Raw genomic sequence first — 82015 nt, forward strand, 5'->3', positions numbered from 1 at the left:
ATCGCGGACTTTCACAAATCCGCCTTCGCGGACATGGGCTGAGCGGTGGCGCACGCGTCCGGCGGCCCGGGCGCCGAGCCCACGATTACGCTGGCCCCGGTGACCGTGGCCAACTGGCAGACCTGCATCCACCTGCGGGTGAGCCCGGAGCAGGCCACGCATCTGGCCTCCAACCTGTATTCGCTCGCCGAGGCCTACGTCGAACCGGCCTGCGTGCCGCGGGCGATCTACGCGGACGAGACCATGATCGGCTTCGTCATGTACACCTTTCACGAGAGCACCGGCGCCTACAGCATTCCGCGCTTCATGATCGACGTGCACTGGCAGGGGGCGGGTTACGGCCGACGCGCGATGGCCGCGATACTCGATGCCCTCAAGGCCGAGCATCCCGAGGCTCCGATCTTCATCAGCCTCACGCCCGATAATAGGGCCGCACGGCAGCTCTACATCGGGCTCGGCTTCGAGGAGACCGGACGTCGCGAGGCCGGCGAAGACATCCTGTGCCATCGCTAGCGACAGCCGACGCGGCGGCTCGGGCGGTCCCGAGTTCCGACGGCCGGTTCATCCGGTCCCGCCATGGGTATCGCCGGGCTGCGCCTCACGGTCTCCGCGACGCGCGGAGCGGCTCACGGCCCGGCGATCGCGCGGCGCCGGTTGGTAGTGGATCCGGCCCGCGCCGACGCCGCCGGATTCGCCGCGTAATGCCCGCCTCCGTAACGTGACGAGGCCGGCAAGCGCGGGATCGACATGAGAAGGTCGCGCCACCTCGGCGTGACCGGTTGTTATGGAGATGCGATGGCCCGGATGCGCAGAAAAGCCGACCTGCCGGAAAAGACCTGTGCCCACTGCGGGCGTCCCTTTGCCTGGCGGCGCAAGTGGGCTCGTGACTGGCACCGGGTCCGCTACTGCAGCAAGGCCTGTCGCGCCGCGCACAAACGCCGCGGTGAGCCCTGAAACACGCGGATCGAGTCGATCAACGGCGCGCCGGTCGCCTTGCCTTACCGCGGCGAAGCCGATCAGCGTGCCGCCGCGTATCGTGCCAGCCGCGACCGCCGCCCGGCGCTCGCTTCGACGGCGGGCTCGTGAGCCCGAGCCTTACTGGCGCGTGGCCGTGATCCGCGGCGGCGCGGTCAGCGTCTGCAGCACCACGCAGTAGCGCTCGGTCAGCTTGATCAGCGTGTCCAGCTGCTCGTCGCCGGCGTCGGTGTCGAGCGTGAAGCGCAGACGGATGTCCTGAAAGCCGACCGGCGCGTCGCGGTCCACGCCGAGCGTGCCGCGGAAATCGAGCTCGCCCTCGGCATCGACGCGGGCGTCGCGCAGCACAATGCCCATCGAGGTCGCCACGGCGTTGAGGGTGACGCCCGCGCAGGCGACGAGCGCCTCCAGCAGCATGTCGCCCGAACACAGGCTCTGGCCGTCGCCGCCGGTGGCCGGATGCAGGCCCGCCGTGGCCAGCGCTTCGCCGGTCTCGACCTTGCAGCGCACGCCTTCGCCGAGGCTGCCGCCGGCCCGGAGGGTGATCCGTGCGGCCGCCGGGTCCGTCTGGTAGCGCGCCTTGAGCGGTGCCTGCGCGGCCTTGAGGTCCTGTTCGTCCATATCTGCTCCTCCTTTTTTGGATCACGTTGAGCCGCTGCGCCGGCGGCCCGTATGTCGCTCCTGGAACCGCTCATCCTACCGTCGATCGATCGCTGCGCGTCGCCGACCGCGTTGGCGCGCGACGGTACGACGGGTCGCCAGGGGCGGGCCCGCGGTCGCGCAGTGCAACGGTCGCGTAGGCCGGTGTTCCGAGCCGCTCGTCTCGCGCGGTGATTCTCGATGGTGTCGACTTGCGGGCACGATATGCGGCGCGCCATCGAGCGGTGTCGTCACGCCCGTGCGGCGCTCGCGGCGGCCGGCCGGCGCGCCCGTCGGCCTCGCTGCGAAGGCGGCGCATGACAGCGCGACCCGTCCGCGGCGATCGCGTAGGATAGGGCGCCGGCCGCCCCGCGGGACGGTTTCGGTTCGGTTATCAACCGGCGCCAAAACAGCTGAATCATCAGCTGTTTTCAACGCGCTTGAAAATAGAGGCGGCGCATGTCCGCCCTCTATTTTCAAGCACTTCGCGGCCGATGGCCGCGGCGAGCACGCTAGCGCATGCTCGCTTTATCAACCCGGCATGAACGTATCTTCATGCCGGGTTAATGATTAGAGGGATGCCCGTGAGTTCGTCCACCCCCGATCAGACCCGTACGGATTCGTTGGAAGCGCATCTCAAGCGCGAGAATCCGCTGCTTCTGGAACCGCTCGCCGAGTTCCGGCGCCTCGATGCGATCGCCCGCCGCATGGGCCTGCTCGCGCGCCACGAGAGTTTCACGCGGAGCGTGCCCTGGTGGCCGGTGATCTCGCTGCTGGGCACCTTCTCGGCCGGCAAGTCCAGCTTCATCAACAGCTATGTCGGCACCGATCTGCAGCGCACCGGCAACCAGGCGGTCGACGATCGCTTCTCGGTGATCTGCTACGGCGAAGACGCCCAGCCGCGTACGCTGCCCGGCTCGGCCCTGGATGCCGATCTGCGTTTTCCCTTCTATCGGATCAGTGGCGACATCGACGACGTCGCCGCCGGTGAGGGTCAGCGAATCAACAATTACCTGCAGCTGCGCACCTGTCAGTCGGAGCGGCTGCGGGGCAAGATCCTGCTGGACTCGCCGGGTTTCGACGCCGACAACCAGCGCTCGGCGACGCTGCGCATCACCGATCGCATCATCGATCTGTCCGATCTGGTGCTGGTGTTCTTCGATGCGCGCCATCCCGAACCGGGGGCGATGCGCGACACGCTCGAGCATCTGGTCGCGCGAACGATCCATCGCGAAGATGCCAGCAAGTTCGTGTTCGTCCTCAACCAGATCGACGCGACCGCGCGCGAGGACAATCCCGAGGACATCGTGGCCGCCTGGCAGCGCGCGCTGGCGTCGAGCGGGCTGACGGCGGGGCGCTTTCTGCGCATCTACGACGAGGATACGGCGCCGCCGATCGAGAACGAATCCCTGGCCCAGCGTTTCAAGGCCAAGAAGGACGAGGACCTGGCCGAGATTCATCGCCGCATGACCGGAGTGGAGGTGGATCGCGCCTATCGCGTGGTGGAGCTGATGACCAGCGCCGCTGACACGCTGGCCGGGGACGCGGGTGTCGGCCGCCTGCAGACCCTGCGCGCCCGCTGGCGCAACCGCACGCTGGGTATCGACGCCCTGATCGCGCTTCCGTTGATCGCAGCCGGTGTCGCGGCCTTCGTCTGGACGCCGGACACCGCGGGCGACCTGATGGGGCTGCTGTTCAGCGGCAGGCCGGCGGGCTGGTTCCTGCTCGCCGTCGTGGTGGTCGTGCTGGCGGCGATCCATTTCGGGGTGCGCTCGCTGGTCGCGACCCGGATCGCGCGTGCGATCGAGCCGGCCTCGCAGCAGCCGTTCGGCCTCGACATCCGGCGCGCCTTCGTCGCCAACACGCGCTGGTGGCGCAGCCTGTTCGGCGCCTGGCCCAAGGGCTGGACCTTTTTCGCCCGCCGCCGCGTGGCCCGCATCCGCAGCAAGCAGGAAACCATCATCCGGCGCCTCAACGACCGCTTCACCCAGCCTTCGGGCTGATTGCGGGCGCGGCCGGGCCGGCGGCCCGCGCGGCCCCGGCTGATGTCGGCTGCGGCGTCCGGCCGCAACTGTCGACCATGACGTATTGGCGACGAGTGCCGCCCCCTGTGCCTCGTCGTTGCGGGCCCTGTCGCCCCGGCGTTGCCGGCGTTCCGGACCGCCGGCCGCAGAAGACGAGCGCGCGAGGGTCGAACGGCGCGCGGACGGATACCGCGTCGGTTGTCCCTGCCGATCAGCGCCTCGGCCGCTGTGGCGATGCGGTGCTTTGGTCGGTGATCCCTGCGCGCGAGCCGACGCGCGTTCGCATGCCGGGGTTCCCTGTTTCGATCGGCACTGGGGCGTCGGTCCGCGGACGGCCGAGACGGCTCCGTGAGGCCGGCTCGACGGATCGTGTGTGCAAGCGTTCAGGCTGCAAGCCATTGTCGTAACAAAATAATTTCGTCTGAACTGCATCGGCCGGTCGGGCTCGGGTCGTAGGCGCGGAATCCAATTGATAACCGTCGAGGAGAACCCGATGTCCTATCGGCATGTCATCGCATTCACGCTGCTGGGTGGGCTGGTCGCCGGCTGCGCGAGCGAGCCGCCCACGTTCGCCGACCGCGTGATGGCGGAAGGCCAGTCGCGCGTCGAGATCGCGCGCCAGTGGGAAAAGGGCAGCGATGAAGCCAGCCGGGGCGAGGAACGGGTCAAGGCCGGCCGGCGCCTTTTGGATGAGGGACGCGCCGAACTGCGCGAGGGCGAGAAGCTGATCGCATCCGGCAACGTGGCCGTGCGGAACAGCCGCGAGGCCTATCGCGCCCTATCACTGGCCAGCGAGGCGACCGTGACGGCGCGCGACGCCGACCGGCGCAACGAGCGTCTCGAGCGGATCGCCGAGGAGTGGCGCGAAGGCGAGAGTCGGATCAAGCGCGGACGCGAGCGCGTAGAGGCGGCGAACGAACGCATCGAGGAAGGCGAGTCCCGGCTGCGCAGCGGCCAGCAGCTCATCGATCGCGGACGCGACCTGATGAGATCCGCGGAGAATCGCTATCAGCGCAACGAAAGCCAGTCCTAGATCGGCGAGGGGCCGCGGAGGCGGGCCCGTCGGTTCGGCACCGGATCCGGAATCGACGCGCCGCGCGGCCCGAGTCCTTGGCCGGGTCGCCTGGCCGGGCTAGCCAGCCATCGCGCCGCGATACCGTCGCCTGCGCGAATTCGGACCGCGGCGTCGGGCTTTCGGGTGGGCCCGCTCGCTAATCCGGTAGCGGGTGGCCGCCTCGTGCAAAGCGGCCGGTTGCCTCCGGCGCCCGTCAAAACCCGAGGCGAACGCCGCGTCGGTGCCCGATCGACGTGTTCTGCAAGACCGGCGGCGCCTCAGGGCTCATGGCCGGACTTTCATGGGTCTCGGGCCAAGTCCCGTCGTGTGGCAACCCAAGAGCACCGCAGGCCGCCCCCGAGCGATCGCCCGGGGACGGGCTACGTCTCCGGGTTCTCGCAAACACGCCCGGCGCGTGCTCGCATGCAGCGTTAAGCGGCCTCAGGTCGCGTAGTCGCTTCCCATGCGCTCGAGCTTGCGGATCAGCGCGGGCCAGGCCAGCTTGCTGCCCTTGCCCAGGCTCTTGGCCTGATCGGCGGTGGTGTCGAGCGCGTGCTGGCCGGGCAGGTGGGTTTCGCCCATGGCCAGGGTGCGTACCTGGATCTGGCAGGCCTTCATCAGGAAGTACATATAGGTGAAGGCTTCGCCGACATCCTTGCCGACGGTCAGCGTGCCGTGGTTGCGCAGCAGCATGATGTCATGGTCGCCGAGATCGGCCACCAGGCGTTCGCGTTCGTCGAGATCCAGCGCGACCCCCTCGTATTCGTGGAAGGTGATGTGCGGGATGCACAGCATCGCGGTCTGGGACAGCGGCAGCAGGCCGTCGGCGTGGGCGCTGACCGCCACGCCGTCGGCGGCGTGCAGATGCAGCACGGCCCCGGCTTCCTCGCGCGCCATGTGCACGGCGCTGTGGATCGTGAAGCCGGCCGGATTGACGCGGTTGGTCGCCCCGGGATCGACGATCTCCCCGTTCTCGTCGACCTTGATCAGCGACGAGGCCGTGATCTCGTCGAACAGGAAACCGTAGGGGTTGATCAGAAAATGGTGCTCCGGCCCGGGCACGCGCGCAGACAGGTGGGTGAACACCAGATCGTCCCAGCCGTACAGGGCCACCAGCCGATAGGCGGCGGCGAGATCCTTGCGGACCGCCCATTCGGCGTCGCTCATCTGTTCGTTGCGGGCGGTGGCGTTTGTGGCCATGGCGGTCCTCCGGCGGATGGGTTTCGTTGTATGGGCAAGGTAGACGGTCGACGGTGGAGCGTCAATTTGGGGTGGCGTCGGCGCGCAGCGTCAGCCCGGCGCGCCGGCCGGGGTCATGACGAGGCCGAGCGCTATCAGCCACAGCGACAGCGCGACCGTCGTCAGTAGAAAGAACGCGCCGTTCCAGCGCCAGGTGATCGCATAGGTCGAGCGCCCGGTCAGCCCGGACAGAATCAGCATGACCGCGGTGAACGGCGACGACAGCATCGACAGCGCCCAGGCGCTCATCAGGGCCGCGGCGAGCACCACCGGATGAAGGTCGATCGTGGCCGGATCCGGCAGCACGCCGAGGATGAGCGTGGCGGAGACGATCGGATTGAGCCCGATCTGCGCGAACGCGGTCACCACCAGCATCGCCGTGACCGCCGCGGCCGGACCGTGCAGACCGCTGGCCAGCAGCAGGTCGCCGAGGCGCTCGGTATCCACGAGTGGGGCGACCAGTGCGCCGAGAAAGCCGGAGCCGCCGAGCACCGCGATCTCGATCCGGTTGGCCCCGAATATCAGCCGCGCGTGCCGCGACAGCAGCAGCGCGGCACGGCCCACGCCCGTGCCACCGCCGAGGCGCCGGCGCTGCAGCGCCAGCCACGCGAACGCGCTCAGCGGACAGGCGATGAGTACGGCCACTGGCAGGCCGATGCCGCCGATGGCGGCCACGCCGAACACGGTGCAGGTGATCGCGCCCGCCAGCATCACGAAGCGGCCGAACGGCGCCAGCGACGGAGCCTCGGCCTCCGGCACGGCGAGCCCGCTGGGGGCGGGGCGCTGCAGCCAGTCGAACAGCCAGCCCAGACCGAACACCAGGGCGCCGGTCGGCAGCGCCACCGGGGCGATGTCGAACCAGGTCAGCGCGGGCATGTTCGACAGGATCACGGCCATGGTGATCGACAGCGGCGAGGTCAGCGGCACCAGGGCGAAGCCGCGCAGCATGGCCAGCATCATGCGGCGCTCGCGGGTGTCGCGGATCCACTCGTGGCCGCCGGCGGCCCGCAGGCTGTTGCTGCGCTTGATCAGGGCGCCGAACAGGCTCAGCACGCCGATGTTGACGATGATGCCGAACAGACCGGTGCCGAGAGCCAGGATCGGATAGCGCCGCGTCGGCCGCTGGCGCACCAGCGCCTGGCCGGATTCGCGGATCAGGCGCGAACGCATCGCCGCGATGCGCAGCATGCCGAGCGCGGAGACGAAGGTGGCGAAGAAACAGAAGCGATCGAGCGCATGGGCCAGCAGCGGTGCAGGGCGGGTATGCAGCACCGCGATGCCGAACGCCAGCGCCAGCCCCGTGAGCAGCAGACCACGGGCGAGTCGGCTCTGGCGGCGCCACTGCGCCGCGAGATACACGACCAGCGCCAGCCGCGCCGGCCAGCGGGCGGCGTCCAGATCGCCGACGATGACCGCGAGCGTGCAGACCATGCACAGTGGCAGACTGTAGTCCGCGCACCGGCGCAGCAGGGACCCGAGCGGGCGGGCGCGCAATCCGGTATGCGTCGCTTCAGCGGCCACGAGCGTACAAAAAGGCGGCCTCGGCCGACATGCGGTCTCCCTGAGCGGCGTCTGGTTTGCGACGGAAGGCGTGCCCGTGCAGCGCCCCGACGGTGGCGGCCACGCGCTCGTTGCCGACGCCGCGATCGCAACGGCCGCTGGTCTGGACACAGGTTGCATTGTGTACTGTCAACGCCTATTCTCGCGCGGTCAAGTTTCAAAATGGTGTTTCGCTAGGCGGGATTAGGCTGTCGACAGCCGTCGTGCCCTGGATATGCCGTGACAATCCGCCGGTCGTCGATTCGAGACGCCAGCCCGCAACCGGCCGGGACCGGTCCGGGCGGGCACTCGTGCCGCGTTCGAGGGCCGGTCTTCACACAGTGCGGGAGAATTCATGCTGGATGCTTATATCTACGATGGTGTGCGCACGGCCTTCGGTCGTCACGCCGGCGCGCTCGCGCCGGTGCGCCCGGACGACATGCTGGCTGCGGTGATCCGCACGCTGGTCGAGCGCAATCCGTTCTCGCTCGGCGACTACGAGGACGTCGTCGCCGGCTGCACGAACCAGGCGGGTGAGGACGCGCGCAACGTGGCGCGTCATGCCGGTCTGCTCGCCGGGCTGCCGGTGGAGGTCGCCGGGCAGACGGTCAACCGGCTGTGCGGCAGCGGTCTCGCCGCGACCGTGGACGCCGCACGTGCGGTCACGGTCGGCGAGGGCAAGCTGGTCATCGCCGGCGGGGTCGAGTCGATGAGCCGGGCGCCGTTCGTCATGGCCAAGGCCGAGACGGCCTATTCGCGCAACATGTCAGTGTTCGATTCCACCATCGGTGCGCGTTTCCCCAACCCGAAGATTCTGGCCGAATACGGCTCGGACGCGATGCCCGAGACGGCGCAGAACGTCGCTGACGATTTCGGTATTTCGCGCGAGGCCGCCGATGCCTACGCCGCGCAGTCGCAGGCCCGCTACGAGGCCGCACGCGCCGACGGCTTCTTCGACGACGAGATCATGCCGCTGGACGTCCCGCAGGGGCGCAAGCAGCCGCCGCTGACGGTCGACGCCGACGAGCATCCGCGTCCGACCAGCACCGCGGACAAGCTCGCCAAACTGCCGCCGATCGTTGCCAACGGCATCATCACCGCGGGCAACGCTTCGGGTGTGAACGACGGTGCGGGCGCGTTGATCGTCGGCTCCAGGGCCGCGGGCGAGGCGGCCGGCCTGGCACCGCGGGCGCGTATCATCGCCGGCGGCGTCGTCGGTGTGCCGCCGCGGGTGATGGGGCTCGGGCCGATCGGTGCATGCAACAAGGTGCTCGAGCGCGCGGGCCTCAGCCTGTCCGACATGGACGTGATCGAGATCAACGAGGCCTTCGCCGCACAGGTGCTCGGCTGCTGCAAGGAACTCGGCCTGTCGGCCGATGACGAACGCCTGAACCCCAACGGCGGCGCCATCGCGGTGGGCCATCCGCTGGGCGCCTCGGGTTCGCGCCTGGCGCTGACCGGGCTGCGCCAGCTGGAACGCGTCAACGGCCGTTATGCCCTGATCAGCCTGTGCATCGGCATCGGGCAGGGCGTGGCCATGCTCATCGAGAGGAACCCCGAATGAAAGACTTTGCCTGGTCCGATCCGCTGCATCTCGACGCGCAGCTGACCGACGACGAACGCATGATCCGCGACGCGGGTCACGACTATTGCCAGAACAGCCTCATGCCGCGAGTGCTCGAGGCCAACCGCCACGAGGTCTTCCATCGCGAGATCATGACCGAGATGGGCGAGCTGGGCATGCTCGGCGCCACCATCCCCGAGGAATACGGCGGGGCCGGATTGAATCACGTCTGCTATGGCCTGCTCGCCCGTGAAGTGGAGTCGGTAGATTCCGGCTACCGCTCGGCGATGAGCGTGCAGTCGTCGCTGGTGATGTTTCCGATCTACACCTTCGGCAGCGAGGCGGTGCGCCGGAAGTACCTGCCGAAGCTGGCCAGCGGCGAATGGGTCGGCTGCTTCGGCCTGACCGAGCCGGACCACGGCTCCGACCCGGGCTCGATGAGCACCAAGGCGAGAAAGGTCGACGGCGGCTATGTCCTCAACGGCGCCAAGACCTGGATCACCAATTCGCCGATCGCCGACGTGGCCGTGGTCTGGGCCAATCTGGACGGCAAGATCAACGGCTTCGTGGTCGAGCGCGATTTCGGCGGCATGACAACGCCCAAGCTCGAGGGCAAGTTCTCGCTGCGCGCCTCCGAGACCGGCCAGATCATGTTCGATGACTGCTTCGTGCCCGACGAGAACCGGCTCGACGTGGAAGGCCTAAAGGGCCCGTTCTCCTGCCTGAACAAGGCCCGATACGGCATTTCCTGGGGTGCGATGGGCGCGGCTGAGTTCTGCTGGCAGGCCGCCCGCGGCTACACGCTGGAGCGCAAGCAGTTCGGACGGCCGCTGGCCGCGACCCAGCTCATCCAGAAGAAGCTCGCCGACATGCAGACCGACATCACCCTCGGACTGCAGGGCGCCCTGCGCCTGGGGCGGCTCATGGACGAGGGCAACTGGGCCCCGGAGATGGTGTCGCTGATGAAGCGCAACAATTGCGGCAAGGCGCTGGATATCGCGCGTACCGCGCGCGACATGCACGGCGGCAACGGCATCTCCGACGAGTATCACGTCATTCGTCACGTGATGAATCTGGAGGCCGTGAATACCTACGAGGGCACGCACGACGTGCACGCGCTCATCCTGGGCCGCTCGCAGACCGGGATCCAGGCCTTCGGTTGACCGATGCACGCCGGCCGCCTCGGCGGCCGGCGCTTGCCCGGAGGTTTGCTCGGGGATTAATGGGCGGTTCAGTCGAATACAGATCTAATATTCGCGAATTCGATGACGTGCCGGCGTGTGTATCCGGCACGAACGGGAGCGCGACAATGAAAGATCTCAACGCATATCGTATCGCGGCGGCGGCCCTGCTGACGTTGGCCGTCTCCACGCCGGCGCTGGCGCTGGACGACGAAACCCTCGACGCTGCGATCGGCGGCGGCCTCGGCGGTGCGGCCGGATCGGCCATCGGCAATGAGGTCGGCGGCCGCACCGGGGCCATACTCGGCGGCGCGGCCGGAGCGGCCGGCGGTGCCGCGATCACGACCGATGGCGATGATCACGACCGGCATTATCGGGACCACGACCATCACGAACACCGCGGTCGTGGCCACTGTCCGCCCGGCCTGGCCAAGCAGGGCCGTTGCTGAGAGCCCGGTGCGGCCGGTCCGGCTGCGGTGTACCGCAGGCCGCCGGCTTTTACACCAGTGACTCGATCCAGCGTTCGAGCTCGCGGTTGGCGTGCTTGTGCTTGAGCCGTTCCGTGGTGGTTGTGGCCGGACGCATGAGTTCGTTGTCCTCGCCCCGGATGAGAAAGTTGCGCTGCGAGCCGATGGCGCCGTGTTCGGGGCCGTAGCTGCTGATGACCGTGACAGTGACGGAATGCAGTTGGAGCATGGCGATGGGACGCTCGCCGTCGTCGCTCAGCCCGCAGCGGCGGGCGACCTGACGAACCAGCGATCGAAACGTGCCCAAGTTCATGTAGCTCCCGGACACCAGCGGCCCCTGGCGCGTGATGTGGCTGAGCGGGCCCGTGTCGGGCGATTCGTCGGTCTGCTCCAGATCCGTGATCGAACTGCTGTAATTGCCCTGCGCGGTATGCAGCGTCAATACGATGCACTGGATGAAGATCGCCTCCTGGCTCATGTTGCTGACCAGACAGACGGAATCGATCTGGGAGCCCCAGCCCTGATTCACCAGCACCCGCGCCTTGCGTTGGCGGCGAAAGCCCGAAAGCAGCAGGTGCGCGTAGAACAGCCATACCAACAATGTGCCGATGCTGGTGAACACCGACAGCGCACCCGAGTTGTCGTTGATCCATTGCCACATGGCGGCGTCTGCGTCGCGTGAACCGGAGCGGGCGTCGGATTCTGTTACAGCCCGGCCGGACCGGCCATGCGTAATTCCACTCAGAGGCCGTTGTCGTGTCGCTCAGCCGAGTGTGTGCACGAGTGCCATGATGCGGGCGCGCAGGTCCTGAACCTCGGGGCGCGAGAGTTCGGTCTTGCAGATCATCTGTTCGTGGATGTCGTGCGCCTTTTCGCGCAGTTGCGTTCCCTCGTCGGTCAGGTGAATCAGCACGCGGCGCTCGTCGTCGCTGTCGCGGTGCCGTTCGACCAGCCCGGATTTCTCCATGCGCTTGAGCAGCGGGGTCAGCGTGCCGCTGTCGAGATGCAGTTCCTTGCCGAGCTGACCCACGGAGCGGGGTTCGGCTTCCCAGAGCACGAGCATCACCAGGTACTGGACGTAGGTGAGGCCCAGCGGCTCGAGCAGCGGACGATAGGCCCGGATGATGCGGTGTGTAGCCGTGTAGAGCGAAAAGCAGAGCTGCTCTTGCAATAGCGGCAGGTCGGAGTCGCTGTCCGTCAAGGTCGAAGCCTCCATCCTGTTGCCTTTCGCGTGAGGTGACTTAGCAGCGCATTGTGAGAGCTTTTACGCGATGAGGCCAATTAAAGTGCCTGGCGAATTGGTCGTGGTTTAAATTGTTGTGTACGAAAGATGACAGCGTGCGCCAGATCGAGCCTAGGATGCCATCGCTTCGGCGACCAGCTCGTAAGAGCGTAGACGCTTTGACGGATCGTGGATGTTGGACACGATCATGATCTCGTCGGGCTGGGCGTCGGCGCGCAGCGCATCGATCTGTTGGCGCACGCTTTCGGGGCCGCCGATGATGTGGCGATCGCGGTTCTCGAGAATCGCGTTGCGTTCCATGTCGGAATAATCGTAGGCCAGCGCCTCCTCGGGGGAGGGCAACGGCAGGAACTCGCCCTTGCGCAGCCGCAGCCACATGAGGTCGACGGTGGCGGCCAGGTGCTCGGCCTCTTCGTCGGTCGGCGCGCAGATGACCGATACGCCGAGGATGGCGTGCGGCGTCGGAAATGCCGCCGACGGCTGGAACGCATCGCGATAGCGTCGCAGCGCGGGTTCCGCCGGTACCGGGCTGAAGTGGCTCGCGAAGCTGTAGCCCATGCCGGCGGCACCGGCGGAGTGGGCGCTCGCGCCGCTCGAGCCCAGAATCCAGATCGGCGGCAGGGCGACATCGTCCGGCATCACGGTGACGCCGTGATAGGGATGGCCGCGGTTAAGACTGCCGTGGGACAGCGCCCACAGCTCGTTGAGCAGCTCGCTGAACTGCTCCCCCGAGGCCGCACGCAGGGCACGGCTGGCCCGGGCGTCGGAACCCGGCGCGCGGCCGAGGCCCAGATCCACGCGGTCGGGATAGAGCCCGGCCAGGGTGTGGAATATCTCGGCGACGCGCATCGGCACGTGGTTGGGCAGCATGATGCCGCCCGAACCCACGCGGATGCGTTCGGTCAGCGCCGCGATCCGTGCGAGCAGCACCTCGGGTGCGGAACTGGAGATCGCCGGCATGCTGTGATGCTCCGATATCCAGTAGCGCTCGAAGCCGAGACGTTCGGCGGTCCGTGCGAGGTCGATGCTCGAGCGCATTGCGGCCGAGGCGGGTGTCCCGCTGGGCACGGGGACGAGATCGAGTACGGAAAGCGGAAAATCCATGGTGGGCGCGGGCTCCGACGGTGTGTGTGGCGTGTCGGACCGATATGGGGCGCCGGGCCCGTGTTTTACAGCCCGGCGCGATCCTGATCCGATGCCGGGCTAGCGTCGGATAATGATGTAGATCGCGTGAATGATGCCGGGGATGTATCCGAGCAGCGTCAGCAGGATGTTGAGCCAGAAGTGAATGCCGATGCCTACCTGCAGGAAGACCCCGACGGGGGGCAGGAGAATCGACAGCAGGATGCGAATGACGTCCATGACATGCGGTTTGATGAATCGTATGCCGGCATCGTAACGTCTCAATCGAGCCGCGGATAGGCGGGCGCCGCGCCGAGGCGGCGCCCGCGGTCCCCGGGTTGCGTCAGTCAGCGTCCGACCCGCTGTCGTCGCCGGTGTCGAAGTCCTCGAAATCGGACTTGCGGATCAGGGCGTGGATGCCCTTCGTCTTGTCCACCACCTGCGAGACCTCGAAATCGGTCGCCGCGCTCAGATAGGCCAGCGCCAGCGCCTCGTCGATGTCGTAATGCTGATGCAGGAAGCGGATGGACTCGCGCACGGCGTCCTTCATCGCCATGTCGAGGTCCGGATCGAGGCCGACGGTGATCCAGTAGTCGCCGGTCTCGCCGAGCAGCTTGTCGACCGATTCGCCCGGCAGGTCGTCCTTGCCGCTCTCGAGCAGCGTCAGGCGCAGGGTCGCACGCATCGAGCCCTCGAGTGCGGTCAGCGCGACTTCGCCGTCACCCTGGGTGAAGTGGCTGTCGCCGGTGTAGAACAGCGCGCCCGCCGCCTCGACCGGATAGTAGACGGTGCTGCCTTCGCCCAGATCGTTGATGTCGGCGTTGCCGCCGATGCGCTGCGGCGGTACGGAGTTGACCGGGTCGGTGGTGTCCGGCGCCACGCCCATGATGCCCATGAACGGATGCAGCGGGTAGCGGATGGTGCGGCCGTCGCCGGCATCGAGCAGGCCGTACCAGTCGTCTCCATCACGCTCGATCGGTGAAAAGATCGACACGTTGCCGTAGCGCTCGGGATGTTCGCTGCTGGGATCGTCCTTCTGTTCCTTCTTCGGGAACTCGCCGGGCAGCGCGCCCTTGCCGTGGCGGTTCGAGATCACGCCATAGGGTACGCGTGGTTCGAGCTTGACGACCTCGACCTTGAGCACGTCCCCGGGTTCGGCGCCCTCGACGGCCACCGGCCCGGTGACGATGTGCGGGCCGTCGTTGGCGAAGTCGTGCTCGAGATCCGACGCGGTGATCGCGATGGCGTCGTCGAGCACAGCCTCCTCGGCGATCCCCTTGTCAGCGAAATAGGCGACCGGGTCGCGGCCCTGGTCCTCGAGGATGCCCTCGTGCGAGATCGTGTCGAAGGTGACTGTGCTACCGGAGGGCACGGTCAGGACCGGCTCTGCACTCTTATTGGGCAGATAGCCCCAGCGCACCGTATCCACGGTGGACGGGACGTAGTAATCACCGGCGTGCTCGCCGGAGTCGAGCTTGCCGGGTTGATCCTGCAGCGGCTGAAGAATATCGAAGTCGTCGGCGGTATCGGCCGCGACAGCGGTGCCCAGCGCACAGTTCAGCGCAAGTAGGGCGGCGAGGCGTCGTGTCATGAAGTCATCATCGTATTGAATGGCGCTTGCGTTGAAGCAAGAGTCGCGCCAGGACCGTCCGTTGTGCGTTCGCACGGCTCGTGTTCATTCGCCCAGCTGGCGATCGATCCGTTCCGGCGTGGCGTTACTGCTGTGCATGGCAGCGATCCCACACCGCCTCGGACCGGGATATCGGGAAAGCCGCGCCATGACGAGGTTTGCGGGGCCCGGATCAAAGTGCTAGTAATGGAAATGACGATCGTGCGGCCGGCTGAAGGGGCAGCCACGCAACTGCACGTCATCGCTCGCTCACATCGCTTCAAAAGCATCGCCGGGGAAACTCTTGAGCATCACTCCATCACGCAGCCAGCGTGTTTATATTGGCTCCGCACTGATCGTCCTCCTGCTCGTCATCGTCGGTGCGTCCATGCCGGACGCCTTCGGCAAGGCGGCGGACACGGCGCTGACCACCGCCTCGCACTATTTCGGTTGGCTCTATCTGATCTCCGTATTCGGGTTCGTCGTCTTCCTGATCGGCCTGGCGTTCAGTCGCTACGGCAAGATCCGGCTCGGCGCGCCCTACAGCGAACCCGAGTACACCTTCTTCTCGTGGGTGAGCATGCTGCTGGCGGCGGGTTTCGGCGTCGGGCTCGTGTTCTACGGCCTGGCCGAGCCGGTGCTGCACTACCTCAAGCCGCCCTACGACGACATGCCGGGGCCGACGCCGGAATCCGCGCGCTACGCGATTCAGTACAGTTTCTTCCACTGGGGCATCAGCCAGTGGGCGGGGTTCTCGATCGTTGGTCTGATCATCGCCTACTTCCAGTTCCGGAAACGCAGGTCCGGGCTGGTCTCGACGGTGATGGAGCCGGTGACCGACAAACTGCCGGCGCCCGCGCGCCAGCCCACGAGCGACGCCCTGAACATCTTCGCGGTCGTCGCCACGGTGATGGGCGTCGCGACCTCGCTCGGGCTGGGCGTGCTGCAGATCAACGGCGGGCTCAATCAGGTGTTCGGCATCCCCGACACCACGCTTTGGAAGTTCATCATCCTGGGCGTGATGTGCGCCTGCTACACGCTCTCGAGCTATTCCGGTCTGGACAAGGGCATCCAGTGGCTGTCGAACATCAACCTGGCGCTGTGCCTCGGGCTGATGGGGTGGGTGCTGTTCACCGGGCCCACGCTGTTCATCCTCAACACCATCGTGGTGGGCCTCGGTGACTACATCGCGAACTTCGTCACGATGAGTCTGCGCATGAACCCGTTCCGGGAGACGGGCGAGGACTGGATCACCAGCTGGACCGTGTTCTACTGGGCCTGGGTGATCGCCTGGTCGCCGTTCGTGGGCACCTTCGTCGCGCGGATCTCGAAGGGCCGCACGATTCGCGAATACGTCATGGGCGTGCTCATCGTGCCGCCGCTGCTGGCCTGCGGGTTCATCGGCGTGTTCGGTGGTGCGGCGCTTCACATGGAGCTGTTCGGCGATGCCGGCGGCACGCTCACCGGGGCGGTCGACGAGAACATTACCTCCGCGCTGTTCACCTTCTTCGACATGATGCCGTTCAGCATGGTGCTGTCGGTTCTCGCCATGTGCCTGATCTTCGTGTTCCTGGTGACCTCGGCCGACTCGGCGTCCTACATCGTGGCCCAGATGACCGATGAAGGCTCGCTGGAGCCGCCGCTGTACAAGCGTCTGTCCTGGGGGCTGCTGATCTCGGCGATCTGCCTCACCCTGATCATGGCCGGCGGCCTCAAGGGGCTGCAGACGGCCTCGCTGCTGGCGGCGCTGCCGTTTCTGGTCATTCTCTACTTCATGGTCTTCGTGCTGGCCGGCGAGCTTCGCCACGACCGGCGCCGCATGCTGCTCGACCTCTACGAGAAGCATCATGAAATGCCGGTGGGTGCCGATGCCTTCGAGGCCCGGGACATCCTCAACGATGTCTGGGACGAGATCGATGCCGAGGACGCCGACGACGAGGGCGGTCGCGCACAGGAGCGCCAGCGGCGCTAGCCGCGGCGGTACGCACCGGATACACGCGGCCCTGCCGTTGCGGGGCCCGCCGGCCCCTGACGGCTAGGCCTCGTGGAGCGGGGTTGCCGTCGCGGTTTATCCGGCGCATGCGGAAGCGCCGGCGAGGACTCGGATGCACCGCCGGCCGATGGTCGTCCGCCGGCGGTTTGTGATCGAGCCGTTGTGGCGCCGATGCCACCGCCGCTGCGCGGCGCGTCGGCAAGCAAGCCAATGACGCCGGATGCGCTGTGCCCGTGAGAACCACGCCGGAGCGGCGGCGCGCCGGCGACGTGCTTTGGCTGTGCGGCGGGCACACAGGCGGGCTACGAGTGGCTTTCGGAATGGAGCCGAGTATCTCCGGCGCCCGCGGCGACGGGGTGCGAGCGGGGCGGATGCCCGAGCCAAGCGCGTCGGGCATGGGCGCGTCCTCGGACGAGGCGATGTATCGTCGTCGGGCGGTTGCTACCTCCGGCGCGCCGCACGCGTATCGGGCGGGGCCGGCGCGCGCGTTGCGCTAGCCCGAGGTGCGGTGTGGATCAGGCGCTGTCGTCGCTGCTGATCCTGCAGAACAGGTCGCCGAGACTGTGTTTCTTCAGCGCATCCGCCGGGGCGAGCGCGAGGGCGGCGTTCACGCCACTGGCCTTGGTGCAGTCGGCGTGGGTCTTCGCGCCGGCGTTGGCGGCGAACAGTGTCGGCGGCATGCCGGGCACAGCGTCCAGTCGAGTCGCGAGCGGTCGGATGCGCCGGTCGAAGGCCGCCAGCCGCGTCTTGGAGAGCGGTTTGCCTTCCGGCAGTGGCATGGTCAGCGGATCGTGCGGGACATCGTCCTTGCGGATCTCGAAGTGAAGATGAGGGCCCGTGGCCTCGCCGGTCGCGCCGACATAGCCGATGATGTCGCCTTCGTCGACGTGTTCACCGTCGTGCAGCTTGCTTGCAAAGCGTGCCATGTGGCCGTAGCGCGTCGAAAAACCGTCGAAGTGGTCGATCTGCACCACGCGGCCGTAGCCGCGCTTGCGGCCGACGAAGGTAACCGTGCCTTCGCCGGCGGCGTGGATCGGGGTCCCGCGGTCGGCGGCCATGTCGACGCCATTGTGTGGACGCCGCACGTGCAGAATGGGGTGCAGCCGATTGGGATCGAACGGCGAGCTGATGCGCTCATAGGCGACGGGATGTCGCGAGAGCGAGGGTTGGAACGGCTGTCCGTCAGCATCGTAATAGGCCGCGTCGCCCTCGGCGTCGATCGCGCGAAAGGCCTGGATCTCCTCGCCGTCGGTGACGATGCTCGCAGCGATCACGTCCCCGGCCGCCACCCGCTCGTTGTCGGCGTATTCGGCTTCGTAGATGACGCTGAAGCGGTCGCCCTCGTGCATGTGCCGCGACAGATCCGCCCGGTAGCGGTAGATGTGGTCCAGCTGAGTGGCCACCGCGGCCGGCACATCGGCCTGCGCGAGCGACTGGGCGAGCGACCCCTCGACGCGACCGGTCGCCGTCATCCGGCGTGTCTCGCTGTGAAGCTGCAGGATCTCGGCCTGAAGGTCGTCCCCGGACCGGGTCACGGCGAGGGTGTCCACTTGGTCGAGGTCATAGCGCAGGGCCGACAGGCGACCGTCGGGGGTTTTTCGGATCTGGATTCGATCGCCGGGCTGCAGATGCTCCAGTGGGGCGGTGCGTTCGCCGATGTCCAGTACGGCGATCCATTCCTTGGGGGACAGGCCGGCGCGATCGAACAGCGCCGCCAGTGAGTCGCCGCGCTCGACGTTCATCTGCTTCCAGGGCGTGATCTGCGGCGAGATGGCCTCGCGTACCGTCTGCGGGTCGATCGGCGGAATGCCGTCGGAAGCGGGATTGCTGTAGGCGGCCTGCATGGTGCCGGCTGTTGGATCGGCTGCGAGCGCCGAGCCGGCCGATCCCATGCATAAAACAATCCCGATCGCGCCGGCTGCACCGGCACGCATACCCCTGCTGCAACGCATCCAATAGCCTCGATTTCTAGCGTTATCGCATCGAGCACTGGCCCGACGGCGTGCTTGGACCCGGGCTGGCCGCGAAAGTTTCATGCGGCCCCGATTCAGAGACGCGCGCCGAATGCCCTCCGGCGAATGCGGTCGTGGCGGTGCCGCGATGGCCCGGGTCATAAGCGCTCGATTATGCCTGAAAGTTCGAGCCACAAGATCAAAAGATAAGTTTTCACTGTCCGACTCGCCTTGAAAGCGCGATGTAGATATGACGTGCCGGCCGGTCGATATCGTATTCGGCCGGCCTTTTTGCTGCTCTAGGCCGAACTTGCGTCTGCCGTCGGCTCGGTGCAGGGGACAGGATCGACCACTAGAAGCAGCGCCCGATCGAAGGTCGTGCCGTTCGGCCGGCCCGGATCGGGGGGCGCCCGGACGTGGGATGACGATCCCCGGGCGATCGGCGGCGAGGCCATGTACGCATGGGCCCGCCTGCGCTACGGTACGGCCTTGGGGCAAAGCCCCGGACGGTGGGCTCGTGGCGGTCGTTTGTGCGTTCGAAGCTTTCTCGAGAGTGCGTCGACGAACATGCCCGCGCACCGCGCCGGGGCTCGATTGACTAAGGGTTGTGCATGACAAGAACCGAAACGATTCGCGGCTTCATCCTGGCACTCGTGCTGACGGGCGGGGCGACCGCGCTGGCTCAGGAGGCGCCCACGGACGACGAGGCGCAGCAGATCCGCGAACGCACGGCGCCGCTGGCGGAGCAGGGCAATGCCAGTGCCCAGTACAACATGGGTGTGCTCTACGACGAGGGCTACGGGGTCGAGCGGAACTACGAGACCGCACTGGAGTGGTATCGCCGTGCGGCGGAGCAGGAATACGCCAAGGCCGAGCACAACCTCGGCATCATGTATCAGGAGGGCCACGGTACCGAGGCCGATCCCGAGCGTGCCGCGGAATGGTTCCGGCGTGCCGCCGAGCACGGCGAGCCCGCGGCCCAGAACAATCTGGCGGTGATGTATGTCCGCGGCCAGGGCGTGCCGCGGAACCTGGGTGAGGCGGCGAAATGGGCGGCCCGCGCGGCCGAGGCCGGCAACGAATCGGCGCGCGCCAATCTGCCGCACATTGCTGATGCCCTGCCGGATTCGCGCATCGAGGGCGATAACGTCAACATCCGCAGCGAGCCCAGTCGCCAGGCGCGGGTGCTGCGCCAGGCCGATGCCAGCGATGAGGTCGTGCTGCTGGCGCGGGACGGCGATTGGACGCAGGTGCTGTTCCGGAGCGATTACGCCGTCGGCTGGGTTGCCAACTTTCTGCTCGCGGAGGCCACAGCCCCGGGGGGCGGCGCCGCGCAATCGACGTCCGAAGTGACCTCGGACGCGTCGCGGGCGCCGCGGGATGATGGGGCCGCATCGGACCCCGCGCCGGACCGCGATACAACTGCCGCGGCCGAAGACGCTGGGCCGGGGGCCGACGAACGCGACGGCTCACGAATGCACATCGGCCAAGATATCGTCAATGTCCGCCAGGGCCCGAGCACTGGCGCCGGTATCGTCTTCAAGGCCGAGCGCGACGAGAACGTCACCGTGCTGGCCGAGGAGGCCGGCTGGCGCCGCGTGCGCTTCGAGGACGGCCGTACGGGCTGGGTCGCCGGTTTCCTCCTTGCCGACTAGACCCGCCGGCCCGGCCGCCACCGGGGCGGCGGCCGGGCGGCCCCTGCAGTCTCAGTCGTCGCGTGGCGGTGTCGGCCGAACGAGAATCTCGTTGACGTCGACACTCGCCGGTCGCGACAGCGCGAACGCCACGGCTTCGGCGACATCGGTGTCGGCCAGCGCGTGCTCGGGCCGTTCGTCGAAGAAGGGCGTGTCGACCATGCCCGGCTCGATGAGCGTGACGCGCACGCCCGAGCCGCGGAATTCCTCGCGGACCCCGTAGCCGATCGCCGAGACCGCCCATTTCGTGGCGCTGTACATCGACCCGGGAATCGTGGCCCGGCCGGCGGCCGAGCCGGTGATCAGCAGATGTCCGCGGCTGGCCTTCAGCGCCTCGGCAGTGACCTGGATGGTCAGGCCGACGCCGTAAACGTTGGTCAGGATCATATCCTTCCACACGTCGCTGTCGGCGCCGCTGAAGCCGCCCGGGCGGCCGCCCATGCCGGCGTTGGCGAATACCGCGTCGATGCGCCCGAAACGATCGAGCGCCGCGTCGACCATGGCCTGTTGCGACGCCTTGTCGGTGACGTCGCAGGCCACCGCCAGGGCGGCGTCAGCGCCCAATTCGTCGACCAGTGCCTGCAGTCGATCGGTCGAGCGGGCGGCCAACACCAGTCGATAGCCGTCGGCCGCGGCCTGACGTGCGGTCGCCGCACCGATGCCGCTGGAGGCGCCGGTGATCAGCAGTACGGGCTGGGTCATATCGTCCCTCCGTTCACGTCACGCCGGCGCGGCCGGCGGCGATCATCCGTGCTCTTCGTCGCCTTCACCGTCGCCGTCGTGCACGTGGCCATGCTCGACCTCGGTGGCCGTGGCCTCGCGGATCTCGGCGACGTTGACCGTGAAGTCGAGCGTCTGACCGGCGAGCACGTGGTTGCCGTCAACGGTGACTTCGTCGCCGTCGACCGACTTGACCGTGACGATCATCGGGCCGGCGTTGGATTCGGCGCGAAAGCTCATGCCGGGCGCCAGTTCGTCCACGCCCTGGAAGGCATCGCGGCTGACCTGCTGGACGAGATCGTCGCGATAATGGCCATAGGCGTTGTCGGGATCGATGACCGCCTTGACTTCTTCACCCTCGGAGGCGCCCTCGATGGCCTCTTCGAGACCCGGCACGATGTTGCCGTGGCCGTGCAGATAAGACAGCGGCTGGCCCTCCGCCGACTGATCGATGACTTCGCCCTCGGTGTCGCGCAGTACATAATGAATGCTGACGACGTTGTCCTGCTTGGCTTCCATGCTGTTCTCTCGTTCGCTTTGTCGTGCGTGAATCACCGGACGTTGCGACGATCACTCAAAAAACAATCCCGTGATCGCAAATTTCTGTCCTCGGGCAGCGTTCGGCCGGGTGCTGATGCGGCCGTTCTATATGACGCCCGACTCGGCCGCAAAGGCACGCCAGCAGCGGTATCCGTATACGTCGATACGCCCATGCCCGGCTGTCGCGGGACGCCGAGGCAGGCGGATCCGTTTCTGGGTCTCGGCGTGTCTTGGCAAGACGCGAGGTCCTGCCGGCAAGAGGTTCGAGCGTCGATCCGACCGAAGCAGCGCCCGAATCCCCCGAGCCCCGGGGGATCGAGACGCCTGGACCGTGCTCAGCTGTCCAGCGCAGCGTCGAGCACGATCTCCGCGCCCGTGTAGAGCCGCGACACCGGACAAGCCTTCTTGGCTTCTTCGGCCGTTTTCTTGAACTCGGCCTCGTCCATGCCCGGCACCCGCCCGCGGGTGATCAGCTCGATCTTCTCGATAGTGGGGGTGCCGTCGATCGAGAAATGGACCTTGGCCTCGGTCTGGATGGAATCCGGCGTGTGACCGGCTTCGGCGAGCATGGCCGAGAACTGCATGGAGAAGCAGCCGGCATGAGCCGCGCCCACCAGTTCCTCGGGGTTGGTGCCGTTGCCCTCCTCGAAGCGGGTCTTGAACGAGAACTGGCCCTCGTAGGCGCCGCTCTGGAGCTTCATGTCGCCCTTGCCGGACTTCAGATCGCCCTGCCACTGGGCATTCGCCTTGCGTACGGGCATGACTACCCTCCTTGCGTCGAATGGATGAATCAGCATTGTGATCGTCGCACATTCGCTACACGAATTGTGTGCAACCGAAACGCACGGGTCGCTGGCCGGGGCCGTGGCATCGTGAGAGCTGTCGCCGCCTACGGGCGCGATATGGATGCCACCAGCCGATATGCGCGTCCGTGCGTCGAAAGGTCGCGTGTGCGGTGTGGGCCGATGCCGCATCCCGGCTTGAGGATCGTCCGGCTCAGCGACCCGTGATCCTGACGCCGGGATTTGAGGGCCGTGTGTATCCGGAACGCTCCTGCGGCGCCTCGATTGCGCCGATTACGCCGGCCTCACACGGCGCCATTGATGCCGTCGGCCTCGCGTGCTGCGGGTGTCACGGGCAAGAAAGAGGCCCGTCGCGTTGCACGCGACGGGCCTCTTGTCTCTCCGGCGTGCGCCGAAGATGAGGTGGGCGAACGAGTCTTAGCTGTTCTCGTCCGTCTCCTCTGCCATCTCGTCGCCGGCCTCTTCCATGGAGTCCTGCATGTTCTCGCCGGCATTCTCCATGCTTTCCTCGGTCTCTTCGGCCGCATTTTCCATGCTGTCGCCGGCGTTGTCCGCAGCTTCGTCGATGTTCTCGCCGGCTTCCTCGGCGGGTCCGTCGCTATCGCAGGCCGCCAGGGTCAGGGTGCCCAGGCCCAGCATCATGGCTAACAGCAGCGTGGTCAGTTTCTTGTGCATAGCGGTTCTCCTTTTGAATCGATGGTGAATCGGCCCGTGAGTGCATACGCCGTGCAGCGCTCCCCCCCAATGGCGGACCTAGACGAAAGTATAGGATAGAAAATGCTTTCCCGAAGATGAATGGGATTTTCCCCTATTGATTGTGCGCAATCAGTATTCGATGCGTACCTTGTTCGCGCACGAACGGGCGCGATCGCGCGCCTCGTCGAGGTTCTCGCCTCGGGCCAGCGCCACGCCCAGGCGTCGTTTGCCGTGTATCACCGGCTTGCCGAACAGATGCAGATAGGTCTGCGGCGCGGCGAGGGCGTGGTCAAGCCCCGCGTAGCGTAGACGGTCGCTTTCGCCGTCGCCGAGAATCACCGCCGAGGCCGACGGGCCGTACTGGCGGATGGTCGGGATCGGCAGCTCGAGGATGGCGCGGGCATGCAGGGCGAATTCGGACAGATCCTGGCTGGCCAGCGTGACCAGCCCGGTGTCGTGCGGCCGCGGCGAGACCTCGGAGAACCAGACCCGGTCGCCGGCCACGAACAGTTCCACCCCGAACAGGCCGCGGCCGCCGAGCGCGGCGGTGATCGCGCCCGCCTGGCGTTCGGCTTCTGCCCGCGCGGCATCACTCATCGGCTGGGGCTGCCAGGACTCGCGATAGTCGCCGTCGACCTGGCGATGGCCGATGGGGGCACAGAAACTCGTGCCGCCAGCGTGTACCACGGTCAGTAGGGTGATCTCGTAATCGAATTCGACGAAGCCCTCGACGATGATGCGCGTGCCGGCACCTCGACGACCGCGGCCGCCGGACTGCGAGTGGCGCCAGGCCGCGTCTATGTCAGCTGCCTCGCGCAGCGTGCTCTGGCCCTTGCCGGAGGACGACATCACCGGCTTGACCACGCAGGGCAGGCCGATCGCCTCGATCGCGGCGCGGTAGTCGGCCTCGGTCTCGGCGAAGCGGAAGGGCGATGTCGGCAGGCCGAGCTCGTCGGCGGCCAGGCGGCGTATGCCCTCGCGATCCATGGTCAGCCGGGTCGCCCGGGCCGTGGGTACCACGCGATGGCCTTCGGCCTCGAGTTCGATCAGGGCCTCGGTGGCGATCGCCTCGATCTCGGGCACGATCAGCGCCGGCGCCTCGGCCTCGACTACGGCGCGCAGCGCCGCCGGATCGTTCATCTCCAGCACCTGCCAGCGGTGCGCGACGGCCATGGCCGGGGCGCTGGCGTAGCGGTCGACGGCGATCACCTCGCAGCCCAGCCGCTGCAGTTCGATGGCGATCTCCCGGCCGAGCTCGCCGGCGCCGAGCAGCATCACCCGCGTGGCTGTATCCGAACAGGGGGTGCCGATGGCGTGCATGCGAAGGCGTCCGGGGGCGGTGATCCGAATACTGCATTGTCGCCGAGCGCCCCGGGCGGCGAAAGCCGTTCGCCGAGGTTTCCGCATACGCGGCGCCGCATTAGACTGTCGCGCATGAACGCTCCCCTATCCGGTTTTCGCGTCGTCGACACGACCGCCATGGTGTCCGGGCCACTGGCGACCATGCAGCTCGCCGATCAGGGTGCGGAGGTGCTCAAGATCGAGCGCCCCGACGTCGGCGACTACACGCGGCTGGCGTCCAACCGGCGCCACGGTTTCTCGGCGAGCTATCTCAACAACAACCGCAACAAGCGCTCGGTGGCGCTGGATCTGAAATCCGAGGCCGGCGTCGCCGCGCTGAAGGCCCTGTGTGCCGACGCCGATGTGTTCGTCCAGAACTTTCGTCCGGGCGTGGCCGAGCGCATGGGCATCGGCGAGGACGCGATCCGCGCCGTCGCCCCGGACATCGTTTATTGTTCGATCAGCGGCTTCGGCGAGAACGGGCCCTATGCCGGCTATCCGGTCTACGATCCGCTGGTCCAGGCGTTGTCGAGCCTGGCCAGCATCCAGGGCGGCTCGGACGAGGCCCGCCCGCGGCTGGTGCGCACGATCGTGCCGGACAAGCTCACCGGCTATGTCGCCGCCCAGGCGATCACGGCGGCGCTGCTCGCACGGGCCGGCGGCGCGCCCGGCCAGCACGTGCGGGTGTCGATGCTCGACGCCGTGATCGATTTCCTCTGGCATTCCGACATGAACAGTCAGACCTTCGTCGGCGATGAATTCGACCAGGCGCGGGCGGCGAGCTTCATCGATCTCATCTACGAGACCACCACCGGCTACATCAGCGTGGCGGTCCAGACCGATCGCGAGTGGCAGGCGCTGATCGCGGCCCTCGACAAGCCCGAGTGGAACGACGACCCGCGTTTCGCCACGCCGGCCGATCGCCAGGACAACATCGACGCCCGGCTGGCACTGACGCAGGAGGCGCTGGCCACCGACAGCGCCGCGCACTGGCTGGCGCGACTGTCCGAGTTCGGGGTGCCCTGCGCGCCGGTGCTCACCCGCACGGAGCTCATCGACGACGAACAGATCGCGGCCAACGCGATCCTGATCGAGACCGACCACGACCAGGCCGGGCGCCTGCGCCAGGCGCGGCCGGCCGCGCGGTTCTCGGCGATGCCGGTGGACGACCCGCGCGGCGCGCCGGCCCTCGGCGCCGACACCGCCGCCGTGCTCGCCGAGCACGGCTACGACGCCGCCGCCATCGCCGAGCTGTTCGACACCGGCGTCGCCGGCGGGGCCTACCGCAGCGGAGGAGACGAACGATGATCGATCTCTACTACTGGCCCACGCCCAACGGCTGGAAGGTCTCGATCATGCTCGAGGAGTGCGGGCTGGACTATCGGCTGGTGCCCGTGGATATCAACGCCGGCGACCAGTTCGCGCCTGCCTTCCTGGCGATCTCGCCGAACAACCGCATGCCCGCCATCGTCGATCACGATCCGGCCCCGGCCTATGGCGGCGAGCCGTTGCCCATCTTCGAGTCCGGCGCCATCCTCCGCTATCTCGCGGAGAAGAGCGGCCAATTCATGCCGACGTCGCCGCGGCTGGCCAAGGAAATCGACGAGTGGCTGTTCTGGCAGGTCGGCAATCTCGGGCCGATGGGCGGCCAGATGAGCCATTTCGTCAACTATGCCCGTGGCGACCACGCCTACGCGCTGTCGCGTTACCGCGGCGAGTATCACCGCTGCCTGGGCGTGCTCGAGCGGCGTCTGGCCGGCCGCGACTGGCTGGTCGGCGAGTGCTACAGCGTGGCCGACATCATCAACTGGCCGTGGGTGCTCATCGCCAAGGCGATGGGACAGCCGCTGGACGATTTCCCGAACGTCGCCGCCTGGCGGGCACGCGTCAAGGACCGTCCCGCGGTCCAGCGCGGGGTCGATCTCGGCAAGGAGATGCGCGGCGGTCAGCCGAAATCCGAGGCCGCCCGCGCGCGCCTGTTCAACCAGACCGCGGATACCGTGCGACCGGACGCCGACTGAGCCGGCGCGTCATTCACTCGAGAGGATTTCATGTTCGCATTCGTCAAGGCATTCATTGCCGGTTTTCTCGCCGTGCTGAGCTTTCACCAGGGCGCCGTCTGGCTGCTGGACTTTCAGGGCGTGATCGACGCCACGCCCTGGAACATGACGCCGGTGCCGCCGTTCGGCGTGCCTGCGGTGATCTCGGCGGCGCTGTTCGGCGGGCTGTGGGGCATGCTGCTGTGGCTGCTCATCCGCAATGCCCTGGCGGCCGGCTATTACGTCGGCGCGATCATTCTCGGTGCCGTCTTTCCCAGTCTGGTGGCGTTGACGCTGGTGAGCTGGCTCAAGAACGGCCAGGACGTCGAGGCGCTGGTCGAGGGGCTGACGCTGCCGCGCATCGGCGTGGCCCTGGCCGTCAACGGCGCCTGGGGGCTCGGGCTCGCGGTGTTCATGCGGGTGATGCACCCGCCGCGCTAGCGCCGTGGGCGGGCGGTGCCGGCGCCGCGGTCGAGTCGCCGGCGCGAGCTCGCCGTGGGTCGACGATCCGTCTTCGATCCCGCGGCGGCTGCACCCGACGGGCCGGCCGACACAATGGCCTTACGAGCGCGCTCCGGCTCTGCTCGGCTCGTGCAGCCGCATTGCTGCTATCGCGGGATCCGCCAGGCCGGGCGCTGTCCTTTGCCCGCTGGGCTCAGACCGCCTCGACGCTCCGCGCCTCGCTCTGTTGCCGGGGCAGGCTGAGTACGAAACGGGTCCGGCTGTCCTGACCCCCGCGGTCGGCGATCACCAGGTCGCCGCCATGGCTGCGGGCCAGTGATCGGCTCACCGATAGCCCCAGACCCAGCCCGTCCGCCTTGGTGGTGTTGAAGGGCTCGAAGGGGTCGATGTCGGATTCGACGCCCGGACCGTTGTCCGAGACCTCGATGTCGACGGTGTCGTCCGTACCGGTCACCTGCACGCGCACGAGGCGGAGTTCGTCGCTCGGGGCGTCCGCGAAGGCGTCCGTGGCGTTCTCGATCAGGTTGCGCAGGATCTGCTGGGCGAATATCCGGTCCAGCGGCAGTTCGATGTTGTCCAGTTCGCTGGCGGGTGGGCCTTCGTAGCGAACCTGTCGGCTGCGCAGGGCGGGGTCGAGCAGCTGGTGGATGTCATTGATCAAGGGCGCCAGGCGCTGCTGCTTGAGCGTGGGCTTGCCTTCACGGGCGAAATCGCGCAGATGGCGCAGCGTGTCCACTGCGCGTGCGATCTCCTGGTCGGCGTTCGCCAGCGGCGTCGCATCGGCCATGTCGGCGCTCTGACGCGCCTCGGCGATATAGTTGCGGGCCGCCGTCAAAGGTTGGCTGATGTCGTGTGCCAGGCCCGTGCCGAGCGCGGCGAACGCGCTCATGCGTTCGCGCGCATCGATCACCGTATGCAGCCGGCTGATGCGATCGTTGGTCTCGATTCGATCGGTGATGTCGAGCGCGAAGCCCGCCAGGCGGTAGATTTCGCCATCGTCGTCGTGCACGACCCAGGCGCGGTCGCGTATCCAGCGGATCTCGCCGTCGGGGCGGTTGATGCGGAAGACCTTGTCGTAGTCGCCGTTGCGGGCATCGCGCTTGAAGGCCTTGAGCACCTCCTGACGGTCGTCGTCGTGCACCCAGGCGAGGCGTTTGCCCGGATCCTCGTAGAGGGATTCACAGGTCTGGCCCCAGATATGCTCATAGGCCGGGCTGATGTAGACCAGCTGGTCGCCCGCCGGGTTGGTCATCCAGAACACCTCGCGGATGTGTTCGGCGAGCTCCCGGAAACAGCGCTCGTTGTTCTGGGCGGCCTCGCATCGGGCGCGCTCCTCGGTCAGATCCTTTTCCAGCTGATGGATGCGTTCCCGGGCCTGGTCCAGATCTGCGATCGGTTCGGGCGCCTGCGTGTCGGACGTCGTGTTGCTCATGGCTTGCCTGTGCTGGATGTCGGGCGCCGTAGGCGTGTACGACGCAATATGTTGGCGCGCGGGTTGTTTTTGACGGGCATTTAATTTAAAAAGAGCATCCTGCTCGCCTGATTGATCGATTGCCGGAACGCTTCATGAGCTCACGTACCAGTGTTCATATCGTGGACGACGACGCGAGCGTGCGTGAGTCGTTGAAATCATTGATGAGTAAATCCGGCTTCGATGTGCACTGCTATTCCAGCGCGGACGCCTTTCTGGCTCATAGCGCCGAAGTCGACGGCTGCGCGCTCGTCGATCTGCGCCTGCAGGGCATGGACGGGCTCGAGCTGCAGCGGGAGCTCATCGCCCGCCGCGTGCCCGTGAGTGTGATCATGATGAGTGCCTACGGCGATGTCGAGCACGCGGTTTCGGCCATGCGCCTCGGCGCCGTCGATTTCGTCGAGAAGCCGTTCGACCCGCAGCTGCTGCTGCAGAAGGTCTCCACGCTGACCGACGCGGATGCCGATGCCGAACGCGGCCAGCGCGACGCGCGTCAGCACGCCTCGCTGATCGATACTCTCACGCCGCGCGAAAAGCAGGTCCTGCAGATGATCGTCGACGGGCTCGCGAACAAGCAGGTCGCCGGCCGGCTCGGCATCAGCGCGCGTACGGTGGAAACACACCGCGTGCACATCATGCAGAAGCTGGGGGCGGAATCGCTGCCGCATCTGGTGCGGATCTGGCTCACCGCCGGGCACTACGTGGAGATGCCGGAAACGCCCTCCTGAAGGTCGCGCCCGAGCGGACACGAAAACGCCGCCGGCAATGAATGTCGGCGGCGCTCTCGACGTATCGTCGTATCGACCGACAGCGCTACAGCTTGGGTCCGCGCCCGCGGACCGCGTTGGACACCAGGGCGATGACGAACAGCACCAGGAAGATGAAGAACAGTATCTTGGCGATGCCCGCGGCGCCCGAGGCGATGCCGCCGAATCCGAAGATTGCGGCGATGATGGCGATGATGAAGAAAGTGACGGCCCAGCCCAGCATATTCGGTCTCCGGTTCGAATTGATGCACACGCATTGATCGCGTGCACGCGGCAGGGCGCTCGGTCGACGAGCTGCCCGGCAGCCGTCGGCGTCACGTGGTCTCCGCGCGCCACTGCATTATGAACGAGAATCGGCGGCGCCCACCATGTCCGGTGGTCGACGACGTCAATTCCCCAGCTGTTTGTCGAGCTGCTTCGCGATCCAAGTGCTGTCGTGCTGCGCCCAGTTCCGGTCGATGGTATGGGCCACCGAGCGGTTCATCGGGGCATCGATCTGCTCGCGAAGCCGCCCGAGAAAGGCGGGCTCGGCCACCAGAACCAGATGCCTGAAAGCGGTATCGTTGAAGCCCGACTTCAGCCGTTCGGCGATCTGCCGGGCGAAGATGTCCGCATGTTTTTCCATCGTCGTGGTCTGCGGATCCGACTGCCGCTCGCCTTCGCCGGCCTGGTCGTGGCTCGTGCCCTTGCCGCCGGTACGCAGGTCTCCTTCGTGGGCCCGCGACTGGGGATGCTCGAGCGTGTCCACGGTTTTCAGCGCGCCGTGATCGCCGCCACGCGAGAAGATGCGCGCACGCGACGCATCCGCGACCAGTATCCATTGTTCGGCCATGGTCGGCCTCCGCTTTGACGAGTGACCGGGCGACGCGATGCCTCGCGCCGCCCGGGCCGGGGCCCGGCGTTACGCCGAACGCCGGACGGGGGTGTCGATATACGGATCGTGCATCTGCAGCGGTTCCGGCGTATCGCGGTTGGCGAGGAACGACGGCCGCGGATTGTCGGCTGCGAACGGCTCGACCAGGGCGTTCTCGACGCTGTTGTAGACGAAGAACAGGTTCGAGCGCGGCCAGGGCGACATGTTCGAGTTCGACGCATGCAGCACGTTGCACTCGAACAGCAGCAGCGAGCCCGCGGGGCCCTTGGGCGCGGCGATGCCACCGCGATTGACCAGGTCCTGCAAATTCTTCTGGCTCGGGACGCCGGCCTCCTGCGCCTTGAGCGAGCTCTTCCAGTTGTCGTCCGGCGTGGCGCCCTGGCAGGGCACGAACTGGTGGTGCGAGCCCGGAATGAGCATCAGCGGGCCGTTGAACTCGTTGTTGTCGGTGAGCATGATCGACGCGCTGATGGCGCGCATGCGCGGCATGCCGTCCTCGGCGTGCCAGGTTTCGAAATCCGAATGCCAGTCGAAGCCAGCACCCTGGAAGCCGTACTTGTCGTTGATGCGCGACTGATGGATATAGACGTCGCCTCCGAGCAGCTGGCGCACCATGCCGAGAATGCGCGGATCGCGCGTGAGTTCGGCGAAGCGGCTCGAGATGCGGTGCATGTCGAACACCGAACGCACGGCGCCCGATTTCGGATCGCGCACCACGCCGTCCTTCTTGAGTAGATCCTCGTCGCGGCTCATGTCCTCGAGCTCCTCGAAGAACGGCGCCATACGTTCCTGGGAGAAGAAGCCCTCGAACCAGAGAAAGCCGTCGCGCTCGAAGTTCGACAGTGCGACCTCGCCGAGCGGGCCGTTCCAGCGGCTGTCCGACGGCGAGTGGACCACCGGATCGCGACGCATGTAGCGCGGCTCGGGCTGCGCTGTGCGGGTGATGTAGTCGTCCTGTTGCATAGCGTTCATCCTCTTTCCATCGTCGGAGGCGTCACGGGGCGCCGCGCGGCTGGCGCGCGGGCGCGGTCTCAGAAGCGGCGCTCGAACTCGCGCAGTTTCTCGTCGGCCGCTTCCTTCGTGTCGCCGTACTTTTCCTGAATCTTGGCGAGCAGGTTCTGGCGCCGGCCCTGCACTTCCTCGACGTCGTCGTCGGTCAGGCGGCCCCAGTGCTCGCGGACCTTGCCCTTCATGCGGTCCCACTTGCCCTCGAACTGGTCTTCGTTCATGACGGCTCCTTGCTGTTCGCCGTGTGTGTGCCTGTAAGCTATGCGCGTGGCGGAGACCTCTCAATCCGGGCTTTTACGTAAGCACCTTCCGTGTTTTATCGCGCCGTTGCGTCGCCCGGGCAGGCCGCGGCGGGCCACTCGCGGGAGACCGGGTTAAACGCGTAAGCTCGCGGTTCCACCCAACCGTTTCATTGGCCCATGACACAGTCTCAGCAGATGAGTTCGGCCGCGCAGGCGCTTTTCGAGGCGCACGTGGCCTTCGAGCTGTCGCAGTGGCGCGGCGACGCGGCGCCGCAGGCGTTGGAAGCCGAGGTCGATGCCTTCTGGCGTTGGGCGCAGGCCACCGCGCTCACCGACGTGATCGACGCCGACACCGTGGCCGCGACGGCCGAGCGGTTGGCGCTGGATATGCCGCTGCCGGATCGTCTGGCCGCGGTCATCGGCACGATCGTGGACGATCTGATCCGGCTCGACGTCAATCGCCGCACGCGGGTGCAGGACGTGATCGATCAGACCCTTTTCGATGACGGCGTGGCGCTGTTCATCGAACTCGAAGAGCTGCGCGCCCGCCTGATCGAGCGTGCCCTCGACAGCCCGGTCTACTCGGCGCTGGCCTCCGATGTCCTGTACCAGGGCATCAAGGACTACATCTTCTCCGACACCGGCGCGATCAAGTCGATCCCCGGGGTGTCGTCACTGATCAAGGGCTCGACGAGTGCGATCGGTCGGCGCATGCCGGGGCTGGAGGAGCAGGTCGAAAAGCGCGTGCGCGCCTATATCGAGAACAACACCATGAAGACGCTGGCGCGCAGCCAGCAGCGCATGATCGAATCGCTCGACGCCGAGCGCATCCGTGCCATCGCCGACGAGATCTGGCAGGAGATTCACGATCGGCCGCTGGCTCCCGGCGAGGTGATCGACACCCATGAGCTGCAGACGCTCGTCGACTACGGCCTGCGCATCTGGCAGGAACTGCGCCAGACCGAATACGTCGGCCAGCTCGTGGATTCCGGCGTGCGTTCGTACTTCGCGCATTACGGCGACGCCTCGATTGCCGAACTGCTGGGGCACGTGGGCATCGACCGCGACCTGCTGTGCCGCGAGGCCGCCACGCTGGCCCCCGACGTCATCGAGGGCCTGGCCGACACCGGACTGCTGGAAGCCTTCATCCGCCGCCGGCTGGCCGCTTTCTACGGATCGGACGCCTGCGAACAGGCGCTGGCGGCCGGCCGCTAGCCGCCGAGGATCCGGGCCATGAAGGCCGGCTGCGCGAAGGCGGCGGTGTGGACGGCCGGCGTGTAATAGAACGTCTCGAAGGCCGGCGCGGATTCGGGTGCGCGCAGCGCGCCCGGGTCGCGGGCGGCCAGCGTGGCCGACCACCAGCCGGTGGGGTAGGTCGGCTGCGGGAAACCCAGCAGGTGCGTGTCGGCGAAGCCCGCGCCTGCAAGGCCGGCGTGCATCGAGCCGATCAACTCGCCGTGGACCAGCGGCGACTCGCTCTGCTGCACCAGCAGGCCGCCGGCGGCGAGCACGCGGTGGCACTGGCGATAGAAGGCTTCGTTGAACAGACCCTCGGCGGGGCCGATCGGGTCGGTGCTGTCGATGATGATCAGATCCACCGAGGCGTCCGGCGCGTTCTGCATCCAGGCGACGCCATCCTCGAAGGCGAGGGTCGCGCGCGGATCGCCGTTGGATTCGCACAGGGCCGGGAAATACTGTTCCGCCACCCGGGTCACGCGTTCGTCAATCTCGATCTGCGTGGCGCGCTCGACGCTATCGTGCTTGAGCACTTCACGCAGGGTGCCGCAGTCGCCGCCGCCGATGATGACGACGCGCTTTGCCGCGCCGTGGGCGAACAGCGCCGGGTGGGTCATCATCTCGTGATAGATGAAATTGTCGCGGTCGGTGAGCATCACCAGTCCGTCGATCGTCAGCAGCCGGCCGAAGGTCTCGGTCTCGTGGACCGCGATCGTCTGGTAGGGCGAGGTTTCCTCGTGCAGCGTCTGCCGCAGCCTGAGGGCGAGCCCCATGCCCAGCGTGTCGCTGGTTTCGGTATACCAGTGGCGATCCAGTACCATGCGCGTGTCGTCCCGCCGTAGACGGCGTCTGTCGAACCCAGGACGCGCAGTATAAAAGATGGACCGCTCTCATGACCCGGCCTGGTGCCTCGACGATGCCCGCGCCCTGTACCGCGTGGCCACGTGGAGCGAGGGCTATTTCGATATCGGCGCGGCCGGCACGCTCGAGGCCCGGCCCCGCCCCGGCGCGCCCGCGATCGATCTCGATGCGCTGACCGACGAGATCCAGCAGGCCGGGCTGCGGCTGCCGGTGCTCGTGCGCTTCACCGACATCCTGGGCGATCGCATCAACCGGCTCTGCGACGCCTTCGCCGCGGCCTGCGAGCGCCACGCCTACGCCGGCCGCTACACCGTGGTCTACCCGGTCAAGGTCAATCAGCAGCGGGCCGTGGTCGAGCACCTGGTCGCCGCCGGCGGCTCCCGTGCCGGCCTCGAGGCCGGCAGCAAGCCCGAGCTCATGGCCGTGCTCGCGCTGGCCGAGCCGGGCAGCACGATCGTCTGCAACGGGTACAAGGACCGGGCGTTCCTGCGTCTGGCCCTGGCCGGGCAACAGATCGGCCACCGCGTCTACATCGTGGTCGAGAAGCCGTCGGAACTGGCACCGATCGCCGCGCTCGCCGATACGCTGGGCGTGCGCCCCCGGCTGGGCCTGCGCGTGCGCCTGGCCAGCGTCGCCGCCGGCCACTGGCAGAACACCGGCGGCGAGAAGTCCAAGTTCGGTCTGACCGCCGATCAGGTCGTCGCCGCCATCGACCAGCTGGCGACACTGGGCTATGCCGATTGCGTGCGCATGCTGCATGTGCACGTCGGTTCCCAGGTCGCCGACCATGCGGCGCTGGCCCGCGCCATGGAGGAGACCGCGCATCTCTATCGCGCCCTGCGCGAACTCGGCGCGCCGGTGGACTGCGTGGACGTCGGCGGCGGGCTGGCGGTGGACTACGAAGGCCGCGGCGCGCGTTCGTTCTGTTCGATGAACTATGGCGTGCCCGACTACGCCGAACTGGTGGTGGGGGCGCTGGCCCGGGTCTGCGGCGACGCCGGCCTGCCGCAGCCCGATCTGATCAGCGAATCGGGGCGGGCGCTGACCGCCCACCACGCCGTGCTGCTCACCCAGGTCATCGACAGCGAATCGCCGCTCGCGGCGGCCGCGGCCACGCTCGACGACAGCCTGTCGCCGAGCGCCCGGCTCGATCGCGTCCAGGCGCGGCTGGCCGATACCCAGCGCCGCTTCACCGCCGGCGAGATCGGACTCGTCGAGCGCGCCGCGGCCGAGCGCGAGGCCGTCGCCGTTCACCGCGCGATCGCCGCGATCGAGCCCGCGGGCGCGGACGACCGGGCCGCGGTCACCGCCGCCCGCGACAAGCTCGCCAGCAAGTACTTCGTCAACTTCTCGGTGTTCCAGTCGGTGCCCGACGTGTGGGCGCTGGACCAGGTCTTTCCGGTGATGCCGCTGTCGCGCCTGGACGAGCGCCCGACCGAGCGCGCCCGGCTGTGCGATCTCACCTGCGACTCGGACGGCCGCATGGACCGCTACGTCGACGACGACGGCCTCGACGCGAGCCTGCCGCTGCACGCCCTCGAGCCGGGCAGTCCCTATCGCCTCGGCATCTTCCTGGTCGGGGCGTACCAGGAGAATCTCGGCGACATGCACAACCTGTTCGGCGACACCGATGTGGTCAACGTCGAGATCGACGGCGAGGGCTGGCGTCTGGCCGGGGCCGAGCAGGGCGATCGCGCCGACGAGCTGCTGCGCTATGTGCATTTCGAACCGGAGGCCCTACGCGTGGCCTATCGCCGCAAGCTCGCGGCGGCCGGTCTCGGCGCCGAGGCCCGCCGCGAGACCGAAGCCCTGCTCGAGGCCGGCCTGGCCGGCTATACCTACCTGCTCGACGGGTAGCCGTCGTCCACGCGTCGTCGGGCCCGGCGCTGCCCCTTCAAGATCCGGCACGGCGCGGCGCTCCGGTGTGGGCGTGACGCGGCGACGGCCCGTCCGGCGGTCGCCCACAGCCTGTTTCGGTTGCTCCCTTGCGGTTCAGTGACTCACTGCGCGAGCACCGGCACCGTGGTCCGCCGGCCGGCCGGTCCGCGTCGACGCCGTACCGTGCCTTTGACGCCCAGGCCGGCCTTCGGGGAGACGGAGCCCGATGGGGCCGCTAGTTGCCGGAGATCGTGAAGGTCGCCCGCGGTCGGGCCGCCTCGCTGCGCTCGACCACCGGTTCGCGGGTGGTGATGCGGTCCGGGTTGACGTTGCGCGCGGCCAGATAGTCACGCACCGCCTCGCCGCGCAGGCGCGCCAGTTCGCGCAGGTCGAGCGCGTTCTGCACGTCGACCTCCTCGCCGTGGAACAGCGCCATGCCGTCGCGGTCGCCCGGTACCGCGTGCCCGGTCACGGTCAGCTCGATGGACGTATCCTCGCGCATGGCCTGGGCCAGGCGTGCGAGATAGAGCCGGTCCTCGGATTGCACGTAGTGTTTGCCGGACACGAAGATCACCGGCCGGGAGGCCAGCGAACGCGTCAGGTCCATCATCGCGTTCTTGGCGCGATTGAGCAGCCCGACCGGCGAGTAATCGCTGGTGAGCGCGGTGCGCAGGCCGGCCAGAATCGCCTCGCGCACGAGATTGCGGATCGAGAAGTAGGGGTTACTGACATCGCCCAGTATGGCGGTCTCGAAGTTGATGAGATCGTCTTGGCCGCGCACCAGCGCGAGCGCGGTGTCCATGTTGATGCCGAAGGCGATCTCCGTGGCCTGGCCGCCATCGTCGGCGAGCCGGAAATTGGCCAGCGTGGTGTCGAGGTTGCCATCGAGTTCGCCGTTCGTGGCGTCGATCGAGAGCGTGCCGTCGGCGACGCCGCCGGCGATGCGTCGACCCAGCGCGGCGTTCATGTACCCGGACAGCGGGGGCAGCGCGAGCGAGCGCAGCCAGGCATCCGCCTCCATGTCGAGCCCGCCGCGGCCCATCGGCGAGACCTCGCCGCGGCTGTCGAGGTGGCCGTAGGCGCCGACGTCCAGAGCCAGGCGGTACTCGGCGCGGTTGTCGGTCTGGCCGGTGTCCAGGTTCTCCAGCACGAAGTTGATGTTGGCGCCGTTGAGTGCGACGTCCGGCGTCACCGAGACGTCGTGGAACTGGATGCGCGGCCCGGAAACGCCGAGATGATCGAGCGCGAAGGTCGAGCCCGGGTCCGAGTCCGCGCCGCCCTCGGAGTCGCCGTTGGTCCCGCCGGTTGCGTCCGACGCGCCGCCGCCGAAGAATTCGGAGATCACGCCCATGCCGCCGCCGTCCCGCCGCAGATGGATATCGGCGTCTGCGATGTCGAGATCGGCGAGACGATAATGGCGCAGATCGGTCAGGCGGAACCGGCGGGCCGTGCCGGTGACGGCCTCGAGCACGGCCACGTCGGTGTTCGTGTCGCCGAGCAGGCGCAGGCCGCTGGTCTCCAGCGACTCGAGTGCGATGTCGTCGAGGCCGTCGATCGACAGGTGCTTGGCGTAGCCCTGCAGCATCGACACCCAGGCCGCGTCGATGGCGGTGTTCATGACCGCGAACTCGTGCCCGTCGACGTCGCCGTCCACGCTCAGGCGCAGCGTGTCGCCGGCGGGCTGCTCGGCGTACTCGCCGTTGAACACGATGCGCTGGCTCGTGATGGCGAGGTCGGCGCCGGCGATGCTCGTGCGGGCCTCGCTCGCGATGACGCGGCCCCGGGCCCGGCGGGCGGTCAGTGCGGCCATGTCCAGCGAGAAGTCGCCGTGCCATTCCAGGGTGTCGGCAGTGAAATCGCCGCTTTCCGGTACGCGAAAGGCGAAGTCGGCGCTGGACAGCGTGCCGTCGGTCTCGATGCGCGTGGCCGCGCCGTCGGCGACCGTATGGGTGGTGCCTTGCCAGTCGAGGTTCGTGCCGTCGATGGTCAGGCTGTCGCCGACGGCCAGGGTGAGTGCTTCGGCCTGCAGGCGGCCGTCGCTGTCCACGGTGGTCGCCTCCGCCGCGAGGGTGGTGGCGGTGGTGCCCTGCCATTCGAAGCCGGGGCTTTCGAAGCGCGTCCCGCCGCTGGCCGAGAGCGTGGACTCCCCGGCCGTCAGCCGGCCGTCGGTCTCGATGCGCGGGCCTGCGGCGGCGAACGTGGTCGTGCTCGTACCCTGCCAATGCGCCTGGGGTTGGCGTAGCGAGAAGCCGGCCGGGCCGCGGATATCCAGCCCGGTGGCATCGAGGGCACTGTCGGTGGTGATGCGGCCGGGGGCGCCCTCGGCCGTGGCGATGTCGATGCGGGTCGTGCCGCGGCTGTCGAAGCGATCGGCGTGCAGGCGGGTGTCGCTGCCGGACGTCAGGCTCATGTTTTGCCCGGAGAGCGTGCCGTCGAGCCCCGCGCGGATGCCGTCGGCGGTCAGCGTGGTGCGCGTGCTGCCCTGCCAGTGGGCGCTGTCCGCTTCGAGGCCGCTCGAGCCGCCGGCCTGCAGATCGAGATCGGCGGTGTCCAGCCGGCCGTCGGTCTCGATCGAGCCGGGTTCGCCGTCGGCCCGCATGAGGCGCATGGTCACCCGGCCCGACCAATCGGCCTGTCGACTGGCCGCCGTGACCCCGTCGCCCAGGGCCAGGCGCGAGTCGCGCCATTCGGCCTCGCCTTCGACGTCCATGTCGAGGCCGCTGTCGGCCCGATAGCGCAGATCGACGCGCTGCTCGGCGTCGAGCCGGCCGGTGAAGGTCTTGAGGCCGCCGCGCCGGGCGACCGGGCTCAGCAGCTCCAGCCGCAGAGCGTTCGTCTCGATCTCGAATTGCGCGCTGAGCTCGTCGCCGAACGGCACCACGCGTCCCTCGAGGCCGATGCGGCCTTCGCCCACCGTCATGTCGGCGTCCACCGACACCGTATTGTCGGTCTGCCAGGTCACCAGGTCGCGGGCGCCGGACTGGTCGAACACGATCTCGCGGTCGATGGCCGGCTGGTCGCCGATCTCCGGCTGCCGGTAGTGCAGGGCGAGGCCGTCGACCGTGAGCCGGTGCAGCGCGAACCCCCAGCCGCCGCCTCCGTCGCTGCTGCCGCCGCCCGTCACGGGCACGCCGGCCACGCGTAGGTTGTTGTCCGCGGTCCGCCGGATGTCGATCGTGGCCTCCTCGAGGGCGAACCGGGACAGGCTGATCCGCTTGGATAACAGCGGCGGATAGTCGATCGACACCGCCAGCCGGCCGATCTCGAAGCCGTCGCCGGCGTCCGTTTCGCCGCGGGCGTTTCGATACTCGATACGGCCCGTGAACAGATTGACGTCGACCGCGTCGATGGTCGCGGTCACCCCCTGGGTCGACAGATAATGGATCGTCAAGGCGCGCGCCGCGTGGGGCGCGCCAATGATCACCGCGGCGATGACGACGGCGAGGGCGGCGAGCGCGTAGAGAATGCGGCGCAGGCCGCGGGTGAGTGTCATCCGAAGGGTCGATTGGCCGCGTCAGCACAAGAGCCTATCATCGGCCTCTGGTTTTCCGACACGTTTCAACGCAGGGCACAACATGAACACCGCTTTCATCGGTCTCGGCGGCATGGGCCACGGCATGGCCGCCAATCTCCACAAGGCCGGGCTGCTGACGGCCGTCTACAACCGCACCGCGGAAACGGCCAAGGCTTTCGCGGACAGCTACGGCGTCAAGGCCGTCGCCGACCCGGCGGATGTCGCCGCCGAGGCCGAGGCGATCGTGCTCTGCGTGAGTGCCGACGCCGATGTGCTCGCCATGGTGGACGCGATCGTCGACGGTCTGACCGAGCGGCACGTGGTCATCGACTGCTCGACGGTCGCCAGCGACACCGCCCGCGAGGCCGCCGAGCGCGTGGCCCGCAAGGGTGCGGCCTTCGTGGACGCGCCGGTCTCCGGCGGCACCGAGGGCGCCGAGAAGGGCACGCTCTCGATCATGGTCGGCGCCGACGAGGCGGTCTTCGAGCGCGCGACGCCGGTGCTGGAGGCCATGGGCGCGAGCATCACCCACATGGGCGGGGTCGGCAGCGGCCAGGCGACCAAGGCCGTCAACCAGATCCTCTGCGCCGGTATCAATCAGGCCGTCTGCGAAGGCATGCGCTTCGCCGCGGCGCTGGATCTGCCGCTGGAGAAGGTGGTGGATGTGGTCGGCTCCGGCGCGGCCGGCAACTGGTTCGTCAACCACCGTGGCAAGACCATGGTCCGCGATGTCTTCGATCCGGGCTTCAAGATGAAGCACCACTACAAGGATCTCGGCATCTGCCTGCACATGGCCGAGCTAAACGGCGGCAGCCTGCCGCTGTCGGCGGCCACGCGCGAGGAATACGAGCAGCTGATCGAAGACGGCTACGGCGAGGAGGACATCTCCGCGCTCTATCGCGCCCGGCGGGATCTGTTCGAACGCTAGCTCGACGGGCCGACGGGCCCGGCCGGTGGCGGTATGCTGCCGGCCGGGCGCCGCCGCGGCCGATGTCTACGGAAAAGCCGGCTTGTGCGGATCGGTGCCCTCGATGCGGGCGTCGGGATGGTTGTCACGGACCACGTTCTGGATCTCGTCCACCCGGCCGTCATCGACGTCGACCATCATCAGCACGCGGCCGTCGCGGATGGCCTGCTCGTACTGCTCGACCTTGGCGTTGTTGTGGCGGATGCCGATCATGCTCGAGACCCAGGCACCGAAGCCGGCGCCACCCAGGCCGGTTGCGGCGACCATGCCGCCGCCAACGGCGATACCGGCCGGCGGGAACGCCATCGCGGCCAGGCCGGCCAGAACCCCGGTGACGCCGCCCGCGGCCGCACCGCGTTCGGCCGATCCGGCCAGATCCGAGGTCTGGGAGACGCCGGCCTGCGGCAGGTCGCGGGTCTGGGCGTCCTCGCGCGCGACCACGTACATGTCGTTCTCGGTCACGCGTGCGAGCAGCAGATCGTCGACCACGCGCTGGGTGGTCTCGATATCGGGCAGCAGAAAATAGAGTCGGCGCTTCATACGGTTATCCGTTGTCGGAGCGATGTTCGTTGGACTCGTACGCCGCGTGTGTGTTCCGGGGATGCAGCCGCCGTGCTCAGAGCGTGTGACGGGCCCGGGCCGCGGCCGCGCGCACCTGCGCCGGGGCGGTGCCGCCGATGTGATCGCGGGCGGCGACGGAGCCCTCGAGGGTGAGCACCTCGTAGACGTCGGCGCTGATGTGTTCGGAAAAACCCTGCAGTGTGGCCAGATCCAGCTCGGCCAGGTCGCAGCCGACCCGGATCGCGTGCTGGACGCTCTGGCCCACGATCTCGTGGGCGTCGCGGAAGGCCACGCCCCGGCGCACCAGATAATCGGCCAGATCTGTGGCGGTGGCGAAGCCCTGGCGGGCGGCCTCGCGACAGGTGTCGGCGTAAACTGTGACGTGCGGCATCATGTCCGCATAGAGGGCCACGCTGGCCATGACGGTGTCGGCGACATCGAAGATCGGCTCCTTGTCCTCCTGATTGTCGCGGTTGTAGGCCAGCGGCTGGCCCTTCATCAGCGTGAGCAGCGAGACCAGATGGCCGTTGACGCGGGCGGTCTTGCCGCGGACCAGCTCGGCCACGTCGGGGTTTTTCTTCTGCGGCATGATCGACGAGCCCGTGCAGTAGCGGTCGGGTAGATCGACGAAACCGAAGGCCGGGCTCATCCAGAGCACCAGCTCTTCGGAGAAGCGCGACAGATGCGTCATCACGAGTGCGGCCGCGGAGACGAACTCGATGGCGAAGTCGCGATCCGAGACCGCATCCAGCGAGTTGTCGATCACGCTGTCGAAGCCGAGCTCCGCGGCGACCATCTCGCGATCGATGGGAAAGGTCGTGCCGGCGAGTGCGGCCGCGCCCAGTGGCAGGCGGTTCACGCGCGCCCGGACCTCGGCCAACCGCTCGCTGTCGCGGGCGAGCATGGCCTGCCAGGCCAGCATGTGGTGGCCGAAGGTCACCGGCTGGGCGACCTGCATGTGGGTGAAGCCCGGCATGATGGTGTCGGCCTCGCGCTCGGCCAGATCGACGAGCGCAGCGCGCAGCCGGGCCACCTCCGCGCTCAGCGCGTCGAGCCGGTCGCGCAGCCAGAGGCGGATGTCGGTGGCGATCTGGTCGTTGCGGCTGCGGCCCGTGTGCAGCTTCTTGCCGAGCGCGCCGATGTCCTCGGTCAGGCGCGCCTCGATGTTCATGTGCACGTCCTCGAGGGCCGGGTCCCAGACGAAGTCGCCCGCCCGGATGCGTTCGCCGATGGCCTCGAGCCCGGCCGCGGTGGCGTCGAACTCGGCGTCGGTCAGCACGCCCACGCGTGCCAGCATGCGCGCATGGGCGATGGAGCCGCGGATGTCGTGGGCGGCCAGCCGGGCGTCGAAGGATACCGACTCGGTGAAGGCCGCGACCCGGGCGTCCGGGCCCTCGGAGAACCGTCCGCCCCAGGTCTGATGACTGTCGCTGCTGCCCATGATGTCTCGCTCTGCCGCGGGTGCCGGCGCGCGAGTATAGCAACGCCGAGCGCCCGGGCCCGGCTTGACGCTCGCCCGGCGGGGTCGAACACTCGCGTGCATGCAGGCCGCGCGCGAACCCGTCGAATTCCTGCCGGACTTCTGCACCGGGTCGCGCGTGCTGCACGTGCTTCTGGTCTGCGAGGCCGTGGCGGTGGTGCTGGCTTTGGGCGAGGCCGACCCGGCGGCGCTGCCGCGACGGCTGCTGCTGCTGTCGGTCTATCTGCAGTGGATCGGGATCTGCAGCGCTGCCGCGCTGTGTCTGGTGCGCCGCCATGCCGGGCATCTGGATGCGCGCGGGGTGGTCGCACTGGCCTATCTGATCCTGCTGGCGGTGACCTTCGCGATCACCGAGATCACGTTCGTGGCCGGCCGCTACGCCGGCTTTTCGCCGCTGTTCGGCCCGGCCGGTCATCTGGCGTTCGTCGCGCGCAGCCTGGGCATCTGTGCCGTGGTCGCCGCGCTGGCCCTGCGCTATTTCTGGCTGCGCTCGGCCTGGCGGCAGCATGCCCGGGCGGAGGTGCAGGCGCGCCTGGAGGCGCTGCAGGCGCGGATCGAGCCGCATTTTCTTTTCAACAGCCTCAACAGCGTGGCCGCGCTGATCGCCGCCCGGCCGGCCGCGGCCGAGCGGGCACTCGAGGATCTGGCGGCCCTGCTGCGCGCGCGCCTGGCCGACGACGCGCCGGACGTGGTGGCGCTGGCCGACGAGCTGGTGCTGGTCGAGGCCTATGTGCGCATCGAGCAGCTGCGCCTGGGTGAGCGATTGACCCTGGATTTCGACATCGATCCGGCCGCGCGCGGCTGCCGCCTGCCGGCGCTGATGGTGCAGCCGCTGGTCGAGAACGCGATCGCACACGGGGTGGCGCGCCTGCCGGCCGGCGGCACGGTCGGCGTGGCCGCGGGTCTGCGGGAGCGAATGCTGGTGGTGCGCGTGACCAATCCGCTGGCCGCCGACGCGCCGGCCGCGCCCGGCAACCGACAGGCGCTGGTCAACATCCGCCGGCGACTGGCGTTACGCTATGGCGACACGGCCCGCATCGACATCGCCCGGGACGAACAGCGTTTCATCGTGGACATGCAGTTGCCCCAGGACCGCCCCGACTCGTGATGAAAGTGGTCATCGTCGACGACGAGCCGCTCGCCCGCGAGCGGCTTCGCCGCCTGCTCGCCGACTGTTCCGACTGCAGCGTCGCCGCCGAGGCCGGCGACGGCGAGACGGCGCTGCGCTGCGTGCGCGAACAGGCGCCCGACGCCGTGCTGCTCGACGTGCACATGCCGGGCATGGACGGGCTCGCGGTGGCGCGGATTCTGGCCGAAGCCGAGCTGCCACCGGCGGTGATCTTCGTCACCGCGTACAGCGAGCACGCGCTGTCGGCCCACAACAGCCATGCCGCCGGCTATCTGCTCAAGCCCGTGCGCCGCGACGATCTCGCCGCCGCGCTGGCGCGTGCCCGGCGGCCGAGCCGGGCCCAGCTGGCCGCGCTCGCCGATCACGGCGACGGCGAGGCATCACCGCGTTACGTCACCGCGCGTACGCGTGACGGCATCGACCGCGTGGCGGTCGACGACATCCTGTATTTCTGGGCCGACCGCAAATACACCACCGTCTATCATCGCACCGGCGAGATGCTCATCGACCAGTCGCTGCTGACACTGGAACAGTCATTGGCGCCGGCGTTCATGCGCATCCACCGCAAGGCGCTGGTCGCCTGTCGCCATATCACCGGGCTGCGCTTCGACGGCCAGGGCGATGCCCGCATCACGCTGCGCCACGTGGCCGACAGCGTGCCGGTCAGCCGCCGCCGGCTGGCCGACGTGCGTACCCTGCTCGAATCCTGAGCCGTCCGCCCACACCGAGGAACGCCCCATGACGCAGACGCTTCGCATCGCCACCCGTCAGTCCGAGCTCGCGCTCTGGCAGGCCCGCCATGTCCAGGTGCGCCTCCAGACCGCGCTGCCCGAGGTCGAAGTCGTCCTGCTGCCCATCCGCACCGAGGGGGATCGCGTCCTCGATCGGCCGTTGGCCGAGATCGGTGGCAAGGGGCTGTTTCTCAAGGAGCTCGAGGCGGCGCTCGCCGACGGCGAGGCGGATCTGGCGGTGCATTCGATGAAGGACGTGCCCGCGGAACTGCCGCCCGGCTTCGCGCTGCCGACGGTGCTGGCGCCCGGTAGTCCGCTGGACGCCTTCGTCTCCAACGATCACGACTCGGTCGAAGCCCTGCCCGCGGGCGCGCGGGTCGGGACCTCCAGCCTGCGGCGCGCGGCCATGCTCAAGCATCTGCGCCCCGATCTGGAGATCGCCAACCTGCGCGGCAATGTCCAGACACGTCTGGCCAAGCTCGACGCCGGCGAGTACGACGCCATCCTGCTGGCCTGCGCGGGTCTGGAACGGCTTGAACTGGCCGCGCGCATCCGCAGCGCGCTCACCCCGGAGCAGAGCCTGCCGGCGATCGGCCAGGGCGTGCTCGGCATCGAGATCCGCGCCGACGACGAGGTCACGGCGAGCCGGATCGCCGCCCTCGACGACGAATACACCCATATCCGTGTCGACGCCGAACGCGCGGTCAACGCGCGCCTGGAGGGCAGCTGTCATCTGCCCATCGCCGCACACGCCGAGCACGACGGCAGCACGCTGTGGCTGCGCGCGGCCGTGGGCAAGCCCGACGGCAGCGTGATGGTGCGCGACGAGATCTCGGGGCCCACCGGCGAGGCGGCGGGTCTCGGCCAGGCGTTGGCCGAGCGTCTGCTGGCCGCCGGCGCCGACCGCATCCTCGCGGATCTCGCCTAGTGCACCGCGGGGCGGATTCGATGCGCGATTCCAATCCTCCGGCCCCCGCTGCGGTCATGGCCCGAGTCGCCGATGCGGCGCGTGACCGACTCGCGTCCGTCACGACACATCGTTCGGACGCCATGTCGCGACACGTCGCGGGACGCTAGGTCATGCGCGTGCCGCTGAGCGGCTGTCGGGTCTGGCTGACACGGCCGGCGCACCAGGCCGAAGGCTGGGCGGCCGCCCTCGAGGCCGCCGGCGCCACGGTGCTTCGCGAGCCGCTGCTCACGATCGAACCGCCGGCCGACATCGAGGCGGCCCGCGCCGGCCTGATCGCGGCCGAGGCGGCCGACCGGATCCTTGCCACCAGTACCAACGCCGTGGATGCGGCGTGGCGGCTCAAACCGGATTTCGCGCCGCAAGGCACGCTCTACGGCGTGGGTGCAGCCAGCGCCGACGCGCTGGAAGCCGCCAGCGGCCGGCCGGTGGCGCGACCGTCGGGCGCGTTCACCAGCGAGCGGCTGCTCGCGCTCGAGAGCCTCGCGGCACTTCACGGCCAGCACGCGGCGGTGTTGTCGGGCGAGGGTGGCCGCACGGCGCTCGCGGACACGCTCGCCGCACGCGGTGCCGCCGTGACGCGGGTTGCGCTCTATCGTCGCCGGGGCGCCGACATCGGGCCGGCGCGGCTGGCCCGGCTGCTGGACCGCGCCGACGCCGTCGTCGTGACCAGCGGCGAGGCGCTGGCGCATCTGCTGACGCTGGCCGGCGACGATCACCGGGCGGCGCTGGCACGGCTCCGGTTGGTGGCGCCGAGCAGGCGTGTGGTACAACAGGCCGATCAAGGCCAGGGCTGGACCCGCGCGCCCGTCGTCGTCGACCGCATGAGCGGCGAGGCAGTGGTGACCGCGCTTGCGCGGGTCTGGCGAGGCGATCGACAATAGCGGTCAACGGTATCGGGGGAATCCGGCATTCCATGAGCGAAGATAAGCGCAAAGACGCCCAGTCCGGTTCGGGCGCCCGCGGCGAGGACTCCGCCGATAACCCGAGCGCCGGTGCGCGCGGCGGGTCCGGTTCGACCGCCGATAGCGGCCAGTCGAAGTCCGGCAAAGCGGAGCCCGTTAAAGCGGAGCCCTCTAAGGCTGAGCCCAATAAGGCCGAGCCCAGTGAGGCCGAGCCCAATAAGGCAGCGTCCGGCAAACCAGCGTCCGGCAAACCAGCGCCCGGCAAAGCAGAGCCCGGTAAGTCTGAGTCCGGCAAGGGCGCAGCCGGGACCGCTGCCGGCAAGGCGAACACCGCCGGCTCGGGCGCGTCCGCGAAGTCCGGCGGCAAGGCGGCGCCCGCATCCGACAAGGGGGCGACCGCCGGCGGTCAATCGAAGCCGAAGGCGAGCTCCGCAGCCCGGGGCGAAACGCCCCGCGGCAAAACGGCGGCGGCCGATCGCGGTGCGCCGGCCACCGGCACCGCGCCCGACAGGAACACCTCGAAAGGCAGCGCCGGAGACACGACCTCGACCGGGGCCGGGGCCGGGGCCGCGGCGGCCGGTGCCGGCGCATCGTCCGATGGCGGCGGCACTCCCGACCGTCCGGCGGCCGGCCGTGCGAACGGCGGTGGTAGCGGGGGTACGGCGCGGATCATCGCGATCGTCGCCCTGGTGGTTGCCGCCATCGCGGTCGTGCTGGCCGGCTGGGTGTGGTACCAGGGGCAACAGCGGCTGGCTTCCCACGAGTCGCGTCTGAGCACGGTCGAGAAAGGGCTGGAATCCAGCGTCCAGGATATCGTCGAGCCCAAGCTCGACGAATTCGGCAACCGCATCGGCTCGGTGCGCGAAGAGACGCGGCAGACGCGCGAGCGGGTCGATGCTCTGGCGGGCGATCTCGAAGGCGTACGCGAGAATCTGAAGGCCACGCAGTCGCGCATTGCCAGCCTGGCCGAGCGTCAGGACAGCACCGGCAACCGCTGGGCGCTGCGTCAGATCGAGTCGCTCCTGCAGGCGGCGAACCGCCGGCTGCAGCTCTACAACGACCCGGAGGGCGCGCGCACCGCGCTCGAGATGGCCAGTGACGCCATCGGTCGCATGAGCGATCCGCGCCTGTTCGAGATCCGGGAGGCGGTGGTCGACGAGATCGCCGCGCTCAAGGCGCTGCCCGATCCGGATGTGGAGGGTCTGGCGCTGGAGTTGTCCTCGATGATGGACCGCGTCGCCGATCTGCCGCTGGCCGCCGATGTGCCCACGGAGTATCAGCCGGAGTCGGCCGAGGCGGGCGATTCGGAATCGTCCGACGGCCCCACCGGGATCGCCGCGCTCGACGACATCGACTTCTCCCAGGGCTGGGCCCACTTCAAGGACTCCATGTCGCAGGCGCTGTCCGGCATGCTGACGATCCGGCGCGCGGATGGCACCCAGCGGGCGCTGCTGCCGCCCGACCAGGTGTTCTTCCTCAGCCAGAATCTGCAGCTGCAGCTGCGCAGCGCCCAGCTCGCCCTGCTCGAGCGCAACACCGAGAGCTATCGCGAGAGCCTGGCGTCGGCGAAATCCTGGCTCGAGGAGTACTACGACACCGACGCTTCGGCGGTCTCCGGGCTGATCGATCAGCTCGAACAGATGCGCAACGTGGAGCTCGACTGGAATCCGCCGGACATCTCCACGAGCCTGATCCGGCTCCGCGATCTCATGGACGGCCGTGGTGAAAGCGAGGAGACCGATACCTCCTCGGATTCATCCGCCGCTACGGACGCCGAAGCCGGCGGCGACAGCGCCGGTGACGAGGCCGGCGAGGGCAGTCAGTGATGCGTCGCCTGCTGCTGATCTTCTTCGTCTTCCTCATACTGGGGATCGTGCTCGCGCTGGTCTTCCGGGATCAGCAGGGCTACATGCTCATCGCATTCGGCGGCTGGCAGATCGAGACCTCGCTGCTGTTCGCCGCCGGTGCGCTGCTGGTCACGCTCTGGCTGGTGATCACGCTCTGGCGGCTGGTCGTGGCGGGGGTGCTGATGCCCCGCGCGATACGCGAGCGTCTCGCCCGGCGTCGGGCGCGCAAGGCGCGCGCGTCGCTCTATGACGGGCTCGTCCGGCTCGCCGAAGGTCGCTGGAGCCGGGCCGAGAGCGAACTCAAGCGCCTGGCCGATCAGAACGAGGCGCCGGGGCTGAACTATCTCAACGCCGCCCGCGCCGCTCAGCGCCAGGGCCATGTCGCCGACCGGGATCGCTATCTGGAGCGCGCCGCCGCCCAGCGTGGCGTGAGCGAACTCGCAGTGTTAATGACCCAGGCCCGTCTGCAGATCGAGCAGGGCCAGACGGCCGAGGCCATGGCCAGCCTGTCGCGGCTGTACCAGATGGAACCGCAGCATCCGCTCGTGCTGCGACTCTACGCCGAGCAGGCCTATGCGGCGGGCGATTACGAGCAACTGCGCACGCTCGTGCCGCAGCTTTACAAGCACGGCGACATGCCGCCGGCGCGGGTGGATGCCATGGGCGTATCGGCCTGGGGCGACCTGCTGGCGCGTCAGGGCCAGGACAGCATCGCGCTGACTACCGCCTGGAAACGGGTGCCCAAGCGCCTGCGCAGCCAGTCGTCGATGGTCGAGCGCTATGTCGAGTGCCTGCGGGCGGCGAACGCCGACGATCAGGCCGCCGATGCGATCCGCGACGTGCTCAAGCGCGAGTGGAATCCGTCGCTCGTGCTGCTGTTCGGCGATCTGAAGAGCCACGACCGCACCGCCCAGCTGCAGACCGTGGAAGGATGGCTCAAGCAGTACGGCGAGGAGCCCGAGCTGCTGCTGGTCGCGGGCCGTCTGTGCCTGCGCAACCGCCTCTGGGGCCGCGCCCGGAGCTACTTCGAGGCCAGCCAGAAGAGCCAGTCGCGCCCGGACGCGCTGCTCGAGCTGGGCCGGCTGTTCGAGGAGATCAACGAGAAGGAAGAGGCCCGCCAGGCCTACCGGCAGGGCCTGGAACTGCACACCGGTTCGTGAGCGCTGGCATGCCGACCAGCCTGATCATCGGCTGCGGCGACACCGGGGTCCGGGTCGCCGCGCGTGCGGTCGCCGCCGGCGAGGAGGTCGTCGGCGTGGTCCGCAGTGCGGCCAGCGCGGCCCGCGTCCGCGCCGTGGGCGCCCGCGCGCTCACGCTCGATCTCGACGGCGACCTGTCGGCGCTGCCGGCCTGCGACCGGCTGTTCTATTTCGCGCCCCCGCCCCGCGAGGGCGATACCGACACCCGCATGGCCACCGCACTGGCGGCGCTGCCGAGCCTGCCCGAGTATGTCGTCTACATCAGTACCAGCGGGGTGTACGGCGACTGCGGCGGGGCCTGGGCTACGGAGACGCAGCCGCTGCGGCCGGGTACGGCGCGGGCGCGGCGCCGGGTCGACGCCGAGCGGCAAGTCCGCGCCCTGCGCGGGGATGCGATCGTGCTGCGGGCGCCGGGCATCTACGGCCCCGGTCGGCTGCCGGTCGATCGCCTGCGCGCCGGCGAACCGATCCTCGACGACGCGGCCGGGGGGTGGAGTAATCGGGTGCATATCGACGACCTGGCGGAATACGCCTGGCAGGCCGGCCGCACGCGCTGGGCACACGGCGTCTACAATGCCTGCGACGGGCAGCCGACGCGGCTGGGCATCTTCTACGACACGCTCGCGGACATGCTGGGCCTCGAGCGGCCGGCCCGCATCGGCTGGGATGAGGCCGAGACGCGATTCTCGGCCATGCGCCTGTCGTTCCTGCGCGAGTCGCGACGGCTCAGCAACGCGCGGCTGGTCGCCGATAGCGGCATCGAGCCGCACTTCACGGATTTTCGCGACGGGCTGGCCGCCAGTCTGCGCGCACAGTCAGCGGACTGAGGATGCCCTAAGGCGCCATCGATGCGTGCTGCGGCGTCGTACCGCGTGTCGACGGCTCCCCGGTGCGACACCCCCAAGATCGTTATTGCCGCAACGAGCTGCCCTAGCAGGCTCGAGAGCATCGAAGTCGCCGCGACGATCGGCGACCGCTGCATCCGGCGGGCTCGCATGCAGTGTTGATCGGCCCTATTCGGCCGCCGCGGTCTCAGGCGGCGTGATACGCCGTCGCGCCAGCTCGGATTCGAAGCGCGCAGCCACGCTGTCCAGACAGTCCGCACCGGTGAGGGCCAGCGCGACATGCCCGTTTTCGTTGGCGATCAGCGCCGTATTGTAGATATAGCTCGGCATCTCGCTGCCGCAGTTGCCGATACGGCGGGCGGTGAGCGTCAGCCGGTAGCGGGCCTGCGCGGCGAGCCGCGCGTAGTCGCGGCTGCGCTCGAGTGCCTCGGGGTCGTAGCGCAACAGCGACCAGCCGCGCTGCGACAGGCTGCGCCGCAGCCGGTCACCGAGCATGCCGCCCGTGTCCGGCACCGCGATCACGGTGTCGCCCGCGCCCGGCCCCGTATCCGTCCGGACACCGGCGTTGCCGGTACAGGCGGCCAGCAGCGGCCCGACGAGCAGAAGAAGGACGGCGGCGTGCGCTTTCATGAACGCGGGGTGTGGTCGGACATGAGCCAAGGATAACCGCTCGGCCGCGGGTCGGGCACGCGCGCCCGGTCAATGCGAGCAGAGCCCCGGCTACGTGGACTGCGACGAAAGGCCCGCCCGCCCGCGCATCGGCTTCGCCGCGGCACCCGGCCCCCGGCTGCACGTGCCGGTTTGACTGCGGCCCGTGCGGACTCCAGCGCGAACGGTCGTACCAGCGTCGGCCGGGCACGCTAGTGCTGGGAGGCGGGTGCGAGTCGGGCGATGCCGGTACGCAGATCCTCGACGATCACGTAGAAGCAGGGCACCAGGGCCAGCGTGATACCGGTGGCGAACAGAATGCCGAAGCCCAGCGAGATCGCCATCGGGATCATGAAGCGCGCCTGCAGCGACGTCTCGAAGATCATCGGCGCGAGGCCGCCGAAGGTGGTCAGCGTGGTGAGCAGGATCGGGCGGAATCGGCGCACCGCGGCCAGGCGCACGGCGTCGATCGCGTTCTCGCCCGCATTGCGCAATGTGTTGGCGTAGTGGATGAGCACCAGCGAATCGTTGACCACGACGCCCGCCAGGGCGACGACGCCCATCAGGCTGATCACCGACAGCGAATAGCCCATGATCTCGTGACCGATGATGGCGCCGACCACCGCGAACGGGATCGCGATCATCACGATCACGGGCTGGATGTAGCTGGCGAACGGGATCGCCAGCAGCATGTAGATGGCGGCCATCGACAGGATGAAGCCGATGAACAGCGAGCGCATCGAGTCGGCCGTGTCCTCCTGACGCCCGGAGTAGCCATAGGTCAGGCCCGGATAGTCGGCCGCGAGTTCGGGCAGGGTCTCGGCGTTGAGCGCCTGGGTGATGCGGCTGGTCGCATCGAAGGGCGTGACGTTGGCCGTGACCTCGATGCTGCGGCGACCGTTGTGGCGGGTGATCTCCGTGTAGGCGCGGCTGTAGTCGATGTCGGCGATCTGATGCAGTGGCACTCGCGTGCCTTCCGGGGTGCGGATGAGCAGATTGCGGATCGCCGCGGTGCTGTCCCGTTCGGCCTCGGGCAGCGTGACCATCACCTTGACCTCGTTGCGCCCGCGCAGCTGCCGCAGGGCTTCGTCGCCGTAGAAGGCCGCCCGGACCTGGGCGCCGACGTCGGCATTGCTCAGTCCGAGGCTGCGACCGGCGTCGTTGAGGGTGAATTCGATCTGGTTCTTGCCCTGGGCCACGCCGCTGTCGATGTCGGTGGTGCCCGCGAATTCGCCGATGCGCGCCGCGAGCGCCTCCGCGGCGCGATCGAGCGTGTCCGTGTCGCGGTGTGACAGCTCCACGGTGATCGCCTTGCCCGCGCCGGGGCCGCCGGCGTCGGACTGGAACTGAGAAGACTGCAGGTCGGCGATCTCGCCGAGTTCGTCGCGCCATTCGCGAATGAAAGCGGCGGTGGTGATCGGGCGCACGTCGGCGGCGGTGAGATAGACCCGCGTCTCGATGCTGTTCTCCTCGATGGTGGCGAACACGCCGGTGGCGAGATCGTCGCCGCCGTTGGCCGCGATCACGCGCTCGGCGGCCTCGCCCAGCCGGTCGCGGGTGGCCTGCATGCGGTCCATCGGCGTGCCATAGGGCAGCGTGAGGGTGGCCTGAGCCCGATCGGATTCCACCTTGGGCATGAGCGTGAAGCCCATCTGGCCGCTGCCCGCCCAGGCGAGAACCACCAGCAGCACCGCCACGCCGATCGCGGCCGTCAGGTAGCGATGGACCACGAGCCGTGTCGCCAGCGGCGCGTAGTAGCGTGATACCAGCGTCGAGAAGCCGTTGGAGAAGGCCTGCTGATAGCGATGGATGGCCGCCGAGACGCGATTGCCGCGCCGGTTGCGCCCGTGTGCGAGATGCGCGGGCATGATGAACAGCGCCTCCACCCACGACACCAGGAACACGGTGATCACCACCAGCGGAATCACGCCGAACAGCTTGCCGAGAAAGCCGGGTACCAGCAGCAGCGGCAGGAAGGCCGCGATGTTGGTGAGAATCGAGAACGAGATCGGCAGGGCCACGTCGCGGGCGCCGCCGATGGCTGCCTCCATGAAGCTCGCCCCGCGCTCGCGGCGCTCGTAGATGTTCTCGCCGGCCACGATGGCGTCGTCGACCACGATGCCCAGCGCGATGATGAAGGCGAACATCGAGATCATGTTGATGGTCACGCCCATCAGCGGCAGGAACAGGAAAGCGCCGAGAAAGGCGGTGGGAATGCCCATCGTCACCCAGAACGCCAGGCGCATGTCCAGGAACAGGCTGAGCACGATCAGCACCAGCGCCAGGCCCATGAAGGCGTTCTTGAGCAGCAGGTCGAGGCGTTGCTGATAGACCTCGGAGCTGTCGCCGCTGATGGTGTATTGGATCGACGGCGGCAGATCGGACTCCATCTCGGTAAGCGCGGCGCGGGTGGCTTCCGAGACCTGGATCGGGGTCTGGCTGCCCACGCGATAGACCGCGATGCCGATGGAGTGCGCGCCGTCGTAGGTGGCTTCGGTCTTGCTGTCCTCGAAGCCCTCGCTGACGCTGGCGATATCGCCCAGATGAATGACGCTGCCGGAATCGGTGGTCACGATCGGGATGCGCGCGAACTCGCGAGCCTGGTCGCGCCGACCCTTGAGACGCAGCAGGATTTCGCCGGCGTCGGTGTCGGCGCTGCCGCCGGCCACGTCCACGGCCGAGGCCGCGATGCGCTCGGAGACGTCGCCCAGCGTCAGGCCGTAGCTGCGCAGCTGTTGCTGGGAGATCTCGACTCGCACCACATAGTCGCGCGCGCCTTCGAGCTCGGCCTGGGTGATGTCGGGGGACTGCAGCAGCCGGTCGCGCACCTCCTCGGCGTAGGCGCGCAGGGCAGCTTCGTCGACGTCGCCGTAGAGCTGCACGTCGAGCACGTCGCGCTGGTGGTCCGACAGCGAGATCACCGGCCGCTCGGCGTCGGCCGGAAAGGTCGTGACCTGGTTGACCGCCTGCTGCACGTCCTGGAACACGGCCTGGCCGTCGGCGGACTCGGACAGCTCGAGGGTGACCGAGCCGCTGCCCTCGGCGGCAGTGGCGGTCATGTCCTCGATGCCGGTGATATCGCGCACCTTCTCCTCGATGGCGAGCACGATGTTCTGTTCGACCTGTTCCGGGGTCGCGCCCGGGTAGGCGACGGTCACGCTGACCTGATCGAGGCTGAACTCGGGAAAGACTTCCTGCTTGATCAGCGTCGTCATCAGCAGACCACCGGCCAGCAGCGCGAACATCAGCAGGTTCGGCGTCACCCGGTTGGCCACCATCCAGGCCATCGGGCCGCGGCGGGGCGTGTTGTCGCTCGGCTCGCTCATGAGCGGGGCGCGTCGCCGGCATCAGGGTCCGGCCGATCGATCGGCAGCCGCGTCGACAGCCGCAGGTCGAGGCCGTCGCGGTCACGGACATCGTCGCCGGCCACGGTTTCGTCTTCATCCTCGCGCACCGCCGCGGCCGGATTCTCGGTCGGGTCATGGGGGGCGTCGTCCTGGACGCGCACGGGCATGCCCTGGATCGGTGCGGTCAGATCGCTGGTGACCACCGCGTCGCCGGGGTCCAGGCCGGAAGCCACGATCGCCTCGATGGCGTCGCGGTAGACCACGTCGACCGTGCGGATATCGAGTTCGGCATCGGCCGTCATCACCCAGACCTGGTCGTTTTCGTGCAGGAAGCCGGAGTCGATCGCGACGCTGTCGGCCGGGATGTCCGCCTCGATGCCGGCGGTGACGTAGGCGCCGATGAGCAGCTGCGGGCCGCTGTCGGGCGCGTTCGCGCCCAGCGGGTCGGGCACGCGCAGCAGCACGCGCGCCATGCGGCCCGCGGTCTCGAGCGCCGGCTGGATGCGCAGCACCTCGGCGGCAATCGACACGTCCGGGCCCCAGGCCTCCGGATAGCGCACACGTGCCGGCGAGCCGCTGCGTTGCGGGCCGGCGTCATGGATCCAGCGCAGCTGGTCGACCGGTACCGATACGTCGACCCAGTAGACGTCGGTGGCGGCCAGTGTGGCGAGACTGTCGCTGGTGGCCACGACATCGCCGACGGAGGCGCTGCGCTCGCTGACGATGCCGTCGAAGGGCGCGCGCACGGCCGTGCGGTCGAGGTCGAGCTGGGCCTGCTCGACGGCGGTGCGGGCGGCCTCCACCTCGGCGCGGGCCTGCTCGAGCTGCGGACCGCGCAGGGCGAGATCGCGTTCGTCGTCGCTGACCTCGGTGCCGACCAGCGCGAGCTCGCGCTCGGCCACGGCCTGCTGGCCCTGTTCGACGCGCAGCGCGGCGCGGGCGTTGGCCAGGTCGGTCTGGGCGCTGTTCAGTGCCAGGCGGTAGTCGGTGTCGTCGATGCGGGCGAGCACGTCGCCCTGCTCGAAACGCGTGCCGGGCGCGAGCCGGTCCTCGAGTGCCATCACCTGGCCGGACACACGCGGGCGCAACGTGGTGGAATCGGCGGCCTCGACGGTGCCGTTGGCGTCGAGCGTGATCGTGGGGGACGCCGCCTCGGCCGGGGTGACGGTCACCAGACGGGCCTGGCGCTCGGTCGGTTCGGCGCGCGGCGCGGTCGGCCGACTCTCCAAGACCATCAGCGCCACCACGACGCCGGCACCGAGCACGGCCAGTGGCAGAATCACCTTAAGTGCGCGGCCGATGCGCGCGCGGTTCGAGTGGGACGCGTTCATGGTTGGGGCTCGTTGTCGGCGGCGGGTACGGCCGGCGGTTCGGTGTCGCGCCCGGCGATGGATGCCTCGCCCACGCCGCCGGCCAGCGCGCGGTAGAGGTTGATGCGGTAGTCCAGCAGCTGCCGCCGTGCGCTGAGATATTCCACCTGCAGATCCTGTCGGGTGAGCAGGGCGTCGAGCACGTCGAGATAATCGGCGGCGCCGCGCAGATAGCGCAGGCGCAGGTTGTCGACGGTCTCGGCCGAGAGCCGCAGCTGTTCGTCGAGATGTTCGATATAGCGTCGCTGGCGATATTCGTTGGTCAGTGCGTCTTCGACCTCGGCGAGTGCTTCCAGCAGGCTCTGCTGATAGCCGGCGAGCGTTTCCTCGAGCACGGCTTCGCTGCGGTCGACCTCGGCGGCAAGCGCGCCGCCGTCGAACACCGGCTGGGTCAGGCTGGCGGCCAGCTGGGTCACCCAGTTGGAGAACAGGCTGGCGCCGTCGGTGCTCGTGGACAGGCTCGCCGACAGCGACAGCTGCGGGTAGCGTTCGGCCACGGCGACCGCGACCCGCCGGTCGGCCGCGGCCACGGTATAGAACTGCTCGCGCACGTCGGGCCGACGCATGAGCAGATCCGCGGGCACGCCGGTGTCCGGCAGCGCCGGCAGTTCGACCAGGTCGCGCCCGTCCGGCGGCTCGAACTCGCCCGGGGCCACGCCCACGAGTACGGCCAGCGCGTGGCGCACGACCTTGGCGCTGGCGCGGGCCTGCTCGAGCTGGCCACGTACGGATTCGACCGCCTGGCGCTGGCGCAGTACGTCGGCCGCTTCGGCCTGGCCCTGCTTGAACGCGAAGGTGGTCAGGTCGAGCACGTTCTGGTTGGTCTCGATCTGGCTTTCCAGCAGCGCGATGCGCTCGCGCAGCTCCTGATACTGATACCAGCTGCTGGCCAGGTCGCCGGCGACCGAGATCGCGACCGCCTGGAGGGCCGCGTCCGCGGCGCGGGTGTCGAACGCCGCCGCTTCGCGGCTGTTGCGCAGCCGCCCCCAGAGATCGAGCTCGTAGCTGGCGGAGAACTGCAGCGATCGGGTATCGCTCCAGTTGGATCGGTCCTGATCGAGATCGAAATCGTCGCCGGCGACGCTCGTGCTCACGCTGTCGCCGCTCGACCGGCGTGTCGCACTCTGTTCGGCGCTGGCGTCAACGCTCGGGAACAGCGCCGCGCCTTCGGCGGCGAGCGTAGCCCGCGCCTGTTCGACGCGGGCATAGGCCGAGCGCAGGGTGAAATTGTTGGACAGGGCGCGGTCGACCAGACGGTCGAGCGCGGGGTCGTCGAAGGTCTGCCACCAGTCGGCGCGCATCGGGATGTCGCCGTCGCGGGCGAAGCGTTCGGGCATCTCGAAGGCCGGGCGCTCGAGTTCGTCGACCGGCGTGGTCGCACAGCCGGCGATCAGCAGCGCGAGTGCGCATGCCATCAGCCCGCGGGCGCGCAGCACGCACCGCGGCAGGCAAAGCCATGCAAGAGCGCCGGCGCGAGCGCGCCGGCGCGATGGGGCGGACAGTTCGGTCATGTCCTACTGGTCGTCGGTCTTCTTGTCGCCATGGCGCTCGTGGGCACGCTCCATCGCGTCGTCCCACTCGTCCCGCGAGACGCTGCCGTCGTCGTCGCTGTCCATGCGCTCGAGCATCTTCTCGGCGTGTTTGCCCTTGCGGTCGCCGTGGCCGTCCTTGCGGTGTTCGCCCTTGTCCTTATCTTCGGATTTGTCATGGTGCGGCTTGTCGCCGTCATGATGCTTGCCGGATTTGTGGTGCTTGCCACCGTGGTGCGGCTGTGCCTCGTCGGCATCGAGCGTGCCGTCGTCGTTGTCGTCCATGCGCTCGAACATGCGTTCGGCGCGCTGCTCGGCCTTGGCCATGAACTCGTCGCGATCGATCTTGCCGTCGTCGTTGCTGTCGGCGGATTGGAAACGGAGCTTGGCCATCGCCTCGTGCATGTTCGACAGCTCCTCCTGGCTGAGCTGGCCGTTGTCATTGGCGTCCAGCGCGTCGAACATCTTGCCGGGGTCGCGGTCGCCGTGGGCGTGCGCCATGGAGGTGCCGAGCAGGCCGGCGGTGATTGCGGTGAGCAGGACACGGTTTTTCATGGGTCTCTCCTTCGGGGTTGGCTGTGCGCGGCCGGTGGCCGCCTGGCACGTGTCCTATTAAGGGGGCGAAATGTCAGCCAAGTCTGTCCGTGGCCGACGAAATTGTCGCAGAGTGTGTCAGCGGCCCGATCTGCCGGACATCGATACACGATCGGCCGGGCAACGGATGCCGTGCGCGGTATATTGACGCCACATTCGCCGTCCCCCATGCGCCGATGGCCGAACAGCCGCATATTCTCGTCGTCGACGATCATCGCGACATCCGCGATTCGCTGACCCGGTATCTCAGGGATCACGGTTTTCGTCTGTCAGCCGCCGCCGACGCCGCCACCGCCCGTCGGGTGGTGCGCGAAGCGGCCCTGGATCTGATCGTGCTCGACATCATGATGCCGGGCGAGGACGGTCTGAGTCTGTGCCGCTGGCTGCGCGAGACCACCGAGATTCCGGTGATCCTGCTCACCGCGGTGGCCGACGAGACCGACCGCATCATCGGCCTCGAAGTGGGGGCGGACGACTACGTCACCAAACCGTTCTCGCCGCGCGAACTGCTGGCCCGCATCCGGGCGGTGCTTCGGCGCGCGACCGCGCTGCCCGCCCAGCGCAACCAGCCGGAAGAGGCCAGCGTGCGCTTCGATCGCTGGCTGTTCCACGTCGCCCAGCAGGAACTGGTCGACGACAGCGGTCTGGCGGTCGCCCTGTCGACGGGCGAGTACCGGCTGCTGCTGGCGTTCGTGCGCCATCCCAACCGCGTGCTCTCGCGCGAGCAGCTGCTGGATCTGACCCAGGGCCGCGAAGCCGAGGTCTTCGACCGCAGCGTCGACAATCAGGTCAGCCGGCTGCGCCGCAAGATCGAACGCGACCCGGCGAGCCCGCGGCTGATCAAGACGGTCTGGGGCGGCGGCTATCGCTTTGTCGCCGACCCGGCCACGGAGGCCGACTGATGCGCCTCGTGCCGGCCAGCCTGTCCGGGCGCATCGTCGCGCTCACGCTGCTGGCGCTGGTGGTCTCCCAGCTGGTGAGTTTCTTCATCTTCATGCACGAGCGCGATCGTTTTCTCGAGCGCGTGGTGCTGTCGAACATGGGCGAGAGCGTGGCCAGCGCCATGCGCACGCTCGATTTCGTGCCGCCCGTGCATCGCGCCGATGCGGTCAAGGCGCTGTCGACGCGCGACCTGCGCTATCGCCTGGCGGACTCGCCCGGCCGCCTGTTCGAGCAGCACAGCCCGGAGGCGCGCGGCATGGCGCGCGATCTCGCCCGCGGGATGGAGGTGGATGTCGCCCGGCTGCGGGTCGCCATCGGGCCGGGGCTGGCGCATGGCCCGAACCGCCAGGCGGGCGACGCGCTGCGTCTGGCCGTGCGTCTCGACGAGGGCCAGTGGCTCCGCGCGCGCCAGCGGTTGTTCGATCCGACCCGGCGCTGGGCGCAGTCGTCGCTGACCACGCTGCTGGTCAGTGCGCTGCTGATGGTGGTTATCGTGGTCGTGACCAGCCGCCGCATGACGCGCCCGCTGCGCGAGCTCGCGCGCGCGGCCGAGCGCTTCGGCCGCGGCGAGGATGTGGACCCGCTGCCCGAACGCGGCCCGGAGGAGATCCGGCGCTCGATCACGGCCTTCAACCGCATGCGCGAACGTCTGACGCGTTTCATGGCCGAGCGCACGCGCATGGTCGCGGCCATCGCCCACGATCTGCGTACGCCCATCACCGCGCTGCGCCTGCGTCTGGAGTTTCTGCCCGACGACGACAACACACGTTCGATGGCGCGCACGCTCGAGGACATGGCCGGCATGAGCGAGGCCGCGCTGACCTTCATGCGCGAGGAGACCGCCGCCGAGGCCACGCGCAACGTGGATCTGTCGGCCCTGGTCGATGCCCTGTGCGAGGACTACCGCGCCAGCGGCGCCGCGGTGGTCTTCGAGCCCGAGGCGCGCGTCGCGCTGGTGTGCCGCCCGGTGGCGATCCGGCGCGCGCTGCGCAACATCATCGATAACGCGCTGGCCTACGGCGAGCGCGCCACGCTCACGCTCAGCGACGGCGCCGAGTCGGTCGTGCTCGAGATCGCCGATACCGGCCCGGGCATCGACGACGCCGACATGCAGCGGGTGTTTGACCCGTTCGTGCGGCTGGAGGCCTCGCGCAGCCGCGAAACCGGCGGCACCGGCCTGGGATTGTCGATCGCGCGCTCGGTGGTTCAGGGGCACGGCGGCGAGATCGGGCTGGTCAACGCCGAGGGCGGCGGGCTGATCGTGCGCATTCGTCTGCCGCGGGATCGAACGCGATAAGTGCATAGTGCAAGCAAATATCCAAGAGCGGATAATTCCGGAACCCTCCGTCAGTTCGATATGCCATGCACGCCCGTATTCCCCGCCCCTGGAACCCGCGCGGCCTGATCGCGGCCTATGCGATCGCGGCATTGCTGGTGCTGTCCTACAGCGTGCCGGCGACGCGGGCGTTATGGGACGGCCTCGATGCCTGGATCGCGCTCGATCTGAACGCGCTGGTGCGCACCAGCCATGCCGAACAGCTGTTCTGGGCGAGCGCCAATCTGCGCGTGTTCGACTATGTGGCCGCGCTGGTGCTGTTCGGGGTGCTGGGCGTCTATGCGGTGGCCGGGCGCAACGCCCCGCGCGCCGAGCGTATGGCGCGCACGGTGCTGATCGTCGTGACGCTGGTGGTGCTGGTCGGGCTGACGCGGGAGTGGCTGTTCACTGACGTTCGCCGGGCGAGCCCGGCGCTGGTGCTGGAGCCGTTCACCCGCCTGTCCGCGCAGGTGGGCTTTCACGTCAAGGATCATTCGGCCCGGAGTTTTCCCGGCGATCACGCCACCGTGGTGGCGACCTTCACCTTTCTGGTGTGGTGTCTCGCCGGGCGGCGCTACGGCCTGGTGTCGCTCGTATTGGCGACGTGCTGCGTGCTGCCGCGGCTGGTCGCCGGCGCGCACTGGTTCAGCGACGTGCTCATCGGCGGCGTCGTCACCGCGCTGCTCACGGTGCCGCTCGTGGTGTTCACGCCGGTCCACCGCCTCGCCGTGGCCGCGTTGCTGCGGCTCCACGCCGCGGGCGCAGCGATGCGCGGGCGCGTGAGCCACGACCGGCGCCACCCGCGCTGAAACACGGCGCGTATCGTCGCCGGCGTGCGGTAAGCCTTGATTCGCCGGCCCGTCGAGGCCATCAACAGGGCAGTACACGCGATCCCGATCGCGTGCCTCGAATCACAGCCGGCGCGCAGGCACGCGCCGGACGCAAAGGAGCAGTCACCATGACCCAGGCGATACGTTTTCACGAGACCGGCGGCCCCGAGGTTCTGCGCTACGAGGACGTCGAGGTCGGCGAACCGGGCGCGGGTGAGGTGCGCGTCCAGGTCGAGGCGATCGGGCTCAACCGCGCTGAGGCGATGTTTCGCTCCGGCGCCTATCTCGAGGATCCGAAGCTGCCCGCCGGCATCGGCTACGAAGGTGCGGGTATCGTCGAGGCCGTGGGCGAGGACGTGACCGGCGTCGCCGCGGGCGATGCGGTCTCGGTGATTCCGGCGTTCTCGATGAACGACTACAGCTTCTATGCCGAGCGCGCGATCGTGCCGGCCCATGCCGTCACCCCGCGCCCGCGGGGCCTGGACGCGGTGCAGGCCTCGGCCGTCTGGATGCCGTTTCTCACCGCCTACGGCGCGCTCATCGAGATCGGCGAACTCGCGGCGGGCGATGCCGTGATCATCCCGGCGGCCTCCAGCAGCGTGGGCCTGGCGGCGATCGAGATCGCCAACCGCGTCGGGGCGATCTCGATCGCGGCGACGCGCACCTCGGCCAAGGTCGACGAGCTCAAGAAGGCCGGGGCGGCCCACGTGATCGCCACCGAGGAACAGGACGTGGCCGCGGAAGTCATGCGCATCACCGAAAACGCCGGCGCGCGGGTCGTGTTCGATCCGGTCGCCGGCTCCGGCGTCGAGACGCTGGTGGACGCGATGGCGCCCGCCGGCATCCTGTTCGTCTACGGCGCGCTGTCGGGCGAGCCGACGCCGTTCCCGCTGATCAAGGGTCTCAACAAGGCCCTGACCATGCGCGGCTATACGCTCTTCGAGGTGATCGGCGATCCCGAACGCTTCGCGCGCGGCAAGCGCTTCGTCACCGACGGTCTCGAAGCCGGCGATTTCACCGCGACCGTGTCGCGTACCTTCGGCTTTGCCGAGATGGTCGAAGCGCACCGCTACATGGAATCGAACCAGCAGTTCGGCAAGATCGTGGTGACCGTGCCGTAGGCTCCTCGGCCATACCGGCGGCCGTGACGGTGCTATTGGCGCGGCGGGTGGCGCGATTCGACCGGTCAGCCCCGTGCCGCTGCGGCTCGGGGCCCGCTTGCAATGAAACTATCCGGCCGCATCGACAACAGTTGGACCACCGACAGGATGTGACGATGAAGATACTCATGGTACTGACCTCGCACGACGCGCTCGGCGACACCGGCAAACCGACCGGCTTCTGGCTCGAGGAATTCGCCGCGCCCTACTATGTGTTTCGCGACGGCGGCGCCGAGGTGGTGCTGGCCTCGCCAGCCGGCGGCGCGCCGCCGGTGGACCCGGCCAGCGATGGTGAGGACGCCCAGACCGAGGCCACCCGCCGTTTCAAGCAGGACAATGACGCCCAGCAGGCGCTGGCCTCGACCCACAGGCTGGCCGACGTCGCCAACGATCGCTACGACGCGGTGTTCTATCCCGGCGGCCACGGCCCGCTGTGGGATCTCGCCGAAGACACGGATTCGATCGGCCTGATCGAGCGCAGCTATACCGACGGCACGCCGCTGGGCCTGGTCTGTCACGCGCCGGGCGTGCTGCGCCGGGCGAAAAACGACAAGGGCGGCCCGCTGGTCAAGGGCCTCAAGGTGACCGGCTTCACCAACAGCGAGGAAGAGGCCGTGGGCCTGACCGAGGTAGTGCCGTTTCTGGTCGAGGACATGCTCAAGGACAACGGCGCCAACTACTCGCGCGGCGACGACTGGGCCTCGCACGTGGTCGTCGCCGGCAATCTGGTGACCGGACAGAATCCGGACTCGTCGGCTGCCGCGGCGCGCACGCTCATCAACCAGCTGCAGCCGAAATAGCGGCCGGCGCGCGGGTGCGTTCCCCGGCGCTCGAAAACCGCTGACACCGGGCGTGGCCGGCTATACTCGCGGCCATGCCCGGCGCTGTCTCCAACGCGATTCGTGCGGCCCGTGCGGCCGATCTCGACGCCGTGGCCGCGCTCGAGGCGGCCTGCTTCACCTGCGATGCCCAGAGCCGGCGCAGCCTGCGCCATCTGCTCACCCGCGCCCACGCGGATTTTCTGGTGTGCGTGCTGAATGAGGCGATCGTGGCCGATGTGGTGGTGCTCTATCGGCGCGCCAGCCGCGTGGCACGGCTGTATTCGATCGCGGTGAGCGATGCGGCCCGCGGGCGCGGCATCGCCGCTGCGCTGCTCGCGGCAGCCGAGGCGCGTGCGCTCGTGCAGGGCTGCACCCTGATGCGGGCCGAGGCACGTGCGTCGAATCACGCCTCGCGGGCATTGTTCGCGCGTGCGGGCTATCGCGAAACGACACCGCTTTGCGATTACTATCAAGGCCCCGGCGCGCGGCGCGAGGATGGCGTGCGCCTCGAGAAGATCCTGTCTCCCCCAAGCGAGTAGAACGAACCGATGGCCGAGCCGATCGTGGTGGTGGAGTCGCGGCGCGACTGGAAGGGCGCCGCGCCGGCGGTGCGGCTGGTCATCGCCGACGAGTATCTCAGCGATCCGGCCTTCGCCGAGGCCGAGCTGCACGTGATCAACCTGTGCCGGAGCATGCGCTACCAGAGCCTGGGCTATTACTGCTCGCTGCTGGCCGAGGCGCGCGGGCACCGTGTGCTCGCCTCGGTGGCCACGCTGCAGGATCTGTCGCGCAAGATTCTCTACGGCAGCGAGATCCCGGCGCTGGCCCAATATCTGGACGCGCTCGACGATGCCGAGCGCGCCGCCTTGCCCGCGCACTTCAACGTCTATCTCGGCCAGTGCGAGAATCCGGTACTGGCGCCGCTCGCGCGCCGGCTGTTCGAACAGTTCGCGGTGCCGCTGCTGCACGTGGATCTGCGCCGTCGCAAAGAGCGGGTGAGCGTGGCAGGGCTGCGCACGCTGTCGATCCGCGCGCTGGAGGCCGGCGAGGCCGATTGTCTGGCCCGCGCGCTGGACGCGCACGTCGCCAAAGGCTGGCGCTCGGCCCGCAAGCGCCGAGCGGCGCGCTTCGATGTCGCCATGCTGGTCGACGCCGACGATCCGCAGCCGCCGTCGAATGCGGCCGCGCTGGCGCAGTTCGTCGCGGCCGGACGCCGCCTGGGCCTGGAGGTCGAACGGATATCGCGGCGCGATTTCGGACGTCTGGCGGAGTTCGACGCGCTGTTCATCCGCGAGACCACGCGCCTGGCCCACCACACCTACGCGTTCTCGCGCCGCGCCGAGCGAGAGGGCCTCGTGGTGATCGACGACCCCACCTCGATTCTGCGCTGTACCAACAAGGTCTATCTGGCCGAGCTGTTGAGCCGCTACAAGGTGGCCGCGCCCAGGGCCTGCATCTTCGGCGAGCGCGAGGTCGAGCGCCTGCCGGGGCTGCTGGGTTTTCCCATGGTGCTCAAGGCGCCCGAGGGTGCGTTCTCCAAGGGCGTATTCAAAGCCGCCGACCGCGCCGAGCTCAACGAGATCGCCGCGCGCCTGCTCGACGATTCCGAGCTCGCGCTGGCCCAGGAATTCATGCCCACCGAGTTCGACTGGCGGGTGGGCGTGCTCGCCGGCAAGCCGCTCTACGTATGCCAGTACGCCATGGCCGGCGGCCACTGGCAGATCGTCAAGCACGGCGAGGACGGCCAGTACAGTGAGGGCAACTCGTTGACGCTGGCGGTCGAGGAGGCGCCGGCCGAGGTGGTCGAAACCGCGGTGCGTGCGGCGAACCTGATCGGCGACGGGCTGTACGGCGTCGATCTCAAGCAGACAGCGGCCGGCATCCGCGTGATCGAGATCAACGACAACCCGAGCATCGATGCCGGGGTGGAGGACGCGGTGCTCGGCGACGCACTCTACGACCGCATCATGGGCGAATTCCTGAGGCGGCTGGAGCAGCGCACGCGGGCGCGTCCGGCGGCCCGTCGGTAGGCGAAGGTCGGGGGCGTCGAGGGAGCCGGTTTTGTTATCATTCCCGTTTGTTTCGACGCGTGCGGCGCGCTGACGCGGCCGCGATCCACATTTCCAAGGGCGAGCTATGACTGAGCGTATCGAAAAGGCGGGCCTGCAGATCGGCAAGCCGCTACACGACCTGATCGAGAAGGCACTGCCGGGCACCGGGGTCGAGCCGGATGCGTTCTGGCAGACGCTGGCCGATCTGGTCGCGGAGTTCGGCCCCCGCAACGCCGGCCTGATCAAGCATCGCCGGGATGTCCAGGAGACGCTGGACAAGTGGCACCGCGAACACCGCGGTGACGCCTTCGACTTCGGCGAATACAAGCAGTTGCTCGAGGAGCTGGAATATCTGGTGCCCGAGGGCGAGGACTTCCAGGTCTCGACTGAGAACGTCGATCCCGAGATCGCGACCGTGCCGGGGCCGCAGCTGGTGGTGCCGATCACCAACGCGCGTTTCTCGCTCAATGCGGCCAACGCCCGCTGGGGCAGCCTGTACGACGCCCTCTACGGCGCCGACATCATTCCCGAGAGTGACGGCGCCGAAAAGGGCACGAGCTACAATCCCAAGCGCGGCGCCAAGGTCATGGCCTGGGCGGCCGGCTTCCTCGACGAGGCGTTTCCGCTGGCCGAGGGCTCGCACGCCGATGCGACCGCCTACCGCATCGACAACGGCAAGCTGGCCGTGGACGTCGGCGACAGCCACACCACGCTCCGGGACGGCAAGCAGTTCGCCGGCCACCAGGGCGAGGCGTCCGCGCCCGACGCCGTGCTGCTGGTCAACAACGGACTGCACGCGGAGATCCAGATCGACGCCGAGCATCCGATCGGCAAGGATCACGCCGCCGGCGTCAAGGACGTCCTCATGGAAGCGGCGGTCACCGCCATCCAGGACTGCGAGGACTCGGTCGCGGCGGTGGACGCCGAGGACAAGGCGCTGGTCTATGCCAACTGGTGCGGCCTGATGAAGGGCGATCTCCAGGAGACGGTCGACAAGGGCGGCAAGACCATCACCCGAAAGCTCAACGCCGACCGCGAATACACGGGCGCCGACGGTTCGGCCCTGACCCTGCCGGGGCGCAGCCTGATGCTGGTGCGCAACGTCGGCCATCTGATGACCACGCCGGCGGTGCTGGACGGTGAGGGCAACGAGATTCCGGAAGGCATTCTCGATGCGCTCGCCACCGGCACGATCGCCCTGCACGACCTCAAGCGCAACGGCCCGCACACCAACAGCCGTGCCGGCAGCGTCTACATCGTCAAGCCCAAGATGCACGGCCCGGCCGAGGTCAACTTCACGGTCGAGCTGTTCGCGGCCGTGGAGAAGGCCGTCGGTCTGAGCCCGAACACGCTCAAGGTGGGCATCATGGACGAGGAGCGCCGCACGACGGTCAACCTCAAGGAATGCATCCGTGCGGCGCGCGAGCGTACGATCTTCATCAACACGGGCTTTCTCGACCGCACCGGCGACGAGATCCACACCTCGATGGAAGCCGGGCCGATGCTGCCCAAGGGGGAGATGAAATCCCAGCCTTGGCTCAAGGCCTACGAGGACAACAACGTCGATACCGGGCTGGCCGTCGGCCTGCGTGGCAAGGCCCAGATCGGCAAGGGCATGTGGCCCGCGCCGGACAACATGGCCGACATGATGGAGGCCAAGATCGGCCACCCGAAGGCGGGCGCCAACTGCGCCTGGGTGCCGTCGCCGACCGCGGCCACGCTACACGCCATCCACTACCATCGCTGCAACGTGCTCGAGCGTCAGGCCGAGCTGGAGTCGCGGCGCGAGAACTATCTCGACGACCTGCTCACGATTCCGCTGCTCGACCGCGAGCTGTCGGCCGACGAGATCCAGAAGGAGCTCGATAACAACTGCCAGGGCATCCTGGGTTATGTCGTGCGCTGGGTCGATCAGGGCGTGGGCTGCTCCAAGGTGCCGGACATCACCGACACCCAGCTCATGGAGGACCGCGCGACCTGCCGGATCGCCTCCCAGATCGTGGCCAACTGGCTGCATCACGGTGTCACCAATGAACAGCAGGTGCGCGAGACGCTGGAGCGCATGGCCGCCGTGGTGGATCGCCAGAACGAGGGGGATCCCAGCTACCACAATATGGCGCCGGACTTCGACGATTCGGTGGCCTTCCAGGCCGCGAGCGATCTGATCTTCAAGGGCGTCGAGCAGCCCTCCGGCTACACGGAGCCGGTTCTGCACGCGCGTCGCCTGGAGCTCAAGGCCAAGCGCGCCGGCTGATCGCCTCGGCGGTCGTCCACTATAGAGCCCGGCTCCGGCCGGGCTTTTTTGTGGGCGCGACATGCCATGGGGAAAGCTGGCCATTACAGACAATCGGGATAACCGTCGCTGGCGCCAGTGACCGTGGACAAAACGTCGAATAGCCGAAAGTCTCATTGCGGGGAGGCGGGCGCTCGCCGAGGATGGCGTCGGTCAGCAAACCGATAACACTCAAGGGAGGGGACATGTCCGACCGACCGACCGGGACGGCCGCCGATTATTGGCGCGCGAACGTCCGGTTACTACTCAAGCTTCTCGTCGTCTGGTTCGTGGTGTCGTATCTGTGCGGCATTCTGCTCGTGGACGTTCTCAATGCGTTCTCGATCGGTGGCTACCCGCTCGGCTACTTCTTCGCCCAGCAGGGCTCGATCTATGTCTTCCTGTTCCTGATCTTCTTCTACGCCTGGCGCATGAACAAGCTGGATCGGGAATTCGGCGTGGCCGAGAAGGAGTAGCACGGAATGGATACACAAACCTGGATCTACCTGATGGTCGGCGGCAGCTTTCTGCTGTACCTGGTGATTGCGATCGCCTCCCGCGCCGGCAGTACCGACGATTTCTACGTGGCCGGTGGCGGCGTGGGCCCGGTGGCCAACGGCATGGCCACGGCCGCGGACTGGATGAGCGCGGCGTCGTTCATCTCGATGGCCGGCCTGATCGCGTTTCTCGGCTACAACGCCTCGCCCTATCTCATGGGCTGGACCGGCGGCTTCGTGCTACTGGCGCTGCTGCTGGCGCCGTATCTGCGCAAGTTCGGCAGTTTCACCGTGCCGGCGTTCATCGGCGCCCGCTACTACTCCAACGTCGCGCGCACGGTCGCGGTCATCTGCCTGATCGTGGCGTCGATCACCTATGTGATCGGCCAGATGAAGGGCGTCGGCGTGGCCTTCGGACGCTTCCTGCAGGTCGAGTTCGAGACCGGCGTGATGATCGGCATGGCCGTGGTGTTCGTCTATGCCGTGCTCGGCGGCATGAAGGGCATCACCTACACCCAGATCGCGCAGTATATCGTGCTCATCTTCGCGTTCACGGTGCCCGCGGTCTTCATCTCCATGCAGCTCACGGGCGTGCCGCTGCCGCAGATCGGCCTGGGCTCGACCATGGCCGATGGAAGCGGGGTGTATCTGCTGGAGCGGCTCGATAATGTGATCACCGATCTCGGCTTCGACAGCTTCACGACGCCAGAACACTCGACGCTCAACGTGTTCATGCTGACGCTGTCGCTGATGATCGGCACGGCGGGGCTGCCGCACGTCATCATCCGCTTCTTTACCGTCCGCAAGGTCACCGACGCCCGCAAGTCGGTCGGCTGGGCGCTGTTCTTCATCGCCATTCTCTACACCACCGCACCGGCGGTCGGCGCGATGGCGCGGCTGAATCTCATGGAGACCGTGCAGACCGGTCCCGTGGGCGAAGAGACCGGCAACCTGAAGTACAGCGAACGTCCGCAATGGTTCAAGACCTGGGAAGGCACGGGCCTGCTCGCCTTCGAGGACAAGAACGACGACGGTCGGATCCAGTACTACAACGCAAACAGCGAAGAATTCGCGGAAGAGGCCAGCAGTTACGGCTGGGAAGGCAACGAGATGGTCACGGTCGACCGTGACATCATGGTGCTCGCCAACCCTGAAATCGCGCAGCTGCCGTCTTGGGTGATTGCGCTGGTGGCCGCGGGCGGCGTGGCCGCTGCGCTGTCGACGGCGGCGGGACTGCTGCTCGCCATCTCCTCGGCCATATCGCACGATCTGCTCAAGAGCATGCTCAAACCGGATATATCCGAGAAGAACGAGCTCATGGCAGGACGCATCGCGATGACCGGCTCGATTCTGGTGGCAGGGTATCTCGGCATGAATCCACCAGGATTCGCGGCCGAGGTGGTCGCACTGGCCTTCGGGCTGGCCGCGTCCTCCATATTCCCGGTGCTGCTCATGGGCGTGTTCTCCAAGCGCATGAACCGCGAGGGCGCGATCGCCGGCATGCTGGCGGGCCTGACGGCCACCGTGCTCTACATCTTCGTGTTCAAGGGCATGTTCTTCATTCCGGGCACCAACCTCTTCCCGGATGAGGCCGGCTACTGGTTCCTCGGCATCCAGCCGGAGTCCTTCGGGGCGATCGGCGCGGCGATCAACTTCATCGCCGCATTCCTGGTCTCGCGGGCAACGCCGGCCCCGCCGGCCGAGATCCGCGACATGATCGAGGATATCCGCGTGCCGGGCGCTCTGCGTCAGGTTTGACCGGATCTTCGGTCTGCACCATCGGGCCCCGCTTAGGCGGGGCCTTTTTTATGGCTGCCATACGGCGATGACGGCCGTGGCTGACACGCGCACAGAGGCTGCATGTTCAGACAAGCGATTGCGCTCACCGAGCGGCGTGGTTTCGCGCGCCGTTACGGACCGGGCGGCGCCGGCGGTGGTACATTCGGTCGTCGTGCCGCGGGTCGGGCCTCACGAGGTTCGAGGGCTGGGGAACCCGGGCCGTCGAGCCGCGCCGATCGGCGCATGAAATGTGACACAAGGAGTTGAATCATGGCGGATGATCCGGTCGTCATCGTGGCTGCGGCCCGTACGCCGATGGGCGGGCTGCAGGGTACGCTGGCCGCGGCCGCCGCGCCGACGCTGGGGGCCGCGGCGGTGCGCGCGGTGATCGAGTCCAGCGGAGTCGCCGCGGACAGCGTCGACGAAACACTCATGGGGTGCGTGCTCCCGGCCGGTCTCGGCCAGGCGCCCGCTCGTCAGGCCGCGCTCGGCGCCGGTCTGGCGCGCTCGACCCGCTGCACCACCGTCAACAAGATGTGCGGCTCGGGCATGGCGGCGACCATGCTGGCCCACGATCTGTTGGCCGGCGGCAGCGCCGATGTGGCGGTCGCCGGTGGCATGGAGAGCATGTCCAACGCGCCGTATCTGCTCGATCGCGCCCGGGCGGGCTACCGTATGGGCCACGGTCGGGTGGTCGACCACATGTTTCTCGACGGCCTCGAGGATGCCTACGAGCCGGGCCGGCTGATGGGCACCTACGCCGAGGACTGCGCCGAAGCGCAGGGTTTTTCGCGGCGCGCCCAGGACGCCTTCGCCATCGCCTCCCTCGAGCGCGCCCGGGCCGCCATCGAGTCGGGCGCCTTCGACGACGAGATCGTTCCCGTGACCGTCGGCCGTGGTCGGCGTGAGACCACGGTGACCACGGACGAGCAGCCGCACAGCGCGAGCATCGAGCGCGTGCCGGAACTCAAGCCCGCCTTCCGCGAGGGCGGCACCGTGACCGCGGCCAACGCCAGCTCGATCTCCGACGGCGGTGCCGCGCTGCTGCTGATGCGACGCACCGAAGCCGAGCGTCGCGGTTTGACGCCGCTCGCGGTGGTGCGCGGACATGCGTCTCATGCCGACGAGCCGGGCCTGTTCCCGACCGCGCCGATCGGCGCGATGAAGCGGCTCGGCGAGCGCACCGGCTGGTCGCTGGCGGATGTCGATCTGTTCGAGATCAACGAGGCGTTCGCGGTCGTCCCGCTGGCCGCGATGGGGGCCTTCGACCTGCCGCACGAGAAGGTCAACGTGCGCGGCGGCGCCTGTGCGCTCGGGCACCCCATCGGCGCGTCGGGCGCGCGCATTCTGGTGACGCTGCTCTCGGCCCTGCGTGAACGCGATGTCCGACGCGGCGTGGCCTCCATCTGCATCGGCGGCGGCGAGGCCACGGCGATCGCGCTCGAGCGCTGCGCCTGATCCCATGCGGGCCACCGAGGAACAGCGCCGGATCGCCGAGGCCGTTCGGGATTTCGCGCAGACGCGTCTGAAGCCCCACGCGGCGGACTGGGATCGCGACAGTCGCTTCCCTGCGGAGGCGGTGCGCGAGATGGCCGAACTCGGGCTGCTCGGCATGCTCGTGCCGGCGGGCTGGGGCGGTGCGGAGACCGGTTACGTCGCCTACGCCATGGCCCTGGAGGAAATCGCCGCCGGCGACGGCGCGTGTTCCATCATCGTCTCCGTGCACAACTCGGTCGCCTGCCTGCCGATCCTCACCTTCGGCACCGACGCCCAGCGCGCGCGTTTCCTGCGCCCGCTGGCCGCCGGCGACATGCTCGGCGCCTTCGCGCTCACCGAGCCGCAGGCTGGCTCCGACGCGCGCAACATCCGCACCACGGCGCGTCGCGAGGGTGACGGCTGGGTACTGAACGGCGCCAAGCAGTTCATCACCTCCGGCGCGCAGGCCGACATCGTCATCGTGTTCGCCCGTACCGGCGAGGCGGGCGCGAAGGATGCGATCAGCGCGTTCATCGTGCCCACCGATACGCCCGGTTTCTCGGTATCGCGGGTCGAGCACAAGCTGGGCCAGCGGGCCTCGGATACCTGCGCGCTTCACTTCGACGGCATGGTGGTGCCCGACGAGTACCGCCTGGGCGAAGTGGGCGCGGGCTATCGCATCGCGCTGGCCAATCTGGAAGGCGGGCGCATCGGTATCGCGGCCCAGGCGGTGGGCATGGCGCGCGCCGCCTACGAGATCGCGCGCGACTACGCCCGCGAGCGCGAGAGCTTCGGCTGGCCGATCATCGAGCATCAGGCCGTGGCCTTTCGGCTGGCCGACATGGCCACCCGCATCGAGGCCGCACGGCAGCTCGTGCTGCACGCCGCCGGCCTGCGGGAGGCGGACGAACCCGGCCTGTCGGAAGCGTGCATGGCTAAGCTGTTCGCATCGGAGATGGCGGAACAGGTCTGCTCCGATGCCATCCAGACCCTGGGCGGCTAAGGTTATCTGGCCGATTACGCGGTCGAGCGCATCTACCGCGACGTGCGTGTCTGCCAGATCTACGAGGGCACCAGCGATGTCCAGCGCATGGTCATCGCACGCCATCTGTAACGACCGCGTTACGATCGCGGCCTGACAGACTACGATCACCGCTCAGCCTGCCGGAGCCCATGGTGCCGACCGCCCGAATCAACCGCCACATCGTGCTGCACGCGCTGTCGCTGCTGGTGTTCATCGCCAGCGCCGCCCATGCAGACGACACGAGGATGGTCTTTCCCGAGCGCGTCCCGCAGGGCGCCATGGTCATCGGCAAGGTGCCCCCGGGCAGCCGTGTCGTCCACGCCGGCCGCGAACTGCGGGTGACCGACTACGGCAGCGTGGTCTTCGGTGTGGCCCGCGACGCGAGCGGTACGGCGGCGGTCACGGTGACGCCGCCCGGGGCGAGCGAGCGCACCGTGCGGATCGCCATCGCGCCCCGCGACTGGCCGATCGAGCGGGTCGACGGCGTGCCGCCGGAGACCGTGGACCCGCCGCCGGAGATCGCCGAGCGGATCGGCCGGGAGCAGCGGGCCGTCGCCCGGGCCCGCGAGACCAGCGACGACGGCATCGGCTTCACCCAGGACTTCATCCGACCGGTGCCCGGCCGAATCAGCGGTCGTTTCGGCAGTCAGCGTGTCTACAACGGCACGCCGGGATCGGCGCATTCCGGCATGGACATCGCCGCCGCCACCGGCACGCCGGTGAAAGCGCCGGCCGCCGGGCGCGTGGTCTTCGCCGACGACCTCTATCTGACCGGCGGCACCGTGCTCATCGACCACGGCCACGGCATCGGCTCGAACTTCCTGCATCTGTCGAAGATGAACATCGGTGTCGGGGAGACGGTCGAGCAGGGCGAAATCATCGGCGAAGTGGGCGCCACCGGCCGGGCGACCGGCCCGCATCTGCACTGGGGCATGACTTGGTACGCTACGCGTATCGATCCGCTGCTGGTGCTTGAGCGCTGAGTCGCGTGCTGGCAGGTAATTGCGGATCGCCACCTCAAGGCCATGTCTGCCGGTCGCTGGCGCGTTGCATGCGGGATACGCTGGCGAACGGTGTACCAAACAGAATATGGCGTCGATCATCGGTCTTGCCGTAGGCGCGATGGGGTTGCATCGATACGCGCGACGGCCGGCAATGCGCAAGAGCGGGCTTGGAGGCCAGGCGCGGATAACGAAAGAATCCTCAGGAGGCGCGCGTGCTGCGCGGTCAGTCAGCCCATGATGCGGTCGACCGTGAGGGCGATATCGCCGAGGACGACGGCGCGAGTGGGGGTATCGCGCCTCGGTGTCTGCATGAAGCCGTAGTCCTACAGCTCGTGCAACTCGTTCAGCGATGACTGGACGTGCTAAGCGACTGGCCGTTCATCCCGGCGCCGGTCACGCCGCAGCCACCGCGGCGGCGTCGATAGGTTTGGCGTCCGGAGTGCTTCCCGATCTCTTCCCAAGCCGGAGAAAGATCCGATGCAAGGGGATAGGCGTAAAGCTAGATGATTGAAATTTTTGGTGGGCCCGGTCGGACTCGAACCGACGACCAAGGGATTATGAGTCCCCTGCTCTAACCGCTGAGCTACAGGCCCCCTGACATGAAAACGCCGGGCGTGTGATCCGCCCGGCGCGGCACTATAGCTTGGCGGCCGTAGGGCCGCCAAGCGTTCGGCGGGTTCTACTTACTCGTCGAGGAAGCTCTTGAGGAAGGTCGCGCGTGAGGGATGGCGCAGCTTGCGCAGGGCCTTGGCCTCGATCTGGCGGATGCGCTCGCGGGTGACGTCGAACTGCTTGCCGACCTCCTCGAGCGTGTGGTCGGTGTTCATGTCGATGCCGAACCGCATGCGCAGCACCTTGGCCTCTCGCGGTGTCAGGCTGGCCAGCGTGTTGTGGGTGGCCTCGCGCAGCGATTCGCCGGAGGCGGAATCGTCCGGGGCGATGGCGTTGATGTCCTCGATGAAGTCGCCCAGATGCGAGTCCTCGTCGTCGCCGATCGGGGTCTCCATGGAGATCGGTTCCTTGGCGATCTTCAGGACCTTGCGCACCTTCTCTTCGGGCATCTCCATGCGCTCGGCCAGTTCCTCGGGCGAGGGCTCGCGGCCCATTTCCTGGAGCATCTGGCGGCTGATGCGATTGAGCTTGTTGATCGTCTCGATCATGTGCACCGGGATGCGGATGGTGCGCGCCTGGTCGGCGATCGAGCGGGTGATGGCCTGGCGGATCCACCACGTGGCGTAGGTCGAGAACTTGTAGCCGCGGCGGTATTCGAACTTGTCGACCGCCTTCATCAGGCCGATGTTGCCCTCCTGGATCAGGTCCAGGAACTGCAGTCCGCGGTTGGTGTATTTCTTCGCGATCGAGATCACCAGGCGCAGGTTGGCCTCGACCATCTCCTTCTTGGCGCGGCGGGCCTTGGCCTCGCCAATCGACATCTTGCGGTTGATCTCCTTGATGTGATTGACGTTCAGGCCGTTCTCGGCTTCGATCTCGCGGATCCGCGTCTGGGCGCGCACCAGATCCTCGCGGCGCGAGGCGATGGTGGACGAGTACCGGCGCTTGGCGCGGATGAGCTTGTCGAGCCATTCCTCGCTGGTGAGGTTGTCCGGCAGCTGGCGCACGAATTCGCGCCGCGGCATGCCCGCCTCGCGCACGCAGATGTTGAGCATGTCGCGCTCGGCCGAGCGGATATCGATCATGGTGGTGCGCAGCTGGAGCGTCAGGTCGTCCGCGGTCTTGGGCACCAGCTTGAAGCGCATGAAATGGTTGGCCAGCCCGGTGAGGGCCTTCTCGGTGGCCTCGTGCTCGCGGCCGTGGGCCTCGAGTGCCGCGACCGCGGCGTCGTGCCACCCGCGCAGCGTCTCGAACTGGTTCCTGGCTTCTTCCGGATCCGGGCCGTCGTTGGTCGGGGCTGCACCTTCCTCGTCATCGGCCTCGTTGCCGGTGTCCTCGTCCGCGACCACGGGATCGCCCGTATCGGGATCGACGAAGCCCACGATCACATCCGTCAGCCGCTTGTCGTTCGCCTGCACCTGATCCCACAATTCGAGCAGGCGGCCGGTGGTGGCGGGGAAGTAGGCCAGGGCGAACATCATCTCCGCCAGCCCTTCCTCGATGCGCTTGGCGATCCGGATCTCGCCCTGGCGATCAAGCAGTTCGACCGTGCCCATCTCGCGCATGTACATGCGCACCGGATCGGTGGTCCGCCCGAACTGGGGGTCGAGCGCGGCCAGCGTCGCCGCCGCTTCCTCGGCGTCGTCGTCGTCCTCGCTGACGGTGTTCTCGGACAGCAGCAGGCTATCGTCATCCGGCGCCTGTTCGTGCACCGTGATGCCCATATCGCTGATCATGTTGACGATGTCTTCGATCTGCTCGGGATCGACGATATCGTCGGGCAGGGTATCGTTGACCTCGGCGTAGGTCAGATAGCCTTTCTGCTTGCCGTGGGCGATCAGAAGCCGTAGCTGGGATTTCTTGTCTTTGCTCATGTGATCTGCTGCGTGTGGGTCCGTAGGGGCTGAGCGTGTCCGGCGATAACCGACCAGTATATCAATCAGGGCGTTTCGCTGCGACCGCGGTGTTGTCGCTGCGTGGCCGCTGTGGACTCAGGCCGTGTCGTCGCGTGCTCTCTGCAATAGCCGAAGCACCTCCTTGAGTTCGCGCGCGGCCTCGGCGTCGAGCGGGCCGCGTGCCTGTTGTGCCACCAGCCGGTCGTAACGCTCGCGAAGCGATTGTCGACCGGCGCTGTATTCGCCGAGCCGGCGTACGGTCTGCACGAATTCGCGCGCCCGTTCGTCCTCGCTGCCCGGCGGCGTGACGCTCGCGACCTGCTGCAGTCTCTCGAAGTAGCGTTGGTCGCGATGGCGTTCCAGCCAGTGCGATACCGGGATTGTTGGGTTGTTTGCGAAAAACTCAATCGCCTCCACAAGAATCGCCGCACCGCGGGCCGTGCTCTGGCGTACGGCCTCCAGGTCCTCGACCTGGCCGGCCAGGCTCGGGTCGCTGAGCAGCAGCGACAAGGCGCGGCTGACCGGCGTCAGGCGGATTTCGTGCCCACGCGAATCTGTATCGGCCGTCGGCGTCGCGCGTGAAGGCGCCTTGGCATACATCTGACGCAGATCCTCGGCCGGCAGCCCGGCGAGGCGCGCGATCTCGGCGATCAGCTCGGCCCGGAATGCCTCCGGCGGCAGGGCGTTGACGTAGCCGCGCGCGGCCTCCACCAGCTGGGCCCGGCCGTCCGGCGTGTTCAGGTCGATGTCGTCGGTCAGGGCGTCGAGCAGGACGGCCGAGGCGGGTCGCGCCTCGTCGATCGCCTGCTGGAACCGTGCCGGCCCGTCCTCGCCGCGTACCAGTGTGTCCGGGTCCGCCTCCTCGGGCATGAACAGAAACCGCACCCGCCGGGCGCCGCGCATCACCGGCAGGCTCTGTTCCAGGGCCTTGCGCGCGGCGCGGACGCCGGCGGCGTCGCCGTCGAAACAGAACAGCACTTCGGATGTATGCCGGAACAGCGTGGTCAGATGCGATTGGGTGGTGGCCGTGCCCAACGTGGCGACGGCGTTCGGAAAGCCGTGCTGGGCGAGCGCGATCACGTCCATATAGCCCTCGACCACGAGCAGCCGCGGGATGTCGCGCAGCGCCTGGCGGGCCTCGAACAGCCCGTACATGTGATCGGATTTGTGGAACAGCGGCGTCTCCGGCGAGTTCAGGTACTTGGCCTTGTCGTCGCCGAGCGTGCGCCCGCCGAAGGCGACCGTTCGCCCGCGCGTATCCCGGATGGGAAACATCAGCCGGTTGCGGAACCGGTCGAAGTAGCCGCCCGAGTCGCGTTCGATCAGCAGCCCCGCCCGATGCGCCGAGGCCCGGTCCCGCAGGGCGCCGGCCAGCGTGTCCCAGGCGTCGGGCGCGAAGCCCAGGCCATAGGTCTTGGCCATCGCGCCGGAGACGCCGCGGCGCTTGAGATAGTCGATCGCGGCCGGCGTCTCGCGCAGGGCGCTGCGATAGCGGCGGTCGGCGAGCGCCATCACCTCGAACAGCGGTTCGCGCCTGGGCCCGGACTCGTTCGCGGTGGCGGCCTCCTCCGGGATCTCGAGCCCCGACTGCTGGGCGAGCACCTCGACCGCGTCCCGAAACTCCAGCCGGTCGTATTCCATCAGGAAGCTGATCGCGGTGCCGTGGGCGCCGCAGCCGAAGCAGTGATAGAACTGCTTGGTGGGCGAGACTGTGAACGACGGCGTCTTTTCGTCGTGGAACGGGCAGCAGGCGGCGTATTCGTGCCCGGATTTCTTGAGCGACACGCGCGCGTCGATCAGCGACACGATGTCCGTGCGCTCGAGCAGCTGATCGATGAAATGCTGTGGAATGCGCGCCATTGGTCCGAGCCTATCCCGGTGGGCGGGCGCGGCGGTGCCGCGGCTCGGGCGCGCCGTTCAGCCCTGCAGCCGCGCCTTGAGCCGCTGGCTGACCACGGCCAAATCGGCACGGCCCTGCAGCCGGTTCTTCAGCACGCCCATCACCGGGCCCATGTCCTGCATCGACGTGGCGCCCTGTTCGCTGACCGCCGACTCGATGGCGGCATCGATCTCGGCCTCGGAGAGCTGGGCGGGGAGATAGTGTTCGAGCACCGCGATCTCGGCGGCCTCGGCGTCGGCCAGCTCGTGCCGGTCGGCTTCGCGATACTGGGTTTCGGCATCGCGCCGCTGCTTGATCATCTTCTCGAGTACGCCCAGGACCTCGGCATCGTCGAGTTCGCTGCGCTCGTCGACCTCGCGCTGCTTGAGCGCGGCCATCAGCATGCGCAAGACGGCAAGGCGTTCCTTGTCGCGCGTGCGCATGGCGGATTTCAGATCGTCCTGAAGCTGTTCCTTGAGACTCACGCGCTACCCCGGTTGCAAAGAAAAACAGCGGCCGGTGGGGCCGCTGTCACAGTATCGCCCGCGGCGCCTAGTACTGGCGCGTGAAGCGCTGCTGCTCGCGCTGCAGTTTCTTCGCGTGGCGCTTGACCGCGGCGGCGCGCTTGCGCTTGCGGGTCTGGCAGGGCTTTTCGAAGAACTCGCGACGGCGTACTTCGGTGACGACGCCGGCTTTCTCGCAGCTGCGCTTGAACCGACGCAGTGCGACTTCAAACGGCTCGTTTTCCTTGACACGTACGCTAGGCATTGAGCAATCACTCTCCGGAGGAATCGTGTGTATCTGGATTCGAACGGCCGCAAGCGAGCGCTTCGACCGCTAGAATAGGGCGAGTAAGTTTAATCCCGACCCCGGCGTTTTGCAAAGACAAGCGATCATCCTCGGTATCGAGAGCTCCTGCGACGAAAGTGCGGCCGCCGTCTACGACGGCGAGCGCGGGCTGATCGCGCATGCCCTGCACAGCCAGGTCGCGCTGCATGCCGACTACGGCGGCGTGGTGCCGGAGCTGGCCTCGCGCGATCATATCCGCAAACTGACGCCGTTGATCGAGCGCGTACTCGCGGAGGCCGGGCAGCCGGCGCTGACCGGCATCGCCTACACCCGCGGGCCCGGACTGGTCGGCGCGCTGCTCGTCGGTGCCTCGATCGCCGCGGGACTGGGCATGAGCCGCGGCCTGCCGGTGCTCGGCGTGCATCACATGGAAGGGCATCTGCTCTCGCCGCTGCTGGAGCCGGCGCCGCCGGCCTTTCCGTTCGTGGCGCTGCTGGTCTCGGGCGGCCACACGCTGCTGGTGCGCGTGGACGGGGTCGGGCGCTACACGCCGCTCGGCCAGAGTCTGGACGACGCCGTCGGCGAGGCCTTCGACAAGAGCGCGAAGATGCTGGGGCTGGGCTATCCGGGTGGCCCGGCGCTGGCGCGGCTGGCTGAATCCGGGTGCGCGGACGCGCACGATTTCCCGCGGCCCATGGTGCGTCGCCCGGGGCTGGATTTCTCCTTCTCCGGACTCAAGACCGCCGTCATGCTCGCGATCAAGGCCGCGCCGGACACCACGGCGGCGCGCGCGGATATCGCCGCGAGCTTCGAGCAGGCGGTCGCGGACACGCTGGTGGCGAAGTGCGCGCGCGCGCTCGATCAGACCGGCATCGGACGGTTGGTGGTGGCCGGCGGCGTCGGCGCCAATCGCCGGCTGCGGGCGGCGCTCGAGTCGCGCGCGGCGCGCGACGGCTTCGATCTGTATTTCCCCCGGGCCGAGTTCTGCACCGACAACGCCGCGATGATCGCGCTGGTCGGGTGGCTGCGACGCACGGACATGGCCCCCGGCATCGCCCCGGCCGAAGCCGTGGCGCGCTGGCCGCTGGCCGAGCTGACGCCGCCGGCCGCGGTCAGCTGAACAGGCCCAGCCAGAACGGCAGCGTCAGCATGGCCAGCAGGGTCTGGCCCGTGACCAGCGCGGCCATCAGCTCGCTGTCGCCGCCGAGCTGACGCGCGAGGATATAGGCGGCGGTGGCGGTGGGTGCGGCGGTGAACAGCAGCACCACGTCGCGGGAGACCGGATCCAGGCCGATCGGCACGGCGACGGCCAGCGCCAGGGCCGGCAGCAGTACCAGCTTGACCGCGGTCGAGCTCCAGAACGCGCGCCCGCTGCGCACCAGGGCGGCCGGGCGCAGCGCCACGCCCACTGCGATCAGCCCCAGCGGCAGGGCGGCCCGGGCGACCAGCTCCAGCGCCGGCCCGCTCCAGCCGGGCAGCCCGATCCCCGACAGGTTGAGCCCGACGCCGAGCGCGCAGCCGAGGATCAGTGGATTGCGCAGCAGCTCGCGCAGGCTGCGCCAGAGTCCCGCGCGACCGAGTGTGCCCGCGGCGATGAAGCAGAGCACGCAGAGCACGTTCACGGTCGGCACCATCAGCGCGATGGCCACCGCAGCCGCCGTGGTGCCGGCCTCGCCGTGCAGCGATGCCGCACCGGCGATGGCCACGAAGGTGTTGAAGCGCAGCCCGCCCTGAAAGACCGAGGTGAAGCTGGCGTCATCCAGCTGCAGCCGGCCGCGGGCCAGCCAGAGCAGTGCGGCGAAGGCCAGCAGCGGGCCGATGGTCGCCACCGCCAGCCGCAGCACCGGCACCTCGCCCACGTTCGCGGTGGCCAGGGTGGAGACCAGCAGGGCCGGGAACAGCAGGTAGTAGATCAGGCGTTCCGCGCGCGGCCAGAAATCGCCGCCGGGATAATCGCGCCAGCCTAGCAGGGCGCCCAGCAGAATGAGCACGAAAAGCGGCCCCAGGGCCTGTTGCACAGCCAGCATGAGCGGTTCTGCAGTCCTCGATCCGGGCCGGTCGGCCGACAGGCGCGGCATTCTGGCACGGTGGCGTGTACATTGCAGGTTTTACGCGCCGGTCCCGCCCGCTGCGGCGGACAGCGTCCGGCCCCGCCCGCCAGAGCGCGAGCGGCGGCCGGGAGCGCGACCGGTGACGGTCAGTCGACGGTGCGGTTTCGGGTTTTGCCCGAGCCCCGCGGCTCGGCGCGGCTTCGCAAGGGCCGGTCACAGGCCGTAGGCTTGCGCCGCGGCCGCGAACGACGACCGTTCCGGCAGCGGATATTGTGAACGGACAGGGAGTGCGCGTGGACACGATCTTCATCGAGCAACTGGTCGTGGAGACCGTCATCGGGATCTACGACTGGGAGCGCCACATCCGCCAGCGGGTGGTCATCGATCTCGACATGGATTTCGACATCCGTGCCGCCGCGGCTGGCGACGACGTCGAGCAGACCCTGAACTACAAGGCGGTCGGCAAGCGTGTCATCGCCTTCGTCGAGGCGGCCGAATTCCAGCTCGTCGAGACGCTGGCCGAGCGCGTCGCCGCACTGGTGCTCGACGAATTCCCCGTTCAGCGGCTGAGCCTGCGCGTGAACAAGCCGCACGCGCTGCGCGGCGCGGCGGGCGTGGGCGTGCGCATCACCCGGGAGCGTGGCTCGTGAGGCCGGTGTTCGTCGGCGTCGGCAGCAACATCGATCCGCGAACCCATGTCCCGCGGGCGCTCGCGCTGCTCGAGACCCGTTTCGGGGCGCTGCGCGTCTCCCGGGCCTATCGCTGTCCGTCGGTCGGCTTCGACGGTGACGACTTCATCAATCTGGTGATCGGATTCGACAGCGACGAGCCGGTCGCCGATCTTCAGGCCGCGCTGCGCCGGATCGAGACCGACTGCGGGCGCGATCGCAGCGTCAAGCGGGCCTCGCGCCGCATGGATCTCGACCTGCTGCTCGTAGGCGATACCGTGCTCGATCGCGACGGTCTGACCCTGCCGCGGGCCGATATCCTCGAATACGCCTTCGTGCTGCGTCCGCTGGCGGAACTGGTCCCCGACGCCCGCCACCCGGTGCTCGGCTCGACCTACGCGGCACTCTGGGCGGCGTTTGACGACCGCGAGCAGCCGCTCACGCCGGTCACGATCAAGCCGTAGGGGCTGTCAACACGTCATGCGAGTCCGCACCACGGCGCTTGGCGCTGCGGGTTGGGCCGCCCATGAACAATCGACCCGGGGCACGCTGCGGCGTTGCCGTCTGGGTCGTGGCGCGCCACGATGGGCAAATCGCGCCTTGCCGCACACGAGGTGCGGTCGCCAACACGGCGCTTGTATAAAGTTTTAATAACACGGCAGCAAAACAGCTGAACCGTCAGCTTTTTTCAACGCGCTTAAAAAGAGAGGCCGGCGCATGCCCGTCCTGTATTTTCAAGCGCTTCGCGGCCGACGGCCGCGGCGAGCACACGAGCACATGTTCGCGTTATCAACCCGGCATGAAGGTATGTTCATGCTGGGTTTGAATAGGCCCTAGCCGCGCCCCAGGCGGCGTCCGCCGTCGACGGGTATGACCGCCCCGGTCTGGTAGTCGTTGGCCATGATCGCGCGCACCGCGGCGTAGATCGCCTCGGGGCTGCCCATGCGGCCGAGCGGGGTGGCCTCCAGCACCGCCGAGCGATGGTTCTCGTCATGCCAGGCCTCGAAGCTGATGGGTCCGGGCTGGATCGCGTTGACCTTGATGCGCGGCGCGTAGCGCTTGGCGAAGGCCAGCGACAGGTTCTGGAGCCCGGCTTTGGTCGCACAGTAGAGATCCTGCGCGGGCGCCGGGTTATCGGCGTAGATATCGGTGATGTGAATGATGTCCGCGGGCGCCTCCGGCGTGCCGTCGAGATGGGCGGCGAGATGCGTGTTGAGAATGTACGGCGCGAGCATGTGAACCGCGAAGAAGTCCTGGAACTGCGTGGCGGCGGCCGGGATGTCGGCTGCGGTCGGCGCGAAGCTCGAGGCGTTGTGGATGATCGCGCGCAGCGACGGCGCGGCCGCGGCCAGGCGCTCGGCGATGTCCGTGCAGGCCGCGGCGTCATCGAAACTGCCGCGCACAAGACGCGCGCCGCGCGCCGCCAGGCGCTCGATCGCCGCCGTTTCGCTGCGATAATGCGCCACGACGCCAAAGCCCTCGTCCAGAAAGCGGGCCGCCAGGTGGGCGCCGATGTTGCGGTTGGCGCCGGTGACGGCGACGCAGGGCTGCAACGTTTCTGTGGCATGTGTGTCGGACACGGGGGCGACCTCGCGCTATAGTGCGCCGCCACGAAACGGTCGATATCGCTCGGTTCGGCGGCCGTATTGGAATCTCAGGGCACGGTATACGTTTATGGAGTGGTATCAGCTGGTGGTGCTTGCGGTGGTGCAGGGCATCACGGAGTTCCTGCCGATCTCCAGTTCCGCGCATCTCATTCTGGTACCGCATTTCCTTGGCTGGGTGGATCAGGGGCTCGGCTTCGATCTGGCCATGCATCTGGGCACCCTCGTCGCCGTGCTGGCTTATTTTCGCACCGACGTGGCGCGCCTTGGGGTGGCCTGGATCCAGTCGTTCACGCGGGGGCGGCGCGACGACGACGTGCGCATGGCCTGGGGCTTGGCCCTGGCGACCCTGCCGGCGATCGTGTTCGGCGGCGTGCTGGGGGCCGTCGGCGAGGACAGCCTGCGCCTGCCCGGGGTGATCGCGACCGCGAGCATCGTCTTCGGCATCCTGCTCGGCGTGGTCGACTGGCGGGGGGAACG

72 protein-coding genes, 1 tRNA gene and 2 pseudogenes are annotated in these 82015 nt (G+C 68.3%); 40 read left to right on the forward strand and 35 right to left on the reverse strand.

Annotated elements, in window-relative coordinates:
• Positions 1 to 45 precede the first annotated feature (45 nt).
• Together SAOR_RS06555 and SAOR_RS17295 are read left to right on the forward strand one after the other, a co-directional pair.
• Positions 46 to 513, forward strand: a complete 468-nt coding sequence (locus SAOR_RS06555) for a GNAT family N-acetyltransferase (protein ID WP_123630724.1) — start codon at positions 46 to 48, stop codon at positions 511 to 513.
• 282 nt (positions 514 to 795) lie between these two features.
• Positions 796 to 954, forward strand: coding sequence for a DUF2256 domain-containing protein (locus SAOR_RS17295; protein ID WP_185015574.1), 159 nt, complete (start codon positions 796 to 798; stop codon positions 952 to 954).
• A gap of 141 nt (positions 955 to 1095) precedes the next feature.
• Here SAOR_RS17295 and SAOR_RS06565 read toward each other — a convergent pair whose 3' ends face one another.
• A complete protein-coding gene (locus SAOR_RS06565; RefSeq protein WP_123630726.1) occupies positions 1096 to 1596 on the reverse strand; it encodes an OsmC family protein in 501 nt (166 codons plus the stop codon).
• A 596-nt stretch (positions 1597 to 2192) separates the two neighbouring features.
• Between SAOR_RS06565 and SAOR_RS06570 the strand changes: the two genes are divergently transcribed.
• Positions 2193 to 3617 (forward strand): dynamin family protein, encoded by a 1425-nt coding sequence (locus SAOR_RS06570; RefSeq protein ID WP_123630727.1) that lies wholly within the window; start codon positions 2193 to 2195, stop codon positions 3615 to 3617.
• Positions 3618 to 4131: 514 nt separating this feature from the next.
• On the forward strand, positions 4132 to 4671 hold the full coding sequence (locus tag SAOR_RS06575) for a hypothetical protein (protein ID WP_123630728.1): 540 nt from the start codon (positions 4132 to 4134) through the stop codon (positions 4669 to 4671).
• A 462-nt stretch (positions 4672 to 5133) separates the two neighbouring features.
• Here the strand turns inward: SAOR_RS06575 and SAOR_RS06580 are convergent, their stop codons facing one another.
• Both SAOR_RS06580 and SAOR_RS06585 read right to left on the reverse strand, forming a co-directional pair.
• The gene (locus tag SAOR_RS06580) at positions 5134 to 5892 is read right to left on the reverse strand and encodes a class II aldolase/adducin family protein (RefSeq protein ID WP_123630729.1); all 759 of its coding nucleotides are present in this window, start codon (positions 5890 to 5892) and stop codon (positions 5134 to 5136) included.
• A 90-nt stretch (positions 5893 to 5982) separates the two neighbouring features.
• A complete protein-coding gene (locus SAOR_RS06585) occupies positions 5983 to 7425 on the reverse strand; it encodes a hypothetical protein (RefSeq protein WP_221179906.1) in 1443 nt (480 codons plus the stop codon).
• 400 nt (positions 7426 to 7825) lie between these two features.
• On the opposite strand from SAOR_RS06585, the gene SAOR_RS06590 reads away from it, so the two are divergent.
• From SAOR_RS06590 to SAOR_RS06600, 3 genes are read left to right on the forward strand one after another with little or no spacing between them, the layout of a single operon-like run.
• Positions 7826 to 9034: a 3-oxoadipyl-CoA thiolase gene (locus tag SAOR_RS06590; RefSeq protein WP_123630730.1), complete on the forward strand. Its 1209-nt coding sequence runs from the start codon at positions 7826 to 7828 to the stop codon at positions 9032 to 9034.
• A complete protein-coding gene (locus tag SAOR_RS06595) occupies positions 9031 to 10197 on the forward strand; it encodes an acyl-CoA dehydrogenase (protein ID WP_123630731.1) in 1167 nt (388 codons plus the stop codon). The genes SAOR_RS06590 and SAOR_RS06595 overlap by 4 nt, the downstream gene beginning before the upstream one ends.
• Positions 10194 to 10664 (forward strand): hypothetical protein, encoded by a 471-nt coding sequence (locus SAOR_RS06600; RefSeq protein ID WP_245965414.1) that lies wholly within the window; start codon positions 10194 to 10196, stop codon positions 10662 to 10664. The genes SAOR_RS06595 and SAOR_RS06600 overlap by 4 nt, the downstream gene beginning before the upstream one ends.
• A gap of 49 nt (positions 10665 to 10713) precedes the next feature.
• On the opposite strand, the gene SAOR_RS06605 is transcribed toward SAOR_RS06600, so the two are convergent.
• The 5 genes from SAOR_RS06605 to SAOR_RS06625 all read right to left on the reverse strand — a co-directional run bounded on the left by SAOR_RS06605 (position 10714) and on the right by SAOR_RS06625 (position 14638).
• Positions 10714 to 11343 (reverse strand): hypothetical protein, encoded by a 630-nt coding sequence (locus tag SAOR_RS06605; protein WP_123630733.1) that lies wholly within the window; start codon positions 11341 to 11343, stop codon positions 10714 to 10716.
• 102 nt (positions 11344 to 11445) lie between these two features.
• Positions 11446 to 11898 (reverse strand): MarR family winged helix-turn-helix transcriptional regulator, encoded by a 453-nt coding sequence (locus tag SAOR_RS06610; RefSeq protein WP_123630734.1) that lies wholly within the window; start codon positions 11896 to 11898, stop codon positions 11446 to 11448.
• A gap of 138 nt (positions 11899 to 12036) precedes the next feature.
• Positions 12037 to 13029, reverse strand: a complete 993-nt coding sequence (locus SAOR_RS06615) for an LLM class flavin-dependent oxidoreductase (RefSeq protein WP_123630735.1) — start codon at positions 13027 to 13029, stop codon at positions 12037 to 12039.
• A gap of 99 nt (positions 13030 to 13128) precedes the next feature.
• On the reverse strand, positions 13129 to 13287 hold the full coding sequence (locus SAOR_RS06620; RefSeq protein WP_123630736.1) for a YqaE/Pmp3 family membrane protein: 159 nt from the start codon (positions 13285 to 13287) through the stop codon (positions 13129 to 13131).
• 103 nt (positions 13288 to 13390) lie between these two features.
• Entirely contained in the window at positions 13391 to 14638 is a 1248-nt protein-coding gene (locus SAOR_RS06625; RefSeq protein ID WP_123630737.1) for an acetamidase/formamidase family protein, read from the reverse strand.
• Between the two features lie 328 nt (positions 14639 to 14966).
• On the opposite strand from SAOR_RS06625, the gene SAOR_RS06630 reads away from it, so the two are divergent.
• A complete protein-coding gene (locus tag SAOR_RS06630) occupies positions 14967 to 16628 on the forward strand; it encodes a BCCT family transporter (RefSeq protein WP_123630784.1) in 1662 nt (553 codons plus the stop codon).
• Positions 16629 to 17164: 536 nt separating this feature from the next.
• On the opposite strand, the gene SAOR_RS06635 is transcribed toward SAOR_RS06630, so the two are convergent.
• Positions 17165 to 18541, reverse strand: a complete 1377-nt coding sequence (locus tag SAOR_RS06635) for a M23 family metallopeptidase (protein WP_185015575.1) — start codon at positions 18539 to 18541, stop codon at positions 17165 to 17167.
• A 671-nt stretch (positions 18542 to 19212) separates the two neighbouring features.
• Here SAOR_RS06635 and SAOR_RS06640 point away from each other — a divergent pair.
• A complete protein-coding gene (locus SAOR_RS06640) occupies positions 19213 to 20256 on the forward strand; it encodes an SH3 domain-containing protein (RefSeq protein WP_123630739.1) in 1044 nt (347 codons plus the stop codon).
• 51 nt (positions 20257 to 20307) lie between these two features.
• Here SAOR_RS06640 and SAOR_RS06645 read toward each other — a convergent pair whose 3' ends face one another.
• The 5 genes and pseudogenes from SAOR_RS06645 to purT all read right to left on the reverse strand — a co-directional run bounded on the left by SAOR_RS06645 (position 20308) and on the right by purT (position 24374).
• Positions 20308 to 20997, reverse strand: a complete 690-nt coding sequence (locus SAOR_RS06645) for an SDR family oxidoreductase (RefSeq protein ID WP_123630740.1) — start codon at positions 20995 to 20997, stop codon at positions 20308 to 20310.
• A 42-nt stretch (positions 20998 to 21039) separates the two neighbouring features.
• Positions 21040 to 21534: an FKBP-type peptidyl-prolyl cis-trans isomerase gene (locus tag SAOR_RS06650; protein ID WP_123630741.1), complete on the reverse strand. Its 495-nt coding sequence runs from the start codon at positions 21532 to 21534 to the stop codon at positions 21040 to 21042.
• A gap of 356 nt (positions 21535 to 21890) precedes the next feature.
• On the reverse strand, positions 21891 to 22316 hold the full coding sequence (locus SAOR_RS06655) for an OsmC family protein (RefSeq protein WP_123630742.1): 426 nt from the start codon (positions 22314 to 22316) through the stop codon (positions 21891 to 21893).
• A gap of 534 nt (positions 22317 to 22850) precedes the next feature.
• Positions 22851 to 23033 (reverse strand): annotated as a pseudogene (locus tag SAOR_RS06660) (hypothetical protein); the annotation flags it as partial.
• 150 nt (positions 23034 to 23183) lie between these two features.
• A complete protein-coding gene (gene purT, locus SAOR_RS06665; RefSeq protein ID WP_123630744.1) occupies positions 23184 to 24374 on the reverse strand; it encodes a formate-dependent phosphoribosylglycinamide formyltransferase in 1191 nt (396 codons plus the stop codon).
• A gap of 114 nt (positions 24375 to 24488) precedes the next feature.
• Between purT and SAOR_RS06670 the strand changes: the two genes are divergently transcribed.
• Genes SAOR_RS06670 through SAOR_RS06680 form a run of 3 tightly spaced genes read left to right on the forward strand, consistent with a single transcriptional unit; the run spans position 24489 to position 26875 of the window.
• Positions 24489 to 25703 carry a CaiB/BaiF CoA transferase family protein gene (locus SAOR_RS06670; RefSeq protein ID WP_123630745.1) on the forward strand — a complete coding sequence of 405 codons (1215 nt, stop codon included), beginning with the start codon at positions 24489 to 24491 and terminating at the stop codon, positions 25701 to 25703.
• Complete coding sequence (locus tag SAOR_RS06675; protein ID WP_123630746.1) at positions 25700 to 26416, forward strand: glutathione S-transferase family protein; 717 nt, start codon at positions 25700 to 25702, stop codon at positions 26414 to 26416. The genes SAOR_RS06670 and SAOR_RS06675 overlap by 4 nt, the downstream gene beginning before the upstream one ends.
• Positions 26417 to 26446: 30 nt before the next feature.
• Positions 26447 to 26875, forward strand: a complete 429-nt coding sequence (locus tag SAOR_RS06680) for a hypothetical protein (RefSeq protein ID WP_123630747.1) — start codon at positions 26447 to 26449, stop codon at positions 26873 to 26875.
• Between the two features lie 214 nt (positions 26876 to 27089).
• Here SAOR_RS06680 and SAOR_RS06685 read toward each other — a convergent pair whose 3' ends face one another.
• Entirely contained in the window at positions 27090 to 28328 is a 1239-nt protein-coding gene (locus tag SAOR_RS06685) for a PAS domain-containing sensor histidine kinase (RefSeq protein ID WP_123630748.1), read from the reverse strand.
• Positions 28329 to 28462: 134 nt separating this feature from the next.
• Here SAOR_RS06685 and SAOR_RS06690 point away from each other — a divergent pair, with 134 nt between their 5' ends.
• Complete coding sequence (locus SAOR_RS06690) at positions 28463 to 29095, forward strand: response regulator transcription factor (RefSeq protein ID WP_123630749.1); 633 nt, start codon at positions 28463 to 28465, stop codon at positions 29093 to 29095.
• A gap of 85 nt (positions 29096 to 29180) precedes the next feature.
• Here the strand turns inward: SAOR_RS06690 and SAOR_RS06695 are convergent, their stop codons facing one another.
• From SAOR_RS06695 to SAOR_RS06710, 4 genes are all read right to left on the reverse strand, one after another.
• Complete coding sequence (locus tag SAOR_RS06695; protein WP_123630750.1) at positions 29181 to 29357, reverse strand: DUF1328 domain-containing protein; 177 nt, start codon at positions 29355 to 29357, stop codon at positions 29181 to 29183.
• Between the two features lie 165 nt (positions 29358 to 29522).
• A complete protein-coding gene (locus SAOR_RS06700; protein ID WP_123630751.1) occupies positions 29523 to 29966 on the reverse strand; it encodes a host attachment protein in 444 nt (147 codons plus the stop codon).
• 69 nt (positions 29967 to 30035) lie between these two features.
• Entirely contained in the window at positions 30036 to 30971 is a 936-nt protein-coding gene (gene thpD / locus SAOR_RS06705) for an ectoine hydroxylase (protein ID WP_123630752.1), read from the reverse strand.
• Positions 30972 to 31039: 68 nt separating this feature from the next.
• The gene (locus SAOR_RS06710; protein WP_123591108.1) at positions 31040 to 31237 is read right to left on the reverse strand and encodes a CsbD family protein; all 198 of its coding nucleotides are present in this window, start codon (positions 31235 to 31237) and stop codon (positions 31040 to 31042) included.
• 198 nt (positions 31238 to 31435) lie between these two features.
• Between SAOR_RS06710 and SAOR_RS06715 the strand changes: the two genes are divergently transcribed.
• Positions 31436 to 32473 (forward strand): hypothetical protein, encoded by a 1038-nt coding sequence (locus SAOR_RS06715; protein ID WP_123630753.1) that lies wholly within the window; start codon positions 31436 to 31438, stop codon positions 32471 to 32473.
• Here SAOR_RS06715 and speE read toward each other — a convergent pair.
• Positions 32470 to 33315: a polyamine aminopropyltransferase gene (speE, locus tag SAOR_RS06720; protein WP_123630754.1), complete on the reverse strand. Its 846-nt coding sequence runs from the start codon at positions 33313 to 33315 to the stop codon at positions 32470 to 32472. The genes SAOR_RS06715 and speE overlap by 4 nt on opposite strands.
• 58 nt (positions 33316 to 33373) lie before the next feature.
• Between speE and speA the strand changes: the two genes are divergently transcribed.
• A complete protein-coding gene (gene speA / locus SAOR_RS06725) occupies positions 33374 to 35212 on the forward strand; it encodes an arginine decarboxylase (RefSeq protein ID WP_123630755.1) in 1839 nt (612 codons plus the stop codon).
• Between the two features lie 256 nt (positions 35213 to 35468).
• On the opposite strand, the gene SAOR_RS06730 is transcribed toward speA, so the two are convergent.
• Complete coding sequence (locus tag SAOR_RS06730; protein ID WP_123630756.1) at positions 35469 to 38726, reverse strand: DUF748 domain-containing protein; 3258 nt, start codon at positions 38724 to 38726, stop codon at positions 35469 to 35471.
• An 82-nt stretch (positions 38727 to 38808) separates the two neighbouring features.
• Between SAOR_RS06730 and SAOR_RS06735 the strand changes: the two genes are divergently transcribed.
• Positions 38809 to 39675, forward strand: coding sequence for an NAD(P)-dependent oxidoreductase (locus SAOR_RS06735; RefSeq protein WP_123630757.1), 867 nt, complete (start codon positions 38809 to 38811; stop codon positions 39673 to 39675).
• Between the two features lie 66 nt (positions 39676 to 39741).
• Here the strand turns inward: SAOR_RS06735 and SAOR_RS06740 are convergent, their stop codons facing one another.
• Together SAOR_RS06740 and argH are read right to left on the reverse strand one after the other, a co-directional pair.
• Positions 39742 to 40254, reverse strand: a complete 513-nt coding sequence (locus SAOR_RS06740) for a DUF1269 domain-containing protein (RefSeq protein WP_123592158.1) — start codon at positions 40252 to 40254, stop codon at positions 39742 to 39744.
• A gap of 76 nt (positions 40255 to 40330) precedes the next feature.
• Positions 40331 to 41716: an argininosuccinate lyase gene (gene argH, locus SAOR_RS06745; RefSeq protein WP_123630758.1), complete on the reverse strand. Its 1386-nt coding sequence runs from the start codon at positions 41714 to 41716 to the stop codon at positions 40331 to 40333.
• Between the two features lie 100 nt (positions 41717 to 41816).
• Between argH and SAOR_RS06750 the strand changes: the two genes are divergently transcribed.
• From SAOR_RS06750 to SAOR_RS06780, 7 genes are all read left to right on the forward strand, one after another.
• Complete coding sequence (locus SAOR_RS06750; protein WP_123630759.1) at positions 41817 to 42863, forward strand: sensor histidine kinase; 1047 nt, start codon at positions 41817 to 41819, stop codon at positions 42861 to 42863.
• Positions 42863 to 43594 carry a LytR/AlgR family response regulator transcription factor gene (locus SAOR_RS06755; protein ID WP_123630760.1) on the forward strand — a complete coding sequence of 244 codons (732 nt, stop codon included), beginning with the start codon at positions 42863 to 42865 and terminating at the stop codon, positions 43592 to 43594. The genes SAOR_RS06750 and SAOR_RS06755 overlap by 1 nt, the downstream gene beginning before the upstream one ends.
• Before the next feature lie 28 nt (positions 43595 to 43622).
• On the forward strand, positions 43623 to 44543 hold the full coding sequence (hemC, locus tag SAOR_RS06760) for a hydroxymethylbilane synthase (RefSeq protein ID WP_123630761.1): 921 nt from the start codon (positions 43623 to 43625) through the stop codon (positions 44541 to 44543).
• Between the two features lie 152 nt (positions 44544 to 44695).
• Positions 44696 to 45466, forward strand: coding sequence for a uroporphyrinogen-III synthase (locus SAOR_RS06765; protein WP_123630762.1), 771 nt, complete (start codon positions 44696 to 44698; stop codon positions 45464 to 45466).
• 710 nt (positions 45467 to 46176) lie between these two features.
• The gene (locus tag SAOR_RS16780) at positions 46177 to 47313 is read left to right on the forward strand and encodes a uroporphyrinogen-III C-methyltransferase (RefSeq protein WP_185015576.1); all 1137 of its coding nucleotides are present in this window, start codon (positions 46177 to 46179) and stop codon (positions 47311 to 47313) included.
• Positions 47313 to 48494 (forward strand): heme biosynthesis HemY N-terminal domain-containing protein, encoded by a 1182-nt coding sequence (locus SAOR_RS06775; RefSeq protein WP_123630764.1) that lies wholly within the window; start codon positions 47313 to 47315, stop codon positions 48492 to 48494. Before SAOR_RS16780 ends, SAOR_RS06775 begins: the two co-directional genes overlap by 1 nt.
• An 8-nt stretch (positions 48495 to 48502) precedes the next feature.
• A complete protein-coding gene (locus tag SAOR_RS06780; RefSeq protein ID WP_123630765.1) occupies positions 48503 to 49360 on the forward strand; it encodes an NAD-dependent epimerase/dehydratase family protein in 858 nt (285 codons plus the stop codon).
• Between the two features lie 186 nt (positions 49361 to 49546).
• On the opposite strand, the gene SAOR_RS06785 is transcribed toward SAOR_RS06780, so the two are convergent.
• From SAOR_RS06785 to SAOR_RS06805, 5 genes are all read right to left on the reverse strand, one after another.
• Entirely contained in the window at positions 49547 to 50008 is a 462-nt protein-coding gene (locus SAOR_RS06785) for a hypothetical protein (RefSeq protein ID WP_123591958.1), read from the reverse strand.
• A gap of 230 nt (positions 50009 to 50238) precedes the next feature.
• Complete coding sequence (locus tag SAOR_RS06790) at positions 50239 to 53352, reverse strand: efflux RND transporter permease subunit (RefSeq protein WP_245965417.1); 3114 nt, start codon at positions 53350 to 53352, stop codon at positions 50239 to 50241.
• Positions 53349 to 54704: an efflux RND transporter periplasmic adaptor subunit gene (locus tag SAOR_RS06795; protein WP_123630766.1), complete on the reverse strand. Its 1356-nt coding sequence runs from the start codon at positions 54702 to 54704 to the stop codon at positions 53349 to 53351. The genes SAOR_RS06790 and SAOR_RS06795 overlap by 4 nt, the downstream gene beginning before the upstream one ends.
• Positions 54701 to 56158 (reverse strand): efflux transporter outer membrane subunit, encoded by a 1458-nt coding sequence (locus SAOR_RS06800; protein WP_185015577.1) that lies wholly within the window; start codon positions 56156 to 56158, stop codon positions 54701 to 54703. Before SAOR_RS06800 ends, SAOR_RS06795 begins: the two co-directional genes overlap by 4 nt.
• 99 nt (positions 56159 to 56257) lie before the next feature.
• A complete protein-coding gene (locus SAOR_RS06805; RefSeq protein ID WP_123630768.1) occupies positions 56258 to 56827 on the reverse strand; it encodes an EF-hand domain-containing protein in 570 nt (189 codons plus the stop codon).
• Between the two features lie 215 nt (positions 56828 to 57042).
• Between SAOR_RS06805 and SAOR_RS06810 the strand changes: the two genes are divergently transcribed.
• The 13 genes and pseudogenes from SAOR_RS06810 (at position 57043) to SAOR_RS06870 (ending at position 72016) form a co-directional block, all read left to right on the forward strand.
• Positions 57043 to 57768 carry a response regulator gene (locus tag SAOR_RS06810; RefSeq protein WP_123630769.1) on the forward strand — a complete coding sequence of 242 codons (726 nt, stop codon included), beginning with the start codon at positions 57043 to 57045 and terminating at the stop codon, positions 57766 to 57768.
• Positions 57768 to 59105: an ATP-binding protein gene (locus SAOR_RS06815; protein WP_123630770.1), complete on the forward strand. Its 1338-nt coding sequence runs from the start codon at positions 57768 to 57770 to the stop codon at positions 59103 to 59105. The genes SAOR_RS06810 and SAOR_RS06815 overlap by 1 nt, the downstream gene beginning before the upstream one ends.
• Before the next feature lie 65 nt (positions 59106 to 59170).
• Positions 59171 to 59932, forward strand: coding sequence for a phosphatase PAP2 family protein (locus tag SAOR_RS06820; protein ID WP_245965418.1), 762 nt, complete (start codon positions 59171 to 59173; stop codon positions 59930 to 59932).
• Between the two features lie 149 nt (positions 59933 to 60081).
• On the forward strand, positions 60082 to 61074 hold the full coding sequence (locus SAOR_RS06825) for a zinc-dependent alcohol dehydrogenase family protein (protein ID WP_123630771.1): 993 nt from the start codon (positions 60082 to 60084) through the stop codon (positions 61072 to 61074).
• Between the two features lie 155 nt (positions 61075 to 61229).
• On the forward strand, positions 61230 to 61913 hold the full coding sequence (locus SAOR_RS06830) for a type 1 glutamine amidotransferase domain-containing protein (RefSeq protein WP_123630772.1): 684 nt from the start codon (positions 61230 to 61232) through the stop codon (positions 61911 to 61913).
• Positions 61914 to 61987: 74 nt separating this feature from the next.
• Complete coding sequence (locus SAOR_RS06835; RefSeq protein WP_123630773.1) at positions 61988 to 62473, forward strand: GNAT family N-acetyltransferase; 486 nt, start codon at positions 61988 to 61990, stop codon at positions 62471 to 62473.
• A gap of 9 nt (positions 62474 to 62482) precedes the next feature.
• On the forward strand, positions 62483 to 63964 hold the full coding sequence (locus SAOR_RS06840; RefSeq protein ID WP_123630774.1) for a RimK family protein: 1482 nt from the start codon (positions 62483 to 62485) through the stop codon (positions 63962 to 63964).
• Positions 63965 to 64070: 106 nt separating this feature from the next.
• Entirely contained in the window at positions 64071 to 66239 is a 2169-nt protein-coding gene (locus SAOR_RS06845) for a malate synthase G (protein ID WP_123630775.1), read from the forward strand.
• A 224-nt stretch (positions 66240 to 66463) separates the two neighbouring features.
• On the forward strand, positions 66464 to 66733 hold the full coding sequence (locus tag SAOR_RS06850) for a DUF4212 domain-containing protein (RefSeq protein WP_123592303.1): 270 nt from the start codon (positions 66464 to 66466) through the stop codon (positions 66731 to 66733).
• Between the two features lie 6 nt (positions 66734 to 66739).
• A complete protein-coding gene (locus SAOR_RS06855; protein WP_123630776.1) occupies positions 66740 to 68512 on the forward strand; it encodes a sodium:solute symporter family protein in 1773 nt (590 codons plus the stop codon).
• Positions 68513 to 68803: 291 nt separating this feature from the next.
• Positions 68804 to 69991, forward strand: a complete 1188-nt coding sequence (locus SAOR_RS06860) for an acetyl-CoA C-acyltransferase (RefSeq protein WP_123630777.1) — start codon at positions 68804 to 68806, stop codon at positions 69989 to 69991.
• 4 nt (positions 69992 to 69995) lie between these two features.
• Positions 69996 to 71123, forward strand: a pseudogene (locus SAOR_RS06865) (acyl-CoA dehydrogenase family protein).
• Between the two features lie 59 nt (positions 71124 to 71182).
• Positions 71183 to 72016, forward strand: coding sequence for a M23 family metallopeptidase (locus SAOR_RS06870; RefSeq protein ID WP_123630778.1), 834 nt, complete (start codon positions 71183 to 71185; stop codon positions 72014 to 72016).
• A gap of 538 nt (positions 72017 to 72554) precedes the next feature.
• Here SAOR_RS06870 and SAOR_RS06875 read toward each other — a convergent pair.
• The 5 genes from SAOR_RS06875 to rpsU all read right to left on the reverse strand — a co-directional run bounded on the left by SAOR_RS06875 (position 72555) and on the right by rpsU (position 77191).
• Positions 72555 to 72630: transfer RNA gene (locus SAOR_RS06875), tRNA-Ile, on the reverse strand.
• Positions 72631 to 72720: 90 nt separating this feature from the next.
• Positions 72721 to 74580 carry an RNA polymerase sigma factor RpoD gene (rpoD, locus tag SAOR_RS06880; protein ID WP_281273420.1) on the reverse strand — a complete coding sequence of 620 codons (1860 nt, stop codon included), beginning with the start codon at positions 74578 to 74580 and terminating at the stop codon, positions 72721 to 72723.
• A 60-nt stretch (positions 74581 to 74640) separates the two neighbouring features.
• A complete protein-coding gene (gene dnaG, locus SAOR_RS06885) occupies positions 74641 to 76404 on the reverse strand; it encodes a DNA primase (protein ID WP_123591450.1) in 1764 nt (587 codons plus the stop codon).
• 57 nt (positions 76405 to 76461) lie between these two features.
• On the reverse strand, positions 76462 to 76908 hold the full coding sequence (locus SAOR_RS06890; RefSeq protein WP_123591449.1) for a GatB/YqeY domain-containing protein: 447 nt from the start codon (positions 76906 to 76908) through the stop codon (positions 76462 to 76464).
• A gap of 67 nt (positions 76909 to 76975) precedes the next feature.
• On the reverse strand, positions 76976 to 77191 hold the full coding sequence (rpsU, locus tag SAOR_RS06895; RefSeq protein ID WP_006915178.1) for a 30S ribosomal protein S21: 216 nt from the start codon (positions 77189 to 77191) through the stop codon (positions 76976 to 76978).
• A gap of 109 nt (positions 77192 to 77300) precedes the next feature.
• On the opposite strand from rpsU, the gene tsaD reads away from it, so the two are divergent.
• On the forward strand, positions 77301 to 78332 hold the full coding sequence (tsaD, locus tag SAOR_RS06900) for a tRNA (adenosine(37)-N6)-threonylcarbamoyltransferase complex transferase subunit TsaD (protein ID WP_123630780.1): 1032 nt from the start codon (positions 77301 to 77303) through the stop codon (positions 78330 to 78332).
• Here the strand turns inward: tsaD and SAOR_RS06905 are convergent.
• Entirely contained in the window at positions 78325 to 79239 is a 915-nt protein-coding gene (locus SAOR_RS06905) for an AEC family transporter (RefSeq protein ID WP_123591447.1), read from the reverse strand. The two genes, tsaD and SAOR_RS06905, sit on opposite strands and share 8 nt — an antisense overlap.
• Positions 79240 to 79556: 317 nt before the next feature.
• Here SAOR_RS06905 and folB point away from each other — a divergent pair, with 317 nt between their 5' ends.
• Together folB and folK are read left to right on the forward strand one after the other, a co-directional pair.
• The gene (gene folB, locus SAOR_RS06910; RefSeq protein ID WP_123591458.1) at positions 79557 to 79913 is read left to right on the forward strand and encodes a dihydroneopterin aldolase; all 357 of its coding nucleotides are present in this window, start codon (positions 79557 to 79559) and stop codon (positions 79911 to 79913) included.
• Positions 79910 to 80395 (forward strand): 2-amino-4-hydroxy-6-hydroxymethyldihydropteridine diphosphokinase, encoded by a 486-nt coding sequence (folK, locus tag SAOR_RS06915; protein ID WP_123630781.1) that lies wholly within the window; start codon positions 79910 to 79912, stop codon positions 80393 to 80395. Before folB ends, folK begins: the two co-directional genes overlap by 4 nt.
• Positions 80396 to 80764: 369 nt before the next feature.
• Here the strand turns inward: folK and SAOR_RS06920 are convergent, their stop codons facing one another.
• The gene (locus tag SAOR_RS06920; protein ID WP_123630782.1) at positions 80765 to 81511 is read right to left on the reverse strand and encodes an SDR family oxidoreductase; all 747 of its coding nucleotides are present in this window, start codon (positions 81509 to 81511) and stop codon (positions 80765 to 80767) included.
• Between the two features lie 94 nt (positions 81512 to 81605).
• On the opposite strand from SAOR_RS06920, the gene SAOR_RS06925 reads away from it, so the two are divergent.
• The coding region (locus tag SAOR_RS06925) for an undecaprenyl-diphosphate phosphatase (RefSeq protein WP_281273419.1) at positions 81606 to 82015 on the forward strand (410 nt) is incomplete at its 3' end.

The sequence above is a fragment of the Salinisphaera orenii subsp. orenii MK-B5 genome, from assembly GCF_003788635.1.
Taxonomy (GTDB): Bacteria; Pseudomonadota; Gammaproteobacteria; order Nevskiales; family Salinisphaeraceae; genus Salinisphaera; species Salinisphaera orenii.

Excerpts from the sequence above, each read along its gene's own strand:
- SAOR_RS17295 (WP_185015574.1), top strand. The coding sequence starts at position 796 with ATGGCCCGGATGCGCAGAAAAGCCGACCTGCCGGAAAAGACCTGTGCC.
- SAOR_RS06565 (WP_123630726.1), bottom strand. The coding sequence starts at position 1,596 with ATGGACGAACAGGACCTCAAGGCCGCGCAGGCACCGCTCAAGGCGCGC.
- SAOR_RS06570 (WP_123630727.1), top strand. The coding sequence starts at position 2,193 with ATGCCCGTGAGTTCGTCCACCCCCGATCAGACCCGTACGGATTCGTTG.
- SAOR_RS06575 (WP_123630728.1), top strand. The coding sequence starts at position 4,132 with ATGTCCTATCGGCATGTCATCGCATTCACGCTGCTGGGTGGGCTGGTC.
- SAOR_RS06580 (WP_123630729.1), bottom strand. The coding sequence starts at position 5,892 with ATGGCCACAAACGCCACCGCCCGCAACGAACAGATGAGCGACGCCGAA.
- SAOR_RS06590 (WP_123630730.1), top strand. The coding sequence starts at position 7,826 with ATGCTGGATGCTTATATCTACGATGGTGTGCGCACGGCCTTCGGTCGT.
- SAOR_RS06595 (WP_123630731.1), top strand. The coding sequence starts at position 9,031 with ATGAAAGACTTTGCCTGGTCCGATCCGCTGCATCTCGACGCGCAGCTG.
- SAOR_RS06605 (WP_123630733.1), bottom strand. The coding sequence starts at position 11,343 with ATGTGGCAATGGATCAACGACAACTCGGGTGCGCTGTCGGTGTTCACC.
- SAOR_RS06610 (WP_123630734.1), bottom strand. The coding sequence starts at position 11,898 with ATGGAGGCTTCGACCTTGACGGACAGCGACTCCGACCTGCCGCTATTG.
- SAOR_RS06615 (WP_123630735.1), bottom strand. The coding sequence starts at position 13,029 with ATGGATTTTCCGCTTTCCGTACTCGATCTCGTCCCCGTGCCCAGCGGG.
- SAOR_RS06620 (WP_123630736.1), bottom strand. The coding sequence starts at position 13,287 with ATGGACGTCATTCGCATCCTGCTGTCGATTCTCCTGCCCCCCGTCGGG.
- SAOR_RS06625 (WP_123630737.1), bottom strand. The coding sequence starts at position 14,638 with ATGACACGACGCCTCGCCGCCCTACTTGCGCTGAACTGTGCGCTGGGC.
- SAOR_RS06635 (WP_185015575.1), bottom strand. The coding sequence starts at position 18,541 with ATGGGATCGGCCGGCTCGGCGCTCGCAGCCGATCCAACAGCCGGCACC.
- SAOR_RS06640 (WP_123630739.1), top strand. The coding sequence starts at position 19,213 with ATGACAAGAACCGAAACGATTCGCGGCTTCATCCTGGCACTCGTGCTG.
- SAOR_RS06645 (WP_123630740.1), bottom strand. The coding sequence starts at position 20,997 with ATGACCCAGCCCGTACTGCTGATCACCGGCGCCTCCAGCGGCATCGGT.
- SAOR_RS06650 (WP_123630741.1), bottom strand. The coding sequence starts at position 21,534 with ATGGAAGCCAAGCAGGACAACGTCGTCAGCATTCATTATGTACTGCGC.
- SAOR_RS06655 (WP_123630742.1), bottom strand. The coding sequence starts at position 22,316 with ATGCCCGTACGCAAGGCGAATGCCCAGTGGCAGGGCGATCTGAAGTCC.
- purT (WP_123630744.1), bottom strand. The coding sequence starts at position 24,374 with ATGCACGCCATCGGCACCCCCTGTTCGGATACAGCCACGCGGGTGATG.
- SAOR_RS06670 (WP_123630745.1), top strand. The coding sequence starts at position 24,489 with ATGAACGCTCCCCTATCCGGTTTTCGCGTCGTCGACACGACCGCCATG.
- SAOR_RS06675 (WP_123630746.1), top strand. The coding sequence starts at position 25,700 with ATGATCGATCTCTACTACTGGCCCACGCCCAACGGCTGGAAGGTCTCG.
- SAOR_RS06680 (WP_123630747.1), top strand. The coding sequence starts at position 26,447 with ATGTTCGCATTCGTCAAGGCATTCATTGCCGGTTTTCTCGCCGTGCTG.
- SAOR_RS06685 (WP_123630748.1), bottom strand. The coding sequence starts at position 28,328 with ATGAGCAACACGACGTCCGACACGCAGGCGCCCGAACCGATCGCAGAT.
- SAOR_RS06690 (WP_123630749.1), top strand. The coding sequence starts at position 28,463 with ATGAGCTCACGTACCAGTGTTCATATCGTGGACGACGACGCGAGCGTG.
- SAOR_RS06695 (WP_123630750.1), bottom strand. The coding sequence starts at position 29,357 with ATGCTGGGCTGGGCCGTCACTTTCTTCATCATCGCCATCATCGCCGCA.
- SAOR_RS06700 (WP_123630751.1), bottom strand. The coding sequence starts at position 29,966 with ATGGCCGAACAATGGATACTGGTCGCGGATGCGTCGCGTGCGCGCATC.
- thpD (WP_123630752.1), bottom strand. The coding sequence starts at position 30,971 with ATGCAACAGGACGACTACATCACCCGCACAGCGCAGCCCGAGCCGCGC.
- SAOR_RS06710 (WP_123591108.1), bottom strand. The coding sequence starts at position 31,237 with ATGAACGAAGACCAGTTCGAGGGCAAGTGGGACCGCATGAAGGGCAAG.
- SAOR_RS06715 (WP_123630753.1), top strand. The coding sequence starts at position 31,436 with ATGACACAGTCTCAGCAGATGAGTTCGGCCGCGCAGGCGCTTTTCGAG.
- speE (WP_123630754.1), bottom strand. The coding sequence starts at position 33,315 with ATGGTACTGGATCGCCACTGGTATACCGAAACCAGCGACACGCTGGGC.
- speA (WP_123630755.1), top strand. The coding sequence starts at position 33,374 with ATGGACCGCTCTCATGACCCGGCCTGGTGCCTCGACGATGCCCGCGCC.
- SAOR_RS06730 (WP_123630756.1), bottom strand. The coding sequence starts at position 38,726 with ATGACACTCACCCGCGGCCTGCGCCGCATTCTCTACGCGCTCGCCGCC.
- SAOR_RS06735 (WP_123630757.1), top strand. The coding sequence starts at position 38,809 with ATGAACACCGCTTTCATCGGTCTCGGCGGCATGGGCCACGGCATGGCC.
- SAOR_RS06740 (WP_123592158.1), bottom strand. The coding sequence starts at position 40,254 with ATGAAGCGCCGACTCTATTTTCTGCTGCCCGATATCGAGACCACCCAG.
- argH (WP_123630758.1), bottom strand. The coding sequence starts at position 41,716 with ATGGGCAGCAGCGACAGTCATCAGACCTGGGGCGGACGGTTCTCCGAG.
- SAOR_RS06750 (WP_123630759.1), top strand. The coding sequence starts at position 41,817 with ATGCAGGCCGCGCGCGAACCCGTCGAATTCCTGCCGGACTTCTGCACC.
- SAOR_RS06755 (WP_123630760.1), top strand. The coding sequence starts at position 42,863 with ATGAAAGTGGTCATCGTCGACGACGAGCCGCTCGCCCGCGAGCGGCTT.
- hemC (WP_123630761.1), top strand. The coding sequence starts at position 43,623 with ATGACGCAGACGCTTCGCATCGCCACCCGTCAGTCCGAGCTCGCGCTC.
- SAOR_RS06765 (WP_123630762.1), top strand. The coding sequence starts at position 44,696 with ATGCGCGTGCCGCTGAGCGGCTGTCGGGTCTGGCTGACACGGCCGGCG.
- SAOR_RS06775 (WP_123630764.1), top strand. The coding sequence starts at position 47,313 with ATGCGTCGCCTGCTGCTGATCTTCTTCGTCTTCCTCATACTGGGGATC.
- SAOR_RS06780 (WP_123630765.1), top strand. The coding sequence starts at position 48,503 with ATGCCGACCAGCCTGATCATCGGCTGCGGCGACACCGGGGTCCGGGTC.
- SAOR_RS06785 (WP_123591958.1), bottom strand. The coding sequence starts at position 50,008 with ATGAAAGCGCACGCCGCCGTCCTTCTTCTGCTCGTCGGGCCGCTGCTG.
- SAOR_RS06790 (WP_245965417.1), bottom strand. The coding sequence starts at position 53,352 with ATGAGCGAGCCGAGCGACAACACGCCCCGCCGCGGCCCGATGGCCTGG.
- SAOR_RS06795 (WP_123630766.1), bottom strand. The coding sequence starts at position 54,704 with ATGAACGCGTCCCACTCGAACCGCGCGCGCATCGGCCGCGCACTTAAG.
- SAOR_RS06800 (WP_185015577.1), bottom strand. The coding sequence starts at position 56,158 with ATGGCATGCGCACTCGCGCTGCTGATCGCCGGCTGTGCGACCACGCCG.
- SAOR_RS06805 (WP_123630768.1), bottom strand. The coding sequence starts at position 56,827 with ATGAAAAACCGTGTCCTGCTCACCGCAATCACCGCCGGCCTGCTCGGC.
- SAOR_RS06810 (WP_123630769.1), top strand. The coding sequence starts at position 57,043 with ATGGCCGAACAGCCGCATATTCTCGTCGTCGACGATCATCGCGACATC.
- SAOR_RS06815 (WP_123630770.1), top strand. The coding sequence starts at position 57,768 with ATGCGCCTCGTGCCGGCCAGCCTGTCCGGGCGCATCGTCGCGCTCACG.
- SAOR_RS06820 (WP_245965418.1), top strand. The coding sequence starts at position 59,171 with ATGCACGCCCGTATTCCCCGCCCCTGGAACCCGCGCGGCCTGATCGCG.
- SAOR_RS06825 (WP_123630771.1), top strand. The coding sequence starts at position 60,082 with ATGACCCAGGCGATACGTTTTCACGAGACCGGCGGCCCCGAGGTTCTG.
- SAOR_RS06830 (WP_123630772.1), top strand. The coding sequence starts at position 61,230 with ATGAAGATACTCATGGTACTGACCTCGCACGACGCGCTCGGCGACACC.
- SAOR_RS06835 (WP_123630773.1), top strand. The coding sequence starts at position 61,988 with ATGCCCGGCGCTGTCTCCAACGCGATTCGTGCGGCCCGTGCGGCCGAT.
- SAOR_RS06840 (WP_123630774.1), top strand. The coding sequence starts at position 62,483 with ATGGCCGAGCCGATCGTGGTGGTGGAGTCGCGGCGCGACTGGAAGGGC.
- SAOR_RS06845 (WP_123630775.1), top strand. The coding sequence starts at position 64,071 with ATGACTGAGCGTATCGAAAAGGCGGGCCTGCAGATCGGCAAGCCGCTA.
- SAOR_RS06850 (WP_123592303.1), top strand. The coding sequence starts at position 66,464 with ATGTCCGACCGACCGACCGGGACGGCCGCCGATTATTGGCGCGCGAAC.
- SAOR_RS06855 (WP_123630776.1), top strand. The coding sequence starts at position 66,740 with ATGGATACACAAACCTGGATCTACCTGATGGTCGGCGGCAGCTTTCTG.
- SAOR_RS06860 (WP_123630777.1), top strand. The coding sequence starts at position 68,804 with ATGGCGGATGATCCGGTCGTCATCGTGGCTGCGGCCCGTACGCCGATG.
- SAOR_RS06870 (WP_123630778.1), top strand. The coding sequence starts at position 71,183 with ATGGTGCCGACCGCCCGAATCAACCGCCACATCGTGCTGCACGCGCTG.
- dnaG (WP_123591450.1), bottom strand. The coding sequence starts at position 76,404 with ATGGCGCGCATTCCACAGCATTTCATCGATCAGCTGCTCGAGCGCACG.
- rpsU (WP_006915178.1), bottom strand. The coding sequence starts at position 77,191 with ATGCCTAGCGTACGTGTCAAGGAAAACGAGCCGTTTGAAGTCGCACTG.
- SAOR_RS06905 (WP_123591447.1), bottom strand. The coding sequence starts at position 79,239 with ATGCTGGCTGTGCAACAGGCCCTGGGGCCGCTTTTCGTGCTCATTCTG.